84 protein-coding genes (1 of these 84 only partly in view) are annotated in these 97,989 nt (G+C 73.8%); 37 read left to right on the top strand and 47 right to left on the bottom strand.

What is annotated here, in order from left to right; genetic code table 11:
- Positions 1 to 468 precede the first annotated feature (468 nt).
- Positions 469 to 2,289: a dipeptide ABC transporter ATP-binding protein gene (locus ACLQ14_RS10620; protein WP_425812697.1), complete on the bottom strand. Its 1,821-nt coding sequence runs from the start codon at positions 2,287 to 2,289 to the stop codon at positions 469 to 471.
- A gap of 26 nt (positions 2,290 to 2,315) precedes the next feature.
- Here ACLQ14_RS10620 and ACLQ14_RS10615 point away from each other — a divergent pair, with 26 nt between their 5' ends.
- The gene (locus ACLQ14_RS10615) at positions 2,316 to 2,942 is read left to right on the top strand and encodes a PH domain-containing protein (RefSeq protein WP_425812695.1); all 627 of its coding nucleotides are present in this window, start codon (positions 2,316 to 2,318) and stop codon (positions 2,940 to 2,942) included.
- Between the two features lie 35 nt (positions 2,943 to 2,977).
- Here ACLQ14_RS10615 and ACLQ14_RS10610 read toward each other — a convergent pair whose 3' ends face one another.
- From ACLQ14_RS10610 to ACLQ14_RS10585, 6 genes are all read right to left on the bottom strand, one after another.
- A complete protein-coding gene (locus tag ACLQ14_RS10610; RefSeq protein WP_425812693.1) occupies positions 2,978 to 4,045 on the bottom strand; it encodes an ABC transporter permease in 1,068 nt (355 codons plus the stop codon).
- Positions 4,042 to 5,574, bottom strand: a complete 1,533-nt coding sequence (locus tag ACLQ14_RS10605) for an ABC transporter permease (RefSeq protein ID WP_425812691.1) — start codon at positions 5,572 to 5,574, stop codon at positions 4,042 to 4,044. Before ACLQ14_RS10605 ends, ACLQ14_RS10610 begins: the two co-directional genes overlap by 4 nt.
- A 231-nt stretch (positions 5,575 to 5,805) precedes the next feature.
- Positions 5,806 to 7,566, bottom strand: coding sequence for an ABC transporter family substrate-binding protein (locus ACLQ14_RS10600; protein ID WP_425812689.1), 1,761 nt, complete (start codon positions 7,564 to 7,566; stop codon positions 5,806 to 5,808).
- A 157-nt stretch (positions 7,567 to 7,723) separates the two neighbouring features.
- Complete coding sequence (locus ACLQ14_RS10595) at positions 7,724 to 9,583, bottom strand: BCCT family transporter (RefSeq protein WP_425812687.1); 1,860 nt, start codon at positions 9,581 to 9,583, stop codon at positions 7,724 to 7,726.
- Positions 9,584 to 9,685: 102 nt separating this feature from the next.
- Positions 9,686 to 10,276 carry a DinB family protein gene (locus tag ACLQ14_RS10590; protein WP_425812685.1) on the bottom strand — a complete coding sequence of 197 codons (591 nt, stop codon included), beginning with the start codon at positions 10,274 to 10,276 and terminating at the stop codon, positions 9,686 to 9,688.
- Positions 10,277 to 10,320: 44 nt separating this feature from the next.
- Positions 10,321 to 11,082: a class I SAM-dependent methyltransferase gene (locus tag ACLQ14_RS10585; protein ID WP_425812683.1), complete on the bottom strand. Its 762-nt coding sequence runs from the start codon at positions 11,080 to 11,082 to the stop codon at positions 10,321 to 10,323.
- Positions 11,083 to 11,207: 125 nt separating this feature from the next.
- Between ACLQ14_RS10585 and arr the strand changes: the two genes are divergently transcribed.
- Positions 11,208 to 11,618 carry an NAD(+)--rifampin ADP-ribosyltransferase gene (gene arr, locus ACLQ14_RS10580; protein ID WP_425812681.1) on the top strand — a complete coding sequence of 137 codons (411 nt, stop codon included), beginning with the start codon at positions 11,208 to 11,210 and terminating at the stop codon, positions 11,616 to 11,618.
- A 66-nt stretch (positions 11,619 to 11,684) separates the two neighbouring features.
- On the opposite strand, the gene ACLQ14_RS10575 is transcribed toward arr, so the two are convergent.
- Both ACLQ14_RS10575 and ychF read right to left on the bottom strand, forming a co-directional pair.
- Entirely contained in the window at positions 11,685 to 12,002 is a 318-nt protein-coding gene (locus tag ACLQ14_RS10575; RefSeq protein ID WP_425812679.1) for a hypothetical protein, read from the bottom strand.
- A 40-nt stretch (positions 12,003 to 12,042) separates the two neighbouring features.
- A complete protein-coding gene (gene ychF / locus ACLQ14_RS10570) occupies positions 12,043 to 13,128 on the bottom strand; it encodes a redox-regulated ATPase YchF (protein WP_425812677.1) in 1,086 nt (361 codons plus the stop codon).
- 33 nt (positions 13,129 to 13,161) lie between these two features.
- Here ychF and ACLQ14_RS10565 point away from each other — a divergent pair, with 33 nt between their 5' ends.
- Together ACLQ14_RS10565 and rmuC are read left to right on the top strand one after the other, a co-directional pair.
- Entirely contained in the window at positions 13,162 to 13,734 is a 573-nt protein-coding gene (locus ACLQ14_RS10565) for a GNAT family N-acetyltransferase (protein ID WP_425812675.1), read from the top strand.
- Between the two features lie 49 nt (positions 13,735 to 13,783).
- A complete protein-coding gene (gene rmuC / locus ACLQ14_RS10560; RefSeq protein ID WP_425812673.1) occupies positions 13,784 to 15,280 on the top strand; it encodes a DNA recombination protein RmuC in 1,497 nt (498 codons plus the stop codon).
- 51 nt (positions 15,281 to 15,331) lie between these two features.
- On the opposite strand, the gene ACLQ14_RS10555 is transcribed toward rmuC, so the two are convergent.
- Complete coding sequence (locus ACLQ14_RS10555; protein ID WP_425812671.1) at positions 15,332 to 15,919, bottom strand: TetR/AcrR family transcriptional regulator; 588 nt, start codon at positions 15,917 to 15,919, stop codon at positions 15,332 to 15,334.
- Between the two features lie 79 nt (positions 15,920 to 15,998).
- On the opposite strand from ACLQ14_RS10555, the gene ACLQ14_RS10550 reads away from it, so the two are divergent.
- A complete protein-coding gene (locus tag ACLQ14_RS10550; RefSeq protein ID WP_425812669.1) occupies positions 15,999 to 16,976 on the top strand; it encodes an aldo/keto reductase in 978 nt (325 codons plus the stop codon).
- Here ACLQ14_RS10550 and ACLQ14_RS10545 read toward each other — a convergent pair.
- The 3 genes from ACLQ14_RS10545 to ACLQ14_RS10535 all read right to left on the bottom strand — a co-directional run bounded on the left by ACLQ14_RS10545 (position 16,973) and on the right by ACLQ14_RS10535 (position 19,718).
- Complete coding sequence (locus tag ACLQ14_RS10545) at positions 16,973 to 18,217, bottom strand: RNA polymerase sigma factor (protein ID WP_425812667.1); 1,245 nt, start codon at positions 18,215 to 18,217, stop codon at positions 16,973 to 16,975. The two genes, ACLQ14_RS10550 and ACLQ14_RS10545, sit on opposite strands and share 4 nt — an antisense overlap.
- Before the next feature lie 19 nt (positions 18,218 to 18,236).
- Complete coding sequence (locus tag ACLQ14_RS10540; protein WP_425812665.1) at positions 18,237 to 18,608, bottom strand: YciI family protein; 372 nt, start codon at positions 18,606 to 18,608, stop codon at positions 18,237 to 18,239.
- 81 nt (positions 18,609 to 18,689) lie between these two features.
- Positions 18,690 to 19,718, bottom strand: a complete 1,029-nt coding sequence (locus ACLQ14_RS10535) for a 4-hydroxy-3-methylbut-2-enyl diphosphate reductase (protein ID WP_425812664.1) — start codon at positions 19,716 to 19,718, stop codon at positions 18,690 to 18,692.
- 249 nt (positions 19,719 to 19,967) lie between these two features.
- Here ACLQ14_RS10535 and xseA point away from each other — a divergent pair, with 249 nt between their 5' ends.
- From xseA to ACLQ14_RS10505, 6 genes are all read left to right on the top strand, one after another.
- Positions 19,968 to 21,287, top strand: coding sequence for an exodeoxyribonuclease VII large subunit (xseA, locus tag ACLQ14_RS10530; protein WP_425812662.1), 1,320 nt, complete (start codon positions 19,968 to 19,970; stop codon positions 21,285 to 21,287).
- Entirely contained in the window at positions 21,284 to 21,583 is a 300-nt protein-coding gene (locus ACLQ14_RS10525) for an exodeoxyribonuclease VII small subunit (protein ID WP_425812661.1), read from the top strand. The genes xseA and ACLQ14_RS10525 overlap by 4 nt, the downstream gene beginning before the upstream one ends.
- Positions 21,580 to 22,518, top strand: coding sequence for a carbohydrate kinase family protein (locus tag ACLQ14_RS10520; RefSeq protein ID WP_425812659.1), 939 nt, complete (start codon positions 21,580 to 21,582; stop codon positions 22,516 to 22,518). Before ACLQ14_RS10525 ends, ACLQ14_RS10520 begins: the two co-directional genes overlap by 4 nt.
- An 82-nt stretch (positions 22,519 to 22,600) precedes the next feature.
- The gene (locus ACLQ14_RS10515; RefSeq protein ID WP_425812657.1) at positions 22,601 to 23,239 is read left to right on the top strand and encodes a carbonic anhydrase; all 639 of its coding nucleotides are present in this window, start codon (positions 22,601 to 22,603) and stop codon (positions 23,237 to 23,239) included.
- Between the two features lie 27 nt (positions 23,240 to 23,266).
- Entirely contained in the window at positions 23,267 to 24,091 is an 825-nt protein-coding gene (locus ACLQ14_RS10510; protein WP_425812655.1) for a TrmH family RNA methyltransferase, read from the top strand.
- A 78-nt stretch (positions 24,092 to 24,169) separates the two neighbouring features.
- Positions 24,170 to 25,606 (top strand): class II fumarate hydratase, encoded by a 1,437-nt coding sequence (locus tag ACLQ14_RS10505; protein WP_425812653.1) that lies wholly within the window; start codon positions 24,170 to 24,172, stop codon positions 25,604 to 25,606.
- A gap of 106 nt (positions 25,607 to 25,712) precedes the next feature.
- Here ACLQ14_RS10505 and ACLQ14_RS10500 read toward each other — a convergent pair whose 3' ends face one another.
- Positions 25,713 to 26,225, bottom strand: coding sequence for a MarR family winged helix-turn-helix transcriptional regulator (locus tag ACLQ14_RS10500; protein WP_425812651.1), 513 nt, complete (start codon positions 26,223 to 26,225; stop codon positions 25,713 to 25,715).
- A 71-nt stretch (positions 26,226 to 26,296) separates the two neighbouring features.
- Between ACLQ14_RS10500 and ACLQ14_RS10495 the strand changes: the two genes are divergently transcribed.
- The gene (locus ACLQ14_RS10495) at positions 26,297 to 27,403 is read left to right on the top strand and encodes an FUSC family protein (RefSeq protein ID WP_425812649.1); all 1,107 of its coding nucleotides are present in this window, start codon (positions 26,297 to 26,299) and stop codon (positions 27,401 to 27,403) included.
- Here ACLQ14_RS10495 and ACLQ14_RS10490 read toward each other — a convergent pair.
- The 8 genes from ACLQ14_RS10490 to ACLQ14_RS10455 all read right to left on the bottom strand — a co-directional run bounded on the left by ACLQ14_RS10490 (position 27,376) and on the right by ACLQ14_RS10455 (position 40,797).
- Positions 27,376 to 28,443, bottom strand: a complete 1,068-nt coding sequence (locus ACLQ14_RS10490; protein WP_425812647.1) for a GNAT family N-acetyltransferase — start codon at positions 28,441 to 28,443, stop codon at positions 27,376 to 27,378. The genes ACLQ14_RS10495 and ACLQ14_RS10490 overlap by 28 nt on opposite strands.
- Before the next feature lie 129 nt (positions 28,444 to 28,572).
- Complete coding sequence (locus ACLQ14_RS10485; RefSeq protein WP_425812645.1) at positions 28,573 to 29,289, bottom strand: ABC transporter ATP-binding protein; 717 nt, start codon at positions 29,287 to 29,289, stop codon at positions 28,573 to 28,575.
- The gene (locus tag ACLQ14_RS10480) at positions 29,286 to 30,296 is read right to left on the bottom strand and encodes an ABC transporter ATP-binding protein (RefSeq protein ID WP_425812643.1); all 1,011 of its coding nucleotides are present in this window, start codon (positions 30,294 to 30,296) and stop codon (positions 29,286 to 29,288) included. Before ACLQ14_RS10480 ends, ACLQ14_RS10485 begins: the two co-directional genes overlap by 4 nt.
- Before the next feature lie 58 nt (positions 30,297 to 30,354).
- A complete protein-coding gene (locus tag ACLQ14_RS10475; RefSeq protein WP_425812641.1) occupies positions 30,355 to 33,243 on the bottom strand; it encodes an FtsX-like permease family protein in 2,889 nt (962 codons plus the stop codon).
- Positions 33,240 to 36,557: an FtsX-like permease family protein gene (locus tag ACLQ14_RS10470; protein WP_425812639.1), complete on the bottom strand. Its 3,318-nt coding sequence runs from the start codon at positions 36,555 to 36,557 to the stop codon at positions 33,240 to 33,242. Before ACLQ14_RS10470 ends, ACLQ14_RS10475 begins: the two co-directional genes overlap by 4 nt.
- A 263-nt stretch (positions 36,558 to 36,820) precedes the next feature.
- Entirely contained in the window at positions 36,821 to 38,080 is a 1,260-nt protein-coding gene (locus ACLQ14_RS10465) for a PhoH family protein (RefSeq protein ID WP_425812886.1), read from the bottom strand.
- Positions 38,081 to 38,500: 420 nt separating this feature from the next.
- Positions 38,501 to 40,141: a DHA2 family efflux MFS transporter permease subunit gene (locus tag ACLQ14_RS10460; protein ID WP_425812637.1), complete on the bottom strand. Its 1,641-nt coding sequence runs from the start codon at positions 40,139 to 40,141 to the stop codon at positions 38,501 to 38,503.
- Complete coding sequence (locus tag ACLQ14_RS10455) at positions 40,138 to 40,797, bottom strand: PadR family transcriptional regulator (RefSeq protein ID WP_425812635.1); 660 nt, start codon at positions 40,795 to 40,797, stop codon at positions 40,138 to 40,140. The genes ACLQ14_RS10460 and ACLQ14_RS10455 overlap by 4 nt, the downstream gene beginning before the upstream one ends.
- Before the next feature lie 134 nt (positions 40,798 to 40,931).
- Between ACLQ14_RS10455 and ACLQ14_RS10450 the strand changes: the two genes are divergently transcribed.
- Positions 40,932 to 42,374, top strand: coding sequence for an amidase (locus tag ACLQ14_RS10450; RefSeq protein ID WP_425812633.1), 1,443 nt, complete (start codon positions 40,932 to 40,934; stop codon positions 42,372 to 42,374).
- Between the two features lie 6 nt (positions 42,375 to 42,380).
- Here the strand turns inward: ACLQ14_RS10450 and ACLQ14_RS10445 are convergent, their stop codons facing one another.
- Positions 42,381 to 43,784 (bottom strand): MFS transporter, encoded by a 1,404-nt coding sequence (locus ACLQ14_RS10445; protein ID WP_425812632.1) that lies wholly within the window; start codon positions 43,782 to 43,784, stop codon positions 42,381 to 42,383.
- A gap of 88 nt (positions 43,785 to 43,872) precedes the next feature.
- On the opposite strand from ACLQ14_RS10445, the gene ACLQ14_RS10440 reads away from it, so the two are divergent.
- The 3 genes from ACLQ14_RS10440 to ACLQ14_RS10430 all read left to right on the top strand — a co-directional run bounded on the left by ACLQ14_RS10440 (position 43,873) and on the right by ACLQ14_RS10430 (position 47,642).
- The gene (locus ACLQ14_RS10440; protein ID WP_425812630.1) at positions 43,873 to 44,544 is read left to right on the top strand and encodes a TetR/AcrR family transcriptional regulator; all 672 of its coding nucleotides are present in this window, start codon (positions 43,873 to 43,875) and stop codon (positions 44,542 to 44,544) included.
- A 69-nt stretch (positions 44,545 to 44,613) separates the two neighbouring features.
- Positions 44,614 to 45,885 (top strand): Na+/H+ antiporter NhaA, encoded by a 1,272-nt coding sequence (gene nhaA, locus ACLQ14_RS10435; protein ID WP_425812628.1) that lies wholly within the window; start codon positions 44,614 to 44,616, stop codon positions 45,883 to 45,885.
- Between the two features lie 113 nt (positions 45,886 to 45,998).
- The gene (locus ACLQ14_RS10430) at positions 45,999 to 47,642 is read left to right on the top strand and encodes a class I adenylate-forming enzyme family protein (protein ID WP_425812626.1); all 1,644 of its coding nucleotides are present in this window, start codon (positions 45,999 to 46,001) and stop codon (positions 47,640 to 47,642) included.
- Positions 47,643 to 47,665: 23 nt separating this feature from the next.
- Here the strand turns inward: ACLQ14_RS10430 and ACLQ14_RS10425 are convergent, their stop codons facing one another.
- A complete protein-coding gene (locus ACLQ14_RS10425; protein ID WP_425812625.1) occupies positions 47,666 to 49,135 on the bottom strand; it encodes a helix-turn-helix domain-containing protein in 1,470 nt (489 codons plus the stop codon).
- A 161-nt stretch (positions 49,136 to 49,296) separates the two neighbouring features.
- On the opposite strand from ACLQ14_RS10425, the gene aceA reads away from it, so the two are divergent.
- Positions 49,297 to 50,655 (top strand): isocitrate lyase, encoded by a 1,359-nt coding sequence (aceA, locus tag ACLQ14_RS10420; RefSeq protein ID WP_425812623.1) that lies wholly within the window; start codon positions 49,297 to 49,299, stop codon positions 50,653 to 50,655.
- Between the two features lie 35 nt (positions 50,656 to 50,690).
- Positions 50,691 to 52,376 carry a malate synthase A gene (aceB, locus tag ACLQ14_RS10415; RefSeq protein WP_425812621.1) on the top strand — a complete coding sequence of 562 codons (1,686 nt, stop codon included), beginning with the start codon at positions 50,691 to 50,693 and terminating at the stop codon, positions 52,374 to 52,376.
- 120 nt (positions 52,377 to 52,496) lie between these two features.
- On the opposite strand, the gene ACLQ14_RS10410 is transcribed toward aceB, so the two are convergent.
- The 5 genes from ACLQ14_RS10410 to ACLQ14_RS10390 form a co-directional block, all read right to left on the bottom strand.
- On the bottom strand, positions 52,497 to 53,159 hold the full coding sequence (locus tag ACLQ14_RS10410) for a response regulator (RefSeq protein ID WP_425812619.1): 663 nt from the start codon (positions 53,157 to 53,159) through the stop codon (positions 52,497 to 52,499).
- Complete coding sequence (locus tag ACLQ14_RS10405) at positions 53,156 to 54,466, bottom strand: sensor histidine kinase (protein WP_425812617.1); 1,311 nt, start codon at positions 54,464 to 54,466, stop codon at positions 53,156 to 53,158. Before ACLQ14_RS10405 ends, ACLQ14_RS10410 begins: the two co-directional genes overlap by 4 nt.
- A gap of 13 nt (positions 54,467 to 54,479) precedes the next feature.
- Entirely contained in the window at positions 54,480 to 55,265 is a 786-nt protein-coding gene (locus ACLQ14_RS10400) for an ABC transporter permease (protein ID WP_425812615.1), read from the bottom strand.
- Complete coding sequence (locus ACLQ14_RS10395) at positions 55,262 to 56,197, bottom strand: ABC transporter ATP-binding protein (RefSeq protein ID WP_425812613.1); 936 nt, start codon at positions 56,195 to 56,197, stop codon at positions 55,262 to 55,264. The genes ACLQ14_RS10400 and ACLQ14_RS10395 overlap by 4 nt, the downstream gene beginning before the upstream one ends.
- Before the next feature lie 144 nt (positions 56,198 to 56,341).
- Positions 56,342 to 57,061: a GntR family transcriptional regulator gene (locus ACLQ14_RS10390; RefSeq protein WP_425812611.1), complete on the bottom strand. Its 720-nt coding sequence runs from the start codon at positions 57,059 to 57,061 to the stop codon at positions 56,342 to 56,344.
- 157 nt (positions 57,062 to 57,218) lie between these two features.
- Here ACLQ14_RS10390 and ACLQ14_RS10385 point away from each other — a divergent pair, with 157 nt between their 5' ends.
- The 7 genes from ACLQ14_RS10385 to ACLQ14_RS10355 are packed head-to-tail and all read left to right on the top strand — an operon-like array spanning position 57,219 to position 65,944.
- Positions 57,219 to 58,574: an ABC transporter substrate-binding protein gene (locus ACLQ14_RS10385; protein WP_425812609.1), complete on the top strand. Its 1,356-nt coding sequence runs from the start codon at positions 57,219 to 57,221 to the stop codon at positions 58,572 to 58,574.
- 1 nt (position 58,575) lies between these two features.
- A complete protein-coding gene (locus ACLQ14_RS10380) occupies positions 58,576 to 59,544 on the top strand; it encodes a carbohydrate ABC transporter permease (protein WP_425812607.1) in 969 nt (322 codons plus the stop codon).
- A gap of 2 nt (positions 59,545 to 59,546) precedes the next feature.
- Positions 59,547 to 60,362 (top strand): carbohydrate ABC transporter permease, encoded by an 816-nt coding sequence (locus ACLQ14_RS10375; protein ID WP_425812605.1) that lies wholly within the window; start codon positions 59,547 to 59,549, stop codon positions 60,360 to 60,362.
- A 55-nt stretch (positions 60,363 to 60,417) separates the two neighbouring features.
- Positions 60,418 to 61,200 (top strand): 6-phosphogluconolactonase, encoded by a 783-nt coding sequence (locus ACLQ14_RS10370; RefSeq protein WP_425812603.1) that lies wholly within the window; start codon positions 60,418 to 60,420, stop codon positions 61,198 to 61,200.
- A gap of 47 nt (positions 61,201 to 61,247) precedes the next feature.
- Positions 61,248 to 62,549, top strand: coding sequence for a hypothetical protein (locus ACLQ14_RS10365; protein WP_425812601.1), 1,302 nt, complete (start codon positions 61,248 to 61,250; stop codon positions 62,547 to 62,549).
- Positions 62,546 to 63,547 (top strand): BadF/BadG/BcrA/BcrD ATPase family protein, encoded by a 1,002-nt coding sequence (locus ACLQ14_RS10360; RefSeq protein WP_425812599.1) that lies wholly within the window; start codon positions 62,546 to 62,548, stop codon positions 63,545 to 63,547. The genes ACLQ14_RS10365 and ACLQ14_RS10360 overlap by 4 nt, the downstream gene beginning before the upstream one ends.
- A 27-nt stretch (positions 63,548 to 63,574) precedes the next feature.
- A complete protein-coding gene (locus ACLQ14_RS10355) occupies positions 63,575 to 65,944 on the top strand; it encodes a beta-glucosidase (protein WP_425812597.1) in 2,370 nt (789 codons plus the stop codon).
- Here ACLQ14_RS10355 and ACLQ14_RS10350 read toward each other — a convergent pair.
- The 3 genes from ACLQ14_RS10350 to ACLQ14_RS10340 all read right to left on the bottom strand — a co-directional run bounded on the left by ACLQ14_RS10350 (position 65,915) and on the right by ACLQ14_RS10340 (position 68,619).
- Positions 65,915 to 66,256, bottom strand: coding sequence for a transcriptional regulator (locus ACLQ14_RS10350; protein WP_425812595.1), 342 nt, complete (start codon positions 66,254 to 66,256; stop codon positions 65,915 to 65,917). The genes ACLQ14_RS10355 and ACLQ14_RS10350 overlap by 30 nt on opposite strands.
- The gene (locus ACLQ14_RS10345) at positions 66,246 to 66,704 is read right to left on the bottom strand and encodes a hypothetical protein (protein ID WP_425812593.1); all 459 of its coding nucleotides are present in this window, start codon (positions 66,702 to 66,704) and stop codon (positions 66,246 to 66,248) included. The genes ACLQ14_RS10350 and ACLQ14_RS10345 overlap by 11 nt, the downstream gene beginning before the upstream one ends.
- A 289-nt stretch (positions 66,705 to 66,993) precedes the next feature.
- Complete coding sequence (locus ACLQ14_RS10340; protein WP_425812591.1) at positions 66,994 to 68,619, bottom strand: DUF222 domain-containing protein; 1,626 nt, start codon at positions 68,617 to 68,619, stop codon at positions 66,994 to 66,996.
- A gap of 723 nt (positions 68,620 to 69,342) precedes the next feature.
- Here ACLQ14_RS10340 and ACLQ14_RS10335 point away from each other — a divergent pair.
- Positions 69,343 to 69,861, top strand: coding sequence for a MaoC/PaaZ C-terminal domain-containing protein (locus ACLQ14_RS10335; RefSeq protein WP_425812590.1), 519 nt, complete (start codon positions 69,343 to 69,345; stop codon positions 69,859 to 69,861).
- 52 nt (positions 69,862 to 69,913) lie between these two features.
- Positions 69,914 to 70,591, top strand: coding sequence for a flavin reductase family protein (locus tag ACLQ14_RS10330; RefSeq protein ID WP_425812589.1), 678 nt, complete (start codon positions 69,914 to 69,916; stop codon positions 70,589 to 70,591).
- Between the two features lie 4 nt (positions 70,592 to 70,595).
- Here the strand turns inward: ACLQ14_RS10330 and ACLQ14_RS10325 are convergent, their stop codons facing one another.
- On the bottom strand, positions 70,596 to 70,889 hold the full coding sequence (locus tag ACLQ14_RS10325; protein WP_425812588.1) for a DUF3175 domain-containing protein: 294 nt from the start codon (positions 70,887 to 70,889) through the stop codon (positions 70,596 to 70,598).
- A gap of 87 nt (positions 70,890 to 70,976) precedes the next feature.
- Between ACLQ14_RS10325 and ACLQ14_RS10320 the strand changes: the two genes are divergently transcribed.
- From ACLQ14_RS10320 to ACLQ14_RS10295, 6 genes are all read left to right on the top strand, one after another.
- On the top strand, positions 70,977 to 71,348 hold the full coding sequence (locus tag ACLQ14_RS10320) for a DoxX family protein (protein ID WP_425812587.1): 372 nt from the start codon (positions 70,977 to 70,979) through the stop codon (positions 71,346 to 71,348).
- A 74-nt stretch (positions 71,349 to 71,422) separates the two neighbouring features.
- On the top strand, positions 71,423 to 72,328 hold the full coding sequence (locus ACLQ14_RS10315) for a sulfurtransferase (protein ID WP_425812586.1): 906 nt from the start codon (positions 71,423 to 71,425) through the stop codon (positions 72,326 to 72,328).
- A 182-nt stretch (positions 72,329 to 72,510) separates the two neighbouring features.
- Positions 72,511 to 72,954 (top strand): SufE family protein, encoded by a 444-nt coding sequence (locus ACLQ14_RS10310; RefSeq protein WP_425812585.1) that lies wholly within the window; start codon positions 72,511 to 72,513, stop codon positions 72,952 to 72,954.
- A gap of 88 nt (positions 72,955 to 73,042) precedes the next feature.
- The gene (locus ACLQ14_RS10305; RefSeq protein WP_425812583.1) at positions 73,043 to 73,435 is read left to right on the top strand and encodes a GntR family transcriptional regulator; all 393 of its coding nucleotides are present in this window, start codon (positions 73,043 to 73,045) and stop codon (positions 73,433 to 73,435) included.
- Positions 73,432 to 74,328: an ABC transporter ATP-binding protein gene (locus tag ACLQ14_RS10300; protein ID WP_425812581.1), complete on the top strand. Its 897-nt coding sequence runs from the start codon at positions 73,432 to 73,434 to the stop codon at positions 74,326 to 74,328. Before ACLQ14_RS10305 ends, ACLQ14_RS10300 begins: the two co-directional genes overlap by 4 nt.
- The gene (locus ACLQ14_RS10295) at positions 74,325 to 75,332 is read left to right on the top strand and encodes an ABC transporter permease subunit (protein WP_425812579.1); all 1,008 of its coding nucleotides are present in this window, start codon (positions 74,325 to 74,327) and stop codon (positions 75,330 to 75,332) included. The genes ACLQ14_RS10300 and ACLQ14_RS10295 overlap by 4 nt, the downstream gene beginning before the upstream one ends.
- A gap of 18 nt (positions 75,333 to 75,350) precedes the next feature.
- Here ACLQ14_RS10295 and efeB read toward each other — a convergent pair whose 3' ends face one another.
- The 5 genes from efeB to eda form a co-directional block, all read right to left on the bottom strand.
- Positions 75,351 to 76,667 (bottom strand): iron uptake transporter deferrochelatase/peroxidase subunit, encoded by a 1,317-nt coding sequence (gene efeB / locus ACLQ14_RS10290; RefSeq protein ID WP_425812577.1) that lies wholly within the window; start codon positions 76,665 to 76,667, stop codon positions 75,351 to 75,353.
- Complete coding sequence (efeO, locus tag ACLQ14_RS10285; RefSeq protein ID WP_425812575.1) at positions 76,664 to 77,908, bottom strand: iron uptake system protein EfeO; 1,245 nt, start codon at positions 77,906 to 77,908, stop codon at positions 76,664 to 76,666. The genes efeB and efeO overlap by 4 nt, the downstream gene beginning before the upstream one ends.
- An 11-nt stretch (positions 77,909 to 77,919) precedes the next feature.
- A complete protein-coding gene (efeU, locus tag ACLQ14_RS10280) occupies positions 77,920 to 79,557 on the bottom strand; it encodes an iron uptake transporter permease EfeU (protein ID WP_425812573.1) in 1,638 nt (545 codons plus the stop codon).
- Positions 79,558 to 80,374: 817 nt separating this feature from the next.
- Positions 80,375 to 81,475, bottom strand: coding sequence for a sugar kinase (locus ACLQ14_RS10275; protein WP_425812571.1), 1,101 nt, complete (start codon positions 81,473 to 81,475; stop codon positions 80,375 to 80,377).
- Complete coding sequence (gene eda, locus ACLQ14_RS10270) at positions 81,472 to 82,167, bottom strand: bifunctional 4-hydroxy-2-oxoglutarate aldolase/2-dehydro-3-deoxy-phosphogluconate aldolase (protein ID WP_425812569.1); 696 nt, start codon at positions 82,165 to 82,167, stop codon at positions 81,472 to 81,474. The genes ACLQ14_RS10275 and eda overlap by 4 nt, the downstream gene beginning before the upstream one ends.
- 97 nt (positions 82,168 to 82,264) lie before the next feature.
- On the opposite strand from eda, the gene ACLQ14_RS10265 reads away from it, so the two are divergent.
- The gene (locus ACLQ14_RS10265; RefSeq protein WP_425812567.1) at positions 82,265 to 82,987 is read left to right on the top strand and encodes an IclR family transcriptional regulator; all 723 of its coding nucleotides are present in this window, start codon (positions 82,265 to 82,267) and stop codon (positions 82,985 to 82,987) included.
- A 48-nt stretch (positions 82,988 to 83,035) separates the two neighbouring features.
- Complete coding sequence (locus tag ACLQ14_RS10260) at positions 83,036 to 83,443, top strand: universal stress protein (RefSeq protein WP_425812565.1); 408 nt, start codon at positions 83,036 to 83,038, stop codon at positions 83,441 to 83,443.
- A 3-nt stretch (positions 83,444 to 83,446) separates the two neighbouring features.
- On the opposite strand, the gene ACLQ14_RS10255 is transcribed toward ACLQ14_RS10260, so the two are convergent.
- Positions 83,447 to 84,361, bottom strand: a complete 915-nt coding sequence (locus ACLQ14_RS10255; RefSeq protein WP_425812884.1) for a VOC family protein — start codon at positions 84,359 to 84,361, stop codon at positions 83,447 to 83,449.
- A gap of 135 nt (positions 84,362 to 84,496) precedes the next feature.
- Between ACLQ14_RS10255 and ACLQ14_RS10250 the strand changes: the two genes are divergently transcribed.
- Positions 84,497 to 85,339: a hypothetical protein gene (locus tag ACLQ14_RS10250; protein ID WP_425812563.1), complete on the top strand. Its 843-nt coding sequence runs from the start codon at positions 84,497 to 84,499 to the stop codon at positions 85,337 to 85,339.
- A gap of 4 nt (positions 85,340 to 85,343) precedes the next feature.
- On the opposite strand, the gene nhaA (ACLQ14_RS10245) is transcribed toward ACLQ14_RS10250, so the two are convergent.
- Both nhaA (ACLQ14_RS10245) and ACLQ14_RS10240 read right to left on the bottom strand, forming a co-directional pair.
- Positions 85,344 to 86,738, bottom strand: coding sequence for a Na+/H+ antiporter NhaA (gene nhaA / locus ACLQ14_RS10245; RefSeq protein WP_425812561.1), 1,395 nt, complete (start codon positions 86,736 to 86,738; stop codon positions 85,344 to 85,346).
- Positions 86,739 to 86,880: 142 nt separating this feature from the next.
- Positions 86,881 to 87,420 carry a DsbA family protein gene (locus tag ACLQ14_RS10240; RefSeq protein WP_425812559.1) on the bottom strand — a complete coding sequence of 180 codons (540 nt, stop codon included), beginning with the start codon at positions 87,418 to 87,420 and terminating at the stop codon, positions 86,881 to 86,883.
- Positions 87,421 to 87,602: 182 nt separating this feature from the next.
- On the opposite strand from ACLQ14_RS10240, the gene ACLQ14_RS10235 reads away from it, so the two are divergent.
- On the top strand, positions 87,603 to 90,302 hold the full coding sequence (locus ACLQ14_RS10235) for a phosphoenolpyruvate carboxylase (protein WP_425812557.1): 2,700 nt from the start codon (positions 87,603 to 87,605) through the stop codon (positions 90,300 to 90,302).
- Positions 90,303 to 90,392: 90 nt separating this feature from the next.
- On the opposite strand, the gene ACLQ14_RS10230 is transcribed toward ACLQ14_RS10235, so the two are convergent.
- The 6 genes from ACLQ14_RS10230 to ACLQ14_RS10205 all read right to left on the bottom strand — a co-directional run.
- The gene (locus tag ACLQ14_RS10230) at positions 90,393 to 91,166 is read right to left on the bottom strand and encodes an SDR family NAD(P)-dependent oxidoreductase (protein ID WP_425812555.1); all 774 of its coding nucleotides are present in this window, start codon (positions 91,164 to 91,166) and stop codon (positions 90,393 to 90,395) included.
- Between the two features lie 272 nt (positions 91,167 to 91,438).
- On the bottom strand, positions 91,439 to 92,581 hold the full coding sequence (locus ACLQ14_RS10225) for a DUF2235 domain-containing protein (protein WP_425812553.1): 1,143 nt from the start codon (positions 92,579 to 92,581) through the stop codon (positions 91,439 to 91,441).
- A gap of 104 nt (positions 92,582 to 92,685) precedes the next feature.
- Positions 92,686 to 93,978, bottom strand: coding sequence for an endo-1,4-beta-xylanase (locus tag ACLQ14_RS10220; RefSeq protein ID WP_425812551.1), 1,293 nt, complete (start codon positions 93,976 to 93,978; stop codon positions 92,686 to 92,688).
- Entirely contained in the window at positions 93,975 to 96,278 is a 2,304-nt protein-coding gene (locus ACLQ14_RS10215; protein ID WP_425812549.1) for a glycoside hydrolase family 3 N-terminal domain-containing protein, read from the bottom strand. The genes ACLQ14_RS10220 and ACLQ14_RS10215 overlap by 4 nt, the downstream gene beginning before the upstream one ends.
- A complete protein-coding gene (locus tag ACLQ14_RS10210; RefSeq protein ID WP_425812547.1) occupies positions 96,275 to 97,162 on the bottom strand; it encodes a carbohydrate ABC transporter permease in 888 nt (295 codons plus the stop codon). Before ACLQ14_RS10210 ends, ACLQ14_RS10215 begins: the two co-directional genes overlap by 4 nt.
- On the bottom strand, positions 97,162 to 97,989 hold the 3' portion of the coding sequence (locus ACLQ14_RS10205) for a carbohydrate ABC transporter permease (protein WP_425812545.1). 198 nt of this gene lie beyond the right edge of the window; the window shows 828 of its 1,026 coding nt (coding positions 199-1,026); its start codon lies off the right edge, out of view — the gene reads right to left on this strand; the stop codon is at positions 97,162 to 97,164. Before ACLQ14_RS10205 ends, ACLQ14_RS10210 begins: the two co-directional genes overlap by 1 nt.

The raw sequence follows: 97,989 nt of genomic DNA, 5'->3' as shown, positions 1-97,989 counted from the left end.
GGGGGGGTGGGGGGGGGGGGGGGGGGGTCTACCCCCCCCCTGGGTGGTTCCTCGCTCGGCTCCCGCCAGACCCCCCACGACCGCGCGCACCCCTCCCGCCCCACCCGCGCGTCCATCTCACCTCCGCAGACGCCCGGCTCCCCGACACACCCGCGGTGACGTCGCGTTCGCCGACGGTGACGCTGCAATCGTCGACGGTGACGGCGGGCGTTCACCATCCCGTGTTCGGCGGGCCCGCGCGTCCGACGACGGCGCGCGGCCGGGCTACCGAGGCGAGGTGACGGCTGGAGCGGGTGGGTTCGGGCAGGTGGTGAAGGACGTCAAGGAGCCGGAAGGCCCCCAGGGGCCTGAAGGCGACGCAGTCCGAACCACCTGTCCGAACCCACCCGCGAACCCGACCACCACCCGCGGACCCGACCACCACCCACGGACCGACCACGGCGCCCGGCCTCACCGTCGGCGAACGGCTCAGACCCGCTCGAGGAGCGCGGCGCGTAGCTCGCGCCGCTCACGCTGCTTGTCGGGGTCCGGGAGCGGGACCGCGGCGATGAGCCGTTGCGTGTACGCCTCCTGCGGGCTGCGCAGGATCTGGTCGCGCGTGCCCTGCTCGACGATGCGGCCGTGCTGCATGACGACGATCCGGTGCGCGAGCACGTCGACGACGGCGAGGTCGTGCGTCACGAACAGGCACGCGAACTGCAGGCGCTGCTGCAGCTCCTGCAGGAGCTCGAGCACGTGCGCCTGCACGGAGACGTCCAGCGCGGACGTCGGCTCGTCGGCCACGAGGAGCTCGGGCGACAGCGAGATGGCGCGCGCGATGCCGACGCGCTGCTTCTGGCCGCCGGACAGCTCGTGCGGGTACCGGTTGCGGTAGCTGCGCGGCAGCTCGACCTGGTCGAGGAGCTCCTCGATCTTGGTCTGCAGCGCGGCGCCCTTGGCGACGCCGGCGAGGTACATCGGCTCGCCGATGGACTCCCCGATGGGCAGGCGCGGGTTGAGCGACGACGACGGGTCCTGGAACACCATGCCGACGCGTCGGCGCAGCGAGCGGAGCTTCTTGCTGCTCGGCTCCGTGAGGTCGGTCCCGGCGACCGTCAGCCGGCCCTCGACGATCGGGAGCAGTCCCACGGCCGCGCGACCGATGGTCGTCTTGCCGGATCCCGACTCGCCGACGAGGCCCACGACCTCGCCGGGACGGATCACGAGGTTCGCGCCCTCGACGGCACGGAACGCGGCCACGCGCCCCTGCTTGGGGTACTCGATGGCGACGTCCCGGAGCTCGAGGATGGGCTCGGGGCCGCCGTCTTCCGCCGCACGCGCCGCCTTCTCGGCCGCCGCCAGCGCTCGACGGTTCTCCTCCTCGCGGCGCGCGAGCTCCTCCGCGGAGACGTCGACGACGAGGTCCTCGTGGTGGGTCACCGCCGCGAGCGCGGCCGTGACGTCGATCTCCTCCCCGGCCTCCGCGACCCCGAGGTGCGGGACCGAGGCCAGCAGCTCCTGCGTGTAGGGGTGCTGCGGGTCGGAGAAGATCTGACCCGCGGTCCCCTCCTCCACGATCAGGCCCTTGCGCATGACGACGATGCGGTCGGCCAGGTCGGCGACCACGCCCATGTCGTGCGTGATGAGGATGACCGCGGAGTTGAGCTTGTCGCGCAGGTTGCGCATGAGGTCGAGGATCTCGGCCTGGACGGTGACGTCGAGCGCCGTCGTCGGCTCGTCCGCGATCAGCAGCAGCGGGTCGCACGACAGCGACTGGGCGATCATGGCGCGCTGGCGCTGGCCGCCCGAGAGCTGGTGCGGGTAGGAGTTGAACGCCTTCTGGGGATCGGGGAGCTCGACGAGCCGAAGCAGCTCGAGCGCACGCTCCTTGCCCTCGTCCGGCGAGATCTCGTTGTGCAGGCGCAGCGCCTCGATGATCTGGGACCCGACCGTGTACACCGGGTTTAGGGCCGTCATCGGCTCCTGGAAGATCATCGCGATGTCGTTGCCGCGGATGTCCCTCATCTTCGCGCTGCCGACGCCGCGCAGCTCCTGGCCCTGCAGCTTGATGGACCCGGAGATGCGAGCGTTCTTGGGCAGCAGGTCGAGGATGGCCATCGAGCTGACCGACTTGCCCGAGCCCGACTCGCCGACGATCGCCAGCACCTCGCCGGCGTGGACCTCGTAGTTGAGGCCGATCGCCGCGGGCACCCACTTCTTGTCCACGCCGAAGTCGACGGACAGGTCGCGCACCTGGAGGACGGGCTCGCTCGCCGTCGTCCCGGACGTGGTCCCGGTCGTTTGGGTCATCGTGTCGCTCCTGGGATCATGCGCGTATGAGTTCGGGTCGAGCCGCCGTCAGAACGTCCTACCGTCCACGGAGCAGTGCGTGGCTGACGGGCGCGTCGTGGGCCCTGCTGGTCGGCGTGGGCGCGACCCAGACCCAGGTCGGTGGCGGGGCGGGCGGCCTGCGGGCCGCGCCGTGGGTGCTGGGCCTCGGATACCTGGCGTGGCTCGTGTTCTGGCGTCCACGCCTGGACGTGCGCGACGACGCGGTGGTGGCCGTCAACCCGTTCCGCACGGTCGAGGTCCCGTGGGCCGCCCTGATCGACGTGGGCACGCAGTACGCGCTCACGCTGGTCACGCCCCACGGCCGGTACCGCGCCTGGGCGGCGCCCGGCCCCGGCCGGCACCGCGCGCTCACCGCGGGCCCCGACGACCTCACCGGACTTCCGCGCAACACGTTCGACGGCAAGCAGAGCGCGCAGATGGGCGACCTGCGCGGCACACCGTCCGGCACGGCCGGCGAGCTGGTCCGCGCGCACTGGCAGGGGCTCGTGGAGTCCGGCGCGCTCGAGGCGGGCGTCGCGGACGCCACGCCCGTCACGGTCCGCTGGGACCGCGTGCCGGTCGTGCTGCTCGCGGTGTGCCTGGCGCTCGGGGTCGGTGCGCAGCTCCTCTGAGACAGCCCCGCCGACGACGCGGCCCGCGACCGCCGTCATGGCTGCTCCGGGTGCACGCGGACGTCGGCGCCGTCGAGCGCGTCGTCGATCGGGGACTCGATCGGCGCGGGGGCGACCCGGTCGCTCCGCTTGATGCGGAACTTCTTCTGGCGCGGGTCGAACGCGTCGCGCAGGCCGTCGCCGATGAAGTTGACGCAGAGGCAGATGACGACGATGAAGAGTCCCGGCCACCAGAACAGCCACGGCCGCGTCGAGAAGGCCGCCTGGTTCTGGCTGATGAGCAGACCGAGCGAGATGTCCGGGGGCTGCACGCCGAGGCCGACGTAGGACAGCGCGGTCTCCGTGAGGATCGCGGACGACATGAGCAGCGTCGTGTTGACCGTGATGACGCCCACCGCGTTCGGCAGGATGTGCTTGAAGATGATCCGCCGGTCCGATGCCCCGGCGAGCCGGGCGGCGTCGACGAACTCGCGCTCGCGCAGCGTCAGGAAGTCGCCGCGCACCAGCCGGGCCATGCCCGTCCAGGAGACGAAGCCGAGGAAGACGGCGAGGAACCACACCCCGCCGAGGTGCTGCGAGGTCTTCGCGATCACGGCCGCCGCGATGAGCGACGGGATGATGATGATCATGTCGGTGAACCGCATGAGGACGGCCTCGGTCTTGCCGCGGAAGAAGCCCGCGGAGGCACCCATGAGGATCCCGATGATCGCCGCAACGATCCCGACGATGAGCATGATCATGATCGAGATCTGCGCGCCGCGCATGGTCATGGCGAACATGTCGCGGCCCACGCGGTCCTGGCCGAACGGATGGTCGCCCAGGTGGAACGGGAACCACTGCAGGGTCGGGTGGCCCTGGTTCACGAGCGGCGGCGTGTCCTTGTAGCTGTACTTCCACCAGCCCGGGATCGGGCCGAGCCCGATCGAGCTGACCGCCAGGACGAGCACCAGCAGGAACACGATGATGCTGACGACCGCGCCCCGGTGGTCCATGAAGCGCTTGAAGACGATCCGGCCCTGGGAGAGGCCGCGGACCTGCTCGTCGGGCTCCGGGGTCGCCGGAGCCGGGGACACGGTATCCATGTTGCTGAGCGGCGACGTCATGCCTTCACCCTCACTCGCGGGTCCAGCGCGGAGTACGCCAGATCGGCCAACAGATTGAACACGACGGCGGTGATGCCGGTCACGATCGCGACGCCCATCACCGGGTTGGGGTCGACGTTCTTGATCCCCGTGAGGAACAGCTGCCCCATGCCCTGGTAGGAGAAGACGTTCTCGGTGATGACCGCGCCGCCGATCAGTCCGCCGATGTCGAACGCGACGATGGTCGCGAGCGGGATCAGCGCGTTGCGGAACGCGTGGCGCGTGACGACCACGCGCTCGGAGAGCCCCTTGGCGCGCGCGGTGCGCACGTAGTCCTGGCCCATGACCTCGAGCATCGACGCCCGCGAGTAGCGGGTGTACGAGGCGAGCGAGATCAGGATGATCGAGACGGTCGGCAGGATCAGGTGCGTGAAGATGTCGAGCCCGCTGATCCAGAAGTCCCCGTTCAGGCCGGGGATCTCGGAACCGATCGTCGCGATGGGGCGGCCGCGTACGAGCGGGTTGTTCGCGTACGACTGCCAGTTCTGCATGAACTGGTCGATGACGATCAGCAGGCTCACCCCGAACGCCGTGAGCATGGACGCGCGGATCGACTGCGTGCGGTCGTAGCCGCCCATGAAGTACCCGACGGCCCACGCGACGGCCAGCGCCACGACGAGGAGCCCGACGAGTCCCCAGAAGCTCACGTTCTCCAGCAGCGGCTGCAGCGGGTAGTAGAGCACTACGCCGATGCCCACCGTGATGAGCGCCGAGTACAGGGCTCGACGGTTCCGCAGCCCCGCGAAGAGCACGGTCGTGCCGTAGGCCATGGCCACGCCGGTCACGGCGATCACGATGATCCCCAGGGACGGCGTCGTGAACCACTCCGTCGCCGACAGGAAGATCAGCACGAGCGCGGTCGCCGCCGCCGCCGTCGCGAAGGTGATGGACCGCCGCCGCCAGGTGCCGGACAGGATCACCGCCCAGACCAGGCCCGAGAGCAGGGACAGGACCACGATCACCCCGGGCGGGATGGTCGCCGTCGCGAGGAAGTTGTTGAAGCCGATGGCGCCGTACTGCTTGAGCAGCACAGCGACCCAGAACACCGGCAGCGAGAAGAACAGGAAGCTGATGAACGTGACCGCGTAGTCGAGCGTCGAGTACTGGCGCAGCGCCGTCACCACGCCGATCGCGACGCCGAAGACGATCGCGAGGATCGTGGCCGCGGCGAGCAGCTGGAGCGTCGCCGGGATCGCCGTGCCGAGCGCCGCCGTGACGGGCTGTCCCTGCAGCGTCTGGCCCAGGTCGCACTGGCCGATGAGGCACTTCGACGCGCCGCCGAGCCAGATGAAGTACCGCAGCACCGGAGGCACGTTGAGGTTCAGGAGCTCCGTGCGCGCGGCGATCTGCGCGTCCTTGCCGGGCGAGTTGCTCGACCGGATCTCGGCGAGCGGGTCGCCCGAGTACGCGATGAGCAGGTACACGATGAACGACGCGCCGAGCAGGATGAAGACGGAGACGACGAGTCTCCGGACGATGTACGAGAGCATGGGACCTTGGTTCCCGTCTGGACTGGGCTGGCCGCCGCGACGCCTCGCGGCGTGGTGCAGCCTCTGAAGGCTAGATCAGGGTCCGGCCTGATCCGAACCGGCGCCGTCCGCCCACGGACTGCTTTGTCCGGGGTGCGGTGAGATCGGCCGGTTCGCTGTGGACCGCCGAAGGCGCCGGGACCCCCGATGCGGGTCCCGGCGCCCTCGGTGCCGGGGTTCAGCCGTGGAGCGTCAGCTCTTGACGGACCACTCCCAGACGTTCCACCAGACGCCGTTCTGGTTCGGGTTGAAGGTGTCGATGCCGGCCACGCGGGACGACTCGGCGTCGACGCCGACCGACTGGAACAGCGGCAGGCCGTACGCGTCGCCGAAGATGGCCTTGTCGACCTGCTGCTCCAGCGACGTCTGCTTCGCCACGTCCGTGGTCTGGACGAGCTGGCTCATGAGGCCGTCGGCGTCCTTGTTGGAGTAGCCGTTGAAGTTCGAGCTCTGGCCCGTGCCGAAGATCTGCGGCACGCCCGAGACACCGACGCCCGGGGAGATCCAGCCGAAGATCGAGGCGTCGTACGAGCCGTTGCCGAGGCGCTCGCCCCACTTGACGTCGCCGTCGTTCTTGATCTTGAAGCCGGCCTTGGCGGCGGACTGCGCGATCAGGGTGTACGCGTCGACACGGTTCGGGTTGTCGGAGTTGTACAGGATGTCGACGGTCGGGGTCTTGCCCGCGAGGAGCGCCTTGGCGCCGGCGATGTCGACGTCGGCGTAGTCGGCCGAGCCGTTGTTCGCGACCGAGTCGGCGTAGCCGTCCTGCGCCGGCACGAAGAGCTGCGAGTCGAGCACCTTGGCGCTCGAGTCGAGCGGCGTGATGATCGCGTCGAGGATCGCCTGGCGCGGGATCGTCTTGAGGAAGGCCTCACGGACGTTCTTGTCCTTGAACACACCGCTGAAGTTCAGGTCGATGTGGTCGTAGGAGAGCTGGTTGCCCTTGTGGACCGTGACGCCGGGGACCTGGTCGAGCGACGCGAGCGTGTCCGCGTTCGCCTGCGGGGCGATGACGTCGACCTCACCGTTCTGCAGGGCCTGGATCTGCGCCTGCGGGTCCGCGATGGTGCGGATCACGATCGAGTCGAGCTTGGCCTTGTGGTCGCCCTGGTACTTGGTGTTCGGCACCAGCGTGAGCGACTTGCCCTCGTCGATCGCCGAGACGATGTACGGACCGTCGGACAGGTACAGCGACGGGTCGCTCGGCAGCGTCTTGGAGTCGAAGTGCGTGTTGTAGAAGGCCGCGACCTTCTGGAGGGTCGCGTTCGTCTTCGCCGGCTTGGCCGGGTCGCCCTTGGGCAGGCCCTGGAGCAGCTTGATGAAGTCGTCCTCGCTCGCGAGGCCCGCGTTCTTCCAGATGACGTGCGCGGGCGGCATGCCCTGCATCGAGTAGGCGTTCTCCCAGTCGGCGAACGGCTTGGTGTACTCGATGGTGATCGACTTCTTGTCGTCGCTCACGGTCGGGAACTTCGTGTCGTTCAGGCCCAGGGTCGAGCCCGCGTAGTCGAAGTAGTTGGTCCCCTTGGTGACCTTGCCCGTGTCGTCGGTCGTCCCGTCGTTGTACCAACCGGACTCGACGGCCCACGTGAGCAGCATGTCGTCAGCGCTGACGGGCGTGCCGTCGGACCACTGGGCCTTGTCGCTCAGCGTGTACTTGACGGTCAACGGGTCCTGCTTGACGACCTCGTAGCTGCCGAAGCTCGGGTCCTTCTCCAGCTTCAGCTTGTCGTCGATGAAGTTGAAGTTCCCCGACGTCGCGAGCGCGACCTTCGAGTTGATGTCGGTGTTGCCGTTCGCCGTGAGGGGGTTGAACGAGAAGAACTGGTTCACCTCCGCCACGGTGATGGTGCCGCCCGTCTTCGCCGCGCCCGAGGTCGACGTCGCCGTCGACTCCGGCTTGTCGGACGAGCTGCAGGCTGCGAACAGCAGGGTGCCTGCGGCGGCGACCGCCACTGCAGCGCCATATCGCCTGATCTTCAATGTTCCTCCTCGAAGGATGGACCGGGCCTGCGTGCGGCCGGCCGCGGTTGCGCGACCGGGACCCGCGTGAGCACAGGACCGCCGTGTGTTGCCACACCGTACCCGCGGTTGCGGCACCGTGGGGTAACTGCTACTGGCCGGTACGTTCGATCGTTATTGATTTGATACTGGTCGGTACGCCCCGTTCACCTGGCGCCCCCGAGAGAAACATGCGTGTAACAACAGTTTCGGGTTTCGGGCGGTGGTGGCCGTCGTCGTCGGACGCCGCATCGATACGGTGCCGCGCCACGCGAGGTGCCCGCCTCGCCCGGCGTTCGCCGCTCGGCGTGGCGATCGCCGCCCCGACCCCGAACCAGTCGCCCCAGCGCCGGTCGAGGCTGGCGGTGACGTCGGAGGTCACCCGCTCGGCCAGCCTGGCCCGCGCGAGGCTGCGCTCGACGGCGACCATCGCGTCGTGCTCGTCCCGCAGCGCGCGCACCGTCGCCACCACCATGCCCGCCATGATGAAGGAGAACGGCAGCGCGATGAGGATCGCCGCCGTCTGCAGCGCGCTCAGCCCGCCGGCGACGAGGAGCGCGGCCGCGACGAGGCCCTGGGCCACGGCCCAGAACACCCGGCTCCACGTCGGCGGGTCGGGGTTGCCGCCCGACGCCAGCATGTCGACGACGAGCGAGCCCGAGTCCGACGACGTCACGAAGAACATCGCGACCAGCACGATCGCCAGCCCGACCCAGACGGAGCCTCCGGGCAGCTTGCCGATCAGGTCGAAGAGCGCGGTGTCCGTGTCGACGCTGCCGCCCTTGGCCACGATCGGGTCGCTCGTGAAGATCTGCCGGTAGAGCGCGCTGCCGCCCATGACCGCGAACCAGAGGAACGTCACGATCGTCGGCACGAACAGCGTGCCCATGACGAACTGGCGCACCGTCCGCCCCTTCGAGATGCGCGCGATGAACACCCCCACGAACGGCGCCCACGACATCCACCAGCCCCAGTAGAACGTCGTCCACGACGCCTGCCAGTCGCGGCCCTCCTGCCCCTGGAACGCGGTGTTGTCGAACGTCATGCGCAGGAAGTTCGACAGGTAGTAGCCGATGGACTCGACGAAGTTCTGGAGGAGGAACAGCGTGGGTCCCAGCACGAGCACGACGATCATCAGGAAGCCCGCGGCGGCCATGTTCGCGTTCGAGAGCCACTTGATCCCCTTGCCGACGCCCGAGACCACCGACAGCGTCGCGATGCCGGTGATGAAGGCGATCAGGACCATCTGGAGCGTCGTCGTCGAGTGTGCGATCCCGGTGAACTCGAGGCCGGCGCCGATCTGCAGGACGCCGAACCCGAGCGACGTCGCGACCCCGAAGACCGTGCCCACGATCGCGACGACGTCGACCACGTCGCCCCAGCGGCCACGAACACGGTCACCCAGCAGCGGCTCCAGCGCCCACCGGATCGAGACGGGCCGCCCCTTGCGGTGGATGGAGTACGCGAGCGCCAGCCCGACGACGACGTAGATCGCCCACGCGTGGATCCCCCAGTGCAGGTAGCTCAGCGAGATGGAGGCCTTCGCGAGCGTCGCGTCGCTCCCGGTCACCCCGGGCTCGGGGCTGATGTAGAGGCTGAGCGGCTCCGCGACACCCCAGTAGACGAGCCCGATCCCCATGCCGGTCGCGAACAGCATCGCGAACCAGACGGGCATGCTGAAGTCGGGCTCGTCGCCGTCGCGACCGAGCACGATGTTCCCGTACCGGCTCACGCCCATCCAGACGGCGAACGCGACGAACACGGCGACCAGGAGGATGTAGTACCAGCCGAACGCCCCGGACACGTCCCGCTGGAGCGTCGCCATCGCGCTCGTCATGGCGTCGGGGAACGCGAGGGTCACCACCACGAACACGAGCACCACGGCCGCGGCCGGCAGGAACACCCTGCGCATCGCTCGCCGGGCCGTGCCCGGCGCCTGGACCTCGTCGTCCGCCTCTTCGGGCTCTGTCACCACAGCGCCTCCCCCGCTGCACGCCACCAGGGCGTGGGACCGTGGCTCGTCCCGCGGTCCCCTCCACCATCGCCGCGCGACGGCGGGCCGACAACCGGAGCGTCAGCTCCCTGCCTGGTCGGAGAGCTCCTCGAGGTGCGCCACGTACGCGGTCCACCACTCCGCGTCGCGGTCGGGCAGGTTGCTGTTCGTGGCGGTCAGGCCCACGCCGCCGTCGAGCAGCTCGCGCACGATGTCGGCGTGGCCGGCGTGTCGCGCCGTCTCGTCGATCAGGTGGACGAGGACCCGGTGGAGCGTGACCTCCGGCGTCCCCCACCACGGCACCCGCCCGGGTGCGTCGAGCGGCAGCGCCTCGACCGTCGCGTCCGCATGGGCCTGGACCCGGCGATAGAAGGTGCGCACGTCCTCGATCGACTCGTCGGCCGTGGCCCACATGTCGGCGTTGGGCTCGGCGTCGTCGGCGATCCACGGCATCGGCTCCGGGAACCGGCGACCGAAGCACCCTCCCAGGTACTCGGCCTCCATGGTGGCGACGTGCTTGACGAGCCCGAGCAGGTTGGTGCCGGTCGGCGTCATGGGACGCCGGGCGTCGCGCTCCGACACTCCCTCGAGCTTCCACTCGAGCGCCTGCCGTCCCCGGTCCAGGTAGTGCCGGAGCGTCGCCTTCTGGGCCGCTGCGTTCTCGTCCGTCATGCGCCCACCGTGCCACGGGACGCCGACGCGCGCGCCCGGTCTGCTCAGACGCGCCGCGCCAGCACGATGAGCTCGCCCGCACCCTCGCCCACCGGCTGACGGTCCCAGCCGCCGTAGACCTGCTCGACGACGAACCCGGCCGCGGCGAGGTCCGCGCGGAGCCGCGCCTCGGAGCGGAAGACCAGCTCGCCGTCGTCGACGACGTGCGTGCCGTCCGGGAGCAGCGTGTGCTCGGCGAGGTGGACGAGCCAGGTGTCGGGGGCGCCGTCGTCGACCGCGCTGACCTCGTGCCACACCTCGACGGTCGTGCCGTCGAGCAGGGTCTCGGTGCCGTGGGAGCCCTCCCGGTTCCACCGCTCCCAGGCACGTCGTGCGGGGTCGCGCGAGTCGAACGCGAGCAGGCCGCCGGGGACGAGCGCGGCGTGCAGGTCGTCGAGCGTGCCGCGCCACATGCCCTCGTCGGCGATCGCCTGCGCGACGTGCGCCGTCATGAGCGCCGCGTCGAACCCCGCGCCCGGCGGGATCTGCTCCGACGTCCCGACCACCCACACGACCGCGTCCGCGCCGGGCTTGCGCCGGGCGGCCGCGACCGCGGCGCCGTCGGGGTCGATGCCCGTGACGCGATGTCCCGCCGCCGCGAGCGCGAGCGTGAGCCGCCCCGTCCCGCACCCGAGGTCGAGGACGCGCGACGCCTCACCGCCGCTGACGAGCGCGAGGAAGAAGTCGTCGTCGGAGGCCCAGGCGTTCTGGGCGTCGTAGAGCGCGGTGCGGTCGTCGTCCGACAGGGCCGGGCTGGTGGGGCTCATGGTCCGACCGTAGACGCCGCGCTGCCGCCCGGTCCCGCGAAATGCGCCGGGTCTCACGGTGCGCGCGCACGTGACGCGAGGTGACGGCGCGACGTCCCCGCCTCCTCGATTGTTAGCCTGACGCGATGGGCGAGGCGCTGGACGACGGGCCGTTCTACCACGGGACGAAGGCGCAGCTGCAGGTCGGCGACCGCCTCAGCGCAGGATTCCGGTCGAACTACCGGCCCGACGTCGTGATGAACCACGTCTACTTCACCGCGCTGCCCGACGGCGCGGGGCTCGCGGCCGAGCTCGCCGCCGGCGACGGGGAGCCGCGGGTGTACGTCGTCGAGCCGACCGGGGAGTTCGAGAACGACCCCAACGTCACCGACAAGAAGTTCCCGGGCAATCCCACCCGCTCGTACCGCAGCGCCGCACCGCTGGAGGTCGTCGGCGAGGTCACCGACTGGCGCCGCCTCACACCCGAAGCCCTCCAGCAGTGGCGCGACCGGCTCGCAGCGATCCTCGACGACGAGCGCGGCGAGATCATCAACTGATCCGCGCCGGTCGCGGCCCGAGGCGTCTCACGCACTGGCATCGACGGACGAGTGCGAGGTCTTCAGCTACTCGCGTTCCCGGCCCGGTGCCGCTCCGGTGGCAAGAAACGCCTCGTACGCCTCGCGCGCGTCGACGTCGACATCGGTGGTCACCGGTCCGTACCGGGTGTCGGTCCGATCGCGCTTGGGACCCGACAGCCAGAACGCCTCGTCCGTCTCCACGTCGTAGAAGTTCGAGTCGAAGCCCCGGCGGCGGCGAAGCTCGCGCCCGTGGAATCTCGCCGTCTTCCAGGTGCGGTTGAAGTCGACCCAACCGATCCACGACGGACCTCGGTCGATGTCGAACCCGGTCTTGAGCTGGACGAACATGAGTAGTCGAGCCACGACGTCATCCCTTTCGGTGCCGAGCGCGACGCGCGTCTGGTCACACGTTGAAGCGGAACTCCACCACGTCGCCGTCGACCATCACGTAGTCCTTGCCCTCGATGCGGGCCTTGCCGGCGGCGCGGGCGTTCGCGACGGACCCGGCCTCGACGAGGTCGTCGAACGAGACGACCTCGGCCTTGATGAACCCGCGCTCGAAGTCGGTGTGGATGACGCCGGCAGCCTGGGGCGCCGTCCAGCCCTGGTGGATCGTCCAGGCGCGCGCCTCCTTGGGCCCGGCCGTGAGGTACGTCTGAAGGCCGAGCGTGTGGAACCCGACGCGTGCGAGCTGGTCGAGGCCCGACTCCTCGAGGCCGGCGTCCTCGAGCATCTCGGCGGCGTCCTCGGGCTCGAGCTCCGCGAGCTCCGCCTCGAACTTCGCGTCGAGGAAGATCGCGTCCGCCGGCGCGACGAGCGCGCGGAGCCGGGCCTGGAACTCGGGGTCGGCCAGCCCGGCGTCGTCCGTGTTGAACACGAAGATGAACGGCTTGGCGGTCATGAGCTGCAGGCTCGCGACGTCGTCGAGGTCGAGCTTGGCCTCGGCGGCGCCGCCGGAGAGCGTCTTGCCCGACTCGAGGATCGCGTTCGCGGTGCGGGCGGCCTCGAGCAGCTTGGCGTCGCCCTTCTTGATCTTGTTCTCCTTCTCGAGGCGCGGCAGGGCCTTCTCGAGGGTCTGGAGGTCGGCGAGGATCAGCTCGGTCGTGATGGTCTCGATGTCGCTCGCCGGGTCGACCTCGCCGTCCACGTGCACGACGTCGGGGTCGGCGAAAGCGCGCGTGACCAGGCAGATCGCATCGGCCTCGCGGATGTTCGCGAGGAACTTGTTGCCGAGGCCCTCGCCCTCGCTCGCGCCCTTGACGATGCCTGCGATGTCGACGAACGACACCGTCGCCGGGACGATCCGCTCGCTGTGGAAGACCTCCGCGAGGGTGCCGAGCCGCGCGTCGGGCAGGGGCACGACGCCGACGTTGGGCTCGATCGTCGCGAACGGGTAGTTCGCGGCGAGAACCTGGTTGCGGGTCAACGCGTTGAAGAGGGTGGACTTGCCGACGTTGGGCAGTCCGACGATGCCGATGGTGAGAGCCACGGGAGACGAGTCTACGGGGGTAGCGTCGGCGGGATGCCCGCTCCCCTTCCCGCACCCGCGCACCTCCGTACCGATCGCCTGCTGCTGCGCCGCTGGGATCCCGCGGACCCGGACGACGTCGACTTCCTCTTCGACACGTACTCCCGCTGGGACGTCCAGCGGTTCATCGGTCGCGTGCCGCGGGTCATGGAGCGGCGCGACGAGGCGCTCGCGCGCGCCGAGGCGTGGGCCGCACCTCCCGACGGCGCCCCGTACGGCGTCTGGGCCGCCACGCTCGCGTCCGACGGCGCCCGCCTGGGCAGCGTCCTGCTCAAGTCGATCCCGGCGTCCGGCCCGACCGAGCCCCTGGAACCCTCGGGCGACGTCGAGGTCGGCTGGCACCTGCACCCGGACGCGTGGGGGCACGGGTACGCGACGGAGGGGGCGCGGGCAGTGCTCGCCGCGGGCTTCGACGCCTGCCTCGACCGCGTCGTGGCCGTCACGCACCCGGAGAACCTGGCGTCCCAGGCGGTCTGCCGCCGCCTCGGGATGACGGCGCTCGGGCTCAGCGACGCGTACTACAACGCGACCTGCGCCCTGTTCGAGATCGTGCGGATGAGCGAGTGACAGGCGTGTCATTCGGGTCGTGTCGGTGGCCGCTGGCACCCTGGCCGGTATGACGACGGTTCTCGTGGGACTCGGCGCCCTGCTGGTCGGGGTCGTGGTGGGCTATCTCCTCCAGGTAGTGCGCGCCGGCGCGCACGGCCGCGGCCTGGAGCTCCGCGCCGTCCGCGCCGAGGAGTCGCTCGCGGCGGTCCAGAGGTCGGGCGCCGCCCAGCTCGAGGACGCGCGGTCCGCCGCGAACCAGCAGGTGGAGCACCAGATCCGCCAGACGGCGGCCCAGGTCCAGGCGATCAGGCAGCAGGCGGACGAGCGGGTCGCCCAGGCGGAGCGCGCGGCCGACGAGCGGGTAGCGCTGGCCGAGAAGGCGGCGGCCGAGAAGACCGCCACCCTCAAGGCCGACCAGGCCCGCCTCGCCGAGCAGTTCCAGGCCGTCGCGAACAAGGTCCTGGCGGTCAACAACGAACAGTTCCTCGCGCTCGCCACCGAGCGGCTCGGCAAGGTCCAGTCCGAGGGCAAGGCCGACCTCACCCAGCGGCAGGAAGCCGTCCAGGCGCTCGTCGGGCCGCTCACGGAGAACCTCGAGAAGATCCGCGCCCAGGTCGAGGAGACCGAGAAGCAGCGGCTCACGGGCACGCTCGACCTCAAGCACCAGGTCGTCGAGATGCGCACGGAGGCCGAGAAGCTGCGCCGCGAGACGTCGCAGCTCAAGAACGCCCTCAGCAAGTCGCAGGTGCGCGGCGCGTGGGGCGAGATGCAGCTCCGCCGCCTCGTGGAGTCCGCAGGCATGCTCGACCGCGTGGACTTCGAGGAGCAGGTCCAGGCCGCGGGCGGCGCGCTGCGCCCCGACATGGTCGTGCGGCTCGCGGGCGGCAAGAGCGTCGTGGTCGACGCGAAGGTCTCGCTCGCGGCGTTCCTCGAGGCACAGTCCGCCGACGACGACGCGGTGCGCGCCGACCGGCTCGCCGCCCACGCCCGGCACATGCGCACCCACGTCGACGACCTGCACCGCAAGGAGTACTGGGAGCAGTTCTCCCCCACGCCCGAGTTCGTCGTGATGTTCGTGCCGGCCGAGTCGTTCCTGTCCGCGGCCGTCGAGGAGGACGCCGCGCTCATGCAGTACGCGCTCGAGCGGAACGTCATCCTCGCGACGCCGATGACGCTGCTCGCCCTCCTCCGGACCGTCGCGTACACCTGGCGGCAGGACGCGCTCGCGGAGAACGCGCAGCAGGTCCTCAAGCTCGGCCGCGAGTTCCACAGCCGGCTCGTGACCATGACCGGCCACGTGACCAGGGTCGGGCGGTCGCTGTCCGGGGCGACCGAGAGCTACAACAAGTTCATCGGCTCGCTCGAGCGGAACGTGCTCACGTCCGCGCGCCGGTTCGCCGAGCTCGAGGTCATCGACTCCTCGCAGGTCATCGGCGAGCTCGAGGGCATCGACGACGCCGTCCGGCCCATCACCAAGGCCGAGCTGCTCCCTGCCGAGGCGGGCGACGTCGTCGCGATCGACGACAAGAGCGACGACGGCGACGGCTCGCGCGCGGCGGGCTGACCGCGCCGCCCGGCCACACTGGGCAGGCGCGCGGGTCAGCCGGCGCGCGGCTCAGGCGAGCAGGCCGTCCACCAGCAGGTCCAGGAGTCGGTGGACCTGCGCCCCGTCGGGCACGTCCCGCGTCACGAGGAACACTCCGACGACCGCCGCCGTGACGTCACCGGCGTCGAGCCCCGGCCGCAGCGAGCCGGCCGCCTCGCCGTCGCGCAGGAACGCCCCCACCACCGCCACCACGCGTTCGCGGGTACGGGCGGCCTGGGCCGCGCCCGCGAGCGCGCCGGCGCGCATCGACTCGGCGAGGTCGTACTTCGTGGCGATGAACGCGGCGTAGCGGTGCAGCCAGGCGCGAAGCGCGTCGGCGGGCGGCAGCTCCTCGCGCAAGGGGGCCGCTGCGTCCAGCGCCGCGTCGAGCTCGGCCACGTAGACGGCCGCGACGAGGTCCTCGCGGGTCGGGAAGTGCCGGTACAGCGTGCCGATCCCTAACCCGGCGGCGCGCGCGACCGCGTCGAGCGTCAGTCGTTCGCCCGCCGCGAGGGTGGCGCGCGCGGCGTCGAGCAGCGCGGCGCGGTTGCGGGCGGCGTCGGCGCGAGGGCGGCGTCCCGCGTGCGCGACACCGGCCGGAGCCTCAGGTGGTGACAAAGCGGAGACCCCTCCGTATAGTCGGAAGCGGAGGTTCCTCCGCTTGTCATCGATGCTACGGCCCTGGAGGCGTACCCGCATGACCGACACCACGAACCACAGCCCCGCGACCGGCTCCGCCTACGAGCTGGCAGGCCGCCCCGTCGCCCGCGTGGGCTACGGGGCGATGAGCCTCGAGCACCTCGCGGGCGACGCGGCGTCCGCGGTCGCACTGCTCCGCGAGGCGTTCGACCTGGGCGTCGACCACGTCGACACAGCCGACTTCTACGGCGACAGCACGGCCAACACCTTCCTGCGCCGGGCGCTCCGGCCCGACGACGACGTGCTGGTCGCGACCAAGGTCGGCGCCGTGCGCGACACGTCCGGCTCGGTGCCGCTGCGTGCCGCGCAGCGTCCCGGCGAGCTGCGTGCCGCCGTCCACGACAACCTGCGCAGCCTCGGCCAGGACCGGCTCGACCTCGTGTACCTCCGGCGGCTCGACGTGCGACCCGGGCTGGTCGCCGAGGGCGACCAGGTCGTGCCCCTCGACGACCAGCTCGCCGAGCTGGTCCGCCTGCGGGACGAGGGGACGATCGGCGCGATCGGCCTCAGCGCCGTCTCCCGGGAAACCCTGAGCGCCGCGCTCCCGGCTCGGATCGCGGCCGTCCAGAACGCGTACAGCGTCCTCGCGCGCGAGTCGGAGGACATGCTCGAGCTCTGCGGCCGCGAGGGCGTCGCCTGGGTGCCGTTCTTCCCGCTCGGCTCCGGGTTCGCCGACCTCCCCCAGGTGACCGGCCAGCCCGAGGTGACCGCCGTCGCGGCACGCCTCGGAGTGACGCCCGGGCAGGTCGGCCTCGCGTGGCTGCTGCAGCACGCGCCGCACGTGCTCCTGATCCCAGGCACGAGCAGCCGCGCCCACCTGGCCGAGAACGTCGCCGTCGCCGGGCTCCGGCTCGACGACGACGCCGTCACGGAGCTCGACGGGCTCTACGACGCGCGGTTCTCCGGCGCGGCCTGGTCGCGGGCGCAGCGGGAGGGGTCGCCGTCGAGCGCGCCGGGTGGGACGGTCGCGTCCTAGACGAGCCGGCCCTCGACGTCGCGCAGGCGGTCCTCCAGGAAGCGGCGCTCCGGGCCGTTGGCGGTCAGCACCAGCGCCTCCTCGTAGGCGGCGCTGGCCGCGGCCCAGGACCCGAGCCGGCGCAGGAAGTCGGCCCGCGCCGCGCTCAGGTACCCGTAGCCGGCCAGAACCGGCTCGCCGCTCAGGGGCTCGAGCGCCGCGAGGCCCGCCCGCGGCCCGTCCCGGAGCCCGACGGCGACCGCCCGGTTGAGCGCCACGACCGGCGACGGCCACCCTGCGAGGAGCACGTCGTAGAGCCCGACGATCTCGTCCCAGTCGGTGTCCTGCCAGGTCGGGGACTCCGCGTGCACCGCGGCGATGGCCGCCTCGACGGCGTACCGGTGCGGCTGCGGGCCGCCGAGCGCGCGTGACAGCAGCGCCGTGCCCTCCTCGACCTGGTCGCGGCGCCACAGGCTCCGGTCCTGGTCCGCGAGCAGCACGAGCCGGCCGTCGTCGTCCTCACGGGCGGCGCGACGCGCGTCGACGAGGAGGAAGAGCGCGAGCAGGCCGGCGACCTGGCGCTCGTCCGGAAGGAGGCCGTGCAGGGTGCGGGCCTGGCGGACGGCGGCGTCGACCAGCTCCGCGCGCACGAGCCGGTCCCCCGACGGTGCCGTGTGCCCGGTCGTGAAGACGAGGTGCAGGACCTCGCAGACGGCGCCGACGCGCGCCGGCAGCTCCGCGGCCGACGGGACGCGGTACGGGATGTGCGCCGCGGCGATCTTCTTCTTCGCGCGGGTGATGCGCGCCGCCATCGTCGCCTCGCGGACCAGGAACGCCCGCGCCACGTCGGGCGTCGCGAGCCCGCACACGAGGCGGAGGGTCAGCGCGACCTGGGCGTCCCGGCCCAGCGCCGGGTGGCAGCACGTGAAGACGAGCCGCAGCGTGTCGTCGGGCACCGCGGGAGGCTCGTCGAGAGCGTCGGGTCCCGGGGCGACGTCGTCGACCACGAGCAGCGGCAGCGCGCGGTGCCAGGCCGCGCGCCGCCGCAGAAGGTCCCGCGCGCGGTTGCTCGCGACGGTCACGAGCCAGCCCCGCGTGCGGTCGGGCACCCCCGTGCGAGGCCACGTCTCGAGCGCACGCGTGAAGGCGTCCTGCGCGCACTCCTCGGCGAGGTCGAGGTCGCGCGTGACCCGGACCGTCGCGGCCACGACCGCCGCCCAGTCGGAACGGTGCGCGGCCTCGACCGCCTCACGGACCGGCATCGTCGATCAGTCCCGCCGCTCAGCCATGGTCGACGAGCGGCTGGACCTGGACGCCGCTGTGGTCGTGGGACGCCTCGGCGAGCCCCGAGGCGAGGTCGAGCGCCGTATCGAGGTCCGGGACGTCCACCACGTAGAAGCCGCCGAGGACCTCCTTTGACTCGAGGAACGGGCCGTCGGTGATGCTCGGGCCGTCGGACGGCGCGGCGTCACCCGACGGGGCGCGCAGCGTCGTCGCGGTCGTGCTCGGCTCGAGCTCCCCGGACGCGAGGATGCTGCTCCCGGCGCGCCCCCAGAACTGCCGGTGACCCTCGTCGATCTCGGCCCGCTCTGCGGCCGTCATCGTCTCCCAGCGCTGCTCGTTGCCGTAGATGAGGAGCAGGTACTTGGCCATGGTCGGTTCCTTCCGTCCGGCCCCCGGCGGGGGCGCTCATGAGAGACGACGAAGTCGGAACGCCCGGATCGACAGCCGCGGTCAGCTCGGCTGGAGACCGAGGGTCGTCCGACCGCCGCGAACCGGTCGGCCGGCGGCCTCCACACCCTCGAGGTCGGCCCGGAGCTCGCGCGGCAGCGAGAACATGAGGTCCTCGGTCGCGGTGCGGACCTCCTCGACCCGGCCGTAGCCACGCTCGGCCAGGTAGGTCAGGACGTCCTGGACCAGGATCTCCGGCACCGACGCCCCCGACGTGACCCCGACGGTCGTGACGCCGTCGAGCCACGCCGGGTCGATCTCCGCCGCGCGGTCGATGCGGTGCGACGCGCGCGCCCCCGCCTCGAGCGCGACCTCGACCAGGCGCACCGAGTTGGACGAGTTCGCCGACCCGACGACGATCACCAGGTCGGCCTCCGGCGCGAGCTTCTTCACCGCGACCTGCCGGTTCTGGGTGGCGTAGCAGATGTCGTCGCTCGGCGGGTCCTGCAGGGTGGGGAACTTGTCGCGCAGCCGCCGGACCGTCTCCATGGTCTCGTCGACCGAGAGGGTCGTCTGCGAGATCCAGATCACCTTGTCGGGGTCGCGGACGGTCACCTGGTCGACGTCGTCGGGCGAGTTGACGACCTGGATGTGCTCCGGCGCCTCGCCCGCGGTCCCCTCGACCTCCTCGTGGCCCGAGTGTCCGATCAGGAGGATGTCGTAGTCGTCGCGCGCGAACCGGACCGCCTCGCGGTGCACCTTCGTCACCAGGGGGCACGTCGCGTCGATCGTCTCCAGCCTCCGCGCCGTCGCCGCCTCCCGGACCGCCGGGGACACGCCGTGCGCGGAGAACACCACCCGCGCGCCCTCGGGCACCTCGTCCGTGTCGTCGACGAAGATCGCGCCACGCTCCGAGAGCGTCGCCACGACGTGCTTGTTGTGGACGATCTCCTTGCGGACGTACACCGGGGCGCCGTAGTGCTCGAGCGCCTTCTCGACGGCGACGACCGCCCGGTCCACGCCGGCGCAGTAGCCGCGCGGCGCGGCGAGGAGGACACGGCGCTCGGGCGCCGTCGTGGTGGGGGTGGTCACGTCGTCGAGTCTAGGCGAGCGGCCAGCACCGACCCCGAGACGGGGGTCACGTCCGCGACACCGCCACACGTCCTCCGCCGCGCCCGCCGACGGTGACGCCCCCTCGGCTCGCGAGTCACCACGTTCGTCGCGAGTCAGCGCGACCTTCCCGGTGGCTCGCGACAAACCCACTGTCGCCCCACTGTCGCGGACGTCACCGTCGGCGAGCACAGCGTCACCGTCGACGAACGGGTGGGAGGTGTCGGTGGGATGCGGCAGGGTGGACCCGTGACCGACCTTCCTGCACGCGCCCTCGACACGAGCGCGGAACACCCGTGGCCCGTGCGGCTGCTGTCCAGCAAGATCGCCGCGTACGTGGACCGGATGTCGCCGGTGTGGGTCGAGGGTCAGGTGGTCCAGCTCAATCGCCGGCCGGGGTCCGGCTACTGCTTCCTCACGCTGCGCGACACGGAGGCCGACGCGTCGCTGCCGGTGTCGATGCAGGCCCGCGTCCTCGAGGCGCCGGGCGACGCGGTGCACGAGGGCGCGCACGTCGTCGTCCAGGCGAAGCCGACGTTCTGGACCAAGCGCGGGACGCTGCAGCTGCAGGCGTCGGCGATCCGCGCGGTCGGCGTCGGCGAGCTGCTGGCGCGCATCGAGCACCTCAAGCGGATCCTCGCGGCCGAAGGACTGTTCGACGCCGACCGCAAGGTCGCGCTGCCATTCCTACCCGCAGTGGTGGGCCTGGTCTGCGGCCGCGAGTCGAAGGCGGAGCACGACGTCGTGGTGAACGCGCGGGCCCGGTGGCCGCAGGTCCGGTTCGAGATCCGCGAGGTCGCGGTGCAGGGGCAGGGCGCGGTGCCGCAGGTGACGGCGGCGATCGCCGAGCTCGACGCCCGCTCCGACGTCGAGGTGATCGTCGTGGCGCGCGGCGGCGGCGCGGTCGAGGACCTGCTGCCGTTCAGCAACGAGACACTGGTCCGCGCGGCGGCTGCGTGCCGGACGCCGCTCGTGAGCGCGATCGGCCACGAGACGGACGCCCCCCTGCTCGACCTCGTCGCGGACTACCGGGCGTCCACGCCGACGGACGCCGCGAAGCGGATCGTGCCGGACGTGCGGGAGGAACGGCAGCGCCTCCAGCAAGCACGCCTCCGGCTGCGGGGCGCGGTGCGGGGGCGCCTGACGCACGAGGGCGAGCGGCTCGCCGCCGTGCGCTCGCGGCCGGTCCTCGCCCGTCCGGCGACGATGGTCGAGGTCCGCGAGCTCGAGGTCGGGCGGCTGCGCACGTCGGGCCGGCGGGCCCTCGACGGGGCCCTGGTCCGCGCGTCGGGCGAGGTCGGACGCCTCGCCGCGCAGGTCCGTGCCCTGTCGCCGGCGGCGACGCTCGAGCGCGGCTACGCGGTGGTGCAGGGCCCGGGCGGGGGCGTGGTCCGCACGCCCGACGACGTCGCCCCGGGCGACGCGCTGCGCGTCCGGGTCGCGGGCGGCGAGCTCGCGGCGGAGGTGGCGGCCCGCCCGGACGGGGCGACGCCCGCCCCGCGGACGAACCGCCGGAAGAAGCCCGATCGTGTGGAAGGATCCGTCGCGTGAGCACCGCAGCACCCAGACCCCCACTTGACAACGATGTCACCGCGCTGAGCTACGAGGAGGCCCGCGACCAGCTCGTCGACGTGGTCTCCCGGCTCGAGGCGGGCGCCGCCACCCTCGAGGACTCCCTCGCGCTCTGGGAGCGCGGCGAGGCCCTCGCCGACCGCTGCCAGCAGTGGCTCGACGGCGCCCGCGAGCGCCTCGAGGCGGCGCGCGACGGCGCGTCGACGGACGCGGCGAACGGCCCGGCGAACGGCGCCGACGAGGACAGCGCCTACCAGGATGAGGCGTCGCTGTGACCCGCGCCGTGACGGGCGACGCGCTCGTCGTCGGAGAGGCGCTCATCGACGTCGTGCACCGCGCTGACGGCACCGTGGACGTGCACCCGGGCGGCAGCCCGGCGAACGTGGCGCTCACGCTCGGCCGGCTGGGCCGGCCGGCGCGTCTCCTGACCTCGTTCGGCACCGACGCGTACGGCGACCGCATCCGCTCGTGGCTGCGCGCGTCCGACGTGAGCGTCGTCGACGGCTCCGACGGCGCGGCGCGCACCTCCGTGGCCACCGCGCGGCTCTCGGACACAGGCTCAGCGACCTACGAGTTCGAGCTCGAGTGGGCGATCCCGCCCGTGACGCTCGACCCGGCCGATGCGACCGTCGTGCACACGGGCTCCATCGGCGCGGTCCTCGCGCCTGGCGCGGACGCGGTCCTGTCGGTGCTCGACGCGCACCGCGCGCACGCGACCGTCACGTACGACCCGAATCTGCGCCCGTCGCTCATGGGCTCGGCCGCTGACGTCGCGCCGCGGGTCGAGGAGCTCGTGCGACGCTCCGACGTCGTCAAGGTGTCCGACGAGGACCTCGCCTGGCTCGTCCCGGGCCGCGACCCCGTCGACGTCGCGCGCGGCTGGCTCGCGCTCGGCCCGGCGCTCGTCGTGGTCACGCTGGGCGGCGACGGCGCGGTCGCCGTCACGGGCCAGGGGGTCACGGGCGTCCCCGCCGAGCGCGTCGAGGTCATCGACACGGTCGGCGCCGGCGACTCGTTCATGGGCGCCCTGATCGACGGCCTGTGGCACGAGGGCCTGCTCGGCGCCGCGAACCGGCCTGCGCTGCGCGCGATCCCGGGCGACGCCGTCGAGCGCGTGCTCGCCCGCTGCGTGCGGGTCGCCGCGATCACGGTCTCGCGGGCCGGTGCCAACCCGCCGCGCCGCGCGGAGCTCGACGCCACCGAGCTGTAGCTCGGGGCGCAAGACGTCCGCGACGGCGTCCCGCTCCTGGGCGCCGTCGCGACCGCCGCCCGGCATGGGCGAGGATGGGCCCATGCGCACCCCCACCGAGTCCTGGTCCGCACTGCGTGAAGGCAACGCCCGGTTCGTCCGCGACGCGATGGAGCACCCGTCGCAGGACACGTCGAGGCGCCACGAGACGGCTCTCGCTCAGCACCCGTTCGCCGTGGTGTTCGGCTGCTCCGACTCGCGCGTCGCGTCCGAGCTGATCTTCGACCAGGGGCTCGGCGACCTGTTCGTCGTCCGGAACGCGGGTCACGTCGTCGACCCGGCGGTCCTCGGCTCCATCGAGTTCGGCGTCGAGCTGCTCGGCGCGAGCCTCGTGGTCGTCCTCGGCCACAGCTCCTGCGGGGCCGTGGGCGCCGCGGCCCGCACGCTGCGGACGGGCGAGGAGCCCCCGGGCTTCGTGCGCGCCGTCACCGACGGGGTCATCCCGTCGATCGTCAGCCTGACGGCGCAGGGCCCGGAGGCGTTCGCGGCGATGGACGAGGCGCAGCTGCTGAACGCCCACGTGCGGCACACGGTGAACGCGCTCCCGTCCTACTCGGCCGCCCTGCGCGCGGCCGTCGACGAGGGCCGCTGCGCGATCGTGGGCGTCGAGTACGACCTCCGCGACGGCGAGGCCCGGCTGGTCGAGGTCGTCGGCGAGGTCGGCGAGGCCCCGGTCGCCTGACGGCGCCGGACGCCCGCGGGAGACGCCATGCGACAGGTCACGGTCCGCAACGCCACATTCCAGCAGTGGGAGACGCTGCTGACCAACCGCGCCAAGCGGCACCGCGCCGGGCACGCGCTGGTCCAGGGCGTGCGCCCCATCACCGTCGCCGTGGAGTCCGGCCTCGCGGTGCGCGAGTGGCTCGTCGACGGCGACCGCCCGCTGTCCGCCTGGGCCGGCGAGCTCACGGGCCGCGTCCGCGCGCCCCGGTTCGCGGTCGCGCCGGAGCTCTTGCGCGAGCTGGGCGGCAAGGACGACGCGACGCCCGAGGTCCTGGCCGTCGTCGCCCTGCCCGCCGACGACCTGGCCCGCATCCCCGCGCGCGCCGCATCCGACGGCGCGCCGCTCCTGGCGGTGGCGCTCGACCGGCCGACCAGCCCGGGCAACGTGGGCACGGTTGCGCGGTCCGTCGACGCCTTCGGCGGGCACGGCGTCGTCGTGACCGGGCACGCCGCCGACCCCTACGACCCCAAGGCGGTCCGCGCGAGCACGGGCTCCGTGTTCGCGGTGCCGGTCGTGACCGCGCCGTCCGCGCACGCCGTCGTCGACGCCCTCGGGGCGCGGCCGGACGGCGGCCCGGCGCTGCAGGTGGTGGGCACGGACGAGGACGGCGACGTCGAGCTGGCCGACGTGGACCTCACGCTCCCCACGCTCGTCGTCACCGGCAACGAGACGCGCGGGCTGAGCGCGCAGTGGCGGGACGCGTGCGACGTCGTCGCGCGGATCCCCATGCGCGCGAGCGCTGCCAGCTCGCTCAACATGGCGAGCGCGACGGCCGTCGTGCTGTACGAGGCGCTGCGCCAGCGGCGGTGACCCGGAGTCTGTGACTCGCGTCACGTCCGACGGCCCAGGGCCGCGGAGCACCCACCGGGCTGCGGCACGATAGGACGCATGACTTCTCACACGACCACGCCGGGGGCCGACGACGCCGCCCCGGTCGAGTACCGCATCGAGCACGACACGATGGGCGAGGTGCGGGTCCCCGCGGCCGCGCTGTACCGGGCGCAGACGCAGCGCGCCGTCGAGAACTTCCCGATCTCCGGCACGCCCCTCGAGCGGTCGCACATCGAGGCGCTCGCCCGGATCAAGAAGGCGGCGGCCCGCGCCAACGCGGAGCTCGGCGTGCTCGACCAGGACGTCGCCGACGCGATCGTCGGCGCGGCCGACGCCGTCGCCTCCGGGACGCACGACGGGGACTTCCCCGTGGACGTGTACCAGACGGGCTCGGGCACGTCGTCGAACATGAACACCAACGAGGTGCTCGCGACGCTCGCGTCCCGCAGCCTCGGCCGCGACGTCCACCCCAACGACCACGTCAACGCGTCGCAGTCGTCCAACGACGTGTTCCCCACCTCGGTGCACGTGGCCGCGACCGCGGGCGTCGTCCGCGACCTCGTGCCCGCGCTCGCGCACCTCGCGGAGGCCCTCGAGGCCAAGCGCGACGCCTGGGCCGGCGTGGTGAAGTCCGGCCGCACCCACCTCATGGACGCGACCCCGGTGACCCTCGGCCAGGAGTTCGGCGGGTACGCCGCAGCCGTCCGCTACGGGATCGAGCGCGTGGAGTCGGCGCTCCCCCGCGTCGCCGAGGTCCCGCTCGGCGGCACCGCCGTCGGCACCGGCATCAACACCCCCGCCGGGTTCCCGCAGCGCGTCATCGCGCTGCTGCGCGAGGACACCGACCTGCCCCTCACCGAGGCCCGCGACCACTTCGAGGCGCAGGGCGCGCGCGACGGGCTCGTCGAGCTGTCCGGGGCGCTGCGCACCATCGCCGTCAGCCTGACGAAGATCTGCAACGACCTGCGCTGGATGGGCTCCGGCCCCAACACGGGCCTCGGCGAGATCGCCATCCCGGACCTGCAGCCCGGCTCGTCGATCATGCCCGGCAAGGTCAACCCCGTCATCCCCGAGGCCGTGCTCATGGTCGCGGCGCGCGTCGTCGGCAACGACGCGACCGTCGCGTGGGCCGGTGCGAGCGGGTCGTTCGAGCTCAACGTGCAGATCCCCGTGATCGCGCAGGGCGTGCTCGAGTCGCTCCGGCTGCTCACCAACGCGTCGCGCGTCCTCGCGGACAAGACCGTCGACGGCCTCGAGGCGAACGTGGACCAGGCCCGCGCCTACGCCGAGTCGTCGCCTTCCATCGTGACGCCGCTCAACCGCGTCATCGGCTACGAGGCGGCCGCGAAGGTCGCCAAGCACGCCGTCGCCGCCGGGGTCACCGTGCGCCAGGCCGTCGTCGACCTCGGGTTCGTCGAGCGCGGCGAGGTCACGCTCGAGCAGCTCGACGCGGCGCTCGACGTGCTGTCGATGACGCGTCCGCCGCAGTCCTGACTCCCTCTGTCCTGCCGAACACGGGCTCCGTGCCCATCAGCTCGCGCTGACGGGCACGGAGCCCGTCGTCGGCGGGCGGGAAGCCCGTGCTCGACGACGCGTGCCGTCAGTACGCATTCGGCTCCAGCGTGCGCAGGACGACGGCGAGGAGCTCCGCGAGCCGCCTGCGGTCGGCGTCGGAGAGGCCGGCGAGCGCGGCCCCCTCGCGGGCGACCTGCTCGGGGAACAGGCGGTCGACGAGCGTGACCCCGGCGGGCGTCAGGGAGACGAGGATGCCGCGCCGGTCGCGCTCGGGCACGGTCCGCTCGACGAGACCCGCGTGCTCGAGCCGGTCGAGCCGCTTGGTGATCGAGGCGCCCGGGCTCTCGGTGACGGTGCTGATCTCGCGGGGGCGCAGCGCGTGACCGGCGCGCCGGAGCGCCGCCAGCAGCTCGAACTCGCCCCGGTTGAGCGCCTCCGCCTCGATCGCGCGCTCGTGCGCGTGCCCGACGAGCGCCCCGATGCGCAGGATGCGCGCGACGACGTCCGCGGGGGACGTGTCGAGCGTGGGGATCCGTTCGGCCCACTGGGCGCGCAGCCGGTCGACGTAGTCGTGCTCACCGCCGTCTCGAGCCTCCATGTGAGCAAGGATACGGTCACTTGTTCCTTCACTAGTGAACTATCGATGAACGAACGGCTAGACTGGAGGCGATGACACTCGCCCCGGAACGCCCGACCACCGCCCGCCACCACCTGCACCACACCTGGCGTGCGAGCGTCACCGTCAACCCCGGCAACGGCCGCCCCGACCTTGCGGTAGCGCTGCGCGCCGGCCTCACCGTGCTCGCGACGTTCGCGATCCTCGCCGCGGCCGGGCACCGCGAGCTCGCCGGGTTCGCCGCGCTCGGCGCGATCGTCGCCGTGTACGGGAGGCTCGCCGACCCCGTCGCGCGCCTGACGGTCGTCGGAGCCGCAGGAATCCTCCAGGTGGCCGCGATCGCCGCGGCGAGCGGGGCCGGCTGGGCGCTCGCGAGCACCGGGTCCGCCACGGTCGAGACGTGGGCCGTCCCCGTGATCCTCGGCCTCGTGGCCGCCCTCGCGTGCGCGGGGACGGCGCTGCTGCGCACCGGCCCGCCCGGGGCGACGCTCGTCGTCTTCGCCGCGGCCGCCGGCCTCACCGCGCCGGCCAGCGCCGCCGGCATCGGCACCCGGACGCTCGCCACGGCGGTCGGCGCGGTCCTCGCCCTCGTCGTCGCAGCGGTCGCCGCGGGCCCGACCGCCCGCTCGCGCCTCCGCGACCGGACGCCGCTCCTGCCCGCGCGGCCGCCCGTCCCCGCGTGGCACGCCGAGGCTCTGCGCTGCGGCGCGGGCTCCCTCGTGGCCGGCGTGCTGGCCCAGGCCGTCGGCCTCGGCCACCCCGGCTGGGCGGCCGTCGGCGCGACCGCTGTCCTGCTGGGCACCTCGCGCCGCCACGTCGTCGTGCGGGCGCTGCACCGCGGTGCCGGGACCGCCGTCGGCGCCGTCCTCGCCTGGCTGGTCCTCGACGCCCACCTGTCGTTCTGGGCGCTCGCGGTGCTCGTCGCGGCCCTGCAGGTGGTGACCGAGCTGATCGTCGTGCGCAACTACGCCCTCGCGATGCTCACGATCACCCCGATGGCGCTGCTCATGACCTCGCTCGCCGGACCGGTCGACGCCGGCACGCTCGCCGCCGACCGCGCCGTCGACACCCTCCTCGGCGTCGCCGTCGGCGTCGTCGTGGTGCTGCTCCTGCCGTTCCGCGAGCGGGCGCGTCACGCGCCGGCGACCGCCCGCTCGTAGAACGTCGCCGACGGCACGTAGCCGAGCGCCTCGTAGAAGCCGCCCGCGCGGCGCGAGGCCAGCGAGACGTACGCCGCTCCCCCGGCCTGCGCCCACCGTTCGGCAGCCCGGACGAGCGCGCGGCCGACGCCGCTCCCCCGCCGGTCCGCGCGGACCATGACCTCCTGGACCCACGCGACCGGGCCGTCCGCGAAGAACGTCGGCTCGAGCTGCGCGAGCAGGTACCCGACGACCGCGTCGCCCTCCTCAGCGACGAGCACCACCACGTCCGGGCGCGCCACGGCGGCGGGAAACGCACGCTCGAAGCGGGCACGGGTCGGCGTCGTCGTCGCCGCGAACGCCTCGACGAGCGGCCAGACCTGGGCCGCGTCCCCCGGACGAGCAACCCGAACGACGACCCCCGTAGGCCGGCCCGCGCCCACGACCCCCGAGCACGACGGCGTCGGACGGTCCCACCGTGGGTCGGTCGACGGGAACAGCACGTGCACGTGCATGTCGTGGAAGCCGTCCTCGTGCAAGGCCGATGCCCGCCTGACCCCCTCGAGCGCGAACCCCGACCGCTCGGCGACCCGGCAGGAGGCGAGGTTCTCCGACGCGTGCTCGATCTCGAGCCGCCACAGCCCGCCCGCGCGCGCCCACCGGACGACCGCCTCCACGGCCGCGCCGGCCACGCCGCGCCCCCGCGCGTCGGGGACCGTCCAGTACCCGATCTCGGCGGTGCCGTCCCGGTCGTCGACGTCGACGAGCGTCACGCGCCCGACGAGCGTGCCGCCCGTGTCCTCGACGGCCCAGTGCGCCCCGGCGCGGGCCCCCCACTCCGCGGTCCAGCCCGCGACCAGCTCACGAGCCTCGTCGTCGTCCGCGAGGGCGCGCGCATGCCAACGACGGACGTCCGGGTCGGCGTAGACCGCCCGGACCGCGGGGGCGTCGTCGGCCGCCCACGGGCGCAGGCGGAGACCACCGCGCGCCTCGAGCACAGGCGGCTCGGCCCCGGCGAACAGCGTGTCGGCGTCGAGGAACGGCCCGGGAAGGATCGGCATGGCCGCAACCTACCGCCCGCCGAGGGCCGGATCGCGGCCCCGCGACAACGGGGCCCGCGCCCGTCAGCGCGAGCTGACGGACGCAGGGCCCGTGTTCGGCACCGGAGGGGTGCGGCGCGGGGGCGGGGGTCAGTCGGTCAGGACCCGGCCGTCCGCGAGGCGGACCACGCGGTCGGCCAGCGACATCATCAGGGGGTCGTGCGTGGAGACGATCGCCGTCATGCCCTCGGCCTCGACGACGGCGCGCAGCAGCGCCATCACGGCCTGGCCGGTCGCGGTGTCGAGCTGCCCGGTCGGCTCGTCGGCGATGAGCAGCCGCGGGGAGTTCGCCAGCGCGCGGGCGATCGCCACGCGCTGCTGCTGGCCCCCCGACATCTCCCCCGGCCGCTGGTCGGCGTGGTCACCGAGCCCGACGAGGTCGAGCAGCAGCGCGACGCGCTCCTCCCGCGCGACCGCGTCGAGCTTGCGCAGGCGCAGCGGGACGCCGACGTTCTCGGCCGCGGACAGGACCGGCACCAGGCCGAACGTCTGGAACACGTACGACACGACGTCGCGGCGCAGGTCGACCAGGCCGTCCTCGCCGAGCGACGACACCTCGCGCCCGTCGACGACGACGCGGCCACCGTCCGGCCGGTCGAGGCCGCCGACGCAGTTCAGCAGCGTCGTCTTGCCGGAGCCCGAGCGACCGACGAGCGCCACCAGCTCGCCCGGGACGATCTCGAACGACACGTCGCGCAGCGCGTGCACGGCCGTGTCGCCCGAGCCGTAGGTGCGCGACAGCGACTCGACGCGGACCATCGTGTCGATGGTCGCAGCGGCGATGGGCGCGGGCGTGGTCGTCGTCATCGGGTCTCCTCGTCGGGCGCGGCGTCGACCGTGGCCTCGGGTGCAGGCGCGGACGTGGCGGCCGGCCGGGGCCGGTCGGGCCACACGGAGACGTGCGAGTCCTCGAGCGCGAGCCGCACGCGGCCGACGAGCTCGAGCGTCTCGCGGTACTCCTGCGGCAGCTGGACGCGGCCCGCGCGGTCGAGGACCGCGAACTCCTCGGCCACGGTGTGCTCGGTGCCGTCCTCGTGCGTGCGCGTCGTGCGCACCACCTCGGACGACGTGCGGCCGTCGCGGATCGCGACGGTGCGTTGCACGTGCTCCGACACGCCGGCGTCGTGCGTGACGACGACGACCGTCGTGCCCAGCTCACGGTTGACCGTGCGCATGGCTTCGAGCACGTCCGACGACGTCGCGGTGTCGAGCTCGCCCGTCGGCTCGTCGGCGAACAGGACCTGCGGTCTGTTGGCGAGGCCGACGGCGATCGCGACCCGCTGCTGCTCGCCGCCCGAGAGCTGACCCGGCCGGCGGTCGGCACCGTAGGCGACGCCGAGCATCGCGAGCAGCTCGACGGCGCGCGCCGCGCGCTCCTTGCGACCCACGCCCGCGAGCGCCATCGGGAACATGACGTTCTCAGCCGCCGTGAGGTACGGCACGAGGTTGCGTGCGGTCTGCTGCCAGACGAACCCGACCATCGAGCGCCGGTACTCGACGCGCTGGCGCGAGCTCATCGCCATGAGGTCCCAGTCGCCGACGCGCACGCGGCCGGCCGTCGGGACGTCGAGGCCCGACAGGACCGCGAGCAGGGTGGACTTCCCGGAGCCCGACGCGCCGACGATCGCGACGAGCTCACCGGCGTTCACGAGCAGGTCGAGGCCCTGCAGGGCCTGCACCTCGACGCCCTCCGACTGGTAGATCCGCACGAGCGAGTCGCACGCGATGAGCGCGTCCTCGCCGAACGTGCCGGTGCGCTGCCGGGCGCGCCGTTCGAGCGTGCCCAGCGTGGGCTCGTCGACGGTCGTCGTCATCGGGGCCTCCCTCGATCGGTCCTGCCGGTCCTGCCGGTCGTGTCCATGTGCGTCCGTGTCATCGCTCGCCCACCCGCAGCACCTCGCCGAGCCGGTCGCGCCGGCGCACGGCGGACTCCACGTGCACCGCCGCGACCAGCGAGACGCCCACGACGGCGGCTGCGAGCGCGAGCGGGACCCACGAGACCGCGAGCGACACCACCGCGCCGGGCAGGCCGGTCGCGACGTCGAGCCCGAGCGACCGGGTGAGCAGCCCCGGGACGGCGACGCCGATGAGCGTCCCGGCGACCAGCGCGGCGACCGCGAGGGGCGCGAGCTCGCCGAAGGTCATCGCCCGTGCGGTGCGCGCATCGAGACCGACGGTGCGCAGGACGGCGACGGTGCGGCCGCGCTCGCCCGACGTCGCGACGACGGTGAGCACGAGGGCCATCGCGGCGAACAGGGCGAGCGCGAGCCCCGTGCCGACCAGGAGCGCGACCAGCGCCTCGTTCAGCGGTGCCGTGCGCGTCGCCTCGACCCAGCCGGTGCTCGTCGTGACGCGGAGGCCCGCCCGGGCGTCGAGGCCTGTCGCGTGCACGGCCGCGGCGGATCCGGGGCCGTCGACCCAGACGGTCGTGATGGTCGACGAGGCCGGATCGCCGCTCGCGTCGTCCGGCTCGTCCACCCGCTCGAAGGTCGCCCGGTCGACCAGGACGATCCCGTCGGCGGACGGCGGCGCGGCACCGGGGGTGGGGACGACCGGCACGATGTCGGGGCCGCCGTGCACCTCGCCGGCCACCCGGAGCCTGACGGGGCCCGACGCGGTGAGCAGCTCGGGCTGGTACGCCGCGGTCGCCGCGGCGAGCGAGGGCGAGACGAGCATGGGGATCGTCCCGCCGGACGCCTGGTCGAGGTCGGTCAGGCCGGGGTCGACGGGCCAGCCGTGCGCGCGCAGGATCGTCGCGTACGCGCGGGCGTCGACCGCCTCGACGTCGGCGGTCACCCCGCTGTTGGCGCCGAGGGGCCGGGCGGGGCTGAGCGACGCCGCCGCGACCGCTGTGACGCCCGGCGCCCGGCGCAGCGCGGCCACGTCGGCCTCGGTCGCGGGGCCGTCGACGCGCACGGTCGCCCCGACCACGGTCCGTGCCGCGTCGTCCTGGCCCTGGTGGACGGTCTGGACCGTCGTGCCGCAGAAGACGAGCAGCGCGACGGCCACCGTGAGCGTGAGCAGCGGGACCGCGGTCCCCGACGCGTTCCCGGCGCGGGCGGAGGCGACGACCGGCACCAGACCGCGACCGGCCTGGGCGCGCCGGGAGATCGCTCGCAGCACGGGCGGCATGAGGTGCAGCAGGACGATCGTGGCGGCGACGGCGAGCAGCAGCGGGGTCGCCGCGAGCAGCAGGTCGACGTGCGTCGTCGCCGACTCGAGCAGGCCCCGGCGCTGCACGGACACGAGCGCGGCCGCCGCGACGGCGACGAGGGTGAGCTCGAGCGTCACTCTCCGGGCACGCCGGCGGCCGAGAACGCGTCGGCGGTCGGCGCGGTTGGCCGGCAGCCGCCGGCCCGACCAGGCGCCGTGCACGAGCGTCGCCGCGGCGACCGGCGGTGCGAGCGCCGCCACCGCCGCGACAGCCGCCGCGGCGGTCCACGACCCGCGGGCGTCGGGCAGGATCAGCCACGCGACGAGGGCGCCGACTCCCGCGGCGACGGCCGCGAGCGGGACGCTCTCGACCGCCGCGCGCAGGGCGACCGACGCGGTCGACGCACCCCGGGCGCGCTCGGCCAGCAGAGACGTGCGGCGGCGGGCAACCAGCAGCCGTGCCGCGAGCACGAGCGCGAGCGCACCGACCCCCGCGAGGCCGACGACGAGCACCGAGCTCTGCGCGTCGGCCGCCGCCTGCCGGGCCTCGTGCGCCGCGAGCACGTCGACGAGCGTGGTCCGGACGGTCGGCGGGGTGGCCAGCCACTGGGTCAACGCCCGCGGCTGCGCGAGCATGCGCCGGAGCGACCGCTCGACCGTCGGCACCGAGCCCGCGTCGACCGCGTCCCGCTCGACGACGAACCGCGCCCCGGACGTGAAGTCCGGGCCCAGGTACCGGCGCTTCGCGTCCGCGAGCGAGTCCCCCGTCAGGAGCAGGCCGACGCCGCCCTCGACGTCCGCGTTCGCGGCCGGCGGGACGGCGGCGAGCAGGTCGGGGAAGCCGGCCCACACGAGGGCCGACGGGTCGAGCGGCGTGTAGAGGCCGCTGACGACGGCCACGGTCGGGCCGCTCGCCGCCATGCTGAGCTTGAACGTGGTCCCGACCTCGATCCCGAGCTTCTGCGCGGCGGCGCGCGAGAGGCCCACCTGGACCTCGTGAGGGGCCGGCGGGGCGGCATCGTCTCCCGCGCCCTCGCCGGAGCCCTCGGGGTCCGGGGCCGCGGCGGGGGCGGACCCGGCGACCCACCGCACGGGCGGCGTGGTGGACGTGCCGTCCGTGACGTAGGCCAGGCGGGCCGCGACGACGCGCGGCGTGTCCGCGGCGCCGGTGACGAGCGCCGTCGTCGTCCGGCTGGTGATGGAGGACGCCGCGGGTCCGACGAGGTCGTCGCCGAGCGCGGTCCTGAGGTTCTTGCCGATGGTGTTCGTGTCGTCCTGGAGCTCGTCGGCGGCGTCCCCCGCGGAGCTCACGGTGGAGGCGCCCAGGACGTCCTTGCCCGGCTCGACGACGATGTCGGCGTCGTGCCCTGCCGCCGCGACCGCCTCGTGCACCGCGTCGTCCGCTGAGCGCAGCAGCACGCGCGGCGCCAGCAGGGCGAGCGCGACGGTCACCACGAGCAACGCGGCGGACAGCACGAGCAGACCCTTGTCGGCGCCGGCGCGCCGGCGCGGCACGAGCAGCGCGTCGGCGGTCGCGGCCCGCAGCCCGCTGCGCAGGGCGGCCCGTGGCGCACGACGGCGCGGGCGGGGGCGGGTGGTCGTCGTCATCGCTCGTCTCCCAGGCGCAGCAGCTCACCGGACGCACGGCGCAGCAGCGCGTTGGTGGTGGTCGCCACGGCGACGCCGACGAGCAGGACCAGCAGCGCGAGCAGCCGTCCCTGCGTCGCCCACGCCCCGTGCACGAGCACCGACGGCACGGGCGGGGCACCCGACGCAGACACGGTGACGAGCGGCACGATCTCCCGCGCGAGCACGGCGCCGAGCGCGAGTCCCACGACGACGCCCAGCCCCCCGAGCACGGCGTACTCGGTGAGCACCGACCGCACGAGCGCGCGCCGCGAGGCGCCGACCGCCTGCAGGCGCGCGAGCTCGAGCCGCCGCGTCCGGACGGAGACGGTCGCGCTCAGCGCGATGCCGGCCACCGCGAGGCCAAGGGCCGCCGCCGTGACGATCCACAGGGCCGCCTGGACGCCGACGTGGAGCGGTCCGACGGTCGCGTCCGCACGCGCCGCGACCCGCGTCGTCGCAGGCCCGGCGTCGACCAGGTGCGTGGCGACGGCGTCCGCGTCGGCGTCCGGGACCCCCAGCCACCACTCGTCGGCGAGCGAGTCGCTGCCGCCGCCGAGCAGGTACGCCCGCGCCACGGCGGCGGAGTCGGCCAGGATGCCGTCGGTCCCCGGCTCGCCGGGCAGGTGGGGGATGGTGCCGGCGATGGTCACGTCCATCGACGTGTGGTCGACGTCGACCGTGAGGTGGTCTCCCACCTCGCTGCCGGTGGAGGACAGCAGGCCCGGCGTCGCCAGGACGCGTGCGGGCGCGTCGGCGTCGGACGTGCCGACCAGGGCGAAGCCCTGCCCGCCCGACTCCACGAGACCGGGAGCGATCATGTCCGTCACGCGCAGCGAGTCGCCGCCCTGCGTGACCCTCGCGACCGAGGAGCCCGAACCCGGCTCGTCGAGGCCCTGGGCGGTCCACGTCCTGCTGTCGAGGCGCACCGGGGTGACGTGTGCAGGGTCGACGTCGTCGATCGTGGGGGACGTCCGGCCCGCCGCGACGCCGCCGGCCGAGACGACGCGCAGGTCGCTGACGTTCATGCGGAGGCCTATCTCGGGTGCGTCGGCGAGGACGGCCGGGTCGACGGTCACCGACGAGAGCAGGACGTGCACGCCGACGAGCGACGAGCCGGGCACCGCCGCGGGCAGCGGCACGACGAGGTCGCGGTGCGAGCCCTGGCTCGCCAGGGGCGGCAGGTCGATCGACGTGAGCCCGCCGGTCGCGTCCCGGACGACGAGCGCGACGAGGAGCCGGCCGGCGCTGACGTCCGCCGACGCCGTGAGGTCGAGCACGAGGGCCGTCGGCGCACCGGGCAGCGGGGTGCCCTGCAGCGCGGAGCTCGGGTGCAGGGCCGCGACCTCGCGCGACCAGCCCGCGGGGTCGGTGCGCCCGCGCAGGACGTCGTCGGCGTGCGTCGTGTCGAGCGCGACGAGCTGCCCGCTGCCGTACGCGTCCGCCCCCGCCCCGCCGGTCGTCACTGGCCGGTCGAGCACCGCGGACGCGCGGACGACGGCCGGCTCGGCGGAGATCGCGCCCGCGGTCGCGAGCGGCTCGCCCCCCGCGGCCGCCACGCGCACGTCGGTCCCGACGGCGAGGTCGGCCTGGTCGAGCTGCGAGCCGCGCCACGTCGCGAGGAACGACTGGGCGAACACCCCGACGCCGACGACGAGCGTCACCAGCAGGACGGCGCCCGCGGCGCGCCCGGGTCGGCGGGCGGTCTCCCACGCCGCCAGCGGCCCGACGAGCGAGCGGCTGCGTGCGGCGGCCCGCTCCCACGCGTGCGCGACGCGCGGCAGGAGCCGCAGCGCGACGACGCCGCCCGCGAGCAGGACCAGCGCCGGTGCCGCCACGAGCACGGGGTCGATCGAGCCGAGCCCGCCGACTCCTGCCGCGGCCGGCGTGCGGTAGGTCCGCAGCTGCACGAGCGCGAGGACGGCGAGCACGACGAGCGCGAGGTCGGCGCCCGTGCGGGCGAGCCCGCCGCTGCGGTCCGGGCGGACGAGCCGCTGCTCGGCGTCCACGTCGCTGCCCCGGCGCTTCAGCACCGGCCCGAGCAGCACGCCCGCGAGCACGAGCGCCGCGGCGGCGCACGACACCCAGAGCACCGCGGGACGGCCGGGATCGTCGTGCAGGCCGGCGCGCTCGAACGGCCCGACGCCGGTGACGGCCCCGTAGAGCGTCGATGCCAACCAGGGCGCCAGCGCGGTCGTCACCAGCGCGATCGCGAGGGACTCGAGCGCGGCGAGCCCGAGGATCTGGCCGCCCGTCGCGCCGCGCGACGCCATGAGGGTCTGCTCGGCGGCGCGCCGCTCGGCCAGCAGCCGGGCCGCGAGCAGCAGGACCGTCACGGCGAGCACGACGAGCACGAGCCCGACGATCACGAGCCCGACCTGCGTGACCTGGAGCGCGGCCCCGGCGTCGTCGATGGTCGCGGGCAGCTGCGTCACGAGGTTGAGCGCCGCCAGGGAGACGGGGGTCGCTGCCGACAGCGTCGCCCGCGCGGTCGCGAGCCGGTCGCGCAGCGAGGCCACGTCGGCCGCCGTCGTCGCCCCGAACCGCGGCACGGCGACGAGGTCGGCCCGGGTGAGCGTCGCCGCGCCCGAGGTGAACGCCTCGGGCGTGACGACCAGCGGGCCCCACGCCTGGGTGCGCGAGCTGTCCATCGCGCCGACCACCCGGTAGGCCGGGTCGTACGTCGCGCCGGCCAGGACGTCGCGCGACCACGGGGCGAGCGGCCCGGTCCGTTCGTAGATGCCCGTGACGACGACCGTCGTCCGGGCGGGGCCGCCGGCGTCGCTCAGCCGGACCACCGACCCGACGTGCCAGCCCAACGCCTCCGCCGCGTCCCGGGGGACGGCCGCCTGCACGTGCCCCGCGGCGTCCGTCGATGCGCTTGGGAGCGCTCCCACCACCAGCCTCGTGCCGTGCGGGATCACGGGGTACGAGGCCAGGTAGACGTACGGGTCGCGCTCGTCCGAGGTTCCCGGGACCTCGTACATCTCCGACGAGAGCCATGCGGCGCGGTCCGCAGGCAGGGAGCCGAGGAAGCCGTCGAGCGCGGCGTCCGCCTTCGCCAGCACCTCGGGGCCCGACGCGTCGTCGACGAGCAGGTACCGGGCGTCGATCTCGCGGCTCGCGACGGGCTTGCGGTCGAGGCCGACCTCGAGCGCACGGTGCTGGCCGGCGGTGAGGAGCAGCACGAAGGTGCCGAGCAGCGAGGCGCTGACGACGGAGACCGCCAGCACCGGGAGGAGCAGGGCACGCTGCGCGCCGGCGCGATTCCGCAGCATCGTCAAGGCCCAGCGCACGCTCGCTCCTCGTCGTCGTGGTCACGGCCGTGCAGGACGGCGCCTGAAGCGGGCCACGACCGGAGATCGTGGGAGCGCTACCAGGCTCGTGATCAGCCACGATGCCCGGGTGGCCGACATGTTAGCCGCTGGCGGGCGCCCAGTGAACCCCTGACCGCGTCCGGCGCCGAGCACGGGATCCCCGCCCGCCGACGACGGGCTCCGCGACCGTCCGCGGCTGCGGACGATCGCGGAGCCCGTGTTCGACGACAGGACCCGTCGGCTCAGACCTCGATCTGCTCCAGCATCTCGGTGACCAGCGCCGCGACCGCCGACCGCTCGGAGCGGGTCAGCGTCACGTGCGCGAACAGCGGGTGCCCCTTGAGCGACTCGATGACCGCTGCGACGCCGTCGTGGCGGCCGACGCGGAGGTTGTCGCGCTGCGCGACGTCGTGGGTGAGGACGACGCGCGAGCTCTGGCCGATCCGCGAGAGCACCGTGAGCAGGACGTTCCGCTCGAGCGACTGCGCCTCGTCGACGATCACGAACGCGTCGTGGAGCGAGCGCCCGCGGATGTGGGTGAGCGGCAGCACCTCGAGGAGGTCGCGGTCGAGCACCTCCTCGACGACCTCGCGCGACACGATCGCGCCGAGGGTGTCGAACACCGCCTGCGCCCAGGGGTTCATCTTCTCGTTCTCGGTGCCGGGCAGGTAGCCCAGCTCCTGGCCGCCGACGGCGTACAGCGGGCGGAAGACCATGACCTTGCGGTGCTGCCCCCGCTCGAGCACGGCCTCGAGCCCGGCGCACAGCGCGAGCGCCGACTTGCCGGTGCCGGCCCGGCCGCCGAGCGAGACGATGCCGACCGCGTCGTCGAGCAGGAGGTCGATCGCGACCCGCTGCTCCGCCGAGCGTCCGTGGAGCCCGAACACGTCCTGGTCGCCGCGCACGAGCTGGACGTGCTTGTCCGCCGTGACGCGCCCGAGCGCGGAGCCGCGCGGGCTGTGCAGGACGAGGCCGGTGTGGCAGTGGAGCGGCGCGGCGGCCTCGACGGTCGCCGGGTCGAGGGACGCGAGCTCGACCGACTCGGCCTCCCACAGGTGGGCCATCTGCTCGTCGGCCAGGTCGAGCTCGGCCATGCCCGTCCAGCCGGAGTCGACGGCGAGCTCTGCGCGGTACTCCTCGGCCCGGAGCCCCACGGCCGACGCCTTGACCCGCATGGGCAGGTCCTTGGAGACCACGGTGACGACGCACCCCTCGGACGCGAGGTTCGCAGCGACCGAGAGGATCCGGGTGTCGTTGTCCCCCAGCCGGAAGCCGGCGGGCAGCACCGTGGGGTCCGTGTGGTTGAGCTCGACCCGCAGCGTGCCGCCGGCGTCGCCCACGGGGATCGGGGCGTCGAGCCGCCCGTGCTTGACGCGGAGCTCGTCGAGGAGCCGCAGCGCGCTCCGCGCGAAGTAGCCGAGCTCGGCGTGGTGTCGCTTGGCCTCGAGCTCGGTGATCACGACGATCGGCAGGACCACGTCGTGCTCGGCGAAGCGGAGCATCGCCCGCGGGTCCGACAGGAGCACGGATGTGTCGAGGACGAACGTCCGGCGGCCGTCCGGCGCGTCCGGTGCCTCCGTCGAGCTGGTGTTCTCCGACGCGGCAGGCGAGATCTGGTCCACGGCAGGCTCCCTCAGGCGGGTCCGCGGTCGGCCGGCCCGTGCCCGACGCCGGGCCGGTACCGGCCCTCCCGCGCCTGGACCGCGACTGCTCGCGGAGCACGCTTCATGGGCTGGCCTCCCGTGGGCGACGATGCGTCGCCCATGTCGGCAAACTACGCCCGTGTCATTTCCCCGTCGAGAGGAACGCGGGCGCGTCGCCCAGCCGTCACACAAAGTTAATCCGGCCGACGACGGCGCTGCGACGAGCCCGGCGGCCCGGCTCCGTGTGCACGGGGCCGGGCCGCCGGGCGGCGCCGCAGGTCAGACGGCGGCGGGCTCCTCCGCGGACTCCCCCGCACCCGACGCCGCGTCGGTGTCGGCGGCCTTGCGCCGCGTCGGCGACATGAACAGGGCGGCGACGCCGCCCACGACGAGCGCCCCGACGACCAGGAGCAGCGTGTCCTTGACGGCCACGGTGAAGCCGTCGCCGACGGCCTGCTGGGCGGCGGCGCCGATCTGCCGGGCCGCGTCGCCCGTGACCCCGGCCGGAGGCTGGAAGCCCTGCTGGATCGTGTCGGCCGACACGTCACCGCCGGAGAAGATCTTCGCGAACGGCGCCTGCAGGTCGCCGGGCAGCGTCGACACGACGCTCCGCGCGGCGTCGGGGATGGTCGTCGTGAGGCGCCCGGTGAGCATCGCGACGATGGCCGCCGAGCCCACCACGCTCCCGACCTGGCGGATGGTGTTGAAGGCGCCCGCGCCCGCGCCGGCCGTGCGGTGGTCGAGGCCGGCCGTGGCCAGGTTGACCATGGGCGAGAAGACCAGGCCGGTGCCGAAGCCGAACGGGATCATGCACCAGACGAGCGTGGCCTCGGAGACGTCGGGCGAGAGGACGCTGTACACGAGCACGAGCGACAGGGCGATGAACCCGAAGCCGGCGGCGACGACCCACTTGCCGTTGATCCGGTCGGACAGGCGGCCGGCGAACGGAGCCACGACGCCCGACAGCAACGAGGCCGGCAGGTTGACCAGCGCCGCGTGGAGGGGGCTGAGGCCGAGGATCGACTGCAGGAAGATCGTCAGCGGGAAGAAGATCCCCAGCATCGCGAACGAGATCATGAACGCCGACACGTTCGCGAGCGAGAAGTTGCGGTAGTGGAAGAGCCGCAGCGGGAGCAGCGCCTTCTCCCCCAGGCGGTGCTGCCAGAACACGAACACGCCCAGCACGACGAGCCCCGCGCCGATCAGCTCCCAGATGCCGATCGGGCCGGTGATCGTGCCCCAGTCGTACGTGTCGCCCTCCTGCAGGCCGAAGATCAGGAGGAACAGTCCGACCACGGCGAGCACCGTGCCGGCGACGTCGAAGTAGCGCTTGTGCGTCTCGAGGTGCGGCACGGTGGCGACCGCCCAGACCAGCGCGACGACGCCCACGGGGATGTTGACGTAGAAGATCCACTCCCAGCCCCAGCTCTCGACGAGCAGGCCGCCGAGCACCGGCCCGGCGATGGTGGCGAGGCCGGCGACCATACCCCAGACGCCGAGCGCCGCGCCGCGGCTCTTGGCCGGGAAGACCCGGGTGATGACGGCCATGGTCTGCGGCGTCATCGCGGCGGCGCCGACGCCCTGCACGACGCGCGCCAGGATGAGGAAGCCGATGGACCCGGCGAGGCCGCACGCCGCGGACGCGACGGTGAACAGCACGAGGCCGAACATGAAGAGCGCGCGCGGGCCGTAGCGGTCGCCGAGCCGCCCCGCCGGCAGCATGAGCACGGCGAACGACAGCAGGTACCCGCTGTTCACCCAGCCCACGTCGGTGAGGTTGGCGTCGAACGCCTTCTGGATGGACGGCACGGCGATGTTCACGATGGTCGTGTCGACCATGATCATGAAGAAGCCCAGGACGAGCGGCGGCAGCACGCTCCACGGGCTGCGACCCTTGAGGTCGACGAGCGGGGTGGTCATACGGGGTCCTTCGCTGGGGACGACGGCGCGTCGTCGGTCGGTTGGCTGTGCGTGCCGGCGTGGGCATCGGGCCCGTGCGTCGGGAAGTGGGGCGTGCTCCAGTCGAGCTCTCCTGACTCGATCTCCATGACGGTGCGCTCGATCCAGGCGATCTGCGTGGCGCGCTGGTCGAGCTCGTAGAGCGCGTCGAGCAGGTGCCGGCGCGGGACGCCGCGGCCGACGATCGTCCCGAGCGTCGCGTCGTAGGCGGCCTGCTCGGCGCGGACGGTGTCGAGCCGCTCGCGCAGGAGCGCCACGACCTCGTCGGCCTCGAGGGCGTCCGCCTGCCCGAGGCCGACGTCGAACGCCGGGTACTCGGGCTGGACGGTCCGCAGGAGCTCGCGGGTGCGACGGCGGTGCTCGGCGCGCCCCGCGTCGGTGATCTCGTAGGTGGTGCGCTCAGGCCGTGCGCCCTCGCGCCCCGTGCCGAGCGCGACGACGAGCCCGTCGCGCTCCAGCCGCTCGACGGCGTGGTAGATCGAGCCGACGCTCGTCGGGACGCGCAGGTCGTCGCGGTGCGTCCGCATGATCCGGAGGATCTCGTACGGGTGGAGCGGCCCCTGGTCGAGCAGGCCGAGCACGATGAGCGCGATGGACGACAGCTCGCGGCGAGCCATCCGTCACCCCCTGGTGATGCGATCGGCACGGTGTTCCGACTGGAATAATACTTCAAGGAATATAGATCCGGAGGCTGGCTCCGTCAACCCGTCCAGCGTGCCCCGCACCACCGACATCGGGCTAGGGTCGGTCCGTGACCGAGCTCCACGACCTCGACGCACTGGCCCTCGCCGCCGCCCTCCGGAGCGGCCACACCTCGGCGAGCGAGGTCGTCGAGCACACGCTCGAGCGGGCCGAGCGGCTCGGCCCACGGGTCGGGGCGTTCGTCACGCTCACCCCCGAGCTCGCGCGCGAGCAGGCCCGCGCCGCCGACGACGCCCTCGTCGCCGCACGCCGGGACGGCACCACCGACGCGCTCCCGCCGTTCCTCGGGGTCCCGCTCCCCATCAAGGACCTCACGATGGTCGCGGGCGTCCCGATGGCGGCCGGGTCGGCCGCGCTCCGGGGCTTCGTGCCGCCCGTCGACGACGGCGTGGTGACCCTGCTGCGTGACGCCGGCACGGTCATGCCCGGCAAGACGAACACCCCCGAGCTCGGCCTGCCGCCGTACACCGAGCCCGACGTCGCGCCGCCCGCGCGCACCCCCTGGGACCTCACGCGGTCCGCCGGGGGCTCGAGCGGCGGGGCGGCGGCAGCCGTCGCCAGCCGCATCGTGCCGGTGGCGCACGGCAACGACGGTGGCGGCTCGCTGCGGATCCCCGCGAGCGCGACCGGCCTCGTGGGCCTCAAGCCGAGCCGCGGCCGGGTGAGCTGGGGACCGCACGCCACCGACGGCGTCGGGCTCGCGGCCCACGGCGTCCTCACGCGGACCGTCCGGGACACGGCCGCTTTCCTCGACGTCCTCGCGGTGAACCGGCCGGGCGACACGTACGTGGCGCCGGGCGGCCCGGGCGCCGCAGGGACCTACCTGGCCGCGTGCGACACCCCGCCCCGGCCGCTCCGCGTCGGCGTCCTCGTGGCACCCGTCATCGCGGACGACGCCGCGGTCGACCCCGCGTGCCTGCGCGCCGTCGACCACGCCGTCGCCCTGCTCGACGAGCTCGGGCACGACGTCACCGAGGCGCCTGTGCCCTTCCCCGCCGAGGACTGGGGCGCTTTCGCCGCGCTCTGGTCGGTCGGCGCGCTGTCCGCCCCGGTCCCGGCCGACGCCGAGCCGCTGCTCACTCCTCTCACCCGCTGGCTGCGCGCCACGGGGCGCGAGCAGACCGGCCTCGCGTTCGCGCAGGCCCTCGCCGGGATGCAGCGCGTCACCCAGCAGGTCGCGACGGCGTGGGAGGCGTTCGACGTCGTCCTCACGCCGACGCTCGCCCAGCTGCCCGCGCCCGTCGGGTCGATGCGCGACGACGCCGATCCCGCGGCCGACTTCGCCGCCCAGACCCGCTTCACCCCGTGGACGAGCGTCGCGAACCTCACCGGGCGGCCCTCCGTCAGCCTCCCGCTCGGCTGGACGGAGGACCCGCTGCCCGTCGGCGTCATGCTCACCGGGCGGCTCGGGGACGACGCGGCCCTGCTCGCGCTGTCGGCGCAGCTCGAGGCAGCGAGCCCGTGGTCGGAGCGCGTGGCCCCCGTCGGGTGAGGCGCGTCAGGCGCTGCGGCGCGTCCGCGCGATGAGGGCGATCGCGACCACGACGCCCACGAGGCTCGCGGCCGCCGCGATCCAGAAGGCCTCGGCGAACGGTCCCGACGGGTCGGAGACCGTGCCGGTCGCCAGCAGCGCGGCGACGACGGGCGCCGCGGCCGCGGAACCCACGGTCCGCACGACGCTGTTGAGCCCGGTCGCAGCGCCGGTCTCCTCGGCCGGCGAGAGCGTGGCGACGAGCTGCGCGCAGATGGCGTACCCGATCCCGTTGCCGAGACCCAGCACCCCGAACCAGACGACGACGGCCCACGGCTCGGTCGGCCACAGCGCCAGGCCGACGGCGCCGACGGCCATGACGGCGGCGGCGAGAAGGGCGGCCACGCCCCCACCGGCCCGCGCGACGACGAAGGGCGTCATCCGGCCACCGAGGAACACGAGGACGGCGCTCGGGAGCATCGCCAGCGCGGACACCGTCACGCTCATGCCCTGGCCGTAGCCGGTGGCCTCGGGCGCCTGGGTGAGGATCGGCAGCGCGACGTAGCAGACGTAGGGGACGAAGCCCACGGCCACCGTGAGCAGGCTGACCAGGACGATCGGCGCGTGGCGGAACGTGCGCACGTCGACCACCGGCGCGGCCTTGCGCAGCTCGACGAGCACGAGGGCCGCGAGCAGGAGCAGGCCGACGACGCCGAGCACCACGGTCCGCCCGGACGTCCAGCCCCACGACCCGCCCTGGGAGACGGCCAGCAGGACACCGACGAGGCCGGTGGCCAGCAGCACGATGCCCGCCCAGTCGGTGCGCCGGGTCACGGCGGGGGCCGTCCCGGCGGGGACCCACGCGGCGACCATCGCGCCCGCGACCGCGATCAGCACTGCCGCGAGCACGAAGATCCAGCGCCACGACAGCGCCTCGACGATGAGCCCGCCGAGCACGAGCGCGGCGCCGGCCCCGAGGCCGATCATCCCGGCGATCCAGCCGAACGCCGCCGCGAGGCGGGGGCCGGCGAGCACCTGACGCGCCAGGGCGAGGGCGAGCGGGAAGGTGGCCGTGCTGACGCCCTGGAGCACGCGGGCGCCGAGCAGGACGGCGAGGTTGGGCGCGGCCGCGGCGAGCAGCGTCGCGACGACGAACACCGCGACCGTCCCGAGCAGCACCTTGCGGTGCCCGACCCGGTCGCCGAGGTTGCCGATCACCGGCGCCAGCACCGCACCTGCGAGCAGGAACGCGGTGAGGACCCAGCCGGTCCCCTGCGAGCTCGCGCCGAGGTCGCGCCCGATCGTCGGGAGCGCGGGGACGACGAGCGTCTGCATGAGCGAGAACGAGAGCACGACCGCGCTGAGCGCGAGCGTGACGAGGCCCGGACGCCGGGTCGTCGACCTGGTTCGGGCGGGGCTTGCGGTGGACACGACGGGGCTCGCTCTCTGCGGGATTGGATCGGAACGGAGTCTCCGTTCCGATTCAGATTAGCAGACCGTCGCGGGTTACCGTGAGCACATGTCCGCCCCCGACGACGCCGCACCCGTCGCGCTCCCCGGCCGGCTCCGCGAGGCGCGGGCCAACGACACGGCGGTGCTCGACGCCGCTCGCGAGGTCTTCTCGGCGCAGGGCGAGTCCGCGTCCATGGCCGACATCGCCCGGCGGGCCGCCGTCGGCGTCGCCTCCGTCTACCGCCGCTACCCGACCAAGGACGCCCTCGTCGAGGCCCTCCGCCTGGACGGCGTGCGCGAGGTCGCCCGCCTCGCGACCGACGTCGCCGACGGCCTCGACGCCGCGCCCCCCGCCCGCGACGCGCCGGGCGCCGTCGAGACCTTCGTCGCCGGCCACATCACGGGCGCCCGCGGCCCCCTCCTCCGACCCGTCGGCACCGGCAGGCCGCTGCCGCCCGAGCTCGCCGCGGCGTCGGAGGAGCTCCGCGTGGCGCTCGAGCGCCTCGTCGCGCACGACCGCGCGGCCGCGCGGATCCCCGCGGGCTTCGGTGCCGCCGACGTCATGCAGCTGCTCGTCCACCTGCGCCCCCCGCTCCCCTACCCCCGGCCCCAGGTGGACGCGCTCCACCTGCGCTACCTGGCGCTCGTCGTGCGGGGGCTGCGGGAGGCCGCGGCCGAGGGGGCCACGCTCGAGGGCGGCCCGCGCTGGGACGAGTGGGTCGGCACGTGGCACGACTGAGCCGGTAGCCTGGCTCGTGGTGAGCCGGGAAGCCTGGTCGGCATTCGTCGTCGCGCCCCTGGAGGTCCCGTGCCCGCACCGTCCGCCCTCGCCGCCACCCGCCGTTTCGTCACCGACGAGCGCAAGGGCGGGGCCCTCCTCCTGGGTGCCGCGCTCGTCGCCGTCGTGTGGGCGAACACCCCGTGGCGGGCGACGTACGACACGATCGTGGCGGCCGTGCCCGGCGGCGAAGGCCTCGCGGCTCTCCACCTCGACCTCAGCCTCGGCACCTGGGCCGCGGACGGGCTGCTCGCGATCTTCTTCTTCGTCGTCGGCCTCGAGCTCAAGCAGGAGGTCGTCGCCGGCTCGCTGCGGGACCCGCGGCGGGCCGCTGTCCCGGTCCTCGCGGCCGTCGGCGGCATGGTCGCGCCGGCCCTGCTCTACCTCCTGACGACGCTGCTCGACCACGACGGCGGCGCCCGCGCCGGCTGGGCCGTCCCCACCGCCACCGACATCGCGTTCGCGCTCGCGGTGCTCGCCGTCTTCGGGCGCGGGCTGCCCGCGCCGGTGCGGACGTTCCTGCTGACCCTCGCGGTCGTCGACGACCTGCTCGCGATCGTCGTCATCGCGTTCTTCCTGACCGACCACGTCGCCCTCCTCCCGCTGCTCGGCGGGCTGGCGTGCATCGTCGTGTTCGGCGTCGTCGCGCGGGCGCGGCGGGCGCCGTGGTGGGTCCTCGTGCCCCTCGCCGTCGCGGCGTGGGCGCTGGTGCACGCGAGCGGCGTGCACGCGACGATCGCCGGCGTGCTCCTCGGGTTCGCGATCCCGACCCGGGCGGTCCACGGCGAGCTCGTGGGCCGGGCCGAGCGCGTCGAGCACGCCTGGCGACCGATCTCCAACGGCATCGCCCTGCCGGTGTTCGCGTTCTTCGCGGCCGGCGTGACGGTCGTCGGCGGGGAGGGGCTGGGCAGCGTACTCACGTCGCCCGTGGCGCTGGGCGTGCTCGCGGGCCTGGTGATCGGCAAGCCGCTCGGCGTCCTCGGCACCACGTGGCTCGCCGTCCGCCTCACGCCGCTGCGCCTCGCGCCCGGGGTGGGGCTGCGGGACATGCTGCCCGTCGGCGCGCTCACCGGCATCGGGTTCACGGTCGCCCTCCTCGTCGCCGAGCTCTCGTTCGACCTCGCCACGCCCGACGGCGCCGCCCGGGTCTCCGAGGCGAAGGTCGCCGTCCTCGTCGCGTCCGTGGTCTCGGCGGCCGTCGCCGCGCTGCTGCTGCGGCGGGACGCGGCCCGGGCGAGGCCGGCGGACATCAACGAGGACGGCGTCCCCGACGACGAGCAGGGGGCGTTCGGACCCGGGTGACCACCGACCGAACCGCCCGGGCACCCGGACCTACGCGGGCGTAACCTGGCCCCGCAGGAGGGTCTGGGAGGACGCCCCGGCGTGGGGCGCCCGGAAGAGAGGGTTCGCCACCGATGGCCTACGACGCGTCACGACTCCGCCACTACCTCGAGCACGACTTCACCTACGAGGCGGGCTTCCGCCGCAACGTCCGGCGGTTCGGGCGGAGCGTCGCGGTCGTCGACCCGCCGACGGGCCGGACGCTTACCTACACCGAGCTCGACGCCGTCGTCGACCGCGCGGCGTCGGCCCTCGCCGAGCGGGGCACGCACCGTGGCGACCGGGTCGTCTACCAGCTGTTCAACTCGGTCGAGTTCGCAATCCTCTACCTCGCGACCCAGCGGCTCGGCGCCGTCGGTGTGCCCGTGAACTTCCGGCTGGCCCCCGCGGAGACCGCTCACATCCTGCGCGAGTCCGAGCCGACCGTGTTCGTCTACGACGGGACGCTCGATGCCGCCGCCGGCCACGCGCTCGAGATCGCGGGCGTCGCGCCGGCGCTGCTGGTCGTCGGCGCCGCGGGCGACGGCGGCCCGGCCGGCGCCGTCGGGTTCGACGACGCGCTCGCCGCCGCGACCGCGCCCGTGCCGGCCCTGCCCGAGGACTTCTCGACCTACGAGGAGGCCACCCGCCTCTACACCTCCGGCACGACCGGCCTGCCCAAGGGGGTGTCGCTCCCCTCGATCGTCGAGGTCATGTCGGCGCACGACGTCATCATGCACTTCCCCCTCGCCCCCACCGACCGCACGCTCAACATGACGCCGTGGTTCCACCGCGGCGGCCTGTACTCGGGCGGCCCGAACCCGGTGTTCTACGTCGGCGGGTCCGTCGTGCCGCTGCGCGCGTTCGACGCGGAGACCGTCCTCGACTGGGTCCCGGAGCACGGGATCACGTTCCTCGTCGGGGCGCCGACCACGCTCGAGCTCCTCGCCGACGAGCAGGAGCGCAGGCCGCGGGACCTGTCGGGCCTGCGCGGCATCGTGACCATGGGCGCGCCGCTCGACCGGGCGGCGGCGCTGCGTTACCAGCGGCTCCTCACGCCGCGGATCTTCAACGGCTACGGCACGACCGAGGCGTTCTGGAACACGTTCCTGCGCCCGGAGGACCTGCCCGAGCACGCCGGCTCCGCGGGTCGCGCCTGCACCGACGACGACGTCCGCGTGGTCAAGGTCTTCCCGGACCGCAAGGCCCGGGCCGACGAGACGGTCGCGCCCGACGGCACGGAGATCGGGGAGGTCATCATGCGCACCCCGAAGTCCGGGTTCGCGTACGTCGGGATCGACGACGACGAGAAGTTCGTGGACGGCTGGCTCTACCCCGGCGACCTGGCCACGTGGGACGCCGACGGGTTCGTGACGATCCTGGGCCGCAAGGACGACATGATCATCTCGGGCGGCGAGAACGTCTACCCGGTGCAGGTCGAGGAGGTGATCGCCGAGCACCCCAAGGTCCGGGACGCGGCCGTCGTCGGGGTCCCCGACGAGCGGTGGGGCCAGCGCGTGGTGGCGTACGTCGTCTCGCACGACCCGGCCGACCCGCCCACGCCGGAGGAGCTGGACCGGCACGCCCTGGACCACCCGGGCCTGGCGAACTTCAAGCGGCCGCGCGCGTACCGCGTCGTCGACGAGCTGCCCATGACCGCGACCGGCAAGAAGATGCACTTCAAGGTCGCCGAGCTCGCGGCGGCCGAGGCCGACGAGGCCCTCGCCGGCCCCGCCTGACGGCCCGCGCCGCGCCGTCGGGCCTACTCCCCGCCGCGCGGCCGGTGGCGCTCGAGGAACGTGTACACGTCCCACGAGTCCACCCCGGGGAACGCCCCGGTCGGCATGGCGGCGAGCATCGACGCGTGCGGCGCGGGCGCGGGCCAGACGTGCCCCTCCCACCGGTCGGCGATGACGCCCTCGGGCCGCCGGCAGCAGGTCTCGTCGGGGCACCGCGAGACGTCGCGGTGCGGGGTGTCGCGCCCGAGGAACCACTTGACCTCGGAGAACGGGACGCCGACGCTCACGGAGAACTCGCCGTCGGCGGTGCGCTGGGTCCGCGACGTGCACCAGAAGGTGCCCGCGGGGGTGTCGGTGTACTGGGAGAAGGGGCTGAGCCGGTCCTCGACGCCGAAGATCGTCCGCGCGGTCCAGTGCCGGCACACGGGCTGGCCCTCGACGGCGCCGAGCGGGTCCGCGGGGAACCGGACGCCGTCGTTCTCGTAGGCCTTGTGGATGACGCCCGACTCGTGGACCTTCATGAAGTGCACGCGCAGGCCGAGGCGCGCGGTCGCGAGGTTGGTGAACCGGTGCGCGGCGGCCTCGTAGGAGACGGCGAACGCGTCGCGCAGGTCCTCGATGGAGATCTCCCGCCGGCCCTTCTGCTCGGCGAGGAGGGCGGCGGCGTCGTCCTCGGGCATGAGCACCGCGGCCGACAGGTAGTTGGACTCGACGCGCTGGCGCAGGAACTCGGCGTAGTCGTGGGGCTCGGTGTGCCCGAGGACCTGCGCGGCGAGCGCCTGGAGGACCGCGGTGCGGGAGAACCCGCCGCCGCGCGAGCCGCCGGGCAGGTAGAGCCGGTGGTGCCGCTGGTCGATGACGGAGCGGGTGGTCTGCGGCAGGTCGCCGACGTAGTGCAGCGAGTAGCCCAGGTGCTCGGCGATCTGGGACGCGACGCGCTGCGACAGGGGGCCGCCGGCGTGCCCGACGGCGTCGAGCAGCTCGCGGGCCGCCTGCTCCAGCTCGGGGAAGTGGTTGTCCTGCGCGCGCATGGACGCGCGGAGCTCGGTGTTGGCACGCCGCGCCTCCTCCGGGGTCGACGCACGCTCGCGGTGGAGGCGGTCAATCTCCCGCTGGAGCGCGACGAGGGCCTCGAGCGCGTCGCCGGGCAGCCCCTTGCCGACGCGCACCGACGCGATGCCGAGCGCGTCGAACAGCGGCCCGCGCTGCGCGCGCTCGAGCTCGATCTCGAGCGCCGCGCGGCGGCTGGGCGGCTCGGTCGAGAACAGGTCGTCGAGGGTCGCCCCGAGCGCCTTCGCGATCTGCTGGAGCTGCGTGAACCGGGGCTCGCGCCGGCCGTTCTCGATCATCGACACCTGCGACGGCGCGCGGTCGATGGCGGCGGCGAGCTCGTCGAGCGTCATGCCCTGCTGGGTCCGCAGGTGGCGGATCCGGCGGCCGATCGTGAGGGCGTCGGGCTCGTCGGCGAGGTCCGTGATGGGTGCGACTGCCATGACTCATGGTGACAGGCCCCCGCGCTTCCGTACAGCAGAAGAACCGGGAAACTTCTGCGCTTCAAGATGCTCGACGACGGCGCGTGCGGCGCGAAGGTCGTCTCACCGGCCGTTCCGGCAGAAGTTCGGCCCGGACCGAGGATCAGCCAGAGGAGACCACCGTGAGCACCCCGACGATCGTGACCCGCCGCCCCGAGCCCCGCCCCACGCCCCGCCCGGGCGACCAGAGCGAGAGCGCCGCCGAGCTCGAGCGCACCTGGAGGACCGACCCCCGCTGGGCCGGCGTCGAGCGGACGTACACCGCCGAGGACGTCGTCGCCGTCCGCGGACCCGTGCGCGAGGACCGCACGCTCGCCCGACGCGGCGCCGAGCGACTGTGGGAGGAGCTGCACGCCTCGGAGCGCAGCGGCCGCAACGAGTGGGTCGCGGCGCTCGGCGCGCTCACCGGGAACCAGGCCGTCCAGCAGGTCCGCGCGGGGCTCAAGGCGATCTACCTGTCGGGCTGGCAGGTCGCCGCCGACGCGAACCTGTCCGGCCAGACGTACCCCGACCAGTCGCTCTACCCCGCGAACTCGGTGCCCGCCGTCGTCCGGCGCATCAACAACGCGCTGCTGCGCGCGGCGCAGGTGGAGGCCACGGACCCGAGCGGCGAGGGCGCGCCCGTCGACTGGATGGCCCCGATCGTCGCCGACGCCGAGGCCGGGTTCGGCGGCCCGCTCAACGCCTACGAGCTCATGCACCAGATGATCGAGGCCGGCGCGGCGGGCGTGCACTGGGAGGACCAGCTCGCGTCCGAGAAGAAGTGCGGCCACCTCGGGGGCAAGGTCCTGGTCCCCGCGCAGCAGCACGTGCGGACGCTCAACGCGGCGAGGTTCGCGGCCGACGTCGCCGGGGTGCCGTCGATCGTCGTGGCCCGCACCGACGCGCTGGCGGCGGACCTGCTCACGAGCGACGTCGACCCGCGCGACCGGGAGTTCACGACCGGCGAGCGGACGGCCGAGGGCTTCTACCGGGTGCGCAACGGCATCGAGCCGGTGATCGCACGAGGCCTCGCGTACGCGCCGTTCGCCGACCTGCTCTGGGTCGAGTCCGGCGAGCCGGACCTCCAGCTCGCCCGGAAGTTCGCCGAGGCCGTCCACGCCGAGTTCCCGGGCAAGCTGCTCGCGTACAACTGCTCGCCGTCGTTCAACTGGAAGCGTCACCTGTCGGACGACGAGATCGCGAGCTTCCAGCGCGAGCTCGCCGCGATGGGCTACAAGTTCCAGTTCATCACCCTGGCCGGCTTCCATGCCCTCAACCACTCGATGTTCCAGCTCGCCCGCGACTACAACGAGCGCGCCATGAGCGCCTACGTCGACCTGCAGGAGGCCGAGCTCGCGGCCGAGGCCGACGGCTACACGGCCACCCGCCACCAGCGGGAGGTCGGCACCGGTTACTTCGACCGGGTCGCCACCGCCCTCAACCCCGACAGCGCCACCCTCGCGCTGGCCGGCTCGACCGAGACCGCCCAGTTCCACTAAACGTTCGCCGACGGCACGTTCGAAGGAGCCTTGACATGACCACCCTGACCGAGATCCCCACCGGCACCGGCACGCTCACCGCGACCGGCGAGCCGGGCGCCCGCCACGACGAGATCCTCACGCCCGAGGCGCTGGCCTTCGTCGCGGCTCTCCACGACGCGTTCCTCGCCCGCCGCCACGACCTGCTCACGGAGCGCCAGCGCCGTCGTCGGCAGATCGCGGACGGCATCGACCCGGACTTCCGGCCCGAGACGCGGCCGGTCCGCGAGGACCTGGACTGGACGGTCGCGGGGCACCGGGGCGCCCCCGGGCTCGAGCGCCGGCTCGTCGAGATCACCGGACCCACGGACCCGAAGATGACGATCAACGCCCTCAACTCGGGCGCCGACTGCTGGCTCGCCGACGCGGAGGACGCGTCGAGCCCGACGTGGGGGAACGTCGTCGGCGGGCAGCTGGCCCTGCGCGACGCGATCCGCGGGCGGCTGGAGTTCTCCGGGCCGGCAGGCCCCGACGGCGAGCCCGGCAAGCGGTACCGGGTGACCGCGGGCGACGGCGGCCAGGACCTCACGGGCCTGCCGACGATCGTCTTCCGGCCGCGCGGCTGGCACCTGACCGAGAAGCACCTGCGCTACACGGACCGCGCGGGGCGGCCGCAGCCGGCGTCGGCGTCCCTCGTGGACTTCGGGCTGTACTTCTTCCACAACGCCGCGGAGCTGGTCGCGCGCGGCCGCGGGCCGTACCTCTACCTGCCGAAGCTCGAGGGGTACCGCGAGGCGCGGCTGTGGAACGACGTGTTCGTGCTGGCCCAGGACCTGGCCGGGATCGAGCAGGGGACGATCCGCGCGACGGTGCTGATCGAGACGCTGCCCGCAGCGTTCGAGATGGAGGAGATCCTCCACGAGCTGCGCGAGCACTGCGCGGGGCTCAACGCGGGCCGCTGGGACTACCTGTTCTCGATGATCAAGAGCTACCGGACGCGGGGGCCTCGCTACGTGCTCCCCGACCGGTCGCGCGTGACCATGACGGTGCCCTTCATGCGCGCGTACACCGAGCTGCTGGTCGCGACGTGCCACCGCCGCGGCGCGCACGCCATGGGCGGGATGAGCGCCTTCATCCCCGACCGCCGCAACCCCGAGGTGAACGAGACGGCGTTCGCGCAGGTCAGCAACGACAAGGCCCGCGAGGCGGGCGACGGCTTCGACGGCACGTGGGTCGCGCACCCCGATCTCATCCCGGTCGCGCGGGCCGAGTTCGAGGCCGTGCTCGGCGACCGCCCGCACCAGCTCGACCGCCGGCGCCCCGACGTGCACGTGGAGGCCGCCGACCTGCTCGACGTCGCGTCCGCCCAGCCCGGCGACGACACCACGGGCGTCACCGCGGCGGGGCTGCGGGCGAACGTGTCCGTCGGGATCCGGTACCTCGAGTCGTGGCTCCGGGGCGTCGGCGCCGCCGCGATCGACCACCTCATGGAGGACGCCGCGACCGCGGAGATCTCGCGGTCCCAGATCTGGCAGTGGGTGCGGTGCCGGACGGTCACGGAGACGGGGGTGCCGATCACGCGCGAACGGGTCGAGGCGCTGATCGCCGAGGTCGCGGACGACCTGCCGCGGCCGGAGGGAAACCGGGTCGACGACGCGGTGGCCGTGTTCCGGCACGTCGCGCTCGAGGAGGACTACCCCACGTTCCTCACGATCCCGGCCTACAACCAGTACCTCGCCTGATCCCCGCCCCTCCCTGCCGAACACGGGCTCCGGGTCCGTCCGGTCGACCGGACGGACCCGGAGCCCGTCGTCGGCGGGCGCGGATCGCGTGTTCGGCGGGCCCGAGGCGGAGCGCCGGCCTCAGCCGAGCAGCCGGCGCTCGTAGGCGACGGCCACGGCGGCAGCGCGGTCCCGAACACCGAGCTTCTCGTACAGGTGGAGCAGGTGCGTCTTCACGGTCGCCTCGCTGATGAAGAGCTGCCGCGCAGCGGAGCGGTTCGTCGCGCCGGACGCGACCAGCCGCAGCACCTCGAGCTCGCGCGGGCTGAGGACGGGCTCGTCGGCGGCCGGCGCCCCGACCAGCCCCATGAGCTTCCCCGCGACCGACGGCGCCAGCACCGGCCGACCCGCAGCGGCGGCGCGCACGCCGTCGACGAGGACGTCCCGCGGCGAGTCCTTGAGCAGGTACCCGGTGGCGCCGGCCTCGATCGCGGGCAGGACGTCGCGGTCGGCGTCGTAGGTGGTGAGCACGAGGACGCGCACGGTCGGGAACCTCTCCCGGACCTGCCCGATCGCCTCGACCCCGCCCATCCGCGGCATCCGCAGGTCCATGAGCACGAGGTCGACGCCGGGATCCTCGACGAGCACCGTCAGCCGCGCGAGCGCCTCCGTGCCGTCCCCCGCCTCGCCGACGACGTCGACGCCGGATGCGCTGTCGAGCACCCCGCGCAGGCCGTCGCGGACGACCGGGTGATCGTCGACCAGGAGCACCCGTACGGACGCTCCGGGCGTGGGTGCGGTCATCGTGCCGTCCCTCCCTCGGGCGTCTCGAGCCCGGGCGCGCCGGTCCCGGCCGGGACGGACGCGCTGAGCGCGACGCCCTCGCCGCGCGCCGTCTCGATCGTCAGGGACCCCCCGACGCGCGCGAGCCGCGCGATCATCCCGACGAGACCGTAGCCCTCGGAGGCCTCCGCAGGCGGCGCCGCGCCGTCGTGCACCGACGGACGCGCCGCGGGGTCGAACCCCACGCCGTCGTCGCGGACGTCCAGCACGACGACGTCGGACAGGTACGTGAGCGTCACCCCGACCCGGGACGCGTCCGCGTGCTTCGCGACGTTCGTCAGCGCCTCCTGCGCCACGCGGAACAGCGCCGACCCGACGTCGTCGGGCAGGGGCAGGACGGCGCCCGTGATCTCGACCTGCACCGGGACACCCGAGACCCGCGTCCACTCGACGGCGTGCTCCGCGAGCGCCTCGCCGAGGGTGGCACGCTCGAGCTGCTCTGGCCGCAGCGCGCGGACGGACCGGCGGGCCTCGGTCAGGCTCTCGCGGGCGAGCGCGCGGGCCCGGTCGAGGTGGGCGCTGCGCACGGTGTCGTCGGTGGCGCCGTCCGCGGCCTCGAGCTGGGTGACGATGCCGGCGAGCCCCTGGGCGAGGGTGTCGTGGATCTCGCCCGCGAGCCGCTGCCGCTCGTCCTGGACGCCGGCCTCGCGCGCCTGGACGACGAGCTGCGCATGCAGGCCGGCGTTCTCCGCGATCACGGCCTCGAGGCGGATGTTCGTCCGGGCGAGCTCGACGTTGCGCTGGACGCCGCGCTCGATGTTCACGTAGAGCGCCATGGCGATGCCGTAGTTCACCGCGGCGACGATGACCCAGACGACGCACCCCCCGGGGCTGCTCGGGAAGCCGCCCGTCTGGGACGCGGCGAGCACGAGCGCGACCGGGACCACGGCCCAGGGCAGCGCCCGGCGCGGCACCCGCTCGTCCGCGATCACGAAGCCCGTCCAGGCGAAGATCGCGAACCACGGGTTGAGGCCCACGAGCACGGCGCTCAGCGCGACGTGAACCGTGAAGATCGCGACGTCGCCGGCCGTGCCGTAGCGCCGCGGCCGCGCCGGGAACAGCGCCACCCACACCGCGGCCAGCGCGGTGAGCGCCAGCGCCGCCTGCAGCCTGCCCGGCGTCCCGTACCCGGACTGCTCCGAGAGGACGGCGAGCACCGCCGAGACCGCGAGGGCCGGCAGCAGGAGGCGGCGACCGACGCGGTCCATGCGCGACCACCACCGGTCCTCGGTGGCCAGCGCCACCACGCGGTCGTCGGTGCTGCTCACGAGGACGATGGTGTCACTCCCAGCGGAACGTGCGAGCCGCGACCACGCCGCACACGACGCTCCAGCCTGCCAGGACCAGGAGGCTCGACGCCGGCGGCCAGCGGCCGTCGACGGTCGCCTGGATCGCGCGGACCCCAGCGCCGAGCGGCGTCCAGTCGCTCACGGCCCGCAGGCCGGACGGCATCGAGGCCCGCGGGACCCACAGGCCCGCGAAGAACATCAGGGGGAAGAACAGGAGCGTCGACAGCGCGCCCGCGACCCGAGCGCTGGGGGCGAGGGCGGCCACGACCAGGCCGACGCCCGTCGTCGCGGCCCCCACCAGCACGAGCGCGACGACGAAGCCCGCGAGCTGGTCGGGCAGGTTGACGTCGTACGCGGCGACGGCCACGACGAGCAGCACCACGGAGACGACGACGCCGAGCCCCGCGTAGATGGTGGCCTGCGCTCCGAGGAGGCGGGACGGCGAGACGGGCGTCGTTGACAGGCGGCGCAGGATCCCCTTCTCGCGGTAGCTCGCGAGCGTCGGGGGCATGAGCGTCACGACGCTGATCGTCAGGGAGAACATCATGAGGATCGGCAGGTAGGTGTCGAGGACGCTCCGGCCGCCGAGCCCGTCCTGGGGTGTGCGGGTGCCTGAGATCGAGCCGATGACGACGAGGCCGGCGACCGGCAGGAAGGCCGACCAGAACACAGCGGCACCCGCGCGCCAGGCGAGGACCGCCTCGCTGCGCAGGAGGTTGCGGAACACGCGCCCGGCGGGCGCGGCGCCGACGCGCGGCGCGAGAGTTGCGGTGGTCATGACTGCTCCTGGATGCGCTGGGACTGGTGTCCGACCATGGCGAGGAACGCGTCGTCGAGGCTGGGCTGCTGGACGCGCAGCCCCTCGGCGACGACGCCCTCGCGGGCGAGGGCGGTGACGACGGCACCGAGCACGTCGCCGGTCCCGCTCACGTGCACCTCGGTGCCCCGGCGGGCCAGCTCGTCGACCGCGTCGAGGTCGGTGAGGAGGGCGTCGTCGAACGGGCGGGACGGGCGGAACCGCAGCTCCTGTCGGGTGTCGAGGCGCTCGACGAGGCCTCCGGGGGTGTCGATCGCCACCACCTGGCCGGCGTCGATCACGGCGAGGCGGTCGCACAGGCGCTCCGCCTCCTGCATGAAGTGCGTGACCAGGACGACGGTGACGCCGCGGTCGCGGACCCTCTCGATGAGGTCCCACGTCTCGCGGCGCGCGGCAGGGTCGAGGCCGGTGGTCAGCTCGTCCAGGATCGCGATCCTCGGGTTGCCGACGAGAGCGAGCGCGATCGAGAGCCGCTGCTGCTGGCCGCCCGACAGCTTGCCGAACCGCGTGCCCAGGCTGGGCCCGAGGCCCAGCACGTCGACGAGCTCACGCCAGTCGGCGGGGTCCGGGTAGAACGACGCGTAGAGCGCGAGCGCCTCGCGGACCGTCAGCTTGGCCGGCAGCTCGGCCTCCTGGAGCTGCACGCCGACCTGCGCGCGGACGGCGTCGCGGTGCGTCTGCGGGTCCGCGCCGAGGACGCGGACCGACCCGCCGTCCCGGCGCCGCAGGCCCGACACGCACTCGACGGTCGTGGTCTTGCCCGACCCGTTGGGCCCGAGGATGCCGAAGATCTCCCCGTCCTCGACGGACAGGCTCACGTCGACGACGGCGTGCTTGGCGCCGTAGGACTTGCTCAGGTGGTCGATCTCGATCACCGGCCGGCTGGCGTTCATGGTGGGTTCCTCTCGGTCCCAACCAGCCTCGCGTCGGCGCAGGTCAGGCGGTATCGGCCGCCGGGGTGCAGCGGCGAGCCGTCCGGCGGGTACGGGCATCCACCGATCGGTGGATGCTCAGCCCACGCAGAGCCTCGGCGCGCGTCAGGCCCGGCGGTAGAGGTCCGCCTCGAAGCGGTAGGCGTCGCCGCGGTACGTGTTCGTCCCGACGAGGACGGGCGCGCCGTCGGCCGTGTAAGCGACCTCGTCGCCCACGAGGACCGGGGCCCCGACGGCCGTGCCCAGGAGGCGCGCCAGCTCGGCGTCGGCCACGTCCGCCATGAGGGTGTACGCGCTGCGATGGATCTCGAGGCCGCAGCGCTCGCGCAGCTCGTCGTACAGCGAGGCGTCCGTGAGGTCGGCGTCCGCCAGGGCCGCGGCCCGCTGCTCCGACAGCACCACGACGTCGAAGCACACGGGCGTGCCGTCCATCCCACGCAGGCGGTCGATCTCGAGCACGGGCGCCGACGGCGCGATCCGCAGCTTCTCCGCCTCGTCCATCGTGGCCGGGCGCGTCTCGTGCCGCAGGACGCGCGCGGTGGGACGCAATCCTCGGGCACGCGCCATCTCGGTGAACGACTGGAGCGTGCTCGGCGGCTCGCCGATCATCTCGCGCGGCACGAACCACCCGCGCTGCGCCGAACGCTGGAGGGTGCCCTCGGACTCGAGGCGTCCGAGCGCGACCCGCAGGGTGGCACGGCTGACGCCCAGCGCAGCGGCGAGGTCACGCTCGCCCGGGAGCCGCGAGCCGGCGGCGTAGCGGCCCACCGTCAGGTCGTGGGTGAGCTGGTCGTAGGCCTGCGTCGCGGCGCTCGAACTGGTCACGGGGGCAACATACCAGTCTTGCCGTCCTGGTTCGACCAGTTAACCCAACTGGTTGCAACTGGACTAACTGGCTCACCGTCGTCTAGGGTCCCGACATCGGGCCACGACAGGACGCGCCGGCCGGCGCACCGGACACGGCCCCGGACACAACGGAGTGATGATGAACGTACTTCGGGCACGGGTGGCGACGACCGCCGCGGTCGCCGCGGGCCTCGCTCTGACCATGGCCGCGTGCGCGCCGGGAGGCGGCGGCAGCAAGACCGACGACGAGCCGAGCGCCGTGTCGACCGACGTCGCCGGAGCCGGCAAGGTGACGCTCAAGCTCACCGACTTCTGGGGCTCGGCCGAGGGCAAGTGGATCGACAAGGCGGTCGCAGACTTCGAGAAGAAGTACCCGAACGTCACCATCAAGCGGACCACGGAGGACTGGGGCCAGCTCAACTCGACGCTCAACCTCCAGCTCCAGGACGACGACGGCCCGGACATCGCGACCGCGAACAACGGCTGGCAGTCGCTCGGGACCCTGGCCAAGGGCGGCCTCGTCCTCAACCTGGACCCGTACGCCAAGGCGTACGGGTGGAACTCGTCGGTGCCGACGACGATCGCGCGCCAGAACAAGTTCACGACCGACTTCAAGACGATGGGCTCCGGCTCCTGGTTCTCCACGCCGATGGCCCGGACCTCGCTGATCGGCCTGTACTACAACGCCGACAAGCTGAAGAAGCTCGGCATCGACCCGCCGAAGACGCTCGACGAGCTCGAGGCCGACGCTGCGAAGGCGAAGGCCGCCGGCGAGATCCCCTTCGAGTACGGGAGCCTCGACGGCTCGACGTCGGTGCTGCTCGGCCTCCAGGCGGTGCTCGCCGACAAGGACAAGCTCAACGACTACATCTACGACGACCCGTCGGTGAAGGCGAGCGACGTGGCGATGACGGACGCCGTGACCACGGTCAAGAAGTGGGCCGACGCCGGGTGGTTCCCGAAGGACTTCGCAGGCATCGACTACCAGACCGCGGTCGCGAACTTCGTCGGCGGGCAGGGCGTCTTCCGGTGGGAGTACACCGGGTCGCTCGGCCTCGACGCGAAGCAGCAGGGCCACTTCGGGTACGTCCAGCTGCCCCAGGCCGACGGGAAGACCGTGGGCGTGGGCGCCGCGCCGGGCGCCATGGTGGTCTCGGCCAAGAGCAAGCACCCCGACGTCGCCGCGGCGTTCCTCGACTACCTGATGTCGCCCGCCGTCGGCCAGACCGCGGTCGACCTCGGTCTCGTCCCCGCGCTCTCCCCCGACGTGACCGTCCCGGCGTCGTCGCTCAGCCTCACCGGAGAGTCCGCGGCCGCGAAGTCCCTCGACGCCGACGACGGCTACGTGCCGTACTTCGACTGGTCGAGCCCGACCATGCTCGACACGCTGGGCCAGAACCTGCAGCTCGTCTTCGCGGGCAAGATGACGGCCGACAAGTTCACCACGGCCGTCGATGCGGACCGCGACGCCTTCCTCAGCGGGCAGAGCTGACGTGTCCGCCGTAGCCCGCTCGACGAGCGTCGACACCGGAGCCGGGGTGCCGGCCACAGAGCCCGGCGCGGTCCTGCCGGCCGCCGCCGCCGGCCGGCGCCGCTCGCTGCGGCGCCGGCGGCGATGGGTCGGCCTCGCCTTCGCGGCTCTGCCGCTCGGCATCTACGCGCTGGTCGTGCTCGTTCCGCTCGCCCAGTCCGTCCAGTACTCGTTCTACAAGTGGGACGGCGTCAGCACCCCGTCGTGGGTCGGCTTCCAGAACTACGTCACGTTCATCACCGACCCCGTGCTGCGCTCCACGTTCGGCCACGTGCTCGTGCTGATCGGCTTCTTCGCGCTCCTCCCGATCGCGTTGGGGCTGCTCTCGGCGGCACTCCTGACGCGGGGCCAGCAGCACGGCATGGCGATCTACCGCTGGATCTTCTTCCTGCCGCAGGTCATGACGACCGTCGTCATCGCGCTCGTCTTCAAGCGGATCTACGCGCCCGACGGGCCGCTCAACCAGGCGCTGCGGGCGGTGGGGCTCGGCTCCCTCGCCCGCACGTGGCTCGGCGACTTCACCTGGGCACTGCCCGCGCTCGGGCTCGTCGGCACCTGGGTGACCTTCGGCTTCTGCATGGTGCTGTTCATCTCGGGAACCTCGGCGATCGCGCCCGAGCTGTACGAGGCCGCCCGCGTCGACGGGGCCGGGCCGGTCCGCGAGTTCTTCGCGATCACGCTGCCGGGCCTGCGCGGGCAGCTGGCGGTGGCGCTCACGCTCACCATCACGGCCGCCCTGCGCACGTTCGACCTCGTGTGGATCACGACGCACGGCGGGCCCGGCACGTCGACGCTCACGCCCGCCGTCGCCCTGTACAAGGCCGCGTTCCAGAACCCGCAGGTCGGGCTCGCGGCGGCGATCGGCGTCGTCATGGCGCTGCTCTGCCTGATCGTGGCCCTCGTCATCACCCGCGTCTCGGAGAGGGACTGACCATGCGGATCTCGAAGACCGAACGCGCGGTCAACTACGTCGTCCTGACGGTCCTGGCCGTGCTCGTCCTCTTCCCCATCGGGACGTTCGTCGCGGCGGCGCTCAGCCCCGACCGGTCCGGGAAGCCCGTCGGCCTCGGGAGCCTCCAGTGGGGCAACTTCACGACGGCGTGGACCCAGGCGGGCTTCTCCCGGGCGATGACCGTGTCGCTGATCATCGCGGTCTGCGTCGTCGTCGGGCAGGTGGTCCTCGCGCTGCTCGGCGGGTACGCGTTCGGGGTGCTCGGCGTGGCCGGCGAGAAGGTCCTGTTCCCCGTCGTCCTCCTCGGAATGATGATCTCGATGGAGGCCATCATCGTCCCGCTGTACTACCAGTTCAGGACGTTCGGGATGACGAACTCGCTCCCGGGGATCATCCTCATCAACCTCGGCATGGGGGTGCCGTTCGGCATCTTCTGGATGCGTGCGGCGTTCCGCGCGCTCCCCCGCGCCACGTTCGAGTCCGCCGAGCTCGACGGCGCGGGCCCGCTGCAGATGCTGCGGTACCTCGCGACCCCGATGGTCCGCCCCGCGATCTACACGCTGATCCTGCTGAGCTTCATGTGGACCTGGAACGACTACTTCCTCTCCCTCGTCTTCCTGCACGGCGCGAACCAGACGGCCACGGTCGCCCTGGGCGTCTTCCAGGGCAAGTACGTCACGCAGATCAACCTCATGGCGGCCGGCGGCCTCATCGTCGCGGCCCCCGTGCTGATCCTCTACGTGATCTTCCAACGCAAGTTCATCTCCGGGATGCTCGCCGGCGCGATCAAGGAGTGACCGCCCGCCCGTGACCCGCCGTCCCACCTTTCCGAACCACCTCCCAGGGGGAGACGTGACTCTTCAGCCCACGGTCCTGCCCGACGCCGACGCGGTCGGCGACGCGGTCGCGGCCATGATCCTCGACCGCCTCACGGCGGCCGACGGCCCCTCGTTCCTGCTCGGCTGCCCCGGTGGCCGGACCGGACAGACCACCTACGAGGCACTCGGCCGGCTCGCCGCCGGCGGCGCGGACCTCTCGCGGCTCGTCATCGTCATGATGGACGAGTACGTGGTCCCCGACGCGGACGGCGTCCTGCGCTGCGTCGACCCCGACCTGTCGTACTCGTGCCTGGGCTTCGCGCGCCGGGAGATCCTCGGCCCGATCGACCGGGGCTGCCTCGCCGCGGGCACGGAGCCGCCGAGCGAGATCTGGCTTCCGGACCCCGCCGATCCGGGCGGCTACGACGACCGGATCGCGGCGGCGGGCGGGATCGACCTGTTCCTCCTGGCCACGGGCGCGTCCGACGGGCACATCGCGTTCAACCAGCCCGGCACGCCGCGCGACTCCCGGGCGCACGTCACCGAGCTGGGCGAGGCGACACGCCGCGACAACATGGGCACCTTCCCGGAGTTCACGCGGCTGGACATGGTCCCCACCCACGGCGTGACGGTCGGCGTGGACACCATCGCGGCGGGCTCCCGCGAGGTGATCATGATCGTGTGCGGCGCGCACAAGCGCGACGCCTACGCGCGGATCGCCGCCGCGAGCGCCTACGAGCCCGACTGGCCGGCAACCATCGCCGTCGAGTGCAAGAACCCGACGCTCGTCGCCGACCGCGCCGCCGCGGGTCACTAAGCGCCCCCCTCTTCTCCCCACCCTCACGACCTAAGGAAACTCAACTCATGGCTGCCATCAAGCTCGTGTACATCGGCGGCGGGTCCTCCCGCGGCGCCGGGACCATGGCGTCCTTCCTGTCCCACGGCAAGGAGTTCGACGGCTCCGAGGTCGTCATCCAGGACGTGAACCCCGAGCGCCTCCGCGCCGTCGAGACGATCGCGACGAAGATCGCGAAGGCCCAGGGCCTCGACATCACGATCACGTCGACGACCGACCGGAGAGCCGCGCTCACCGACGCAGATGCCGTGCTCTCGAGCTTCCGCCCCGGCAACTTCGACGCCCGCGCCCTCGACGAGCGGATCCCGCTCAAGCACGGCGTCATCGGCCAGGAGACGCAGGGCCCCGGCGGGTTCTTCATGTCCCTGCGCTCGGTGCACATCTACGAGGACATCATCGCGGACCTCGACGCCGTCGCGCCGAACGCCGTGATCTTCAACTACACGAACCCCGTGAACATCGTGTCGCAGGCGGTCACCCGGTTCACGGACCGGACGATGTGGTCGATGTGCGAGGGCCCGATCGTGTTCCCCAAGACGGTGCTGCGCGCCGCCGGGCTCGACCCGGCGCGAGCGAACGTCGTCATGGCGGGCGTCAACCACAACTGCTGGTCGTTCGAGCACACGTACGACGGCCAGGACCTCATGCCCCTGCTCGACGCCGCGTGGGCGGAGCGCAAGGACGACCCGACCCTCGACGTCCACTCGAAGCGCATGCTGCAGCTCGCGACGACGATGCGCTCGGTGCCGAGCGACTACTTCCAGTACTACTACTTCCGCGAGGAGGTGCTGCGGGAGCTCCAGGGCGCCCGGACGACGCGCGCCGAGGACCTGCTCGCGGCGCTCCCCGGCTACTGGGAGCACTACGCGGAGCAGGCGGAGGCAGAGGTCCCGGACCTCGACCCGAAGCGGTCGCGCGGCGGGATCCACGAGCTCGAGCTCGCGATCGACGTCATGAGCGCGTACTACAACGACACGGGCGCCCGCCTGCCGGTCAACCTCCCGAACACCGGTGGCGCGCTGCCGGGCTTCGACGAGGACGTCGTCGTCGAGATGTGGTCGACCGTGGACGCGCAGGGCGTGCACCCGCTGCCCCAGAAGCCGCTCCCGCACGCCGTCCGCGGCCTCGTCCAGGAGCTCGCCGAGTACCAGTACCTCGCCGCGGAGGCGGCGTGGCGCGGGACGCGCGCCGACGGCATCCGTGCCCTCGCCGCCAACCCGATGGTGCCGACGCTCCGCGTCGCGGAGGAGCTCTACGACGAGATGGCCTACGCGCACCGCGCGTACCTGCCGGAGCGTCTCCTGAAGTGAGCACCTTCCATCTGGCGGTCGACGCCGGGAACTCCAAGACGGTCGCCCTCGTCGTCGACGACGAGGGCACCGTCCTGGGGCGCGGACGCGGCGGGTGCGGGGACATCTACGGCGCGGCCAGCGTCCCCGACGCGCTCGAGGCCGTCCTCGGGGCCGTCGGGACGGCGCGCCGGGAGGCCGGCGTCTCGACGCCGGACCTGGCGTCCGCCGCGTTCCGCCTCGCGGGCGTGGACTACCCCGAGGACGCCGCGTTCTGGGACGAGCAGCTCTCGCAGCGGCTACCGGAGCTCGGCCCGCGCAGCATCAAGAACGACGGCTTCGCCTCGCTGCGCCTGCTCGACGGCTCGGGGGTCGCCGTGTCGATCACGGTGGGCACCGGCCCGGCGGTCGCCGCGCGCTCGCGGGACGGCCGCGAGGAGTGCTCGGGCATGTTCGTGTTCGACGACCTCGGCGGCGGCGGGCTCGGCAACGCCGCGCTCGCGGCGGTCTGCCGCGCGTGGATGGGGCTCGGGCCCGCCACCGCCCTGACCGGCGAGCTCTGCGAGCTCTTCGACGTCGCGGACGCCTGGGAGCTGCGCCACGCCTTCACGCGGCGGTTCGGCGCCCGGCCCCGCTCCGACCTGTGGCGCGCGTCGCGCGTCGTGCTCGCGGCCGCGGGGGCCGGCGACGACGTCGCCACGCAGATCGTCGCCCGCCAGGCCGCGGCGTTCGTCGGGTACGCGCAGTGGTGCGCCCGGCGCGTCGGCGTCGACCTGGCGTCCGGCGAGCTGCCCGTGCTCCTCAACGGCTCGGTCGCGACCTCCGAGCACCCGGCCATGCGAGACGCCCTGGTCGCCGAGCTCGCGCGCGTCGCGCCGGCGGCCGGCGTGACCGTCGCCACCGCCTCGCCGCTGTCCGGCGTCGTGCTCGACGCCCTCGCCGAGGGCGGCGTCGAGGTCGGCCCGCGCCTGCTGGCCCGGGTCCGCGACGACCACCCCGGCGACTTCCTCCTCACCTGATCCACCCCCACCGAAGCAAGGACACCGATGACCTCCCCGTTCGACGTCGACGCGACGCTCGCCGCCCTCACCCTCGAGGAGAAGGCCTCCCTCCTGTCCGGGCGGGACGACTGGTACACCGAGACCATCGACCGCCCGGCCGACGGCGTCCGCGTCCCGGCGATCGAGGTCGGCGACGGGCCCCACGGGCTCCGCAAGGAGACCGGCGTCGACATGGTGTGGGTCCCCGCGACCGGCTTCCCGACGGCGTCCGCGATGGGGGCGTCGTGGGACCGCGACCTCGTCCGGCGGGTCGCCGCGGCGATCGGGGAGGAGGCGCGCGCCGAGGGCGTGCAGGTCGTCCTCGGACCGGGCGTCAACATGAAGCGCTCCCCGCTGTGCGGCCGGAACTTCGAGTACTTCTCGGAGGACCCGCTGCTGTCCGGAGAGCTCGGCGCCGCCTACGTCGACGGGCTGCAGTCGACCGGCGTCGGGGCGTCGCTCAAGCACTTCGCCGCCAACAACCAGGAGATCGAGCGGACCCGGATCTCCGTGGAGGCCGACGAGCGGACCCTGCGCGAGACGTACCTCGCGGCGTTCGAGCGCGCCGTGAAGCAGGCCGACCCCTGGACCGTCATGTGCTCCTACAACCGGCTGCACGGCGTCCACGCGTCCGAGAACCGCTGGCTCCTCACCGACGTGCTGCGCGACGAGTGGGGGTACGACGGCGTCGTCGTCTCCGACTGGAACGCCGTCCACCACCGCGTGCCGTCGCTGCTGGCGGGCCTCGACCTGGAGATGCCCGGGACGGGCGGGGTCACCGACGCCGAGATCGTCGCCGCCGTCCGTGCCGGCGAGCTCGACGAGTCCGTCGTCGACGCCGCCGCCCGTCGGGTCCTCGGGCTCGTCGCGCGCGCCTACCCCGGCGCCGACCTCGTGAACGGGCCGGTCCTGGACCTCGGCGTCGCGCCCGGGGACCGTCTCACCGCCGAGCAGCTCGCGCTCCTCCGCGCCGACGAGCACCACGCCCTCGCCCGGGAGGCGGCGGCAGGCGCCGTCACGCTCCTGCGCAACGAGCCCCCCGCCCTCGCGGGCGCCGGCGCCCCGCCGGTGCTGCCGCTCGACGCCGCCACCGTCGGCCGCGTCGCGGTCGTCGGCGCGTTCGCCGAGCACGCCCGCATCCAGGGCGGCGGATCGTCGGGCGTCGACCCGACCCGCGTCGACACGGCGCTCGTCGAGCTCCGGGCCGCCCTCGGCGACCGGGTCGACTACGCGCCCGGCTACGTGCACATCCCGAAGGACGCCTACCAGGACGACCTCCGCGCCTACCTGGACGCGCACGGCGCGACGTTCGTCGACGACGGCAGCGGGCCGGCGCGGCGGTCGGCCGCGCTCGCGGAGGCGCTCCGGCTCGCGGCCGCGGCGGAGCGCGTCGCGGCCGGGCCGCTCTCCCCCGCCGCGGTCCGCCTCGCCGACGAGGCGGTGGCCGTGGCGGAGGGCGCGGACGTCGTCGTGGCGTTCGTCGGCCTCCCGCTCGCGTTCGAGCAGGAGGCCGACGACCGGACGACGCTCGCCCTGCCCGCGGACCAGGTCACCCTGCTGGGCAGGCTCGCGGACCTGCGGGAGCGGACGGGGGCGGCGCTCGTCGTCGTGCTGTCCAACGGCGCGGCCGTGACCCTGGACCCCTGGCACGACCGCGTGGACGCGATCGTCGAGGCGTGGCTTCCGGGCCAGGCCGGGGCGGGCGCCGTCGTCGACGTCCTGCTCGGGCGGGTCAACCCGTCCGGCAAGATCGCCGAGACCTTCCCCCTCGCGGTCGAGGACACGCCCGGCTACGTCACGTGGACCGGTGAGCGCGGCACCGTGCTCTACGGCGAGGGCGTCTTCATCGGCTACCGCTGGTACGACGCGCTCCGGCGGCAGGTCCGCTACCCGTTCGGGCACGGGCTGTCGTACACGACGTTCGCGTACGCCGACCTCGAGGTCGACCTGGTCGACGCGGCCGCCGGCGACGTGCGCGTGCGCTGCACCGTGACCAACACCGGGCCCGTCGCAGGCCGCGAGGTCGTCCAGCTCTACGTCGGCGACCCCGATGCCGCCGTGCGCCGGCCCGTCCGCGAGCTCCGCGGCTTCGAGAAGATCGCGCTCGAGCCGGGCGAGAGCGCGACCGTCACGTTCGACCTGGTCAGCCGCGACTTCGCCTACTGGGACATCGCGACGGACCGCGGCGACGGCCGCTTCGGGACGTGGCGGCGCGAGGGCGGGGAGTTCGTCGTCGAGGTCGGTTCGTCGTCGCGCGACGTCCGGCTCGCCAGGACCCTCCAGCTCCCCGACGACCCCGCGCTCCCCGCGCTCGTCCCCGACGAGGACCTGCTGCGGCTCGGCGCGTCACGGTTCACGCAGGGCTACCGCGCGTAGCGCCCTCCCCGCTGCCCGCCGCCAGCTCGCGAAGGGCCGCCATGTGCCCGTCGAACCCGCGGTGGCCGGCGGCGGTGAGCGCGGCGGAGGTGATGCGGTGGGCGTCGTCGCGCGCCGCGACGACGCCTTGGTCGTCCGGACGTAGCCCGCGTCGACCAGCGCGCCGATCGTCTTCGACAGGGTCGCGTCGCTGAGCTCGAGCACGTCACGCAGGGCGCGGAACTCCATCCGGTCCACGACCCGCAGCGCGGCGCAGAGCCGCAGCCTGTTCGGTGGGTGCACCGCGGCGTAGAACCGGGGGTCAGACGGCACGGCGCAGGTCGCCCTCGAGGGCGCGGTCGGAGAGCCGCACGAACGCCCCGCCGGCCGCGAAGCCGACCAGGGCGACGGCCACGACGAGCAACGGCTCCTGCATGCCGGCGAACAGCGCGGCCACGCAGTAGAGGACGACGACCGCGGCCACCTGCAGGACCCCCACGCGCAGGGCCTGCCCGCCTCGCGGTGCGCGCCGCACCACGCCGGTCGCTCGCCGGTGACCGGTGTCGATCCCGAACGCGACGCCGAGACCGAGCAGCGCGGGCAGGTACCTCCACCAGCCGTCGCCGACGAGCGTCGACGCGAGAAGGACGGCGAGGAGCGGGCCGACGACGGACCCGTACCACCACGGCGCTGCCATGCGTCCGGCGAGCCGGGCCTGGTCGTCCGCGATCTGCCGCAGGGACCGCTCGGCGTCGTCCGGGCCGTCGACGTTGCTTTCCATGAAGGAAAGCCAAACTTTCCCCATCGGAAAGCAACAGGGCGGGGCGACGAGCCCTCACGCGGCGAGCCGCGGCGCCATCGTCTCCGTCTGACCATTGGCAACGCGACAGCCGATGCTTGGGCTGCACGCCTGAGTCAGGCATCGTTCGTCGCACTTGGGGTCCGTCGACCGGTCGCTGATTCCGACAGGTCGAGCGCGTTTGCATCTGGACGGTCGGAAGCGCGTGGCGAAGGGCACGTGTGCCGTGCATGCGGATGCGCACTCCGACGCCGCCCGACGTGTGACGCGGTCAGAAAGGCGGGTCGACGTCGTCCGACATCTGAGTGGTCCGCGCTGGTCGGCTGATCTCGACGCCGTGTGGTTCGAGACGCGCAGCGCCTGGCGCGTCCTTGTGGTCCGGGTCGGTGATGTGGGGGCCGACCTGGTGCTCGTGACCGGTCGGTGATCGCCAGGTCACGACCCCGGTCACGGGGTCGCGGGTCGTCGACCAGCCGCCGTGGGTCTTGAGGTTGTGGTGGTGACGGCACACGGGGTGGAGGTTGTCTGCGCGTGTCTGGCCGGTCCCGCCCGATAGGCCGGTCCCGCCGGACGCGCCCGCACGGTTCGCCGGCCCGCCGCCCGATGGGCCGGTGTCGCTGACAGTGCCGTCGCCGGAGGACCTGTCGCCTGCTCGGGTGTGGTCGAAGGGTTCGACGTGGTCGAGGTCGGCCCGCCACGCGGGGATGCCGCAGCCGGGGAACGTGCACGTCGCGTCCCGGACCCGGACCAGGTCGCCCAGCACCGTCCCGGGCCGGTAGGTGCGGCGTGAGACGTCGGACGCGATCCCCGTCACCGGGTCGGTCACGATCCGCTGCCAGGTCGCGTCCTGGCCGGTCGCGAGCCGGCGGGCGAGGTCCGCGGGGATGGGCCCGAACCCGGTCAGGTCCCCGGGCAGGTCGTCCAGTCCGAGCAGCGTCGACGCCGCCACCGTCACGTGCACGACCGTCCGCACCGTCGGCGCCGTCCACCCCGCCACACCCGACGCGCTCGGGGCCACGCCGCCAGTCTCGGGCTGTGCGCTCGGGAGCGGCGCGCCGGAAGCGGGCGGGCCGGCGACAGTATGAGCCCCGTCCGTCACGACGGGGCGGGCCCCGGACAGGAGCGCGACGAGGGTGTCGGCGCGGACCTGGTCCAGGGTCCGGGCCTCACCGGGCGTGCGGTGCGCCGCGACCGCGAGCACGTCCAGGCCCGCACGGGCACGGGCAGCTTCGTCGGCGGGCAGCAACGCCGTCAGATACGCCATGCACTCCCCGGCGGGTTCGAACCGCACGTTCCGGTCCGCCCGGGCACGCGCGCGGCGCCGCGCACCACCGTCCGGGTCGAACGCCACGACCGCGCGGCGCAGCCGCTCCCGCAACCGGGTCGGGGTCAGCCGGGTCGCGGGCCCGTCGAACCTTCGCCCGTCCTGCGAGTCCTGTCCGTCCTGGTCGGTGCACCCAGTCACGAGGTCCGCGACCACGGCCCGGCGGTGCTCACGCGGCAGGTCCACGCACCCCTCGACCAGGACCCGCGCCCGACGATCATCGATCCGCCCCACCGCGAGAGCGTGGGCGACCTCGGGCAGCTCCGCCAAGCCTGTCGCGAGGCCGAGGAGACCGTCGGCCGCCCGCCGCGTCAGGCACAACCGTGCGCCCACCGCGGCGGCGGCACCGTCGACCGCGGCACTGGACCCACCCGCACGGTCCGCGAGCTCACCCGCCGCACGCGCCTGCACCGCCAGCGCCCACGACCTCAAACGTTCCGCCGCCGCGACGACCTCGACCAGCGCGTCGTCGGTCACGTCCGCCACTTCCAACCCGGCGAGGATCCGGGCCAGCACCGGCCCAGGGACCACGTCCTCCAGACCCTCCAACGCGGCATCCGTGAAAACAGCCACGGGACCAGCACTATCGGGATCAGCACCATCGAGGCCAGCGCCCTCGAAGCCCTCCAGTGCAGCCCATGCCACGACCGGCTCCAACGGCGCAGCCGCCGCGGCAGGGGCACCATCCGCGACCTCCAGCGCAGCCGAAGCGTCCAGCCCCCGCGTCGCGCCACCGCGCTCGGCACCGCCGATCGGCGCCACGGCCGTATCGACGAGCGACCCCAACGCCCGACGCAACGCCCCCTCCAGCACCGACTCCGCATCGGCCACCACCGCATCGACCGCGGCGTCGGCTGCACCGGCCACCGACGCCCCACCCGCCCCGGACCCACCCCGCAGGTCCGCACCCGGGCGAGCGACGTCGTCGGGCGGGCAGAACGGAAGCCGGGCCGCGGCCTCGCCGCCCCCGACCCCCTCACACCCGCCCGTCGATTCGAACACGTGTTCGATTCTGCCACTTGCCACCGACACGCACCACCCCGGACACACCACCTACCGTGCCGACCTAGAAGTGTCAGCCCCGAACTGCAGACACTCGCACCCGGATGCGGGGCGGCGTCCGTGGACGGACTCCGGAGATCGGTCGCGCGCGTGGACGAGCTCGCGGCCGCGGCCTGGCACGCAACTCGTGCTGCGCCCCGTCGCCCCTCGACGGTGACCACGCCACCAGGGCGGCCACGTAGTCGTGGACCGTCGGCGGGGCGCAGTGCGAGGGACCAGCAGTACCCTCGCACCGTGCCCGACGACGCCCCCTCCCCCGCGACCGAGCCCGCCTTCCGCCCCGCGCCCCCGACCTTCGGTGCCGCGCGCTACCTGGAGGACTTCGCCGTCGGACAGGTGCTCACCACGCCCGGCCGGACGATCACCGAGGCGGACGTCGTCTCCTTCGCGGCCTGGACGGGCGACAACAACCAGGTCCACACGGACGCGGAGTTCGCGGCCGGCACGCGCTACGGGCAGCGGATCGTCCACGGCATGCTCGGCGCGTCGCTGTGCCTGGGCCTGATCGCCCGCACGGGCCTCTTCGAGGGCACCGCGGTCGCGCTCCTGGGGATCGACCGGTGGCGGTTCACTGCGCCCGTCTTCATCGGGGACACGCTCACGTGCACGGTCGAGATCCTGGCCGCGCGCCCGACGAGCAAGGGCACCTACGGGATCGTCGAGCGGTGGGTGACGCTCCGCAACCAGCGCGGCGAGACGGTCCAGGAGGGCCGGATGGACGTCATGGTGCTGCGGCGCCCCGCCTCCGAGTGAGGCGTCGGGTTCCCGCCAGACGCGGCCCGTCCGGCCCGGCCACGCTGGGAGCATGACCTCCACCTCCACCGAGCGACGGACCACGACCGCCGAGCCCACGCACACGGTGATCGACCCCGCGATCCTCTACTTCGGCACCCCCGTCGTCCTCCTGAGCACGACGAGCCCGGACGGTCGGCCGAACCTGGCCCCGATGTCGTCCGTCTTCTGGCTGGGCAAGACGGCGGTGCTCGGGCTGGGCGCCCGCTCCCAGACCGCGCTGAACCTCGCCGCGACGGGCGAGTGCGTGCTCAACCTGCCGTCGCCCGAGCAGGTGGACGCCGTCGACCGGATCGCCCTCACCACGGGCCGCGACCCGGTCTCCGACCGGAAGGCCGCGGCGGGCTACCGGCACGAGCCGGACAAGTTCGGCCGCGCGGGCCTGACGGCCGCCCCCTCCGACACGGTCGCGGCGCCGCGGGCGGCCGAGTGCCCCGTGAACCTGGAGGCGCGCCTCGTGCACGCGCACCCGCTCGAGCGCGACGATCCCGACGCGGGGTCGATCGTCGCGTTCGAGGTCCGCGTGACGCGCGTCCACGTGCACGACGCCATCCGGATGCCGGGCACCGCGCACCGCGTCGACCCAGACCGCTGGCGCCCGCTGATCATGAGCTTCCAGCGGTTCTACGGCCTGAGCGGCGAGGTGCACCCGTCGCGCCTCGCCTCGATCGACGAGGAGTGGTACCGCTGACCGCTCACGCCTTGCCGTAGAGCTTCCGCAGCTCGTCCTTCGCGCGCTCGAGCACGTCGCGCTGCTCCGCGTCGAGGTCCTTGCCGGCGCGGTTGACGTAGAACGTCAGCATCGACATCGCGGAGCGGTACGGCGAGGTCTTGCGCCGGCCGCTCGCCTCGGCCGAGTCGCGCAGCGAGCGCGCGATCCGCTTCGGGTCCTTCCACGTGAACACACCCTCCTCGAGGTCGAGCGCGTCCGAGTGCTCCGTGACGTCCTGGGACCAGCGGCCGTCGTGGTCCTCGTGGTGCTGTGTCATCTCCGACCTCCTCGGATCTACCCTGCGCTCCCGCTATCCTCAGGCTCGCGGACCACCAGCCCGTTCGCACCTCACGATCGGAGCCCCATGAACCTCGCCCTGTGGATCGTCGCCGGCGTCCTCGCCGCCGTGTACCTGGGGACGGGGATCACGAAGCTCGCGTACGCGCCCGACCGGCTGCGTCCCCAGATGCCGTGGGTCGACGACTTCTCCCCGGCGACGGTCAAGCTGATCGGGGCGGCGGAGGTGCTGGGCGCCGTCGGGCTGATCGTCCCGCAGGCCACGGGCACTGCCGAGGTGCTCACCCCCGTCGCGGCGACCTGCCTCGCCGCCCTCCAGGTGGGTGCGGTGACCGTCCACGTCCGCCGCCACGAGACGGAGAACCTCGCGCTCAACGTCTTCCTGTTCCTGGCCGCCGTGTTCGTCGCGCTGGGCCGGCTGGCCGGCTGGGGTTCCTGAGCCCGGGACACGTCGTCTCACTGGGCGAGACACCCCCCTCCCGGCGGCCCGCCCCCGGACCTACAGTGGGTCCCATGCCTGCCGCACTGGACACCAGCTCCCCCAAGATCAACGAGTACGCGCATCCCGAGCGCCTCGTGACCACCGCCTGGCTCGCCGAGCACCTCGACGACGCGGACCTCGTCGTCGTCGAGTCGGACGAGGACGTCTTGCTCTACGAGACGGGCCACATCCCCGGCGCCGTGAAGGTCGACTGGCACACGGACCTCAACGACCCCGAGGTCCGCGAGTTCATCACGGGCGCGCAGTTCGCCGCGCTGCTGGGCTCGAAGGGCGTCGGGCCGGACACGACGCTCGTCGTCTACGGGGACAAGAACAACTGGTGGGCCGCCTATGCCGCGTGGCTCTTCACCATCTACGGCCACGCGGACGTGCGCCTGCTCGACGGCGGGCGCAACCTCTGGGTCGCCGAGGGCCGCGAGCTCACCACCGACGTGCCCGCGCCCGAGCCGGCCGACTACCCCGCCGCCCGCCGCGACGACGTCACCTACCGCGCCTTCAAGGAGGACGTGCTCGCCCACATCGGGAAGGGCCCGCTCGTCGACATCCGCTCCCTCCCCGAGTACACCGGCGAGCGCCTCCACATCCCGGACTACCCGGAGGAGGGCGTGCTCCGCGGCGGCCACATCCCGACCGCCCGCAACGTGCCGTGGGCGACCGCGGTCGCGGAGGACGGCACCTACAAGTCGCGCGCCGAGCTCGAGGGCATCTACCGCGAGGGCGGCCTCGGCCTCACCGACGACGACGCGGTCATCACGTACTGCCGCATCGGCGAGCGCTCGAGCCACACGTGGTTCGCCCTGCACTTCCTCCTCGGCATCGAGAACGTCCGCAACTACGACGGCTCCTGGACCGAGTGGGGCAACGCCGTGCGCGTCCCGATCGCCAAGGGCGAGGAGCCGGGCGAGCTCGCGACCTGACCGGCCCGCTCCGCCCGGAGCACCCCCGACGACGGCGCCCGCCTCCCGCGGAGGAGGGCGCCGTCGTCGTCGGATCCCGCGCGAGCTGTCAGAACCTGGTGAGTCGGGAGCCTCACGACGTTCTGACACACGCCCGGTGAGACGCCGGCCCCAGACCCGCGCACCGGTGGAAGGATGAACCCGTGACCGAGACGACGCTCCCGCCCGTGCTCGCGGAGATCCGCGACGACTTCCTCGCGCTCGGCGAGCGCGACCGGCTGCAGCTCCTCCTGGAGTTCTCCCGCGAGCTGCCGGAGATCCCCGTCCGCTACCAGAACGCGCCCGGCATGCTGGAGCGCGTCGAGGAGTGCCAGTCCCCCGTGCGCGCGTTCGCGGAGATCGACGGCGACCAGCGCGTCCACCTCTACGCGACGGCGCCCGCCGAGGCCCCGACGACGCGCGGGTTCGCGTCGATCCTGGCGCAGGGCCTCGACGGGCTCAGCCCGCAGGAGGTCCTCGACGTGCCGGACGACTATCCCCTCAGCCTCGGGCTCACCAACGCCGTGAGCCCGCTGCGCCTCAACGGGATGTCCGGGATCCTCACGCGCGCCAAGCGCCAGGTCCGCGAGCAGCTCGCCAGCGCCTGACCGCCCGGCCGGGCCCCTGACCTCGACGGTTGCCCCCGGGCCTCGCGCCGTCCTATTGTGCTATTGCCCTAGCAGAATGGGATGACCGATGATCCAGTTCCACCTCGACTCCGCGTCCGGCGTCGCGCCGTACCTCCAGATCGTCCAGCAGGTCCGGCACGCCCTCCGGCTCGGCCTCCTGCGCGAGGGCGACCAGCTCCCGACCGTCCGCGAGGTCGTCTCCACGGTCACGATCAACCCCAACACGGTCCACAAGGCCTACCGCGAGCTCGAGTACGCCGGGCTCGTCACCCCGCGGCCGGGGCTCGGCACGTTCGTCACCGGCTCGCTCGCGGGCGACGTCCCCGCCGCCTCCTACGTCCGCCTCCGCGCCGGCCTCGTCCGCTGGCTCCGGGACGCGCAGCAGGCCGGGCTCGACGACGAGAGCGTCGAGGCGCTCGTCCACGGGACGCTGCGCGAGCACCTCCGGGTCGAGCCGTGACGTCGGCGCTCACGGCCCGCGGGCTGACCAAAAGGTACGGCCGGCGCACGGCCCTCGACGACTGCACCCTCGACATCCCCGCCGGGCGGGTCGTGGCGCTCGTCGGGCCGAACGGCGCCGGCAAGTCGACCCTGCTGGGCCTCGCAGCGGGTCTGCTCCGGCCGACGTCCGGCGAGATCGAGGTCCTCGGCGACACCCCCGCCTCCGGGCCCGACCAGCTCGGGCGCGTCGGGTTCGTCGCGCAGGACGCGCCGACCTACGCGAACCTCACCGTCGCCGACCACCTCGAGCTCGGCCGCCGCCTCAACCCGCGCTGGGACGCCAAGGCCGCCGAGCGTCGCGTCACCGACCTGGGACTCGACACACACCAGAAGGCGGGCCGGCTCTCCGGCGGCCAGCGGGCCCAGCTCGCCCTCACGCTCGCGCTCGCCAAGCGCCCCGAGCTCCTCCTGCTCGACGAGCCCGCCGCCAGCCTCGACCCGCTCGCACGGCACGAGTTCCTCCAGGGGTTGATGGCGCACGTCGTCGACCACGAGGCGTCCGTCGTGCTGTCCTCGCACCTGGTGAGCGACCTCGAGCGGGTCTGCGACCACCTCGTCGTGCTGACGGGCTCCCAGGTGCAGCTCGCCGGCGACATCGACGAGGTCACGGGCACGCACTACCGCCTCACCGGCGACGCGCGCGACCTCGACGCGCTGCCGCCCGGGGCGGAGCTCGTGCTCGAGACCGACAAGGGTCGCCACCGCTCCGTCGTCGTGCGCAGCGCGCTCCCCGTCGTCGCCGACCGGGTCCAGGTCGAGCAGCTCGGCCTCGAGGACGTCGTCCTCACGTACATGGCGCGCGCCGCCGCCCCGACCCCCCGCCCCGCCTCGCCCTCGGAGGCCGTCCGATGAGCTGGCTCGCCTGGCGCCTGTTCCGCGCCCAGGGCTACGTCGCCCTCGCCCTGCTCGCCTGCCTGGGCGTGCTCGCCGTCGCCACGGGCCCGCACCTCGCCGACCTGTACTCCCAGAGCGGGACCGCCGGCTGCAGCGGCGACCGGTGCTCCGGGCTGGCGCAGTCGTTCCTCCGCGACGCGAAGTCCGGGCTCACGGGCGCGTTCTACTCGATCGGCGCGCTCGCCGTCATCGCCTTCCCCGTCCTCGCCGGCGTGTTCTGGGGCGCCCCGCTCGTCTCGCGCGAGCTCGAGGCCGGCACCCATCGCGTCGCCTGGACGCAGAGCGTCACCCGGACCCGGTGGCTCCTGCCGCGGCTCGGCGTCGCCCTCGGGGCGGCCGCCGTCACCGCGGGCCTCGCCTCGCTCGCGCTCACCTGGTGGGCGAGCCCGATCGACTCCGCGCAGGGCGGCCGCCTCCAGCCCGCGACGTACCTGGCGCGGGGGATCGTGCCCGTCGGCTACGCGCTCCTCGCGGTCGCGGTCGGCGTGCTGCTCGGGGCGGTGCTGCGGCGGACCGTCACCGCGATGGCGACGACGTTCGCCGTCGTCGCCGCGGTCATGCTCGCGTTCTCCTTCTGGCTCCGCGTCCACCTGCTCCCGCCCGTGCACGCGAACGTCCCGCTCGAGCTGTCGGACCTGCAGACCTTCGCCGAGACCAACGGCGGCCACATGGAGGTCGTCGCGAACTTCGCCCAGAAGGGCGCGCTCGTGCTCACCAACCGCACGCTCACCCCGGACGGCACGCTCTTCGTCGGGCCCGCCGACCCGACGCAGTGCGACCGCAACCTGCCGGGTCAGCAGTGCCTGGACTGGGTGGGCTCCCTCGGCCTGCGGCAGGACGTCACCTACCAGCCCGCGAGCCGGTTCTGGGAGCTCCAGCTCGTCGAGACGGGCATCCTCGTGGCGCTCGCCGCGGCCGCCGTCGGGCTCTGCGTGTGGTGGGTGCGCCGCCGGCTCGGCTGAGCGGCCGGGCCCCCAGGGTCAGCGGAACAGCGCCGCGCCCACGTAGCTGCCCGACGCCGGCGCGGGCGGCACCGCGAACACGGCCGAGCCCACGTGCGCGATGTACTCGTTGAGCCGGTCGACGCGCCCGAGCTTCGTCTGCAGGGTCACGAACGCCGCCGGGTCGTTCATGTACGCGACGAACAGCAGGCCCGCGTCGATCTGGCCGTCCGCGTTCATGCCGTCCGTGAAGTTGTAGGACCTGCGCAGGATCTTCAGGCCGCCGTTGTTCTCATGCGCGGCGAGCGCGACGTGCGAGGTCGCAGGGATCGCGAGCTCGCCGCCGTCGCCCTTCTTCGTGAAGTCGGGCGCGTCGAGCTCGTGCGCGCCGGACAGCGGGGCGCCCTCCTGCTTCGTCCGCCCGAACACGGCCTGCTGGTCGCCGATGTAGTCGGTGTCCCAGTTCTCGATGTGCATCTGGATCTTGCGCGCCACCTGGTAGGTGCCACCCTTCATCCACGCCTGGTCGGCGCCGTCGTGCCAGACGAACCGCTCGAGGTCGGCGTCCTCCTTGATGTTGCGGGTGCCGTCCTTGAAGCCCATGAGGTTGCGCGGGGTCGTCTGCCCCTTGCCCGCCGACGCGCGGCCGAAGCCCATGACGGTCCAGCGCACGACGGCGGTCCCCCGGGCCACGCGGGACAGGTCCCGGACCGCGTGGTAGGCGACCTGGGGGTCCTCGGCGCACGCCTGGATGGACAGGTCGCCGCCGGTGAGCTTCGGGTCGAGCTGGTCGGACGGCAGCTCGGGGAGGTGCTCCAACCTCGCGGGCCTGAGGCGCGCGAGGCCGAAGCGGTCGTCGAACACGCCAGGCCCCAGCCCGATCGTGACCGTGAGGCCCGACGGGCCGAGGTCGGCCGCCTCACCCGTGTCCGTCGGCACCGCGTTCGCGTGCGACGGCTCGACAGCTCCCAGCGACCGGCCCCGCTGGAGCTGCGCAGCCGCCGCCGACCACCGCGCCAGCAGCACCTGCAGGTCCGCCGGGTCGGTCGTCGTCAGGTCGTAGGAGACGAAGATCGCGTGGCGCTGCTGCGGCGTCGAGACGCCGCCCTGGTGCGGCTGGTCGTAGAACGGGTACGCCGTGGTCGAGGGGACGCCGTCGGACGGCGACGCGCCGGGCCCGCCGGGCGTGCCGCCGTCGTCGGACCGCGCCCACGCCGCTCCCCCGACGCCGCCGAGCGCGCCGACCGCGAGCCCGCCGAACCCGGCGCCGAGGAACGCGCGGCGGGAGAACCGGCCGCTCGACTCGTCCGGCGCTGCCGGTGCGCCGTCGGGCGCGGCGCCATGATCATCGGTCACTGGGCGGTCGCGACCTTCTCCGCGATGCGGGACAGCGGCTCCTGGAGGGCCTGGACGGCCTGCGAGAGCTTCGCGGCGTCGGCCCTGCGCAGCTCCGGCGTCCACGCCTTGTACCCACCGAGCGCGGAGGGGTCCTCGTAGGCCGTGAGCGTCTGCTTCACGGCGTCGAACTGCGTGGTCACCTGCTTCGTGAGGTCCGGGTCGATCGTCTCGAGCCCGGGCTCGAGGTTCGCGAACGCCTGCTCGGCGCCCTCGACGTTCGCCGCGAAGTCCACGAGGTCGAGGTGGGAGTACTTCTCCTCCTCGCCCTTGATCTTGTTGGCCTGGACCTCCTCCAGCAGCCCCGCCGCACCGTTGGCGAGGTCCTCGGGCTTGTACGTCAGCCCGCTCGCGAGGTCGGACAGCTTGGTGACGTTCGCGGTGAGCTCCGCTGCCAGCTTCTCGGTGTCCGCGGAGATCGCCTTCTTCTCGAACAGGTCGCGCTCGACGGCGTGGAAGCCGTGCCAGCCGACCGCCGGGTCGAGGTTCGACGCACGCATGTCCACGAGGTAGTCGAGGTTGCCGGTGTTGTCCGTCGGGTCGCTGCCGGGCAGCACGAAGCCCGCGACGTCGGACTCGACCTTCTCGTAGAACGGCCGCGCGGCCGCGTACGCCTTCTGCGCGGCGGCGACGTCTCCCGCGTCGACCGCGGCCTGCAGCGCCTTGATCGCCGTCACCATGTCCGCGACCTGGCTGTCGACGTACGCGCCGTAGGTCGTCGTGCCCTGGGCGAGGACGTCCTGGACGCCGCCGGTCGGCGTCGCGGCCTCGCCCGTGACCGTGAGGTCCACGGTGTCGGTCTGCGCACCGGGGCAGTACGCCTGGTACGTGCCGCCGCCGAGCGTGACCGTGAAGGTCACCGGCGCGAGGCCGGGCGCGAGATTCTCCTTCTCGCCCACGATCCGGTCGCCCGAGAGGATCTCGAACTCCGTGATCGCCGCGGAGTCCTTGTTGGTGACCGTGAACGTCACGGGGCCGGCCGGGACGGAGTCCGCCGAGAGCTCGCACGCGTCGGAGCCGCTCGCGGCGGTGAGGGTCACGTCGACCTTCGCTGCGCCGCCCGACGACGTCGCGTCGGGCTTGGCCGAGGCGTCGCCGTCGCCCGAGCACCCGGACGCGACGAGGGCCACGGCGCCGGCGAGCCCGGCCAGGCCGGCCGCGACGCGCACCGTGCGCGGGCGGCGGGTGAGGTGGGACTGCATGGTCGTTGCTCCTACGTGTTCTGGACGCGAAGGGCCGCGTCGGGCGCCTGGGACGGGGCGGGGGCGAGCGAGGGTGCCGCCGACGAGGCAGCGGGGTCGGCCGCGCGGGCGAGCGCGCGGCGCCTGCGCAGCCCGGCGGCGGCGAGGGCCGCGGCCGCGACGGCGAGGACGATCGGGAGGTAGACGCGCCACAGGGCCCGCTCGTGCGCGGCCCGGTCGCGGGCGACGACGGCGGCGGCGGTGGCGGCCACCTGGTCGGGGGCGACGGTCCAGTCCGTGATGCCGGCCGCGGCGGGCGCCACCGTGACGGTCCGGCTCGCGGCGAGGCCGCCGCCCGTGACGGTCAGGACGGTCCGCGTGGTCTGGGTCGCGCGGAGCAGCACGTGGTTCCCGGTCTCGACGACGTCGAACGCCTGGGTCTGCTTCCAGCTCGCCGTGTACGGGCCGGGCGCCGTCGTCGGGTCGATCCCGACCGGGACACGGCCGCCGCCGTACTCGGTGAGCTGGGCCAGCGTCACGGTCGTGGGGAGGTCCGTCGTCGGGAGGTCCTCGGTGACCTGCTTCTCGGTCGCGGCGACGCCGTCCACGGTGGTGGCGGCGCCCTGCGCGTCTCCGAATCCCGCCGTGCCCATGATGCGTCCCTGCCGGTCGAGGGCGCCGACGGCGCGGCCGTCCGTGCCGATGCCGGCCACGCCGACGGGCGTCGGGTCGTCCGCCGAGGCGACGACGGGCACGTTCGCGCCGCCCGGGTACGGGCCGACGGCCGGGACGAGCAGCGCGAGCGCGAGGGCCGCGGCGGCGAGGCCGCCCGCGAGCCCCAGCTCGAACCGCATCGCGGCGGCGCCCTTGAGCCGGCGCTTCGCGGGCCACAGCACGAACGCGAGCATCGGCACCAGGTAGGCGAACCAGGCCACGACCTCGACGACGCGCGGCTCCGTCGGGATGCCGAGGACGCCGGTCAGCAGCGCCGCCTGCACCGAGCCGGCGGGCGCGAGCCACGTCAGGTCGACCGTGCGGCCCTGGCCGACCGTGAGCCATCCGGCCTCGTGCGCCGTCCGGAGCGTCGTGACGACGAGGCCCGCCGCGACGAACACGAGGAACACGCCCGTGACCTGGAAGAACCTGCCGATGTTGAACCGGATGCCGCCTTGGTACAGCCCCACGCCCAGCCCGGCGGACACCACGATCCCGAGCGCGGCGCCCACGACCGCGGCCGTGGTGCTCGTCGACGCCTGGAACGTCGCCAGCAGGAAGACCGACGTCTCGAAGCCCTCCTTGACGATCGCGAGGAAGGCCATCCCGGCCACCGCCCAGGCGGTGCCGTCCTTGAGCGCGGCGCCGGCGCTCGCCTCGAGCTCCTTCTTGAGCCCGCGCGCGTGCGCGCTCATCCACACGATCATGGTCGTCACGAAGACGACCGCGACAGCCGAGATGACCGTCTCCATGCCCTCCTGCGCACGTTGCGGCAGGCTCGTCGACACGACCTCGAGCGTGACGCCGACCCCGACCGACAGCAGGACCGCTGCCCCGATGCCCCACCACAGGGGGCGCATGGACGCGCCGTTGCGCTTGAGGAAGGCCGCCAGGATGCCGACGACGAGCGCGGCCTCGAGGCCTTCACGCAGGCCGATGACGAACGTTGCGAGCACGGTGACCCCGGTTCAGGCGGACGGTGGAGGCGCGTCCCGGCGGGTGCTGGGCTCGCGGGGTAAGCGTAGCCTCACCTGACCGGTTTTACGCAACACCCCCGTCGCGGAAATGAGGCGTGACCCGCGTCACCGCCCTTTGCCGAACACGGGCTCCGCGACCGTCAGGTCGAGCTGACGGTCGCGGAGCCCCTGGTCGTCGGGCACATAGCCCGTGCTCGACGACGGCCGGCCGGCACCCACGGTCTCGGCGAGAACGCTCGAGCTCCGCGCTTCGCCCCCGCCGATCAAGCGGGCTTCCGACCGAGCAAGAGCCTCAGACGCGCTTGCTCGGCGGGAAACCCGCTTGCTCGACGACGCCCCGGGCGTCCGCCGTCCGCGCCGCGGACCGGTGGCGCCGTCGTCGGGAATGACGGCTCCCGCCGTGGTCGAGGCGACCCGCGAACACGGGCACCTGGCCCGCCGAGCACGGGCTCCGCGACCCTCAGCTCGGCTAGACGGTCGCGGAGCCCGTGCTCGGCGGGCAGGCAGCCTGTGCTCGACGCACGGTCGGTCGCGACCCGAGGCGACCCGCCACCGGTCAGTCCCAGCGAGCGAGGGGAAGCACCTCGTCGGGGCCGGACCCACGCGGGCGGTGCACCGAACGCACGCACAGGCCGAGCCGCACGGTGCACGAGGGCCGGGAGGGCGGGGTGTGCGCGCGGTCGTGGCGGGCCTGGCGGGAGCCGAGCGAGGGACGAGCGAGGCGGATGGAAGACCGCGCGCACACCCCGTCGTCCCGGCCCGAACCCGACCTGGACGGAGCGGGGCGAGTCGACGATCAGCGCACCACCCGCGCGCCCCCACCCCCGACGAGCCGCTTGACCTCGGCGAGCGTCGCCATGGAGGTGTCCCCCGGCGTCGTCATGGCGAGGGCGCCGTGCGCGGCGCCGTACTCGACGGCGTCGGCGACGGAGCCGAGCTCCATGAGCGCGTAGGCGAGCCCGGAGGCGAAGGAGTCGCCGCCGCCGACGCGGTCGAGGATCTCGAGGTCGGGGCGGTGGGTGGCCTCGGCGAAGCCCTCGCGCCGGGACCAGGCGATGGCGCCCCAGTCGTTGCGGGTGGCGCTCCGGACGCCGCGCAGGGTGGTGGCGATGACCTGGAAGTTCGGGTACGCCTCGGCGGCGCGCCCGATCATGGCGCGGAACGCACCCGTGTCGAGGTCGGTCAGGTTCTCGTCGACGCCCTCGACCTCGAGCCCGAGGGACGCGGTGAAGTCCTCCTCGTTGCCGATCATGACGTCGACGTGCCGGGCGAGGCGGGTGTTGACCTCCTGCGCCTTCTCGGGCCCGCCGATGCCGGCCCACAGGGAGGGCCGGAAGTTGAGGTCGTAGGAGACGATCGTCCCGTGCCGGCGCGCGGCGGCCATGGCGGCCTCCGCGACGTCGGCGGTGGACTCGGACAGGGCCGCGAAGATCCCGCCGGTGTGGAACCAGCGCACGCCCTGGGAGAAGAGGGCGTCCCAGTCGACGTCGCCGGGCTGCATGGCGGCGATCGCCGTGTGCCCGCGGTCGGAGACGCCGACGGCGCCGCGCACGCCGTAGCCGCGCTCGGTGAAGTTGAGGCCGTTGCGGACGGTGCGGCCGATGCCGTCGTAGGGCAGCCACCTCACCCAGGAGGTGTCGAGCCCGCCGGTGAGCATGAGGTCCTCGACGAGGCGCCCGACCTCGTTGTCCGCGAGCGCCGTGACGACGGCGCCGCGGAGCCCGAAGCAGCGGCGCAGGCCGCGCGCGACGTTGTACTCGCCGCCGCCCTCCCAGGCGTCGAACCGCCGGGCGGTGCGCACGCGGCGCTCGCCGGGGTCGAGGCGGAGCATGACCTCCCCGAGGGCGACGACGTCGTAGCGGCAGTCGGCGGCGGGGCGGACGTCGAGGGCGGTCATCGGTCTCCTCCGGTGGGCTGGGCGAGGGCGACGGCCTCGGCGGTGCGGCGGGTGATCTCGTCCCAGTCGCCGGCGGCGACGAGGGCCTTGTCGACCATCCACGAGCCGCCGACGGCGAGGACGGACGGCTGCGCGAGGTAGTCGGGGGCGCTGGCGGCGGAGATCCCGCCGGTGGGCACGAACCGGACGCCCGGGAAGGGCGCGGCGAGGGCCTTCACGGCGGCGACGCCGCCGAGGACCCCCGCGGGGAACAGCTTGACGACGTCGAGCCCGAGGTCGAGCGCGGCGATGACGTCGGTCGGTGTGGCGACGCCGGGCACGATGGGGATCCCGTGCTCGTGGGCGCGCTCGACGACGGCGCGCGAGAGCCCGGGCGAGACGAGGAACCGCGCCCCGGCGGCCACCGCGTCGTCGACCTGGCGGACGTTCACCACGGTGCCCGCGCCGACGAGGACGTCGGGGAGCTGGTCGGCGACGGCGGCGACGGCGTCGCGCGCGCCGGCGGTGCGGAAGGTGATCTCGGCGACGGGGAGCCCGCCGGCGACGAGCGCGCGGGTGACGGCGACGCCGTCGTCGGGGCCGTCGACGACGACGACCGGGACGACCCGGGTAATGCCGACGGCGTCGAGGACGAAGTCCTGGGCGGCGGCGAGGTGGTCGGGCGCGGGGGGTGCGCCGGGGGTGGTGGTCATGGACGGCTCCGTCCTGCCGGGCTATCGCTCGTGATAGCGTTTCGTCATAGTGAACGCGCGTTCCGCGTTGCGGATCGCACCCTACACCGGAGGCCCCGTGGAAGCCCAGGACAGCCCGCTGCCCGCGGTCGACAAGGCGCTCCGCGCGCTCGAGGCCCTCTCCGACGCCGGCCCCGACGGGCTACCGCTCGGCCCCCTCGCCGAGTCGCTCGACCTGCACAAGTCGTCGGTGCACCGGACGCTCGCCGCCCTGGCGCACCGCGGCTACGTCGACCGCTCGCCCGACGGGGCCTACCGCCTCGGCGCCGCGGCGCTCGCGCTCGGCGCGACCTGGGCCCCCGCCGAGCACCTGCCCGCGCTCGTGCACCCGGCGCTCGTGGCGCTGTGCGAGGCCGGCGAGGAGCTCGTCCACCTCGGGGTGCTCGTCGGGACGGACGTGCTCTACCTCGACAAGGTCGAGCCCGAGCGGCCGGTGCGCGTGTGGTCCGCCGTCGGCCGGCGGCGCCCGGCCGCCCGCACCGCGCTCGGGCGCGCCCTGCTGGCCCTCGGCGGCGACCTGCCTCCCGACGCCACCCCCGCCGACGACGCCGCCGTCGCCCGCGCGCGCCGGCTCGGCTACGCCGTCGAGCAGGAGGAGAACGAGCCGGGCATCGCGTGCGTCGGGATCGCCCTGGTGCGAGCCGGGGTGCCCGTCGGGGCGCTGAGCGTGACCGTGCCCGCCGAGCGGATGGGCGCGGACCGGCCGGCCGAGCTCGCCCGGCTGGCGCACGAGGTCGTCCCGCCGCTGCTGCCGCCGGGGCTCGCCCTCGCCGGAGTCTGAGCCGGCCCCGTGCTGCCGCGGCCCCCGCGCGTGGGTCACAATGGGCCAGTGACGGTGCTCCTCGCGTACAACCTGACCCCGCAAGGCGACGCGGCCCTGCGCGTCGCGGTCGGCGAGGCCGAACGCCGCGGCACCGGCCTCACGCTGCTGACGCTCAGCGTCCCCGGCGTCGACCGCTCCGAGGGCGTCGACCCCGACGACGAGCTCGCCCACGCGCGCGCGCAGCTCCCCGCCGCGTTGGCCGACGCGCCCGTGCTGCGGCGCGACCCCGACGTGCTCCCGGCCGAGGCGATCCTCGACGCGGTCGACCAGGTCTCCCCCGAGGTCGTCGTGCTCGGAGCCCGCAAGCGTCCCGACGTCGGGACGTTCCTGCTCGGCACCACGACCCAGCGCGTCCTGCTCGACGCACCGGTCCCGGTCCTGGTCGTCAAGGCCCCGCGCGTCCCGGCGTCGTAGGGCTCAGGCCGACGCGACCTCGATCGCGTTGTTCCACGGGTCCTCGAACCGCAGCGCCGCACCGTCGTGGCGCGTGGCGACCCCCGCGTGCCGGAGCCTGTCGGCGAGCGCCGTGACGGCGTCGTCGGACGGGAGCCGCACCGCGACCGTGCCGAGGCCGAGCGCCGACGCCCGCGGGCCCGCGCCGCGCGACTGCCACGTGTTGGCGGCGAGGTGGTGGTGGTACCCGCCGGCCGAGACGAACAGGGCGCCGGGCACGCGCGCCGTCTCCTCGAAGCCGAGCGTGCCGACGTAGAAGCCGCGGGCCGCGTCGACGTCGCCGACCTTGAGGTGCACGTGCCCGACCACGGCACCGGCGAGCCCGGCGGGCGGGCCGGCAGCGGCCGGCGTCGTCCGCGCCAGGTGCCGCTCGAGGAACGCGTTCGGGTCGAGGTGGAGGGTGTCCATCCGCACGGTCCGCAGGCCGTCGGGCTGGGTGTCCCAGCCCCAGTCGGTGCGCGGCCGGTCGTGGTACAGCTCGACGCCGTTGCCCTCGGGGTCGGTGAAGTAGAACGCCTCGGAGACGAGGTGGTCGGCGGACCCGACGAACGTGCCGGGCGCGGTGCGCGCGACGGACGCGAGGGCGTGCGCGAGCGCGGGCGGGTCGTCGAACAGCACGGCCGTGTGGAACAGTCCCGCCTCGCCGCGGCGCGCGACGGGCAGCTCGGGCTCGCGGCGCAGGACGACGACCGGCACCCCGCCGCGTCCGAGGACGACGGTCTCCCGCCGGGCGGCCCCGGCGCCCCCCGCGCCGAGCGCCTCGGGCGCGGCGACCGTCCCCGGCACGGCGGCGTCGTCGAGCACGTCCAGGGACAGGGCGTCCCGGTAGTACCGGGTCATGAGGTCGAGGTCGCGCACGAGCAGCGTGACGGCAGCCATCGACGTCGCGGCGGGCAGCAGGTCCGCGGTGGTCGGGGTGGTGGTGGGCACGACGTCCTCCAGAGGGGTTAGTTGTCTCAACAACCTTCCGGACGGGTCCCGCATTCCCGGGCCTCGCCGTGTCACGATCCCAGGATGGACCCGAACGAGCCCACGTCGGCGGCCCCCCGCGGGCACCGCCTCGGCCCGGCGCTCGCCGTCGTGCTCGCGGTCGTGGTGCTCGCCGCCGTCGCGGCCGTCGTGCTGGTCGCCCTCGCGCTCCGGCCGACCGACGGCGACCGGCTCGCGCGCGATCTCGCGGACCGCGTCGTCCTCGGGATCGCCGACGACGTCGCCACCGGTGGGCGCGCCGCCGACGCCGACCGGCTCGCACAGGAGGCCGCGAACCCGCGCCTGCCCGACGACGTCCCGGACGCCGGCTACGACGTCACGCCGCTGGCGTGGTCCGGGCGGACCGACACCGACGACGGCGCCCGCATCGAGCTGGCCGTCGCGGTGCGGGTCCCTGCCGTCCCAGCCCAGGCGGTCTTCGGCAAGGAACGCACCGCGGGATCGGTCCGCGTGTGCTGGCGGCTCGTGGTCCGGCCCGGCGCGGACGTCGCGGACCGCGAACGGATCCTCTGCCCGGAAGGCGCCCCGACCGCCGCACCGTCCCCGACGCCGCTCCCGACGTTCCCGGCGGACGGCGAGGCCGACGTGCGTGCGGCGCTCGAGGCACTGCCGGAGCGGACCGGAGAGGAAGCCGCGCAACGGGCGCTCGCTGCGCGCTTCCCGGCGCCGCTGACGGTGCGCGTCGCGCGATCGGGCGACGAGCTGGTCGCCGCCGTCGGCCTGTCGTCCACGAGGGACTGCGTCGTCGGCGTGCGGCCCGACGGCGGGAAGGCCCGGACGTACACGGGCTTCGACCCGGTGACGCTCGCGCCGGGCGAGGTCGGGTGCTCACCGAGCCTCTACCTCGCGCCCGTCACGACGCACTGAGCCCTCAGGCCGACGGCGACGCCCAGGGCCGCGGCGGCAGGGCGGCCGGGAGCGCCTCGACGCCCGGCGAGCACAGCGACGACCGCTCCCCGAAGAACCGCAGCACCGCCGTGCCGAGCAGCGCCGCGACGAGCGACCCCGCGAGGATGCCGACCTTCGCCTCCGCCTTGGTCGCCTCGTCCGTGAACGCGATGTCGGTGACGAACAGCGCGATCGTGAAGCCGATGCCGCACAGGATCGCGCCGCCCAGCAGGTGCCCGTAGCGCACCCGCCCCGGCAGCACGCCCACCCCGGTCCGCAGCGCCACGTACGACGCCCCGAACACGCCGACGAGGTTCCCCGCCACGAGCGCGATCGCGATCCCCACGGCGACTCGGGAGTGCAGCGCGTCCTGCAGCGCCGTGCCGTCGAGCCGCACCCCCGCGTTCGCGAGCGCGAAGATCGGCACGATCACGAAGCCCGACCAGGGGTGCAGCGACCGCTGGAGCCGCTCGTTCACCGGGACCGCGGCGCGGCCCGCCAGCTCGGCCTGGTGCTCGCGCTCCGCCGTCGTCTCCAGCTCGAACAGGCGGACGAACCGGGCGACGTCCTGCACCTGGCGCCGGCGCGGGGCGGCCGTCGGGACCAGGAGGCCCAGGACGACGCCCGCGAGCGTCGGCTCGACGCCCGACGCGTGCACCGCGAACCACAGCGCGATGCCCGCCGCCACGTACGGCAGCAGCTGCCACACGCCCAGCCAGCGCAGCACGAGCACGACGACCGCGATGCCCGCGGCCACGAGCAGCGGCGCGACGTGCACGGACGGCGTGTAGACGATCGCCATCACGGTGATGGCGCCGATGTCGTCGACGACGGCGAGCGTGAGCAGGAACAGGCGCAGCTGGTCGGGGCAGCGCGGGCCGAACAGGGCGAGGATGCCGATGAGGAACGCGGTGTCCGTCGACATCACCGTGCCCCAGCCGTGCACGTCGCCCGTCCCGTGCGTGAACGCGACGAACACCAGCGCGGGGACGGCGAGGCCCGCGAGCGCCGCGAGCGCGGGCACCGCCACCGTCCGGCGGTCGCGCAGCTCCCCCGTCGACACCTCGCGGGCGATCTCCAGCGCGATGACGAGGAAGAACACGACCATGAGGCCGTCGTTGACCCACTCGCCGAGCGTGAGGTCGAGGTGCGCGTCGCCGGCGTGCGCGCCCGCCTCCGTCGACCAGAACGCGCGGTAGCCCGCCGGCCACAGGTTCGCCCAGACGAGCGCCGCGACGGTCGCCCCGAGCAGGAGCGCCGCGCCGCCGGCCTCGGTCGCGAGGAAGCGGCGCAGGCTCGGGGCGACCGGGCGGATCTGCACCCGCAGCGCCGGGCCGGGGCGCGGCGGGGTGAGCGAGAGCGCGAGGCGTTCGGACATGCGTTGGGTACCTCCGGGGACTTGTCAGAACGTGGTGAGGGTCTGGGCTCACGAGCTTCTGACACTCGCAAGTCTGCCCCGGGCTGTCAGAACCTGGTGAGGCTCGGGGCTCACCGGGTTCTGACGAGCGGCCCCGACGACGTCACCGCGCGACGGCCTTGGTCAGCTTGAGCGCCTCGACGGCGGCCCGCAGCCGGTCCCGCGTGATGCGGCCCTCGAACCGCACGCCGTTGACGAACACCGTCGGCGTGCCGGCGACCTGGTGCGCCAGCCCGTCGGCGTAGTCCGCCTCGACGACGTCCCCGAACTCCTGGGCGGACTCCCCGACGACGCACGCGTCGCCCACCCCGACTTCGCGCGCGAGGTCCACGAGGCCGGCGTCGGACAGGTCGTCCTGGTGCGCGAACAGTGCGTCGTGCATCTCCCAGAACCGGCCCTGGCTGCCCGCCGCCTCGGACGCGAGCGCGGCCGTCAGCGCGTACGGGTGCACCTCGAACAGCGGGAAGTGCCGCCAGACCAGCCGGACGTGGCCGTTCGAGCTCTCGACCAGCTCGTCGAGGACCGGTGCGGCGTCGCGGCAGAACGGGCACTGGAAGTCCCCGAACTCGACGATCGTCACGGGGGCGTCGGGATTGCCGCGCACGTGCGGCTGGAGGGGGACGAGTGCGTCGCGGTGACCCATGCGCCCATCTTCCGCCCGAAGCGCCCACCCGCGCAGCCCCGCTCGCCGACGGCGACATCGGGCGGTGGGGGCCGGGGGCGCGGGCGGGGCGGGGCGGCGGCGCGTCGTCGGCGGGGGACGGGTGCCCACGATCCGGCCGTGAGCACAGGTGGTACGGACAGGTGGGTACCCTCGGACCCGTGATGTCGAACGACGTAGAACGCGGACATGCCCGGGACGAGATGCCCGAGCCGCTGCGCGCGGACGTCCGGCTGCTGGGCGAGATGCTCGGCACCGTACTCCGCGAGTGGGGCGGCCAGGACCTTCTGGACGACGTCGAGCGCCTCCGTGCGCTGACCATCCAGGCGGCGTCCGAGAACGGGACGTCGAAGGCGATCGCGCAGGCGGAGGAGCTGATCGCGGGGTTCTCCGCGCAGCGCGCCGAGGACGTGGCGAAGGCGTTCACGGCCTACTTCCACCTCGTGAACCTGGCGGAGGAGAACCACCGCGTCCGGGTGCTGCGGCAGCGCGAGGCCGGCCTGTCCCCCACGGAGGCACGCGCGGAGGACTCCCTGCCGGCCGCGTACGCGCAGCTGGTGAGCGAGGTCGGCCCGGCGGAGTCGGCTCGCCGCCTCAAGGCGCTGGAGTTCCGCCCGGTCCTCACCGCTCACCCCACAGAGGCCCGACGACGCGCGGTGGCCGCCTGCATCCGCCGCATCACGGTGCTCATGGAGCGCCGGGAGCTGGAGCAGCTCGGCGGGGTGGCGCTGGCCGACAACACGCGGCGCCTGCTGTCGGAGGTCGACGAGCTGTGGCGCACCGCGCCCCTGCGCACGAGCAAGCCGTCGCCGCTCGACGAGGTGCGGACCGCGATGGGCGTGTTCGACGAGACGCTGTTCACCGCGTTCCCGCAGGTGTACCGCCGCCTGGACGGCTGGGTGAACGGCGACCGTGCCGGCGCCGAGGCGCCGGCCGTCGAGCCGTTCGTCAAGCTCGGCTCGTGGATCGGCGCCGACCGCGACGGCAACCCGAACGTCACCGCCGACATCACCCGCCAGGCCGCGGCGATCGCGAACGAGCACATCCTGCACGCGTACCAGAACGTGGCGGTCCGGATCGGGCGGGCCACGACGGTCGACGCGGCGACGACCCCGCCGTCGGAGGCGCTCGTCGCGCAGCTCGCCCGGGCCCGCGAGCTCGACCCGGCCCTGGCCGACGAGGTCGAGGCCCGCTCCCCCGACGAGCCGCACCGCCAGGCGATCCTCGTGGTCGCGCGCCGCCTGGGCGCGACCCTGGCCGGCGACTCCACGCTCGGCTACGCCGCCGCCGACGAGCTGCTCGACGAGCTGGTCACCGTGCAGGACTCGCTGGTCGCGGCGGGCGCGCTGCGCGTCGCGTACGGCGACCTGCAGGACTTCGTGTGGCAGGTCCGCACGTTCGGCTTCCACCTCGCGGAGCTCGAGGTGCGCCAGCACTCGCAGGTGCACCGCGAGACGCTCGCCGAGGTCGAGAAGGTCCTGGCGGAGGGCGGCCGGACCCCCGAGGGCGGCGTCGACGAGGCGCTCCTGTCGGACCGCAGCCGTGAGGTCCTCGAGGTGTTCCGGGCCATCGTCGACGTCCAGGCGCGGTACGGCCTGATGGCCAGCCGCCGTTACATCGTGTCGTTCACGCAGAGCTCCGCCGACCTCGGATGCGTGTACACGCTCGCCGAGCACGCCGTCGGCCCGGGCGGCACCCCGCCCGTGATCGACGTGATCCCGCTCTTCGAGACCTTCGCGGACCTCGAGGCGAGCCCCCGGATCCTCGGCGAGATCCTCGACGACCCGCGCGTCAAGGCGCGGCTCGCGCAGACCGAGCGGCGCGTCGAGGTCATGCTCGCGTACTCCGACTCCTCGAAGGACGTCGGGCCCGTGTCCGCGACCCTCGAGCTGTACACGGCGCAGCGCCGGATCGTCGCGTGGGCCGAGCAGAACCGCATCGAGCTGACGCTCTTCCACGGCCGCGGCGGCGCCGTCGGGCGTGGCGGCGGCCCCGCGAACCGGGCCGTGCTCGCGCAGCCCCCGGGCTCGGTGGAGGGCCGCTTCAAGCTGACCGAGCAGGGCGAGGTCATCGCCGCCCGCTACGGCAACCCGGTGATCGCCGTCCGGCACATCGAGCAGGTGGCCGCGGCCACCCTGCTGCACGACGCGCCGTCGATCGAGCAGCGCAACGCGGGTGCGGCCGAGCGGTTCGCCGACCTCGCGGGCAGGCTCGACGAGGTCTCCCGCGCCCGCTTCTTCGAGCTCGTGAAGTCCGACGGGTTCCCGCAGTGGTTCGCGCGCGTCACGCCCCAGGAGGAGGTCGGGCTGCTGCCGCTCGGCTCCCGTCCCGCCAAGCGCGGCCTCTCGGTGAACTCGCTCGACGACCTGCGCGCGATCCCCTGGGTCTTCGCGTGGACGCAGGCGCGCATCAACCTCACCGCGTGGTTCGGCCTGGGCAGCGCGCTCGCCGGCGTCGGCGACCTCGAGCTGCTCCGCACCGCGTACCGCGAGTGGCCGCTGTTCACGACGATGATCGACAACATCGAGATGTCGCTCGCCAAGACGGACGCGCGGATCGCGCGGCGGTACCTCGCGCTCGGGGACCGAGACGACCTCGCCGACCTCGTGCTCACCGAGCTCGAGCTCACCCAGGAGTGGGTCCTCAAGGTCACGGACAAGGACCGCGTCCTCGCGAACCTGCGCGTGCTCGGGCGCGCCGTCCAGCTCCGCAGCCCCTACGTCGACGCGCTGTCGCTGCTCCAGCTGCGCGCGCTGCGCGCCCTCCGCGCGGGCGAGCTGCCCGCCGACGAGGTCGCGACCCAGCAGCGGCTGCTGCTGCTCACGCTCAACGGTGTCGCCGCCGGCGTCCAGAACACCGGCTGACAGCACCCGCCACGACGCCGACGGCGCCGCTCTCCCCCGTGGAGGGCGGCGCCGTCGTCGTCCGGCCCGCGCTGCGTCGTCCCGACGGCGTCAGTGCGGCCAGGTGGCGGTGCCGCCGTCGACGCCGAGGGTCATGCCGGTGACGTAGCTCGCGCGGTCGCTGAGAAGCCAGGCGGCGGCCTCGGCGATCTCGTCGGGCTGGCCGGGGCGGCCGAGGGCGGCGAGGGAGCTGAGCCTCTCGACGACGCCCGGGTCGCGCTGCTGCCAGGCGACCATCATCTCGGTCATCGTGGCGCCGGGCGCGATGGCGTTGACGCGGACGCCCTCGCGGCCGTACTCGACCGCGGCGGCGCGGCTCAGCGCGATGACGGCGGCCTTCGTCGCCCCGTACACGCTCTGCCCGGCGGAGCCGAACGTGCCCCCGATGCTGCTGACGTTCACGATCGCGCCACCAGCAGCCCCCTCCGCGGTCATGGCCTGCAGCTCCGCGCGCATCGCCAGCCAGACCCCCTTGACGTTGGTCTCCAGGACGGCGTCGAAGGTCTCGTCCGTGACCTCGGCGAGGCGGCCGCCGCCCTGGCTGCGACCGGCGTTGTTCAGGGCCCCGTCGAGGCGCCCCCACCTCTCGACGGCGGCCTCGACGGCTCGTCGTGCCTCGTCGGCGTCCGTGGTGTCCGCCCGAACCGCGAGCACGCTGCCGCCACCGGCGGCGATGTCCTGGGCGACCCGCTCGAGCTCGGGCTCGCGGCGGGCCGTGATGACGACGTTCGCGCCCTCGCGGGCGCACAGGTGCGCGGCCGACTCGCCGATGCCGGACGAGGCGCCGGTGATGAGAATGGTCTTGCCTGTGAGCAGATCGGTCATGAGCGTTGCTCCATCGTGCGGTCGTGGCCGGGTCCGGAGGCGGATCGGCAGGGCTCGGCCGCGTGCCCGGGTCCGCGACGATTCCATGGTGCGTCCAGCGGCCGGCCGGCGGCCTGCTGAAAGCCGTCGGCCGGTCGACGGACGGGCTCGACCTCTGCGCCACCGCCACCCCGTTCGACACCGCTCCTGCGTGAGTCCAGGACGGCGTCTTCCTGGCTAGCGGATCGGTCCCCCGCCGAGGGCGCGTGCGGTGCGTCCGGTGGGTCCGCGGGTCAGAGGAACTCGATCTGGCGGTCGTCGTGCGCCTCGCACGCGATCGGCTCGACCGGCAGCTCGCCGCCCGCGAGGTCCCGCCACCAGCCGATGTTGACGGCCTCGCGCTGGTACGCGGACCGGGGGTCCCGGCTCATCCGGTCGGCGTGCTCGGCGATGGTCGCGCGGTACTCCTGGTCGGGCGCGTGCGGCGCCTCGAGCCCCGCGAGGACCCGCCGCCAGTGCCGGTGCCCGAGCCGGAAGCGCGGGTGCCGGTGCAGCGCGCTGAACACGTTGAGGAAGCCGAACAGCGGCCCGGGCCCCGGGCTGCTGACGAACCGTGCCTCGGGCTCGACCTGAGCCTCGATCCGGTCGGCGTCGACGACGAGCCCCACGGCGACGGCCTCGCCGACCATCCACCGCAGCGCGACGTCGGACAGCCCGCGGTGCGCGGTGCCGCCCCCGACCTCGCTGTGCGAGCCGGGGAACCACACCTGCTTCACGCGTCCCGGCGGCTCGCCGACGGGCACCTCCCACAGGCTGGGCTCGAACTTGATGCGCCGGTCGTCGATGGACAGCGCCTGCCGCGCGCACCGCACCGACGCCGACAGCGACACGTCGTGGAACTTCGCCTTGCGCAGGAACGGCAGCGGAACACCGAGCGCGCCGACGGTGTCGAACACGCCGAGGAACGCGAGCGGGGTGCTGTCGTAGCAGCTCGCGGCCTTGAACGCGGCGCGCCGCGCCCTGCCGTCCGGCCCGTAGTCGCGGTACGCCTGCTCGGCCTTGGCCAGGCCGTCGCGCAACAGGGCGTCGGGGCGCAGCAGCCCGACCGACGCGATCATCCCCGCGACCGACCGCGCCGTGTACGCCCCGCGGGAGAACCCGAAGACGAAGATCTCGTCGCCGGGGTCGTAGTTCATCGCGATGACCCGGTAGCCCTCGACGACGTTCGTGGTGATCCCGTACCCCCACGCCCCGCCCAGGACCTTGTCGGCGAGGTAGCCGCGCGCCCCGACCCCGCCGATGTAGAAGACCATCTGCTGCACGCCGTCCACGGGCTTGTCCGTGCGGACCGCGCGCGCGATCTTCTCGATGTTGGTGACGCTCGCGCTGACCGGCGAGCCCCACGTGCCGTCGCAGCACACCACGAGCCGCTTCATCGCGTCCTCCTCGACCCGACCGCCCGCGCCCCCGAAAGGCGCCTCGTCAGGACGGAGGGCGGCGCGGGCCGGGCTGATACGCCCGGCCGCGGCGCCCGCAGGGCTCAGACGACGACGTCGGCCCGGCTCTCCCCGGGCGTCACCTCGACCGTCGCCCGGGCCGGGAGCAGGTGGCCGGCCGTCCCGGGGACGACACCGGGGCTCACCGCGTACCGCCCGGCGAAGCCACGCACGACGACCGTGCCGTCGTCGTCCGCGCGGACGGTGGTCGGCGGAACCCACCACTGCCCGCGGACGAGCCCGCGGAGCGCGTCGTAGGCGGGCTTGGGCGTGCCGTCCCGACGAATCAGGCCCGACGGCGCGCCGAGCCAGGCGGTCGCGTCGGTCATGCCCCAGTAGGTCAGCGACTCGACCGCCGGGTGCGCGAACGCGGTCTCGTAGTGCGCGACGACCTCGCTCGCCTGCCGCTCCTCGCCCTCGGCGGTGCTCGGCCAGTCGGCGACCTGGTAGTCGTTGAGGTCGACGATCTCGGGCGGCATGAGGTCGCCCGAGACGAGCGACGTCTCGGTGAGCTGCAACGGGAACCCGAAGCGCGCGAACCGCTCGAGGATCCCCTCGATCGCGTCGGCGCCGCGGAAGCCCTGGTGCATGTGCGTCTGCAGCCCGAGCGCGTCGATGCGCACCCCGGCCTCGAGGCAGTCCTCGACCAGGTGCTCGTAGTCCTCCGAGAGGTCGAAGTCGTTCAGCACGAGCCGGGCGTCGGGGTTCGCGTCGCGGGCGGCGTCGAACGCGAGCCGGACCATCTCGACGCGGCCGCGCGACCGGGCGAGGCGCGTGACCGCGTTGTCCTCCTGGTCGAAGACCGGGAGGATCACGACCTCGTTGATCGCGTCCCACAGGTCGACGAGGCCGCCGAACGCGGTGACGTCCCGCGCGATCCGGCGCCGGATCGCCTGTTCGACCTCGTCGTCCGACCGGCCGAGCAGCCACGGCGGCGCGAGCGTGTGCCACACCAGCGGGTGCCCCTTGACCGTGACGCCGCGGTCGACGAACCAGCGCGCCGCCCGGAGCATCCGCGCGGTGTCGGTCTCGCCCTCGACCGGCTCGAACCGCGCCCAGTAGAACGGCAGGGTCGCGGTGTCGAACAGGCCGAGCCACTGCTGGACGACGGCGGAGCCCGCCTCGTCCGACGGGCCCGCAGGGTCGTCGCCGACGCCCGCGAGGTGCAGGAGGTCCGCGCCCGTGCAGCCGAAGCCGAACGCGTGCGCCTCCTGCGCGAGGGTCACGAGCTCGCCGGCGCGCGGCCGCCCCGCCGGGTCGAGGAGGCGCAGCCGCGCCGTCCCCACCCGGTGGGCGTACCGGGCGTCGGACGCGGCGGGCGCCGAGGCGATCGTCACCGCACCTCCGCCGTCGTCCAGCGCGGCGACGTCACGCCGACCCGGTGCACATCGCCGACGAGGCGGGTGCGTGCCTGCACGTCGCGGGCCTCGCTGGTCCCGACCCACACGTCGAGCTCGCCCGGCTCCACGACCCGGGCGAGGTCGCGCCCCGCGAACGCGAGCCGCGTCGTCGGGACGCGGAGCTCCACGACTGCGGACTCCCCCGGCTCGAGGTGCACGCGCCGGTAGCCGAGGAGCTGGGCGACCGGCCGCGTCACCGACGCGACGAGGTCGCGCCCGTAGAGCTGGACGACGTCGTCGCCCGCACGGTCGCCCGCGTTGGTGACGCGCACCCGCACCCCGAGGACGCCGTCGGTGGGCGTCTCGGCGTCGACCTCGAGGTCGGACCGGACGAACGTCGTGTACGACAGTCCGTGCCCGAACGGCGCGGGCGACGTCGTCGGGAGGTTGCTGACCTCGTCGCCCTCGCCGAGCGACGGGTGCAGGTAGGAGTACGGCTGGGCCCCGGCCGACCGCGGCAGGCTGACCGGCAGCCGCCCGGAGGGGTTGACGCGGCCCGTGAGCACGCCCGCGACGGCGGAGCCCCCCTCCTCCCCCGGGAAGAACGTCTGCACGACGGCGGCGCATCGCTCGAGCGCCCACCCCACCGCGTAGGGGCGTCCGGTGAGCAGGACGAGGACGACGGGCGTGCCCGTCGCCAGGACCTCCTCGACGAGCGCGCGCTGGACGCCCGGGAGCTCGAGGTCGTCCCGGTCGCAGCCCTCGCCCGAGGTGCCGCGGCCGAACAGGCCGGCCTGGTCCCCGACGACCACCACCGCGACCTCGGCGTCCCGCGCCGCGGCGACGGCGTCGGCGAACCCCGACCGGTCGTCGTCGTCCACGTGGCAGCCCGCGGCGACGACGACCTCCGCGCCCCCGAGCTCGCCGCGCAGCGCCTCCAGGATCGTGGGCGCTGCGATGCGGGTGTCGACGCCGGGGTGCTGAGCCAGCACGTGGTTGACGAACGAGTAGCACCCGAAGAGGGCCTCGCTCCGGTCCGCGTTCGGCCCGATCACCGCGACGCGTGCGGGGGCGGCGCCCCCGGTCCCGACGAGCGGCAGCGCGCCGTCGTTCGACACGAGGACCACGGACTCCTCCGCGAGCCGGCGGGCGAGCGCGCGGTGCTCGGGCGGGTCGAGGTCGATCGACCCCGGCGCGTCAGACCCCTCGGAAGCATCCAGCGAGTCCGCGAACGACGGGTCGAGGAGCCCGAGCTCGGCCTTCTGCCGCAGCACGCGGAGGACGGCCCGGTCCACGAGGGACTCGTCGACGGCGCCCGCGCGGACCCGGTCCGCGAGCGGCGCGAGGTACGCGTCGCCCGTCGGCAGCTCGACGTCGATGCCGGCCCCGAGCGCCAGGCCCGCGGCCTCGCCGAGCGAGTCGGCGACGTGGTGCAGGTGGTGCAGGAACGCGACGCCGAAGTAGTCGGCGACGACGGTCCCGTCGAACCCCCACGCGTCCCGCAGCACCCCGGTCAGCAGCGCCGGGTCCGAGGCGACGGGGACGCCGTCGATCTCGGTGTAGGCGTGCATGACGGACCGCACGCCGCCGTCGAGGACGGCCATCTCGAACGGCGGCAGCAGGACGTCGGCGAGCTCGCGGGGACCCGCGTGCACGGGCCCGAAGTTGCGGCCCGACTGGGACGCAGAGTAGCCGACGAAGTGCTTGAGCGTCGCGTGGACGCCCGCCGACTGCAGGCCCCGGACGTAGGACGTGCCGACCGTGCCGACGAGGTACGGGTCCTCCGCGATGCACTCCTCGACCCGGCCCCAGCGAGGGTCGCGGACGACGTCGAGCACGGGCGCGAGGCCCTGGTGGATCCCGAGGGCGCGCATCGAGTCCCCGATCGCGGCACCCATCCGCTCGACGAGCTCCGGGTCGAACGACGCACCCCAGGCGACCGGCGTCGGGAACGTGGTCGCGCCCCACGCCGAGAGGCCGGTGAGGCACTCCTCGTGCACGATCGCGGGGATGCCGAGCCGGGTGTCCCGGGCGAGGCGACGCTGGAAGCCGCGCAACCAGGCGGCGCGCTCGGCGGCGTCGACGGGACGGGTCCCGTAGGCGCGGGTCAGGTGACCGAGGCCGTCCTTCGCGAAGTCGTCGAGGCCGGAGCTGGCCCAGAACTCGCCCTGCAGCGGCGCGACGGCCTCGCCGTCCTCCTTCTCCCAGAAGCCCACGATCTGCGCGAGCTTCTCTTCGAGGGTCATGCGCGCGAGGAGGTCGCGCGCGCGGTCCTCGTGCGTGGCGTCGGCGGTCATCCCTTCACCGCCCCCTGCAGGCCGCCGACGATGCGCCGCTCGAACAGCGAGAAGAAGACGAGGGCGGGGATCATCGACAGGGAGGTGAACGCGAGCACCTGGGCGGTGTCCTGGGAGTACTGGGACGAGAACGCCTGGACGCCGAGCGGCAGCGTGTACTTGCCGAGGTCGTTGAGGACGAACAGCGGCAGGATGTAGCTGTTCCAGCTCGCGACGAACGCGAGGATGCCGGTCGTCAGGACGCCGGGCAGAGACAGGCGCAGGACCATCCGGAAGAAGAACCCGAGCCGCCCGCAGCCGTCCAGCCACGCCGCCTCCTCGATCTCCTCCGGGATGGCCCGCAGGAACGGGACCAGGATGATGATCGTCGTCGGCAGCGCGAAGGCGATCTGCGGGAGCATCACGCCGGCCAGGTTGTTGATGAGGCCGATGTTCTTGATGAGGATGTACAGGGGCGTGATCGCGACCGTGATCGGGAACATGAGCCCGGCCGCGAACAGCGAGTACATCGCGCCCCGGCCGCGGAACCGGTACCGCGCCAGCACGTAGCTGGCCATGACACCGAGGACGACGACGCCCACGGTCGTCACGAGGGCGACCAGCGTCGAGTTCCCGAGCTGCTGCCAGAAGACCTTGTTCTGCAGCACGCTCGTGTAGTTCTTGCCGACCCACGGCGACGGCAGCCCCGAGGGGTCGGTCGTGATCTGCGCGTTCGTCCGGAACCCGCCCAGCACGATGTACGCGACCGGTGCGAGGGTCACCGCGACCAGCACGAGCGCGATGAAGTACGTGGTCGGGCTGCCCCAGGGGGTCTTCTTGTTCTGGCGGACCGGGACCTCGGGCGTGTCCGGGTAGGCGAGGGGCGGGGCCGTGGTGGCAGCCATCACTTGCTCCTTCCGGTCAGCGCGCCCTCGGTGTCGCGGCGCAGCACGAAGCGCTGGTACACGAGCGCGACGATCAGGGAGATGAGGAACAGGACGACGGCGACGGCCGAGCCGTAGCCGAAGTTCCCGGCGTTGCGGCCGTACTGGACCATGTACGTGGCCATCGTCGAGACGCCGGCGGTGCCGGCGACGTACTGGCCCCAGACGATGTAGACGAGGTCGAAGAGCTGGAGCGAGCCGATGATCGACAGGAACGCCCAGATCCGGATGGTCGGGCCGAGCAGCGGCAGCGTGATGCGCCGCTGCGTCTGCCAGTAGCTGGCGCCGTCGAGCGATGCCGCCTCGTAGAGCTCCTCGGGGATGTTCTGCAGCCCGGCCATGAACAGGATCACGGCGAAGCCGATGTACTTCCACGTGAGGATCGCCATGAGCGACCACAGCGCGATGCTCGGGCTGGACAGCCACTCGGCCTGGAAGGCGCCGAGGCCGATCCTCTGCAGGAGGTCGTTGACGGCGCCGTCGGTCTGGAGCATGAGGCTCCAGCCGGTGCCGGCGATGACCTCGGAGACCACCCAAGGCACGAAGATCAGGACGCGGATGAGGGAGCGTCCGCGCATCTTCCGGTTGAGGAGGAGCGCGAGCAGGATCCCGACCGGCCCCTGGATGATGAGGGACAGCACGAGGATGAAGCCGTTGTGCAGGAGCGCCGAGTGGAACTCGGGGTCCTTGAGGATGATGACGTAGTTGTGCAGGCCGACGAAGTCCGTGGGAGCGCCGAAGCCCTTCCACTTGTAGAAGCCGTAGTAGGCCGCCAGCACCACCGGCAG

The sequence above is a fragment of the Luteimicrobium sp. DT211 genome, assembly GCF_049844995.1.
GTDB lineage: Bacteria > Actinomycetota > Actinomycetes > Actinomycetales > Cellulomonadaceae > Luteimicrobium.
The sequence above is the reverse complement of the archived record's forward strand: the minus strand, read 5'-3'. Positions and strand labels throughout refer to the sequence as shown.

Excerpts from the sequence above, each read along its gene's own strand:
- ACLQ14_RS10250 (WP_425812563.1), top strand. The coding sequence starts at position 84,497 with ATGGACCCGAACGAGCCCACGTCGGCGGCCCCCCGCGGGCACCGCCTC.
- ACLQ14_RS10440 (WP_425812630.1), top strand. The coding sequence starts at position 43,873 with ATGTCCGCCCCCGACGACGCCGCACCCGTCGCGCTCCCCGGCCGGCTC.
- ACLQ14_RS10400 (WP_425812615.1), bottom strand. The coding sequence starts at position 55,265 with ATGACCACCGCAACTCTCGCGCCGCGCGTCGGCGCCGCGCCCGCCGGG.
- arr (WP_425812681.1), top strand. The coding sequence starts at position 11,208 with ATGGGCGAGGCGCTGGACGACGGGCCGTTCTACCACGGGACGAAGGCG.
- ACLQ14_RS10490 (WP_425812647.1), bottom strand. The coding sequence starts at position 28,443 with ATGCCGATCCTTCCCGGGCCGTTCCTCGACGCCGACACGCTGTTCGCC.
- ACLQ14_RS10565 (WP_425812675.1), top strand. The coding sequence starts at position 13,162 with ATGCCCGCTCCCCTTCCCGCACCCGCGCACCTCCGTACCGATCGCCTG.
- ACLQ14_RS10215 (WP_425812549.1), bottom strand. The coding sequence starts at position 96,278 with ATGACCGCCGACGCCACGCACGAGGACCGCGCGCGCGACCTCCTCGCG.
- ACLQ14_RS10430 (WP_425812626.1), top strand. The coding sequence starts at position 45,999 with ATGGCCTACGACGCGTCACGACTCCGCCACTACCTCGAGCACGACTTC.
- ACLQ14_RS10590 (WP_425812685.1), bottom strand. The coding sequence starts at position 10,276 with ATGACGGACGAGAACGCAGCGGCCCAGAAGGCGACGCTCCGGCACTAC.
- ACLQ14_RS10240 (WP_425812559.1), bottom strand. The coding sequence starts at position 87,420 with ATGGGTCACCGCGACGCACTCGTCCCCCTCCAGCCGCACGTGCGCGGC.
- ACLQ14_RS10545 (WP_425812667.1), bottom strand. The coding sequence starts at position 18,217 with ATGCCGGTCCGTGAGGCGGTCGAGGCCGCGCACCGTTCCGACTGGGCG.
- ACLQ14_RS10540 (WP_425812665.1), bottom strand. The coding sequence starts at position 18,608 with ATGGCCAAGTACCTGCTCCTCATCTACGGCAACGAGCAGCGCTGGGAG.
- ACLQ14_RS10325 (WP_425812588.1), bottom strand. The coding sequence starts at position 70,889 with ATGACACAGCACCACGAGGACCACGACGGCCGCTGGTCCCAGGACGTC.
- ACLQ14_RS10395 (WP_425812613.1), bottom strand. The coding sequence starts at position 56,197 with ATGAACGCCAGCCGGCCGGTGATCGAGATCGACCACCTGAGCAAGTCC.
- ACLQ14_RS10385 (WP_425812609.1), top strand. The coding sequence starts at position 57,219 with ATGATGAACGTACTTCGGGCACGGGTGGCGACGACCGCCGCGGTCGCC.
- ACLQ14_RS10305 (WP_425812583.1), top strand. The coding sequence starts at position 73,043 with ATGATCCAGTTCCACCTCGACTCCGCGTCCGGCGTCGCGCCGTACCTC.
- ACLQ14_RS10455 (WP_425812635.1), bottom strand. The coding sequence starts at position 40,797 with ATGGCTCGCCGCGAGCTGTCGTCCATCGCGCTCATCGTGCTCGGCCTG.
- ACLQ14_RS10610 (WP_425812693.1), bottom strand. The coding sequence starts at position 4,045 with ATGACGTCGCCGCTCAGCAACATGGATACCGTGTCCCCGGCTCCGGCG.
- ACLQ14_RS10255 (WP_425812884.1), bottom strand. The coding sequence starts at position 84,361 with ATGGCTGCCGTCACGCTGCTCGTGCGCGACCTCGACCTCATGACCCGG.
- ACLQ14_RS10510 (WP_425812655.1), top strand. The coding sequence starts at position 23,267 with ATGCGACAGGTCACGGTCCGCAACGCCACATTCCAGCAGTGGGAGACG.
- rmuC (WP_425812673.1), top strand. The coding sequence starts at position 13,784 with ATGACGACGGTTCTCGTGGGACTCGGCGCCCTGCTGGTCGGGGTCGTG.
- ACLQ14_RS10230 (WP_425812555.1), bottom strand. The coding sequence starts at position 91,166 with ATGACCGATCTGCTCACAGGCAAGACCATTCTCATCACCGGCGCCTCG.
- ACLQ14_RS10620 (WP_425812697.1), bottom strand. The coding sequence starts at position 2,289 with ATGACCCAAACGACCGGGACCACGTCCGGGACGACGGCGAGCGAGCCC.
- ACLQ14_RS10505 (WP_425812653.1), top strand. The coding sequence starts at position 24,170 with ATGACTTCTCACACGACCACGCCGGGGGCCGACGACGCCGCCCCGGTC.
- ACLQ14_RS10485 (WP_425812645.1), bottom strand. The coding sequence starts at position 29,289 with ATGACGACGACCACGCCCGCGCCCATCGCCGCTGCGACCATCGACACG.
- ACLQ14_RS10475 (WP_425812641.1), bottom strand. The coding sequence starts at position 33,243 with ATGACGACGACCACCCGCCCCCGCCCGCGCCGTCGTGCGCCACGGGCC.
- ACLQ14_RS10550 (WP_425812669.1), top strand. The coding sequence starts at position 15,999 with ATGACCGACACCACGAACCACAGCCCCGCGACCGGCTCCGCCTACGAG.
- ACLQ14_RS10585 (WP_425812683.1), bottom strand. The coding sequence starts at position 11,082 with ATGAGCCCCACCAGCCCGGCCCTGTCGGACGACGACCGCACCGCGCTC.
- ACLQ14_RS10225 (WP_425812553.1), bottom strand. The coding sequence starts at position 92,581 with ATGAAGCGGCTCGTGGTGTGCTGCGACGGCACGTGGGGCTCGCCGGTC.
- ACLQ14_RS10460 (WP_425812637.1), bottom strand. The coding sequence starts at position 40,141 with ATGACCACCCCGCTCGTCGACCTCAAGGGTCGCAGCCCGTGGAGCGTG.
- ACLQ14_RS10500 (WP_425812651.1), bottom strand. The coding sequence starts at position 26,225 with ATGGAGGCTCGAGACGGCGGTGAGCACGACTACGTCGACCGGCTGCGC.
- ACLQ14_RS10615 (WP_425812695.1), top strand. The coding sequence starts at position 2,316 with ATGAGTTCGGGTCGAGCCGCCGTCAGAACGTCCTACCGTCCACGGAGC.
- aceB (WP_425812621.1), top strand. The coding sequence starts at position 50,691 with ATGACCACCCTGACCGAGATCCCCACCGGCACCGGCACGCTCACCGCG.
- ACLQ14_RS10495 (WP_425812649.1), top strand. The coding sequence starts at position 26,297 with ATGACACTCGCCCCGGAACGCCCGACCACCGCCCGCCACCACCTGCAC.
- ACLQ14_RS10515 (WP_425812657.1), top strand. The coding sequence starts at position 22,601 with ATGCGCACCCCCACCGAGTCCTGGTCCGCACTGCGTGAAGGCAACGCC.
- ACLQ14_RS10375 (WP_425812605.1), top strand. The coding sequence starts at position 59,547 with ATGCGGATCTCGAAGACCGAACGCGCGGTCAACTACGTCGTCCTGACG.
- ACLQ14_RS10345 (WP_425812593.1), bottom strand. The coding sequence starts at position 66,704 with ATGGAAAGCAACGTCGACGGCCCGGACGACGCCGAGCGGTCCCTGCGG.
- nhaA (WP_425812561.1), bottom strand. The coding sequence starts at position 86,738 with ATGTCCGAACGCCTCGCGCTCTCGCTCACCCCGCCGCGCCCCGGCCCG.
- ACLQ14_RS10425 (WP_425812625.1), bottom strand. The coding sequence starts at position 49,135 with ATGGCAGTCGCACCCATCACGGACCTCGCCGACGAGCCCGACGCCCTC.
- ACLQ14_RS10410 (WP_425812619.1), bottom strand. The coding sequence starts at position 53,159 with ATGACCGCACCCACGCCCGGAGCGTCCGTACGGGTGCTCCTGGTCGAC.
- ACLQ14_RS10295 (WP_425812579.1), top strand. The coding sequence starts at position 74,325 with ATGAGCTGGCTCGCCTGGCGCCTGTTCCGCGCCCAGGGCTACGTCGCC.
- ACLQ14_RS10275 (WP_425812571.1), bottom strand. The coding sequence starts at position 81,475 with ATGACCGCCCTCGACGTCCGCCCCGCCGCCGACTGCCGCTACGACGTC.
- ACLQ14_RS10480 (WP_425812643.1), bottom strand. The coding sequence starts at position 30,296 with ATGACGACGACCGTCGACGAGCCCACGCTGGGCACGCTCGAACGGCGC.
- xseA (WP_425812662.1), top strand. The coding sequence starts at position 19,968 with ATGCGGCAGGGTGGACCCGTGACCGACCTTCCTGCACGCGCCCTCGAC.
- ACLQ14_RS10210 (WP_425812547.1), bottom strand. The coding sequence starts at position 97,162 with ATGGCTGCCACCACGGCCCCGCCCCTCGCCTACCCGGACACGCCCGAG.
- efeO (WP_425812575.1), bottom strand. The coding sequence starts at position 77,908 with ATGCAGTCCCACCTCACCCGCCGCCCGCGCACGGTGCGCGTCGCGGCC.
- ACLQ14_RS10315 (WP_425812586.1), top strand. The coding sequence starts at position 71,423 with ATGCCTGCCGCACTGGACACCAGCTCCCCCAAGATCAACGAGTACGCG.
- ACLQ14_RS10465 (WP_425812886.1), bottom strand. The coding sequence starts at position 38,080 with ATGCTCCGCTTCGCCGAGCACGACGTGGTCCTGCCGATCGTCGTGATC.
- ACLQ14_RS10605 (WP_425812691.1), bottom strand. The coding sequence starts at position 5,574 with ATGCTCTCGTACATCGTCCGGAGACTCGTCGTCTCCGTCTTCATCCTG.
- ACLQ14_RS10355 (WP_425812597.1), top strand. The coding sequence starts at position 63,575 with ATGACCTCCCCGTTCGACGTCGACGCGACGCTCGCCGCCCTCACCCTC.
- eda (WP_425812569.1), bottom strand. The coding sequence starts at position 82,167 with ATGACCACCACCCCCGGCGCACCCCCCGCGCCCGACCACCTCGCCGCC.
- ACLQ14_RS10330 (WP_425812589.1), top strand. The coding sequence starts at position 69,914 with ATGACCTCCACCTCCACCGAGCGACGGACCACGACCGCCGAGCCCACG.
- ACLQ14_RS10320 (WP_425812587.1), top strand. The coding sequence starts at position 70,977 with ATGAACCTCGCCCTGTGGATCGTCGCCGGCGTCCTCGCCGCCGTGTAC.
- ACLQ14_RS10365 (WP_425812601.1), top strand. The coding sequence starts at position 61,248 with ATGGCTGCCATCAAGCTCGTGTACATCGGCGGCGGGTCCTCCCGCGGC.
- ACLQ14_RS10235 (WP_425812557.1), top strand. The coding sequence starts at position 87,603 with ATGTCGAACGACGTAGAACGCGGACATGCCCGGGACGAGATGCCCGAG.